This window comes from Tenacibaculum halocynthiae (assembly GCF_964512825.1).
GTDB classification, from domain to species: Bacteria; Bacteroidota; Bacteroidia; order Flavobacteriales; family Flavobacteriaceae; genus Polaribacter; species Polaribacter halocynthiae.
This window is the reverse complement of record NZ_CAZELG010000033.1, coordinates 1-115,343: the sequence shown is the minus strand read 5'-3', so window position 1 is coordinate 115,343 and position 115,343 is coordinate 1. Positions and strand designations below refer to the sequence as shown.

106 protein-coding genes and 1 pseudogene (1 of these 107 running past the window's edge) are annotated in these 115,343 nt (G+C 29.4%); 35 read left to right on the top strand and 72 right to left on the bottom strand.

Annotated elements, in window-relative coordinates; genetic code table 11:
- From ACKTTQ_RS13010 to ACKTTQ_RS12990, 5 genes are all read left to right on the top strand, one after another.
- Nucleotides 1–22, top strand: partial view of a helix-turn-helix domain-containing protein gene (locus ACKTTQ_RS13010; RefSeq protein ID WP_408049436.1) — the end only. It extends 1,031 nt beyond the left edge of the window; the window shows 22 of its 1,053 coding nt (coding positions 1,032–1,053); its start codon lies off the left edge, out of view; it ends in the stop codon at nt 20–22.
- Between the two features lie 1,004 nt (nt 23–1,026).
- Nucleotides 1,027–1,950: a pentapeptide repeat-containing protein gene (locus ACKTTQ_RS13005; RefSeq protein WP_143032777.1), complete on the top strand. Its 924-nt coding sequence runs from the start codon at nt 1,027–1,029 to the stop codon at nt 1,948–1,950.
- Nucleotides 1,947–2,945: a hypothetical protein gene (locus ACKTTQ_RS13000; protein ID WP_408049435.1), complete on the top strand. Its 999-nt coding sequence runs from the start codon at nt 1,947–1,949 to the stop codon at nt 2,943–2,945. Before ACKTTQ_RS13005 ends, ACKTTQ_RS13000 begins: the two co-directional genes overlap by 4 nt.
- Complete coding sequence (locus ACKTTQ_RS12995) at nt 2,946–3,515, top strand: hypothetical protein (RefSeq protein ID WP_408049434.1); 570 nt, start codon at nt 2,946–2,948, stop codon at nt 3,513–3,515.
- A gap of 12 nt (nt 3,516–3,527) precedes the next feature.
- Complete coding sequence (locus ACKTTQ_RS12990; protein ID WP_408049433.1) at nt 3,528–12,275, top strand: LamG-like jellyroll fold domain-containing protein; 8,748 nt, start codon at nt 3,528–3,530, stop codon at nt 12,273–12,275.
- Between the two features lie 329 nt (nt 12,276–12,604).
- Here ACKTTQ_RS12990 and ACKTTQ_RS12985 read toward each other — a convergent pair whose 3' ends face one another.
- The 3 genes from ACKTTQ_RS12985 to ACKTTQ_RS12975 form a co-directional block, all read right to left on the bottom strand.
- The gene (locus ACKTTQ_RS12985; protein ID WP_093870487.1) at nt 12,605–12,847 is read right to left on the bottom strand and encodes a DUF1456 family protein; all 243 of its coding nucleotides are present in this window, start codon (nt 12,845–12,847) and stop codon (nt 12,605–12,607) included.
- Nucleotides 12,848–12,866: 19 nt separating this feature from the next.
- A complete protein-coding gene (locus ACKTTQ_RS12980) occupies nt 12,867–13,493 on the bottom strand; it encodes a YqaA family protein (protein ID WP_093870488.1) in 627 nt (208 codons plus the stop codon).
- Nucleotides 13,494–13,571: 78 nt separating this feature from the next.
- Complete coding sequence (locus ACKTTQ_RS12975; RefSeq protein ID WP_408049432.1) at nt 13,572–15,128, bottom strand: NAD(P)/FAD-dependent oxidoreductase; 1,557 nt, start codon at nt 15,126–15,128, stop codon at nt 13,572–13,574.
- A gap of 65 nt (nt 15,129–15,193) precedes the next feature.
- Between ACKTTQ_RS12975 and ACKTTQ_RS12970 the strand changes: the two genes are divergently transcribed.
- Nucleotides 15,194–16,573, top strand: a complete 1,380-nt coding sequence (locus ACKTTQ_RS12970) for a short-chain fatty acid transporter (protein WP_408049431.1) — start codon at nt 15,194–15,196, stop codon at nt 16,571–16,573.
- 25 nt (nt 16,574–16,598) lie between these two features.
- Nucleotides 16,599–17,240, top strand: a complete 642-nt coding sequence (gene aat / locus ACKTTQ_RS12965) for a leucyl/phenylalanyl-tRNA--protein transferase (RefSeq protein ID WP_093870491.1) — start codon at nt 16,599–16,601, stop codon at nt 17,238–17,240.
- A gap of 1 nt (nt 17,241) precedes the next feature.
- On the opposite strand, the gene ACKTTQ_RS12960 is transcribed toward aat, so the two are convergent.
- The 5 genes from ACKTTQ_RS12960 to ACKTTQ_RS12940 all read right to left on the bottom strand — a co-directional run bounded on the left by ACKTTQ_RS12960 (nt 17,242) and on the right by ACKTTQ_RS12940 (nt 25,617).
- A complete protein-coding gene (locus tag ACKTTQ_RS12960; RefSeq protein WP_408049430.1) occupies nt 17,242–17,730 on the bottom strand; it encodes a hypothetical protein in 489 nt (162 codons plus the stop codon).
- Between the two features lie 53 nt (nt 17,731–17,783).
- Nucleotides 17,784–19,088 (bottom strand): DEAD/DEAH box helicase, encoded by a 1,305-nt coding sequence (locus ACKTTQ_RS12955; protein WP_408049429.1) that lies wholly within the window; start codon nt 19,086–19,088, stop codon nt 17,784–17,786.
- A 196-nt stretch (nt 19,089–19,284) separates the two neighbouring features.
- On the bottom strand, nt 19,285–21,099 hold the full coding sequence (locus tag ACKTTQ_RS12950; protein WP_408049428.1) for a Xaa-Pro dipeptidyl-peptidase: 1,815 nt from the start codon (nt 21,097–21,099) through the stop codon (nt 19,285–19,287).
- Nucleotides 21,100–21,110: 11 nt separating this feature from the next.
- Nucleotides 21,111–23,039: a CocE/NonD family hydrolase gene (locus ACKTTQ_RS12945; RefSeq protein ID WP_408049427.1), complete on the bottom strand. Its 1,929-nt coding sequence runs from the start codon at nt 23,037–23,039 to the stop codon at nt 21,111–21,113.
- A gap of 79 nt (nt 23,040–23,118) precedes the next feature.
- The gene (locus tag ACKTTQ_RS12940; RefSeq protein ID WP_408049426.1) at nt 23,119–25,617 is read right to left on the bottom strand and encodes a zinc-dependent metalloprotease; all 2,499 of its coding nucleotides are present in this window, start codon (nt 25,615–25,617) and stop codon (nt 23,119–23,121) included.
- 143 nt (nt 25,618–25,760) lie between these two features.
- On the opposite strand from ACKTTQ_RS12940, the gene ACKTTQ_RS12935 reads away from it, so the two are divergent.
- The 4 genes from ACKTTQ_RS12935 (at nt 25,761) to ACKTTQ_RS12920 (ending at nt 31,509) form a co-directional block, all read left to right on the top strand.
- A complete protein-coding gene (locus ACKTTQ_RS12935; protein ID WP_408049425.1) occupies nt 25,761–26,480 on the top strand; it encodes a DJ-1/PfpI family protein in 720 nt (239 codons plus the stop codon).
- A 247-nt stretch (nt 26,481–26,727) separates the two neighbouring features.
- Nucleotides 26,728–28,689 (top strand): protein-disulfide reductase DsbD family protein, encoded by a 1,962-nt coding sequence (locus ACKTTQ_RS12930; RefSeq protein WP_408049516.1) that lies wholly within the window; start codon nt 26,728–26,730, stop codon nt 28,687–28,689.
- Between the two features lie 110 nt (nt 28,690–28,799).
- The gene (locus tag ACKTTQ_RS12925) at nt 28,800–30,761 is read left to right on the top strand and encodes a YgiQ family radical SAM protein (RefSeq protein WP_093870498.1); all 1,962 of its coding nucleotides are present in this window, start codon (nt 28,800–28,802) and stop codon (nt 30,759–30,761) included.
- A gap of 118 nt (nt 30,762–30,879) precedes the next feature.
- Complete coding sequence (locus ACKTTQ_RS12920) at nt 30,880–31,509, top strand: porin family protein (RefSeq protein WP_093870499.1); 630 nt, start codon at nt 30,880–30,882, stop codon at nt 31,507–31,509.
- 78 nt (nt 31,510–31,587) lie between these two features.
- Here ACKTTQ_RS12920 and ACKTTQ_RS12915 read toward each other — a convergent pair whose 3' ends face one another.
- The 39 genes and pseudogenes from ACKTTQ_RS12915 to ACKTTQ_RS12725 form a co-directional block, all read right to left on the bottom strand.
- Nucleotides 31,588–32,235 carry a hypothetical protein gene (locus tag ACKTTQ_RS12915; RefSeq protein ID WP_299135617.1) on the bottom strand — a complete coding sequence of 216 codons (648 nt, stop codon included), beginning with the start codon at nt 32,233–32,235 and terminating at the stop codon, nt 31,588–31,590.
- Nucleotides 32,236–32,419: 184 nt separating this feature from the next.
- Nucleotides 32,420–33,868 carry a nicotinate phosphoribosyltransferase gene (locus tag ACKTTQ_RS12910; protein WP_408049424.1) on the bottom strand — a complete coding sequence of 483 codons (1,449 nt, stop codon included), beginning with the start codon at nt 33,866–33,868 and terminating at the stop codon, nt 32,420–32,422.
- A gap of 165 nt (nt 33,869–34,033) precedes the next feature.
- Nucleotides 34,034–34,240 (bottom strand): NADAR domain-containing protein, encoded by a 207-nt coding sequence (locus tag ACKTTQ_RS12905; protein ID WP_408049515.1) that lies wholly within the window; start codon nt 34,238–34,240, stop codon nt 34,034–34,036.
- 208 nt (nt 34,241–34,448) lie between these two features.
- Nucleotides 34,449–34,901: a nucleoside 2-deoxyribosyltransferase domain-containing protein gene (locus tag ACKTTQ_RS12900; protein ID WP_093870502.1), complete on the bottom strand. Its 453-nt coding sequence runs from the start codon at nt 34,899–34,901 to the stop codon at nt 34,449–34,451.
- Between the two features lie 3 nt (nt 34,902–34,904).
- A pseudogene (locus ACKTTQ_RS12895) lies at nt 34,905–35,631 on the bottom strand (metallophosphoesterase family protein).
- A gap of 1 nt (nt 35,632) precedes the next feature.
- Nucleotides 35,633–36,181 (bottom strand): prolyl hydroxylase family protein, encoded by a 549-nt coding sequence (locus ACKTTQ_RS12890; protein ID WP_408049423.1) that lies wholly within the window; start codon nt 36,179–36,181, stop codon nt 35,633–35,635.
- Between the two features lie 5 nt (nt 36,182–36,186).
- On the bottom strand, nt 36,187–36,738 hold the full coding sequence (locus ACKTTQ_RS12885; RefSeq protein ID WP_408049422.1) for an RNA 2'-phosphotransferase: 552 nt from the start codon (nt 36,736–36,738) through the stop codon (nt 36,187–36,189).
- Between the two features lie 11 nt (nt 36,739–36,749).
- Complete coding sequence (locus ACKTTQ_RS12880; protein ID WP_408049421.1) at nt 36,750–37,223, bottom strand: macro domain-containing protein; 474 nt, start codon at nt 37,221–37,223, stop codon at nt 36,750–36,752.
- Complete coding sequence (locus ACKTTQ_RS12875; protein ID WP_408049420.1) at nt 37,216–37,728, bottom strand: O-acetyl-ADP-ribose deacetylase; 513 nt, start codon at nt 37,726–37,728, stop codon at nt 37,216–37,218. The genes ACKTTQ_RS12880 and ACKTTQ_RS12875 overlap by 8 nt, the downstream gene beginning before the upstream one ends.
- Nucleotides 37,718–38,686, bottom strand: coding sequence for an ADP-ribosylglycohydrolase family protein (locus ACKTTQ_RS12870; RefSeq protein ID WP_408049419.1), 969 nt, complete (start codon nt 38,684–38,686; stop codon nt 37,718–37,720). Before ACKTTQ_RS12870 ends, ACKTTQ_RS12875 begins: the two co-directional genes overlap by 11 nt.
- 3 nt (nt 38,687–38,689) lie before the next feature.
- Nucleotides 38,690–39,328 (bottom strand): DUF4291 domain-containing protein, encoded by a 639-nt coding sequence (locus ACKTTQ_RS12865; RefSeq protein ID WP_408049418.1) that lies wholly within the window; start codon nt 39,326–39,328, stop codon nt 38,690–38,692.
- A gap of 2 nt (nt 39,329–39,330) precedes the next feature.
- Nucleotides 39,331–40,173 (bottom strand): ribose-phosphate diphosphokinase, encoded by an 843-nt coding sequence (gene prs, locus ACKTTQ_RS12860; RefSeq protein ID WP_408049417.1) that lies wholly within the window; start codon nt 40,171–40,173, stop codon nt 39,331–39,333.
- A 64-nt stretch (nt 40,174–40,237) separates the two neighbouring features.
- Nucleotides 40,238–40,927, bottom strand: coding sequence for an NUDIX domain-containing protein (locus tag ACKTTQ_RS12855; RefSeq protein ID WP_408049416.1), 690 nt, complete (start codon nt 40,925–40,927; stop codon nt 40,238–40,240).
- 129 nt (nt 40,928–41,056) lie between these two features.
- Nucleotides 41,057–42,187 carry a glycerophosphodiester phosphodiesterase gene (locus ACKTTQ_RS12850; RefSeq protein WP_408049415.1) on the bottom strand — a complete coding sequence of 377 codons (1,131 nt, stop codon included), beginning with the start codon at nt 42,185–42,187 and terminating at the stop codon, nt 41,057–41,059.
- Nucleotides 42,188–42,375: 188 nt separating this feature from the next.
- Complete coding sequence (locus ACKTTQ_RS12845) at nt 42,376–43,245, bottom strand: hypothetical protein (RefSeq protein WP_408049414.1); 870 nt, start codon at nt 43,243–43,245, stop codon at nt 42,376–42,378.
- A 417-nt stretch (nt 43,246–43,662) separates the two neighbouring features.
- Nucleotides 43,663–44,202 carry a sigma-70 family RNA polymerase sigma factor gene (locus ACKTTQ_RS12840; protein WP_299135604.1) on the bottom strand — a complete coding sequence of 180 codons (540 nt, stop codon included), beginning with the start codon at nt 44,200–44,202 and terminating at the stop codon, nt 43,663–43,665.
- 238 nt (nt 44,203–44,440) lie between these two features.
- Nucleotides 44,441–44,782 carry a DUF3703 domain-containing protein gene (locus tag ACKTTQ_RS12835; protein ID WP_408049413.1) on the bottom strand — a complete coding sequence of 114 codons (342 nt, stop codon included), beginning with the start codon at nt 44,780–44,782 and terminating at the stop codon, nt 44,441–44,443.
- A gap of 48 nt (nt 44,783–44,830) precedes the next feature.
- Nucleotides 44,831–46,444, bottom strand: coding sequence for an amidohydrolase (locus ACKTTQ_RS12830; RefSeq protein ID WP_408049412.1), 1,614 nt, complete (start codon nt 46,442–46,444; stop codon nt 44,831–44,833).
- A 123-nt stretch (nt 46,445–46,567) separates the two neighbouring features.
- On the bottom strand, nt 46,568–48,328 hold the full coding sequence (locus ACKTTQ_RS12825; RefSeq protein WP_093870516.1) for a S41 family peptidase: 1,761 nt from the start codon (nt 48,326–48,328) through the stop codon (nt 46,568–46,570).
- An 11-nt stretch (nt 48,329–48,339) separates the two neighbouring features.
- Complete coding sequence (locus ACKTTQ_RS12820) at nt 48,340–49,077, bottom strand: outer membrane beta-barrel protein (RefSeq protein WP_299135601.1); 738 nt, start codon at nt 49,075–49,077, stop codon at nt 48,340–48,342.
- 467 nt (nt 49,078–49,544) lie between these two features.
- Nucleotides 49,545–49,919, bottom strand: coding sequence for a MauE/DoxX family redox-associated membrane protein (locus ACKTTQ_RS12815; protein WP_113785601.1), 375 nt, complete (start codon nt 49,917–49,919; stop codon nt 49,545–49,547).
- Nucleotides 49,920–49,921: 2 nt separating this feature from the next.
- Nucleotides 49,922–51,358: a M20/M25/M40 family metallo-hydrolase gene (locus tag ACKTTQ_RS12810; RefSeq protein ID WP_113785602.1), complete on the bottom strand. Its 1,437-nt coding sequence runs from the start codon at nt 51,356–51,358 to the stop codon at nt 49,922–49,924.
- A 42-nt stretch (nt 51,359–51,400) separates the two neighbouring features.
- Nucleotides 51,401–52,960 carry an alanine/glycine:cation symporter family protein gene (locus ACKTTQ_RS12805; protein WP_299135597.1) on the bottom strand — a complete coding sequence of 520 codons (1,560 nt, stop codon included), beginning with the start codon at nt 52,958–52,960 and terminating at the stop codon, nt 51,401–51,403.
- Nucleotides 52,961–53,072: 112 nt separating this feature from the next.
- Nucleotides 53,073–54,215 (bottom strand): helix-turn-helix transcriptional regulator, encoded by a 1,143-nt coding sequence (locus tag ACKTTQ_RS12800; protein WP_113785604.1) that lies wholly within the window; start codon nt 54,213–54,215, stop codon nt 53,073–53,075.
- Between the two features lie 108 nt (nt 54,216–54,323).
- Nucleotides 54,324–55,238 (bottom strand): bifunctional metallophosphatase/5'-nucleotidase, encoded by a 915-nt coding sequence (locus tag ACKTTQ_RS12795; protein ID WP_408049411.1) that lies wholly within the window; start codon nt 55,236–55,238, stop codon nt 54,324–54,326.
- Complete coding sequence (locus tag ACKTTQ_RS12790) at nt 55,238–55,984, bottom strand: 5'-nucleotidase C-terminal domain-containing protein (protein WP_408049410.1); 747 nt, start codon at nt 55,982–55,984, stop codon at nt 55,238–55,240. Before ACKTTQ_RS12790 ends, ACKTTQ_RS12795 begins: the two co-directional genes overlap by 1 nt.
- A gap of 12 nt (nt 55,985–55,996) precedes the next feature.
- Nucleotides 55,997–56,434, bottom strand: a complete 438-nt coding sequence (locus ACKTTQ_RS12785; RefSeq protein ID WP_408049409.1) for a hypothetical protein — start codon at nt 56,432–56,434, stop codon at nt 55,997–55,999.
- Nucleotides 56,424–57,653, bottom strand: coding sequence for an ABC transporter permease (locus ACKTTQ_RS12780; protein WP_408049408.1), 1,230 nt, complete (start codon nt 57,651–57,653; stop codon nt 56,424–56,426). Before ACKTTQ_RS12780 ends, ACKTTQ_RS12785 begins: the two co-directional genes overlap by 11 nt.
- The gene (locus tag ACKTTQ_RS12775; RefSeq protein ID WP_113785609.1) at nt 57,650–58,279 is read right to left on the bottom strand and encodes an ABC transporter ATP-binding protein; all 630 of its coding nucleotides are present in this window, start codon (nt 58,277–58,279) and stop codon (nt 57,650–57,652) included. Before ACKTTQ_RS12775 ends, ACKTTQ_RS12780 begins: the two co-directional genes overlap by 4 nt.
- Nucleotides 58,280–58,308: 29 nt before the next feature.
- The gene (locus tag ACKTTQ_RS12770) at nt 58,309–59,508 is read right to left on the bottom strand and encodes a GTP-binding protein (protein WP_093870527.1); all 1,200 of its coding nucleotides are present in this window, start codon (nt 59,506–59,508) and stop codon (nt 58,309–58,311) included.
- Nucleotides 59,509–59,645: 137 nt separating this feature from the next.
- Entirely contained in the window at nt 59,646–60,602 is a 957-nt protein-coding gene (locus ACKTTQ_RS12765) for an alpha/beta hydrolase family protein (protein ID WP_408049407.1), read from the bottom strand.
- 16 nt (nt 60,603–60,618) lie between these two features.
- Nucleotides 60,619–62,295: a PhoX family protein gene (locus ACKTTQ_RS12760; protein WP_408049406.1), complete on the bottom strand. Its 1,677-nt coding sequence runs from the start codon at nt 62,293–62,295 to the stop codon at nt 60,619–60,621.
- Between the two features lie 6 nt (nt 62,296–62,301).
- A complete protein-coding gene (locus tag ACKTTQ_RS12755; RefSeq protein WP_408049405.1) occupies nt 62,302–62,799 on the bottom strand; it encodes a hypothetical protein in 498 nt (165 codons plus the stop codon).
- A complete protein-coding gene (locus tag ACKTTQ_RS12750) occupies nt 62,799–63,272 on the bottom strand; it encodes a hypothetical protein (RefSeq protein WP_408049404.1) in 474 nt (157 codons plus the stop codon). The genes ACKTTQ_RS12755 and ACKTTQ_RS12750 overlap by 1 nt, the downstream gene beginning before the upstream one ends.
- A gap of 3 nt (nt 63,273–63,275) precedes the next feature.
- On the bottom strand, nt 63,276–63,938 hold the full coding sequence (gene folE / locus ACKTTQ_RS12745) for a GTP cyclohydrolase I FolE (RefSeq protein WP_299135583.1): 663 nt from the start codon (nt 63,936–63,938) through the stop codon (nt 63,276–63,278).
- On the bottom strand, nt 63,931–64,335 hold the full coding sequence (locus ACKTTQ_RS12740) for a MerC domain-containing protein (RefSeq protein ID WP_408049403.1): 405 nt from the start codon (nt 64,333–64,335) through the stop codon (nt 63,931–63,933). Before ACKTTQ_RS12740 ends, folE begins: the two co-directional genes overlap by 8 nt.
- 188 nt (nt 64,336–64,523) lie before the next feature.
- Nucleotides 64,524–65,315 carry a hypothetical protein gene (locus tag ACKTTQ_RS12735; RefSeq protein ID WP_408049402.1) on the bottom strand — a complete coding sequence of 264 codons (792 nt, stop codon included), beginning with the start codon at nt 65,313–65,315 and terminating at the stop codon, nt 64,524–64,526.
- Between the two features lies 1 nt (nt 65,316).
- Nucleotides 65,317–67,095 carry a TonB-dependent receptor gene (locus ACKTTQ_RS12730; protein ID WP_299135576.1) on the bottom strand — a complete coding sequence of 593 codons (1,779 nt, stop codon included), beginning with the start codon at nt 67,093–67,095 and terminating at the stop codon, nt 65,317–65,319.
- Between the two features lie 36 nt (nt 67,096–67,131).
- The gene (locus tag ACKTTQ_RS12725) at nt 67,132–70,155 is read right to left on the bottom strand and encodes a tetratricopeptide repeat protein (protein WP_408049401.1); all 3,024 of its coding nucleotides are present in this window, start codon (nt 70,153–70,155) and stop codon (nt 67,132–67,134) included.
- 126 nt (nt 70,156–70,281) lie between these two features.
- Between ACKTTQ_RS12725 and ACKTTQ_RS12720 the strand changes: the two genes are divergently transcribed.
- Genes ACKTTQ_RS12720 through ACKTTQ_RS12705 form a run of 4 tightly spaced genes read left to right on the top strand, consistent with a single transcriptional unit; the run spans nt 70,282 to nt 73,655 of the window.
- Nucleotides 70,282–70,971 carry a cell division ATP-binding protein FtsE gene (locus ACKTTQ_RS12720; protein ID WP_093870536.1) on the top strand — a complete coding sequence of 230 codons (690 nt, stop codon included), beginning with the start codon at nt 70,282–70,284 and terminating at the stop codon, nt 70,969–70,971.
- On the top strand, nt 70,964–72,085 hold the full coding sequence (locus tag ACKTTQ_RS12715) for a glycosyltransferase (protein ID WP_093870537.1): 1,122 nt from the start codon (nt 70,964–70,966) through the stop codon (nt 72,083–72,085). Before ACKTTQ_RS12720 ends, ACKTTQ_RS12715 begins: the two co-directional genes overlap by 8 nt.
- Nucleotides 72,086–72,088: 3 nt before the next feature.
- Nucleotides 72,089–72,847, top strand: coding sequence for a glycosyltransferase family 2 protein (locus ACKTTQ_RS12710; RefSeq protein ID WP_408049514.1), 759 nt, complete (start codon nt 72,089–72,091; stop codon nt 72,845–72,847).
- Nucleotides 72,834–73,655 carry a 2OG-Fe(II) oxygenase gene (locus ACKTTQ_RS12705; protein WP_408049400.1) on the top strand — a complete coding sequence of 274 codons (822 nt, stop codon included), beginning with the start codon at nt 72,834–72,836 and terminating at the stop codon, nt 73,653–73,655. Before ACKTTQ_RS12710 ends, ACKTTQ_RS12705 begins: the two co-directional genes overlap by 14 nt.
- Nucleotides 73,656–73,890: 235 nt before the next feature.
- Here ACKTTQ_RS12705 and mdh read toward each other — a convergent pair whose 3' ends face one another.
- From mdh to gyrB, 3 genes are all read right to left on the bottom strand, one after another.
- Nucleotides 73,891–74,817: a malate dehydrogenase gene (gene mdh, locus ACKTTQ_RS12700; RefSeq protein ID WP_408049399.1), complete on the bottom strand. Its 927-nt coding sequence runs from the start codon at nt 74,815–74,817 to the stop codon at nt 73,891–73,893.
- Nucleotides 74,818–74,942: 125 nt separating this feature from the next.
- Nucleotides 74,943–75,983: a DUF6588 family protein gene (locus ACKTTQ_RS12695; RefSeq protein WP_408049398.1), complete on the bottom strand. Its 1,041-nt coding sequence runs from the start codon at nt 75,981–75,983 to the stop codon at nt 74,943–74,945.
- A gap of 144 nt (nt 75,984–76,127) precedes the next feature.
- Nucleotides 76,128–78,065 carry a DNA topoisomerase (ATP-hydrolyzing) subunit B gene (gene gyrB, locus ACKTTQ_RS12690; protein ID WP_093870543.1) on the bottom strand — a complete coding sequence of 646 codons (1,938 nt, stop codon included), beginning with the start codon at nt 78,063–78,065 and terminating at the stop codon, nt 76,128–76,130.
- A 496-nt stretch (nt 78,066–78,561) separates the two neighbouring features.
- Here gyrB and ACKTTQ_RS12685 point away from each other — a divergent pair, with 496 nt between their 5' ends.
- On the top strand, nt 78,562–79,731 hold the full coding sequence (locus ACKTTQ_RS12685) for a DUF3103 family protein (protein ID WP_113785622.1): 1,170 nt from the start codon (nt 78,562–78,564) through the stop codon (nt 79,729–79,731).
- Between the two features lie 54 nt (nt 79,732–79,785).
- Here ACKTTQ_RS12685 and ACKTTQ_RS12680 read toward each other — a convergent pair whose 3' ends face one another.
- Entirely contained in the window at nt 79,786–80,439 is a 654-nt protein-coding gene (locus tag ACKTTQ_RS12680; protein ID WP_147239354.1) for an LA_2272 family surface repeat-containing protein, read from the bottom strand.
- Nucleotide 80,440: 1 nt separating this feature from the next.
- Nucleotides 80,441–81,055, bottom strand: coding sequence for an outer membrane beta-barrel protein (locus ACKTTQ_RS12675; protein ID WP_093870546.1), 615 nt, complete (start codon nt 81,053–81,055; stop codon nt 80,441–80,443).
- Nucleotides 81,056–81,167: 112 nt separating this feature from the next.
- On the opposite strand from ACKTTQ_RS12675, the gene ACKTTQ_RS12670 reads away from it, so the two are divergent.
- Nucleotides 81,168–82,133: a hypothetical protein gene (locus tag ACKTTQ_RS12670; protein ID WP_408049397.1), complete on the top strand. Its 966-nt coding sequence runs from the start codon at nt 81,168–81,170 to the stop codon at nt 82,131–82,133.
- 47 nt (nt 82,134–82,180) lie between these two features.
- Here the strand turns inward: ACKTTQ_RS12670 and asnB are convergent, their stop codons facing one another.
- Entirely contained in the window at nt 82,181–83,842 is a 1,662-nt protein-coding gene (asnB, locus tag ACKTTQ_RS12665; RefSeq protein ID WP_093870547.1) for an asparagine synthase B, read from the bottom strand.
- A gap of 422 nt (nt 83,843–84,264) precedes the next feature.
- Here asnB and ACKTTQ_RS12660 point away from each other — a divergent pair, with 422 nt between their 5' ends.
- The 8 genes from ACKTTQ_RS12660 (at nt 84,265) to recQ (ending at nt 93,069) form a co-directional block, all read left to right on the top strand.
- On the top strand, nt 84,265–85,656 hold the full coding sequence (locus ACKTTQ_RS12660; RefSeq protein ID WP_299135568.1) for an anthranilate synthase component I family protein: 1,392 nt from the start codon (nt 84,265–84,267) through the stop codon (nt 85,654–85,656).
- Nucleotides 85,657–85,738: 82 nt separating this feature from the next.
- Complete coding sequence (locus ACKTTQ_RS12655; RefSeq protein WP_093870549.1) at nt 85,739–86,314, top strand: anthranilate synthase component II; 576 nt, start codon at nt 85,739–85,741, stop codon at nt 86,312–86,314.
- Nucleotides 86,314–87,303, top strand: a complete 990-nt coding sequence (trpD, locus tag ACKTTQ_RS12650; protein ID WP_113785628.1) for an anthranilate phosphoribosyltransferase — start codon at nt 86,314–86,316, stop codon at nt 87,301–87,303. Before ACKTTQ_RS12655 ends, trpD begins: the two co-directional genes overlap by 1 nt.
- 87 nt (nt 87,304–87,390) lie before the next feature.
- Nucleotides 87,391–88,179, top strand: coding sequence for an indole-3-glycerol phosphate synthase TrpC (trpC, locus tag ACKTTQ_RS12645; RefSeq protein ID WP_093870551.1), 789 nt, complete (start codon nt 87,391–87,393; stop codon nt 88,177–88,179).
- A gap of 1 nt (nt 88,180) precedes the next feature.
- Entirely contained in the window at nt 88,181–88,801 is a 621-nt protein-coding gene (locus tag ACKTTQ_RS12640; RefSeq protein ID WP_113785629.1) for a phosphoribosylanthranilate isomerase, read from the top strand.
- 30 nt (nt 88,802–88,831) lie between these two features.
- Nucleotides 88,832–90,010: a tryptophan synthase subunit beta gene (gene trpB, locus ACKTTQ_RS12635; RefSeq protein ID WP_093870553.1), complete on the top strand. Its 1,179-nt coding sequence runs from the start codon at nt 88,832–88,834 to the stop codon at nt 90,008–90,010.
- Nucleotides 90,011–90,090: 80 nt separating this feature from the next.
- On the top strand, nt 90,091–90,861 hold the full coding sequence (trpA, locus tag ACKTTQ_RS12630; RefSeq protein ID WP_299135563.1) for a tryptophan synthase subunit alpha: 771 nt from the start codon (nt 90,091–90,093) through the stop codon (nt 90,859–90,861).
- 99 nt (nt 90,862–90,960) lie between these two features.
- Nucleotides 90,961–93,069 (top strand): DNA helicase RecQ, encoded by a 2,109-nt coding sequence (gene recQ / locus ACKTTQ_RS12625; RefSeq protein WP_408049396.1) that lies wholly within the window; start codon nt 90,961–90,963, stop codon nt 93,067–93,069.
- Nucleotides 93,070–93,080: 11 nt separating this feature from the next.
- On the opposite strand, the gene ACKTTQ_RS12620 is transcribed toward recQ, so the two are convergent.
- A complete protein-coding gene (locus tag ACKTTQ_RS12620) occupies nt 93,081–93,773 on the bottom strand; it encodes a 2OG-Fe(II) oxygenase (protein ID WP_408049395.1) in 693 nt (230 codons plus the stop codon).
- A gap of 113 nt (nt 93,774–93,886) precedes the next feature.
- On the opposite strand from ACKTTQ_RS12620, the gene ACKTTQ_RS12615 reads away from it, so the two are divergent.
- The 3 genes from ACKTTQ_RS12615 to ACKTTQ_RS12605 are packed head-to-tail and all read left to right on the top strand — an operon-like array spanning nt 93,887 to nt 95,779.
- Entirely contained in the window at nt 93,887–94,420 is a 534-nt protein-coding gene (locus ACKTTQ_RS12615) for a DinB family protein (protein ID WP_408049394.1), read from the top strand.
- A gap of 40 nt (nt 94,421–94,460) precedes the next feature.
- Nucleotides 94,461–95,291, top strand: coding sequence for a bifunctional helix-turn-helix domain-containing protein/methylated-DNA--[protein]-cysteine S-methyltransferase (locus ACKTTQ_RS12610; RefSeq protein ID WP_408049393.1), 831 nt, complete (start codon nt 94,461–94,463; stop codon nt 95,289–95,291).
- A gap of 14 nt (nt 95,292–95,305) precedes the next feature.
- Nucleotides 95,306–95,779: a DUF1203 domain-containing protein gene (locus ACKTTQ_RS12605; RefSeq protein ID WP_113785636.1), complete on the top strand. Its 474-nt coding sequence runs from the start codon at nt 95,306–95,308 to the stop codon at nt 95,777–95,779.
- Nucleotides 95,780–95,848: 69 nt separating this feature from the next.
- Here the strand turns inward: ACKTTQ_RS12605 and ACKTTQ_RS12600 are convergent, their stop codons facing one another.
- Together ACKTTQ_RS12600 and ACKTTQ_RS12595 are read right to left on the bottom strand one after the other, a co-directional pair.
- Nucleotides 95,849–96,466 (bottom strand): hypothetical protein, encoded by a 618-nt coding sequence (locus ACKTTQ_RS12600; RefSeq protein ID WP_408049392.1) that lies wholly within the window; start codon nt 96,464–96,466, stop codon nt 95,849–95,851.
- Entirely contained in the window at nt 96,450–96,932 is a 483-nt protein-coding gene (locus ACKTTQ_RS12595) for an RNA polymerase sigma factor (protein WP_093870562.1), read from the bottom strand. Before ACKTTQ_RS12595 ends, ACKTTQ_RS12600 begins: the two co-directional genes overlap by 17 nt.
- A gap of 165 nt (nt 96,933–97,097) precedes the next feature.
- Between ACKTTQ_RS12595 and ACKTTQ_RS12590 the strand changes: the two genes are divergently transcribed.
- Genes ACKTTQ_RS12590 through ACKTTQ_RS12565 form a run of 6 tightly spaced genes read left to right on the top strand, consistent with a single transcriptional unit; the run spans nt 97,098 to nt 100,908 of the window.
- Nucleotides 97,098–97,604, top strand: coding sequence for a GbsR/MarR family transcriptional regulator (locus ACKTTQ_RS12590; protein WP_113785637.1), 507 nt, complete (start codon nt 97,098–97,100; stop codon nt 97,602–97,604).
- A 38-nt stretch (nt 97,605–97,642) separates the two neighbouring features.
- A complete protein-coding gene (locus ACKTTQ_RS12585; RefSeq protein ID WP_113785638.1) occupies nt 97,643–97,990 on the top strand; it encodes a hypothetical protein in 348 nt (115 codons plus the stop codon).
- Nucleotides 97,991–97,993: 3 nt separating this feature from the next.
- Nucleotides 97,994–98,815 (top strand): thiol-disulfide oxidoreductase DCC family protein, encoded by an 822-nt coding sequence (locus ACKTTQ_RS12580; RefSeq protein ID WP_113785639.1) that lies wholly within the window; start codon nt 97,994–97,996, stop codon nt 98,813–98,815.
- A 4-nt stretch (nt 98,816–98,819) separates the two neighbouring features.
- Nucleotides 98,820–99,713 (top strand): TIGR01777 family oxidoreductase, encoded by an 894-nt coding sequence (locus ACKTTQ_RS12575; RefSeq protein WP_408049391.1) that lies wholly within the window; start codon nt 98,820–98,822, stop codon nt 99,711–99,713.
- A 3-nt stretch (nt 99,714–99,716) separates the two neighbouring features.
- Nucleotides 99,717–100,199 carry an SRPBCC family protein gene (locus tag ACKTTQ_RS12570; protein ID WP_408049390.1) on the top strand — a complete coding sequence of 161 codons (483 nt, stop codon included), beginning with the start codon at nt 99,717–99,719 and terminating at the stop codon, nt 100,197–100,199.
- Nucleotides 100,200–100,203: 4 nt separating this feature from the next.
- Nucleotides 100,204–100,908, top strand: coding sequence for a YqjF family protein (locus ACKTTQ_RS12565; RefSeq protein WP_408049389.1), 705 nt, complete (start codon nt 100,204–100,206; stop codon nt 100,906–100,908).
- On the opposite strand, the gene ACKTTQ_RS12560 is transcribed toward ACKTTQ_RS12565, so the two are convergent.
- From ACKTTQ_RS12560 to ACKTTQ_RS12550, 3 genes are all read right to left on the bottom strand, one after another.
- Complete coding sequence (locus ACKTTQ_RS12560; protein ID WP_218131770.1) at nt 100,905–101,525, bottom strand: DJ-1/PfpI family protein; 621 nt, start codon at nt 101,523–101,525, stop codon at nt 100,905–100,907. The genes ACKTTQ_RS12565 and ACKTTQ_RS12560 overlap by 4 nt on opposite strands.
- A 182-nt stretch (nt 101,526–101,707) precedes the next feature.
- Nucleotides 101,708–102,280, bottom strand: coding sequence for a Crp/Fnr family transcriptional regulator (locus tag ACKTTQ_RS12555; RefSeq protein WP_093870570.1), 573 nt, complete (start codon nt 102,278–102,280; stop codon nt 101,708–101,710).
- An 18-nt stretch (nt 102,281–102,298) separates the two neighbouring features.
- Nucleotides 102,299–102,823: a phosphoglycerate mutase family protein gene (locus ACKTTQ_RS12550; RefSeq protein WP_299135549.1), complete on the bottom strand. Its 525-nt coding sequence runs from the start codon at nt 102,821–102,823 to the stop codon at nt 102,299–102,301.
- A gap of 345 nt (nt 102,824–103,168) precedes the next feature.
- Between ACKTTQ_RS12550 and ACKTTQ_RS12545 the strand changes: the two genes are divergently transcribed.
- Complete coding sequence (locus ACKTTQ_RS12545) at nt 103,169–103,489, top strand: hypothetical protein (RefSeq protein WP_113785645.1); 321 nt, start codon at nt 103,169–103,171, stop codon at nt 103,487–103,489.
- Nucleotides 103,490–103,532: 43 nt separating this feature from the next.
- Here the strand turns inward: ACKTTQ_RS12545 and ACKTTQ_RS12540 are convergent, their stop codons facing one another.
- From ACKTTQ_RS12540 to ACKTTQ_RS12480, 13 genes are all read right to left on the bottom strand, one after another.
- Nucleotides 103,533–104,327, bottom strand: a complete 795-nt coding sequence (locus ACKTTQ_RS12540) for a cation transporter (RefSeq protein WP_408049388.1) — start codon at nt 104,325–104,327, stop codon at nt 103,533–103,535.
- A 54-nt stretch (nt 104,328–104,381) separates the two neighbouring features.
- Nucleotides 104,382–104,777 carry a VOC family protein gene (locus tag ACKTTQ_RS12535; protein ID WP_093870574.1) on the bottom strand — a complete coding sequence of 132 codons (396 nt, stop codon included), beginning with the start codon at nt 104,775–104,777 and terminating at the stop codon, nt 104,382–104,384.
- 179 nt (nt 104,778–104,956) lie between these two features.
- A complete protein-coding gene (locus ACKTTQ_RS12530; protein ID WP_408049387.1) occupies nt 104,957–105,565 on the bottom strand; it encodes a hypothetical protein in 609 nt (202 codons plus the stop codon).
- Nucleotides 105,562–105,900 carry a PadR family transcriptional regulator gene (locus tag ACKTTQ_RS12525; protein ID WP_176974388.1) on the bottom strand — a complete coding sequence of 113 codons (339 nt, stop codon included), beginning with the start codon at nt 105,898–105,900 and terminating at the stop codon, nt 105,562–105,564. The genes ACKTTQ_RS12530 and ACKTTQ_RS12525 overlap by 4 nt, the downstream gene beginning before the upstream one ends.
- 731 nt (nt 105,901–106,631) lie before the next feature.
- On the bottom strand, nt 106,632–107,855 hold the full coding sequence (locus ACKTTQ_RS12520) for an MFS transporter (RefSeq protein ID WP_408049386.1): 1,224 nt from the start codon (nt 107,853–107,855) through the stop codon (nt 106,632–106,634).
- Nucleotides 107,856–108,104: 249 nt separating this feature from the next.
- Nucleotides 108,105–109,592 (bottom strand): T9SS type A sorting domain-containing protein, encoded by a 1,488-nt coding sequence (locus tag ACKTTQ_RS12515; RefSeq protein WP_408049385.1) that lies wholly within the window; start codon nt 109,590–109,592, stop codon nt 108,105–108,107.
- A gap of 635 nt (nt 109,593–110,227) precedes the next feature.
- A complete protein-coding gene (locus ACKTTQ_RS12510; RefSeq protein WP_299137043.1) occupies nt 110,228–111,043 on the bottom strand; it encodes a hypothetical protein in 816 nt (271 codons plus the stop codon).
- Between the two features lie 141 nt (nt 111,044–111,184).
- Nucleotides 111,185–111,628, bottom strand: coding sequence for a hypothetical protein (locus tag ACKTTQ_RS12505; RefSeq protein ID WP_408049384.1), 444 nt, complete (start codon nt 111,626–111,628; stop codon nt 111,185–111,187).
- Nucleotides 111,629–111,811: 183 nt separating this feature from the next.
- The gene (locus ACKTTQ_RS12500) at nt 111,812–112,336 is read right to left on the bottom strand and encodes a hypothetical protein (RefSeq protein WP_113787781.1); all 525 of its coding nucleotides are present in this window, start codon (nt 112,334–112,336) and stop codon (nt 111,812–111,814) included.
- A 170-nt stretch (nt 112,337–112,506) separates the two neighbouring features.
- Nucleotides 112,507–112,992, bottom strand: a complete 486-nt coding sequence (locus ACKTTQ_RS12495) for a hypothetical protein (protein WP_408049383.1) — start codon at nt 112,990–112,992, stop codon at nt 112,507–112,509.
- 167 nt (nt 112,993–113,159) lie between these two features.
- Nucleotides 113,160–113,849 carry a DUF2695 domain-containing protein gene (locus tag ACKTTQ_RS12490; RefSeq protein WP_113785818.1) on the bottom strand — a complete coding sequence of 230 codons (690 nt, stop codon included), beginning with the start codon at nt 113,847–113,849 and terminating at the stop codon, nt 113,160–113,162.
- 152 nt (nt 113,850–114,001) lie between these two features.
- Nucleotides 114,002–114,526 (bottom strand): hypothetical protein, encoded by a 525-nt coding sequence (locus ACKTTQ_RS12485; protein ID WP_408049382.1) that lies wholly within the window; start codon nt 114,524–114,526, stop codon nt 114,002–114,004.
- Between the two features lie 87 nt (nt 114,527–114,613).
- Nucleotides 114,614–115,108 (bottom strand): hypothetical protein, encoded by a 495-nt coding sequence (locus tag ACKTTQ_RS12480; protein ID WP_408049381.1) that lies wholly within the window; start codon nt 115,106–115,108, stop codon nt 114,614–114,616.
- Between the last annotated feature and the right edge of the window lie 235 nt (nt 115,109–115,343).

Here is a 115,343-nt window from a genome sequence, read left to right as displayed (position 1 = left end):
TAGTATGTATATAAAAAAATAATAATATTTAAAAAATAAGTTTATTTAAACCAGAGAAGTTAACTTCTCTGGTTTTTTATTGTCTATAAAGTTTCAAGTTTTCATTTTATTAGGGGAATGTAGTTTTTACTAAAATAAATATTAATAGGTTTCTTTGTTATTGGTTTGAACTCTTGATTATTTTAATAGTGTAATAAATCGATTTTACGCAAACTTTTTAACACTAATTAGAATGAAAGTTACTAATTAGGGATGTAAATGTAACTAGTTTGTAAATTAATTTTAAACAAGTTAATTTTCTTTTTTTTATCCTAAAAATTAGTATAAATATTTAAAATGCTAGGGAATGCTATTAGAGGAGTGAGTCCTAAAAACTGAATTAGGACTTTGTTACAGAAATGTTGTTTTTTACAAGGTCTCGTATTCAGATTTTAGGACTTTATGGTCTTGTTTTACAGTGGGGTAAGTAGGAGTTTTGCTGTCTTACTATTAAACAATCCCTCGAAAAATGAATTACTTAAAGCACATTTTATTACTTTGTATTAGTCCTGTTTCTAATACCATTTGTAAACAATTACAATCACCAAATATGTTAGGACGATATGGAATTTGTATCGGTATACTTCGCATATGATTATCAAATAGTCACCACTGTTTGTGTGAAATTCAAAAAAACTTATTGAAATAGTATTTCATGAAATCTGATTCTATTGAATTGGAAAAAGGAAGTATTGATCCTTCTATACTTATGTGTAAAGAAGCAGAAGGTCTCCTGTTTTTTATCGAAACAATTGATTGAACTCTAATAGTAAAAAATACAGGCATAAAAAATAATCACTTTTAATTAAATAAGATAAAATGAAGATTTCTATGTATCATTTTATGATACGAAAATTAAAAATCAAAATGAGCAAATCCTCTTTTTTTGATCCTTAAATAAATTAAGTAGACATATAAAATATTTAAAGTAAGAAATGTTAAAGTCTAAAAACAAATACATAAATAATAATATAAAAATATATAAGAATGAAAAAAATAATATTTATAGGACTATTACTATTGTCAACTAGTAATTTTAAGTTAAATGCACAAGATTTTAAGGAACCAATACTCAATTTTTTTAGGGAAAAAGTTATTTCGAATGGAAATGCAATAGTCTATAAAGCAGATACTAATGGAGGTTTCTTTGATCGTGTAGAAGGTCATAGTTTTGTTATTGGTCGTACACAATATGCTGCATTTTTACCTGAATTTACATGGTTTCGTAATAAAATGAAACTAGCGGGAAGTTTAGAGGTTAAAAACAATGCGAAATTTTATAGCAGTTTAAGTGTAGTAGGGGGATTAACAGTTCTTTCAGCTTCTAACTTTAGTGGTAAAGCTAATTTTAGTGATGAAGCTAATTTTACGGGTAATACAAATTTTACGGGTAATGCAAATTTTGATAATGGTACTGTAGCTTTTAAAGGAGCTGATTTTTCAAATCTTGTATCTTTTAAAGGAACAACAAATTTGAGCGGAACAACAAATTTGAGCGGAACAACAAATTTCTCTAAAGGTTTTTCAGCCAAAGAAGGCACAAAGAAATTATTGGTGGTAGATAAAAATAAAGTTGAATCTCAGTTACCTTTTTCTTCATATTCAGTAACAACAGGAGATATAATAGCAAATAAAGTTACCTTAAGAGTGGGGTCTTTCGCAGATTATGTATTTGCCAATGACTATGACTTAATGCCTTTACAAGAAGTAGCATCTTTTATTAAAAAATACCAGCATTTACCAAATATGAAATCTGAGAAAGAAGTGGTAAAAGAAGGGATGGATTTAAAAGAACTTACATTAAAATTAGTAGAAAAAGTAGAAGAGTTAACCTTGTATACCATAGAACAACAAAAGTTAATAGATGATTTAGAAACAAAAATTGGAACAAACAAAAGTAATACAAAATGAAAAAATCAATTTTAGTACTAGGTGCCTTTTTAGCCACCAGTTTAACAACAATTAATGCTCAATATGTAATAGGTAGTCAGAGATCTATCAATATAAGTTCAGATACAGATAGTGCAGGAGGAAATGAAGGTATAAGTTTACTAGCTAGAAATTCAGTAATGGCTAGTTTTACACCTGATAATATAAGCCATAAAATACGCACTTTTTTTGAAGCTCCAACTATTTTTAAGGGTACTACACATTTCGATGGAATTCCTTTTTTTAACAAAGCAGCCAAATTTGGTCAAGAAGTTGATTTTAAAAATGGATATAAAGTAACATCTGGTTCTGTAGATTTTAATATAGGTAGTTTTACTTCAAAAAGTTTTGCTTCATTCATTGCTCATATAGATAGAAATAGTAATGATCCAAATGTTGATACGTTTAAAGTTTTATATGGTACCGCTGGGACCAAAATATTAGATGTAGGAATAAGTAAAACTCAATTACTTTCGAGAAACTTTGAATCAAGAAATGAGGAAGGATTTGTGGTAAATGTTGATATTAACAACAATTCAGTAGTTGATAAATTCAAGGTGTTGTATGGTAATGAAAAAAGAGAGGTTTTATCAGCAGGAAAAGATGATGTAACTATTAGTACCAAGCTCATAACAAAAAATGATATTTCAACGAATAATATAAAGTCTAAAAATATTGCAGCAGAAGATATTGTAGCGAATAAAGTTACCTTAAGAGTTGGATCCTTCCCAGATTATGTATTTGCCGATAATTATGAATTAATGCCTTTAGAAGCAGTAGCATCTTTTATTAAAAAACACCAACATTTACCAAATATGAAATCTGAGAAAGAAGTGGTAAAAGAAGGGATGGATTTAAAAGAGCTTACCTTGAAATTGGTAGAAAAGGTAGAAGAATTAACCCTGTATACGATACAGCAACAACAATTAATAAACGAACTACAAGCAAAACCAACTGTAAATAAAAACCAACAGTAAATGAAAAAAATTAGTATAACAATGCTGTTTTTATTACTTGGATTCGTAGTAAAAGCACAGGATGATATTACCTTATATCGATTTATGAATAAACAACTTACAGCAGGAGGTCTTATGGCTTTACAGCATAACACAGTTACTAATAAAGCAACACTTATACAACCTCATGGAGTTAAGTTTGATTTAAATACGGGGTATTTACAAGCGCTAATTATTCAGCAAGTTAAAAATAAAGATGGTGTAGTTTTTATTAGTTCCTTAAAAAATAAGGGCTTTTTTTTAAAGTATAATGAACCTGGTAATTTCAGTTTTGCTAAAATGGATAAAACAAAGCAGGCTAATTTCATGTGGGAAGTTAATTATGCAGGGCCAAGAAAAGATGGTATTCTAAACGAAGATTTAGTGTATTTATCTCCAATAAATGAACCAAGCTTATCGATAGTAAATGAAAATGGAGAATTAAAGCTGACTTCTATTTTTGATGGAAATGGAGCTGTAGTAGATAATAAAAAATCAAAATTAGCGGATAAATTTATTTTTTATTTACAAAAAATGAATAACGCTTTTTAAACATATTATAGAATGCAAAAAATAAAAATAAATAAAAGACATAAACTACTTAGGTTATTGTTAGTAGTTTTATTGAGTCCTTTAGGATTATTGCAAGCACAAGATAGTGAGTTATCTGTATTGCATGTACAAAGTCATGGGAAATATGAACGAATATTTACACCTCAAACCAATATAAAAGAGTTATTACAAGCAGGAAGTAACAAACAAGCAACAGTTGAGTTTTGGGCAAAGCACAATACAGCGGGAAGTACAAATGGTGCGCCTGTTTATTGGGGAGTAACTAACTTTGAAGGTGGAAATGCTAAATTTTCTTTAGATGTTTCTTCAAATGAAGTGTCTTTATCAATAGGAGGTAAAGAAATAAAAAGCAGTTTGTTGTTGAACGAACAGTTGTTTAAAAATAGCTGGCATCATTTTGCAATTACCTTTGATGCTAATGTGAATGAAGTTAGAGGTTATATAGATGGTCAAGAAAAATTATTTATAAAAAACTCTAATTTCGATATTGAAGATTTGTACCTGATAAGTGATGCAAAAACAGACTTGTTTCTAGCGGAATACAGGGCTTGGTCAGCAAAAAAGAGTAAAGAACAAATTCAATTAGAACAATACCGAAGTTTTTACCAAGAGAGTAAGAATAGATTATCGGAGTTAAAAAACAATGGATTACAAACATTGTATACAAACGATATAGTTTCTAATGAAGATGTTTTTGGAGGAAAAGTGATGGTAACCACTTCTTGGAAGAATTTATTATATGAACATTTTCCAAATGATAATTTGGTAAAAGAAGCCTCTTTTGTAAGTGCATATAAAAATACTGGAATAGCTACAGTTAGCTCAAAACTTAAACATCCTATTTTAAGCCTGGATAAAATTATTGTGAAGGCAAGTGATGGAGATGGTAGTAGTCATACCTTATTGTCTGGTGCGAATGGGGTTGTTGTAAGTTGGTTACATGCAAAAGATATGGATGAATACCAAGTGCTAAGGAGGAATATTCGTGCAGGTACAACCAGTACGGTAATTCATACAGAGCGTAATGTAAGTAGTAAGCAGCCCTCAGATGAAATAATATATGTCGACAGAGGAGTATTACCTAATGAGCTATATGAGTATACCATTCAAGCAAAAAAACAAGGTGCAGATGCCTTAGTAGGTAAAGATGATGGTTTTGTGTTACCAAATGGTAAGGTAAACGGAACCATTGAAACCTCTTCTAAGGTAGCAACAAAGTTTGCAAAAGTAGAAGCGAAAGCAACTGTAAATCCAGGAGGAGCTTTACATATAGAAAAAGATGCAATACCTATTTTTATTAGAAATATAGAAGCTTTTAGAAATGATAAAAATCAAGCCACTTTTGAGTTTTGGTATAAAACACGAGTAATAGGTACAGAAACTAACAAAATTCTAAAAATAGGAAATGCCGAGTTAGAAATGGCTAAGAATACTATTGTTGTAAAGTTGGCTGGTAAAGAATATGTAAAAGGAATAAGAACTTCTGATACGCAATGGCATCATTATGTATTTACTTTTGGATCAAAGGGTGGAAAGTTATTTGAAGATGGAAATTTAATAGAAAATGCTAGCACTTCAAATTTGTTCAATATTGATTTAAGAGGAACAAATTCTTTTTGCTTAAGTGCAGTTACTAAGACAGGATATTATTTAGATGAGGTACGTTTTTGGAATGTAGCAAAAACATCAGTAGAGGTAGCGAATTATGCAAAGCATATTGTAGGAGGTAATGAAACTAATTTATTTGCCTATTACCGTTTTGACTTTAATGATCCTCATAAAGCATATAATTTTTCTTCAAGGAAAAAGGGAGAATACATTGCTGAAAGTAAAGGTGTTTTAAAACATTTAACTGCGAATGAGCAACCTAAAATAAGCTATGCTACTTTTACCAATGAAACAGGTAATTATGAATTTACATCATTAAGTACAGGGGTTCAGGGAATAACTAATAATGATAATAAATTTGAATATACCATTGAACCTACAAAACCTCGATTTGAGTTTTTACCAAAAACAAAACAGGTAGGAGTACCTAGGAGATTAAATGGAGCAGAAGTAACCAATGTAAACTTCACAGATGTTTCAAGTTTACCTATTACGGGAGTTATAGAATATAATTTAGGAGGTGAAAATAAGTTTCCTGTAATTCAAGGAACTTCATTATTCATAGATGGGAAGCCAATTCAAAGTAATGAAGACGCTAAAGTTACTACAGATAATACAGGGACCTATGCTATCAAAGCTGCTCCTGGAAAACATATCATTACGCCTAATCCTAGACCAAATTTAAAAAATGAAGATCGTTTAAATGAAGGGAGCTTAGGTTTTGACGGAAAAACTGGATATGCAGAGTCAAAAAGTTTTGTGACTAATGAAGGAAAAAGTTTTACTTGGTCAGGATTTGTAAATCCTCATGTAAAACTAGGGAATAAAGACGAAATACCTGCCATTCAAACTATTCTAGATTGGGGAGACTTAAGTTTAAAATTAGTGAACAACAATGTTTTAAAAATTTATATTCAGGAGCAAGAAAAGTTATCTGAAACAATAAAAAGTAGCTTAAAAGGTCAATTTGTTTTTTGGGCGATAACTTTTGATAGTGAGTCGAATACATTAAGTTTATTTTTAGATACAACTAAGAAAACAACGGCATTAAATTCTTTTAACACGAATGATGTAGTAATTTTAGGGAAAGATACTAAACAAGGTAAAAATGTTAACTTTTCTAGAGCAAAATTAGATTTGTTAGAGTATCGAAAGGGAGCACTTTCTCAATCAGATATTGCAAAGGTTAAAGATGCTAAAATAATAAATAATGATGCTAACTTATTAGAATTATCTTACACTTTTAATCAAAAATACAGTACTAGAGCTGTTAATATGGTTGAAAAAAATGAGAATAATAACTATTTACAATTAAAAGGTAATTGTCGTTTTGATAATAACAATATTAAACAATATTCGAGAGAAGTAGTTTATGCTTATAAAGCAACGAATACAAGATTAAACCCCAAAGGAAATAGTTATGAGGTAGTAATAGAGGAACCTTTACAAAATGTGAATTTTGAGAATATTACTAGGCATAGTTTTATTGGTACTATTGTAGTTCCATGTAACAACAATGTGGGGGCATGGACAGGTAAAGTTATACGTACAGATGTAGAGCATCCTAGATTTGAAAAAACAATTAGTAATGCTAACTTTAATAGTGATAATACTATTTTTACTGTAAATGATCTGGTACCTGGGAGGTATAGAGTTGAGATTACGAATGAAGGGTCAAATAGGAAATTACTAAGCCCGGTAATCGATTTGCGACGTGGTAATGTAGTATATGACTTTCAATATAGAAATGAGCTTCAAATCGAACTTGAAATGTATAAAGTTAAAGATGTGGCAGGAGTAGCTTTAACACCTAAATTGGCTGAAAAATATGTAGGAGATAAAATAGAACCAAGTTGTGATGGAAAGTATATTTTGAAGAGTAGCGATCCATTTAAAATGGTAGTTAAAGTTTTTGAGAGCTATGGTGCTAATAAATGCTTAGTGGAAGATGCAATAGTTACTTTAGGAGGAGATGCTCTTTTTTCAAATAAAAACTTAGTTATTAATAAACGTGCTAGTATTAAAAACTTTTTTGCGAAAACTTCTCAACCTAATTATGTAGGAGATCATACAAGAAACTTTTTAATATCTGCTAAACTTAATGATAGAAATGCTTCATTTACTCAAAAAGTAATCATTACAGGTGCAAGTCAAGAGAATTCTGATTTTACGTTGATAAATCCTCAAGTGGGATATGTATTACATGATCCACCAGGAGACAACAGTTTTGCAACCTTAGGAAAAGGAGCTAGTTATACGGTTTCAATGTCTACTGACGAAACAGTTAATCTTAATATTGATAATTCAATTGGTGGAGTTGAAGTAATAGAAACAGAATTCTTAGCAGGTGTTGTAACAGGTGTTGGAGCAGCTACTATAACGGCTACAGGTGTACGTGTTTTTAATGCGAATTCAGAGCATACAATAGATATTAATGGAGAGTTTGAACATATAACACATAATGGTAATGAAACAACAGTAGTTTTAGATAAAGAAATTTCTACGCCATCAGATCCAACTTATGTAGGGGAAGATGCAGATGTATTTATTGGTTTGTCTAGAATAGTTTCTTTTGGAACAGGGAAAGTACTTGAAATGAATGGTTGTACTCCAGTGGTGAAAAGTTCTGGTAAAGTTGCAAAGCCAACAGGTTTTGTCCCTTTTGCTTATACAAAGCAAAGCTTGGGAGATAATGTAATTCCTAATTTATATCGATTGGCAATTGCAAAGTCAGATAAGAATAATAATGTTGTTTCTCCTCCTAAAGATAGAAATCATTTAGATTTAAAAGGAACACTAGAGGAGCTGTTAAAGAATAATCCAGCGGACAATAACGACAAGGAAATTACAAAGTATCTCAATGAAATTAAGGGTTGGGAGAAGATTATAAAAAATAATCATGAGAAGCTTACTGCGAATTCTTTTAAAAATGCTCCGGGGTTCAGTTCTACTACGGAAAATTTAACGAATGGAAATACTCCAGGACAGAATGGAGTAGGTCTAAATCCAGCTGTTTTAGATAGACGAATTACTTTTGATGCTTTAACATCTGTTAGTTATACGTTAACTAGAGCTAAAAACATAAATAAAGGAGACTCTAATGGAGGTGGAGCTTCTCTTGGTTCTTCTTTCGATGTAGAAATTGGAACTGTAAAATGGGTTAATCAGTCGTCAATACGTAGTACTAGGACAGACTCTGAATCTACAGATAAAGAAAATAGTAGAATCGATAGTTTTACTTTTAACGACGATGATGCAGGAGATCAATTTGATGTGTCTATAAGAAGAGACCCGCAATATGATACTCCAATGTTTTTAACCAATGGAGGTAGAAGTTCGTGTCCGTTTGAATCAGGAACTGTACCTAGAGAAGGAGTTGAGTTGATTGTTGATAAAGTAGTAGGTTATGGTACTGGTGATGAATCGATATTGTATAACTTAACGTTACGTAATACACAAATAGCAAAAGATGCTACTAGAAAAACCTATATCGTAGGAATGGCGGGTGCTTCAAATTCATTAGGAGCTGTGGTAAACTTAAATGAGTCACCTATTTTTGAGCCAACAACCTCTTCAAAGTTTGTGTTTGGTTTAGATCCTAGTTCACCAACTGGGGTACAACAAGAAATTAAAGCGCAATTACGTATTGCAAGAGGAACCGATGCACCTTCGGTAATTTCTTATAAGGATATAAAAATTCAGATGTATTCTGAATGTGAACAAACAGGAGATCGTTACCGTTCTTATGGAGTAGATGAATATAATGAAGTAGGTGTAAAACCTTTGTCAGAAATATTAGTTACTGCACACTTTACAGGTGCTTGTATTGAAACTATTACGTCAGATGCACCTCAAAATGACTGGGTAGTAAATGGTTCTGATCAAAAAAAGCTAGATTTTAAATTTAGAATACCAGAATTAAAAGACAAACCTGATACCGATGATTTCTCAGTAGATATAGAGTATACTATTAAAGGCAATAACATGCCAAGGATTTTGAAGAAATTAACTTTAAAAACTTTAAAGAAAAATTTAAAAAAGGATAGTGATTTTGTTGAATATAGTGCTGATGTTTCTGGTTTAACCAATGGAGAATATAATTTTAGAATTGTACCTGTGTGTGGAGATGGAGGATCTGATAATCCTAATAACCGTAAAAACCCAACTCCATTTGTAAAAGGAAAAATAGCAAGAAATGCACCTAAATTAGTGTTAACAACTCCAGATAATGGTGGGATACATACTACTGGAACTATTTCGGCTAAATTTTCAGCGGCTATTAATCCAGCTACAGTAAATTTAAATTCATTAGCAATGCGTGGTATTTTAGGAGGAATTCCTAAGCCATTAACGTCTGTGAAATTAGATAATGTTCAAGATAAGATTACGATACCGCATAATATTAAATTCAATTTAGAAGAAAAAGCAACCATTGAAATGTGGGTGAATCCATCGAAATACCCAACTTCTGGTAGTGTGCCAATTTTACAAAAAGGTAATAATTATGCGGTTTTATTAGCATCAGATGGTAAAATAGATTTAGGAAACGGGGTGAAATCATCTGTTGGATTACAATCATTTATTTGGACACATGTAGCTGTAGTTGCTGATAAAGTTAACGGTAATGTTACTATTTATTTTAATGGTAATCCTGTAGGATCTGGAAAAATATCAACGGTATTGAAAACTAATGAAGATCCTATTGTAATTGCACCAGTGGTTAATAATGATGCTTTTGTTGGTTCTTTAGATGAAATTCGTTTATGGAGGTCCTTAAGAACACCAGCACAGTTAGCAAGTAAAATGAAAAATCAATTATTAGGTAATGAAGATACTTTAGAAGCGTATTTTGTATTCAATAATAATACATTAGCTAAACAAGGTATTAATGGAAAACCAAATGAAGCGATTCAAGATTTTACTGGAAATGCTTCAGGAACAACAGCAAATAGTATTGAGTTTGTTACTAATGAAAATGCTGCACCTTTAGATCAAACAAAAACGGTAGATGATGTTCAGTTTACAACAACTATGTCTGAAAATAACACGATTATTAATTTTAATATGAAAATTTCAGATTTAGAATTTGTGGAAGGTGCTAGATTAACTGTTTTTGTGAAAGATAAAAAGCTAGAAGATCCATTAGGAAACAAAGTAGATAAGGCTTCTTGGAGTTTTATTATTGATAGAAGTAAATTAAAATGGAGTCATAATAACATTTCTATTTCACAAAATCAAGGAGAAGCTAAAACGATTGATTATGTAGATTTAATTAATAAAGATGGAGGTGTAGATGTAGCGTATACTTTTGAAAATTTACCAGTTTGGTTTGAGGTTAAGGCTGGAGCTAATGGAGCAAAAGGAGCTGTAAATACTATCAATGCTAGAGAAACCAATAGTAGTTTAGTATTTGAAACCAAAAGCTTTTTAAACCCTGGAGTTCACAGTGCAAACATTTACATTAAAACAAGTAATAAAGAAACAGGTGTAAAGCTTGGTGTAGAGAGTTTTAGAGTAGAGGTTGTTGTTACATGTCCAGAGCCTGTAGTTTCTCAAAGTTTTAAAAATGACTACCCATTCTCAATGGATTTTAAAGGAAATTTATTGATAGATGGTCAGAAATCTCTAGATATTAATGATGCAGTTACTGCTTATATTGGAAATACACCAAGAGGTTATGCTAGAGTAGCTAGTAATGGAATAGTAAATTTAACAGTATTTGGAAATGCAGATGAAACTAGTGCGTTAACTTTTAAAATTTGGGACGCTTCTGAATGTACCGAATATGAAGGTATTATTGAGAATTATAGTTTTGCTTTTAATACAAGTAAAGGAACAAATGCAGCTCCAGTAGCTTTTACGGTAGGTAAAAAAGTAAAAAGAAGAATACCAGTTGTAAGAGGATTTCAAGAATTAAGTTTTAATCTTAAAGATAGTAAAACGTCTAACACTTTAGCACTTTCAGCGATAAAAGGCTTGCCTAATGGATCTGAAATATTAGATATTACTAATCCAACTCAAAAAGCAACAGTTGGAACCAATGGTAATTTTAAAGGAAACTTAACTGTAATCGATGTATCAAAAGCTTATCTAGTAAAAGTAGCAACAGATGCGGTTAAATATATAGAGATTGTAGGTGTGCCAGTAGATCTAAATACGAACATAACTATTATTGGAGGAAAAGTATCCAATGCTCTTCCTTTCTATCCAAATAATTTGGAACGTACTAGTTATGCTTTACGATCATTTACATCAACAAAAGTAAGTGAGGGTGATAAAATAGAGCGAAGAGGTTTATTTGCAGAATATACAACTTCTGGAGGTTGGCGTGGTAGTTTAACGCATTTAACACCAGGATTAGGATATGTTTTTAAATCTCAAAATTCAGGAGCAATTAATTATTCCGGAATTATTAAGAATGCAGCTGCAAGATCTGTAGCTAAGAATACTAAAGTTAATAGTGCTTTATCTAATTCATCAAGTGATTTAGAAGAAACACCTTCATACAAGGAGTTAGATTTAACAATTGATCTTAATCAGTTTGCTGACTTTATGTATATCAATGGAGTACTTGAAACTGCTGATTTAGATTCAAATAAAGCGTATACTATTTTAGCATTAGTTGATAATGAATTAAGAGGAGCTTCTAAAGCTGAATTTATTAACGGAGAATACCATTATTATATCGGTATTGGAAGTAATAGTGATGAAAATGTTCAGTTTAAGTTATACGATGGAAATAGCGTTTTAGATTTAGAGAATACAGAAATTTTCTCTTCAAATAAAACAATAGGTACCATGAATAGTCCTTATAGCTTTACCGTAAAATCAAAAGAGGTTGAGTTAAGTAAGAATTATAAATTAACATTATCTCAAAACAGACCAAACCCAATGCACGAGCATACACAAATTAGTTTTAGTACACCTAAGGAAGTATTTGTGGATCTTAGTTTATACAATATGTTAGGTCAAAAAATTCATACTTTTGTAGCAAGAAAAGTTACAGGAAATAGAATGCACACTATAAATTGGAATGGTGTTGCACAAGGTCATAAACTGCAAAGTGGAGTTTATGTGTATGAATTAAGAGTTGAAGGTAAAAGATTACAACGTAAGTTAATTATAAAATAAATATTCTTAATTATTTATATAGAAAAGGGGGCTGTTTTACAGTCCCTTTTTTACTTTTAGTGTATAGCTTAACTAAGCTGTTTTTAGCCAAAATCACTGATTTTGTTAAAGAAATTAAGAAAAGTATAAGGGAAACGTAATTATTTGTTAATGAATTAAACAAAATCTCTAAAAATTACATTTTTTTTAACGAGAAATACGTTTTTAAAATAAAAAAACATATTTACCTTTGTAGTATCATCACTCAGTTACTAATCTGAGAGAGAAATTTTAAGGGGAAAACAAACCTTCTAGAGTACTTCTAGAAGGTTTTATTTTTATAAAAATAGTTATTTCTTTTTTGGAGGCATTGGACCTCTTAGATGTATGATAAGTCCATTTAAAAAGTTTCGTAGTATTTGATCACCACATTCCATATATTTAGGATGGTCTTCAGCTCTAAATAAAGCACCTAATTCTCCTTTAGAAACTTTAAAATCAACCAAAGCACAAATTTCAATGATATCAGTATCGCGCAACTTATGTGCTACACGTAATTTTTTAAAAACGTCATTGTTAGATAATCCACCCATAAAGTATTTATATTTTTTATTAATTAACCATGCTAAAAATAGCCCAAGCGTAAATTGCAAAACGTAAAAAACGAAATAAACCAACAATTACTACATTTTTAAAAGGGTATTTAATCATACCAGCAGTTAAACAACTAATAGCAAAAGGTAATGGTAATAAGGCTCCGACTAAAATTAAAAAACCTCCCCATTTACTAGTGTTTTTAAGGTTTTTAGCCATTTTTACTTCTAAATAATTTCTTACAGAATCAATCTTTAAAGAAGCTCTTCCTATAAAGTAGGCGGCTAATCCACCAGAGTATGATAATACTGCTAAAATAGATAGATTTAAAACAGGACTTGAAGTCTTTTTAGACCAAGCAATAAAAATTTCAGGAGGAATTAACCCTAAAATTGTTTCAGATATAAAAAAAGTAATTAATATAGCAACTCTAGAAAAAGTTTCAGTCATGGTTTGTAAACCATCATTAATATTATAAACATATTTATTAAATAATATTAAAGCAATAACTACTCCAACTATAGGAAAAAAAGCTTTTTTTAAACTTTCCCAAATAAACATATAAAAACCAGTACGATTATAATAATTATGTAATCGTTTATAATGTGGTTTATCTATTTTCTTTTTATTCTTTTTTTGGCTCATGACGTAAATAACGAACTCAGTTTTTATAAGTTGCAAAAGTACAAGGTAATTAGAGATAAATCAAAGAAATCTTGTTAATTATAAACGTGCTATTGCAGCTTCTGCACAACGCTCTCCATCCATAGCTGCAGAAATAATTCCACCAGCATATCCACCGCCTTCACCACAAGGAAATAAGCCTTCAATTTCTGGATGCTCTAAGTTTTCTTTTCGAGGTATATTAACAGGAGATGAGGTACGTGATTCAACTCCAATAATATTTGCTTCTGCTGTATAGTATCCATGCATTTTTTTACCAAAAGCGGCAAATCCTTTACGTAACTTTCCTCCAATTAATTTAGGAAGTAGAGAATGCATTGGAGATGAGTTTATTCCTGGTTGATATGAAGTTTCGTTTAAAGAGGAAGATAATCTACCTTCTACAAAATCGGTTAATCGTTGTGCTGGCGCAACTTGGCTTCTGCCACCAGCATTAAAAGCTAATTTTTCTAAATCTTTTTGATATTGAAGCCCTTTTAAAACTCCATACTTTTCGTATTTAGGTAAGTCTTTGTCAATATTTATTTCAACTACAATACCTGAGTTAGCAAATTTGTTATTTCTGCGTGAAGGAGACATTCCATTCACAACAACCTCGCCATTAGCAGTAGCTGCAGGAACAATAAATCCACCTGGGCACATACAAAATGAGTATACTCCACGGCTCCCTACTTGATGTACTAAACTATAAGCAGCGGCTGGTAATAATTCATCTCTTTGTCCAGTACAACTATATTGAATTTGATCAATTATTTCTTGTGGGTGTTCCACACGAACTCCCATTGCAAAAGATTTTGCCTTTAATAAAATATCTTTTTTATGAAGCAATTCATAAATGTCTCTAGCAGAGTGACCTGTAGCTAAAATTACAGAATTAACGGCCATCTCAGTACCATTTTGTAATTGTATAGCTTGTAGTTTATTGTTCTTTATAATAAAATCAGTAACTCTTGTTTCAAAATGAATTTCACCACCATATTTTAAAATGTTTTCACGAATATTTTGAATTATTTTAGGTAATTTATTAGTCCCAATATGAGGATGTGCATCAATTAAAATTTCTTCAGTAGCCCCGTGATAAACTAGGTTTTCAAAAATTCTACGAACATCACCACGTTTTAAACTACGCGTATATAGTTTTCCATCGGAATAAGTACCAGCCCCACCTTCACCAAAGCAATAATTGGAATCTTCATTTACTTCATGAAATTGATTAATAGCACGTAAATCTCTACGACGGTCTTGCACATTTTTACCACGTTCTAAAACTATTGGTTTATAGCCTAATTCAATAAAGCGTAGAGCAGCATACATTCCAGCTGGTCCAAATCCTACTATATGCACTTCTTTTGCATTAGAAACATCTTTGTATTCAAAAATATAATCTGGAGTATCAGGAATAGGCTCATTTATATATACAGCTACTTTATAATTGAAAATAGTTTCTTTTTTACGTGCATCAATAGATTTACGTAGAACTTTTACAGCTGTAATATCTGTAATTGGGATTCTTAATTTTCTAGAAGCTTTCTTTTTTAGAATATCTTCTTTTCTTTCTTCTATTAAATTAACACGTAACTGTAGTTCTTTTACCATGCTGCAAAGCTAGTTAATTTTTGATTTACACTATTTGTTTATTTTAGCAAAACAAACGTAGTTTTATGAAAGTTACTCAGGTTATTGAAAATGTGTTTAAAAAGTATTTGCCATCTCCATTTACGATAGCAATTTTATTAACGTTAATAACTATCTTTTTAGCATTAATACTTACCAAACCAATTAGCACATCTACCTTTGAATATTCACTAAGCATAGTGCGTTTTTGGGAAAAAGGTATTTGGACTAACGGTTTATTGGTTTTTGCATATCAAATGATGTTAATTTTAGTGTTAGGTCATGTGTTGGTTTTAAGCACACCAGTAAGCAATTTAATTTTAAAAGTAACAAAATATTGTACTAATACTGCTACGAGTGCTGCTATAGTAAGTTGTTCTACAATGTTTATCGCTTTTTTTAATTGGGGATTAGGGTTAATTTTTGGTGCTTTATTAGCTAGAAAAGTTGCAGAGCATGCACAAAAAAATAATTTCAAATTAAATTATCCAATTATTGGAGCAGCAGGTTATGTTGGATTGATGGTTTGGCACGGAGGTATTTCTGGATCTGCTCCCATAAAAATAAACGAGAGTGGGCATATTAAAAGTATAATGCAGTCTATTTCTTCAGATGAAATATTAGTACAAATACCAAATCTTATTGATTATTCACAAACAGTATTTAGTTGGTGGAACTTAGTCATCTTTTTTATGGTGGTAATTGCTGTAACTACAACTTTTTATTTTTTAGGAAAAAGAGCAACGCCTACTAAAATAAATTTACCAGAATACGGAATGGGTAAAGAAGATAAGGGAACTACCCAAGCCGAAAAATTAGATAGTTCATCGTTATTAGCTTATGCCTTTGGTATACTAATTTTGATAACTTTTTTTTATCGTTATTTTGAAGATATTAAGAGTTTGAAAATCACACCTAACCTAATCAATTTTTTTATGTTAGGTTTAGGGATAGTATTACATGGAAGTTTTAAAAAATTCACAAGTGCAGTAACTGAATCAATAAGTGATGTGTCTGGTATTCTGATTCAGTTTCCTCTTTATTTTGGTATTATGGGAATAATGAAAAGTACAGGGATGGTTACTTTAATTTCTGACTTTTTTGTGTCAATTTCCACAACTACTACGTTACCAATTTTCACTTTTTTTAGCGCAGGTATAGTAAATGTTTTTGTTCCAAGTGGAGGCGGGCAATGGGTTGTACAAGGGCCTATTGTAGTTGAAAGTGCTTTGAAGTTAGGTGTTCCATTACCTAAAGCTATTATGGCGTTAGCCTATGGAGATCAAATAACCAATATGTTACAGCCTTTTTGGGCATTACCTCTATTAGGAATTACAAAGTTAAAAGCAAAAGAAATTTTACCTTATACATTAATTGCTATGGTAGTAGGAAGTTTAGTGTATTTAATAGGTTTAGTTGTATTTTAGCGGTGAAATTTAAGATGTTTAAATAATGATTTGGATTGGTGAAGAAATAAATTTTCCTCCGTATGAAGTAGCAAATGAAGATGGTGTATTAGCTTTTGGGGGTGATTTATCTGTTGAACGATTAATATACGCTTATAAAAAAGGAATCTTTCCTTGGTTTAATGAAGGTGAACCTATTGTTTGGTATGCTCCTCAAGAAAGAATGGTACTATTTCCAGAAGACGTAAAAGTATCTAAATCAATGAAGCAGATTCTTCGTAAAAAAGATTTTACTATTACAGAAAACAAAGTATTTGCAGAGGTTGTATTTAATTGTAAATATATTGATAGGCATGATCAATATGGAAGTTGGATTACTGATGATATGGAGCAAGCTTACATTGAATTACATAAGAAAGGGTATGCAAAGTCTATCGAAGTATGGCATTTTGATACTTCTCAAAATAAAAACAAGCTAGTTGGTGGTTTGTATGGAGTAGATTTAGGGAATGGTGTTTTCTGTGGAGAAAGTATGTTTAGTAAAGTAAGTAATATGAGTAAAGTAGCTTTTATTCATTTAGCAAAAAACTTAGGATACAAGTTAATAGACTGCCAAGTATACAATGAGCATTTGGCTAGTTTGGGTGCCTATGAAATAGATAGAAGTGATTTTTTGAAGTATTTATAAATTATACTTCTATTTCCTTTAGTATATCTAAATTATGGATAACATAAATTCTGCCATTAAAGTCATATTTTAAGCCAAAAGGAATTGAATTGTAAGCATTCAATTCTTCAGCAATTAAGATTTTTATTTTTTTTCCATTTTCAAAAGATATCTCAATTAAAGAAGGTATAAGCTTGGCTTTATCTATATGAGATATTTTAAAATCTATAATAGACGAATTTAAAACATCAATCCATCTATTATTTGCTTCCCATGATTTAATTATATCTAAACTTAAATGTGAGTTTTTTTGATATAAACCTTTTCCAAATTCAAAAAAATCATCATCCTTCCATGCTAAATGCCACCAAAAATCATTTTGCATTTGGATATTAATTGCAAAGTCAAAAGTATCAAACCCGTCAAAATAAAATTCACCTTTATTATTGTTAACTTCACTGTAAATAATTTTCTGAATCTTTTGACCAACAATTTTTTTCGATACATCCATGAAAATTTAGTTGAAATACAGAATTAAATAGAAAGTGTTAATGATTATAATAATTACTCTTTTTTATTAGGATTGTTTCTATTCCTGTTTCTATTACGATTCCTGTTTCTATTTCTTGAAGAATTAGTTCGATTCCCACTTTCATTACCACGAGGCTTAGTGTTGTTTTTTGATCGTTGTTTTGAAGGTTTCTTAACAGACATTTCTTCAACATGATCATCTTCTTCCATAAAAGGATGCTCACCAAGTCTTGGAACTTTTTGTTTTATTAGTTTTTCTATATCTTTTAAGTATGGTCGTTCTTCTGTCATACAAAAAGATAATGAAACACCACTGGCATTTGCTCTACCTGTTCTACCAATTCGATGTACATAAGTTTCAGGTATATTAGGTAGATCGTAATTGATTACTAAAGATAAATCATCAACATCAATACCACGAGCAGCAATATCTGTAGCTATTAAAACCTTTAAAGAACCATCCTTAAAAGCTTTTAAAGCTTTTTGACGCGCCATTTGTGATTTGTTTCCATGAATAGCAGCCGATTTAATACCTGCTTGTCCAAGTTTAGTTACTACTTTATTAGCACCATGTTTAGTTCTAGAAAATACTAAAACTGATTCATTAGGTTTTTCATTTAATAAATGAATTAATAACTTAGGTTTATTCTTTTTACTAACAAAATAGACACCTTGTTCAACTTTTTCGGCAGTAGCTTGTTGAGGTTTAATAGTAACACGTTCAAACTTACCTAGCATTTTTTTAGACAATTCAGCAATAGTTTGTGGCATGGTAGCTGAAAAGAAAAGAGATTGTCGTTTAGGGGGTAACTTAGCTATGATTTTTTTAATATCATGTATAAAGCCCATATCAAGCATTTGATCAGCTTCATCTAAAACAACATGTTTAAGATTACGAAATGTAATATGTCCAAGATCCATTAAATCTAACAAACGTCCTGGGGTAGCAACTAAAATGTCAACGCCATTACGTAAGGTTTTTATTTGTTGAGCAGGTTTTACTCCTCCAAAAATAACAGTATTTCTAAGATTAGTAAATTCACTATAAGCAGTAAAGCTTTCCCCTATTTGAATTGCTAATTCTCTAGTAGGAGCAACAACTAAAGCTTTTATTTTTCTTTTCCCTTGAGGTTTGGATACCTCTTTAGATAGGGTATTTATTATTGGTATTCCAAAAGCAGCTGTTTTTCCAGTTCCAGTTTGAGCTACACCAAGTAAATCAGTACCTTTTAATAAAATAGGTATTGCTTGTTCTTGAATAGGTGTTGGATTTGTATAGCCTTGTTTTTCAAGTGCTTTTAATAATGGAGCTTCTAGCCCTAATTGTTTAAATGTCATATAGCGTTCTAATACTGCAAAAGTACACTTATATTTTATAAGAAAGCTATTAAGTACTAAATAGTAAGAGAAGAGTTCTTTTTGGTAAAAATTTCAAGAAGATTTAGGATTAAAGCATAATTGAAAAGGGATGTAAATAACAAACTCGTAATTTGTTAGATTACGAGTTTGTTTATAAAAATATGAGATACTAAGTTTAGTAGCTCTTCTTAATTTGTTTTGTTCCACCAATAATTGGTAATGTTAGTTTAGTATCTTTTAAATCTACAGTTAGTTCTGTACCAGGTTTAGGTAATAATGTAAATTGACTATCACTAGAAAAAATCATCAGTCCTATTTGTTGTCCTTTTTTTATGATTTGATCATCTGGTTGTAAATCAAAAGTCATTTCATAAAACTTCCCTGGTTTTAATGGATTACTTTTTCTTAATGACTTATGGTTTTGTATATCTGCCCAACCACGCGTAATAATATTATCTGTTATTTTAGCATTGTTTGTATCGTTCCAAGGTAAAGATACCAACCATATAGATAAATTTGCAGCAGGTTTACTACTTGCAATTTTTACCGTAATACTAGGAACTCCAGAAATATGAATGTCTTCTTTTAAAATAGGAGTAACATATAATAATCTATTTTTTGATTCAGATGCTTTGGCTAATTGTTTACCTGAAAAATTATAATCATCAGTTAAAGTTTCTCTTATTTTTTTTGAGTTCTTTTTTAATTTTAATTTTCCTGTTTTTAAACCGTCTTTACCTAAGTGAAAAACAACTTCTTTAGCTTCAGGATTAGGATATTCATTATAAGCTGTTGGTTCAGTTCTTTTATCATCTTCTCTAACAATCCAAGCTCTTTTATCATTTTCAACATCGTTTTTTATTCCATGTAAATAACGTGTAAACCATCTGTTCATCATTTTAATTGGAGGTGGACCTCCATGACCATTTTGATGATAGAAAATTTGAGCAGGAATCCCCATCTCTTTTGCTCTTTTATAAATTCTATAACTATGTTCAGGCATTACATTCCAGTCGTTAAAACCATGCGACATTAATAAAGCAGCCTTCATAGGTTTCATATCATTTAAATAATCACGACCAGCCCAAAAATCATTATAATCTCCAGTTACTCTATCCATGTTATTTAGCATTTCAGTATCTCTAACTGTTTTATTGTTATAAGGTCTTTTAGCTTCATCACCACTATGAATAAAGTCATATAAAACATCAATGTCTTCTCCTAAATAACCTCCAGGAGAACGAACTAAACCGTTAGATCTGTAATAGTGATAATAAGAAGTGTTTGGTGCAATTGGTATAATGGCTTCTAAGCCCTTAACACCAGTTGTGGCTGCAGCTAATGGTATTGTTCCATTATAAGAAGTACCTGTCATACCAACTTTTCCTGTTGACCAAAACGCTGTTACAGTTTCATTACCATAAGGAGTAGTGTATCCTTTTATTCTTCCACATAACCAATCTATAACGGCTTTCGGAGCTAAAGATTCGTTATCTCCACCAACAGTAGGAGCACCTTGTGATAAACCTGTTCCAGGTGAAGATGAATGTACTACAATGTATCCTCTTGGAACCCATTTTCTAATATGTGAATTAGAAATAATTGGTCTTTTTCCTCTTCTAACTACTTCTGGATGTACAGGCCTTTCTGTTTTTTCACCAAGCTCGTGTTTTACATTCCAAAAAGCACCATCTACTTCTGGAGCTACTCCAGCGAAATACGGACTAGAAACATAGATTATTGGAAGCTTTAATCCTTGTTTTTCTGTTTGATCAGGCCTTGTTACTGCTACATGCATTCTGTCTAGTTTTCCATCACCGTCAGTATCAAATTCTGTTTCTACCCATAAGTCATGACGCAACCATTTATCCGGAGAACTAAAAGCTTCAACAATTTGAGCTTCTCCGTTTTTAAATACTGGTTTTGCTTTCTCTTGAGCGTTACTGTTTATAGTTAACGCTATAGTTAATAATAAAATTAGTTTTTTCATTTTTATTGCTATTATTTTAGAACAGAAAATTCTATACTAGAATCTGTAAATACAGAATGTGTTTGTGTTTTAAAATCTTTTTTATCCGCTTTGTAAATATTATCTACATAGGTTTGAGGATTTAAATCGATTAAAGGAAACCATGTACTTTGCACCTGAATTTGAAGTTTATGTCCTTTCTTGAATGTATGAAATACATCTTGCAATTTAATATTTACTGAAGCTTTTTTGTTAGGAGTAAAAGGCTCAGGTTTAGCAAAACTGTTTCTAAAACGTCCACGCATAATTTCACTACGTACCATAAGGTGATAGTTACTTAATTTTAAATGTGTTTGCATTTCCTTATTATCATTCTTTAAATCAGAAGGATGAACATCTATAACTTTTACAATCCAATCAGCTGCTGTTCCAGTAGTAGCAACATTTAATTTAGCTAATATATCACCAGAAAGCGTAAAGTCTTCATTTAAAACATCAGTTTCAAATACTAGAACATCAGGTCTTCTAGCTGCAAATCTTTGATCATCAGTCATGTATTTACGAGGAGTAAAAACAGTTTTTATATCTTCTGAATACGGTACAGGACGTTTAATGTCACTAATAAAATTGATTTTAGAGTTTCCTTTTTTAGAAGTTGTTAATTCTTGATTTTCAGATAAGAAAAAAGTTTCTTTTTGTGCATTTTTCGGAGGCCAAACATCATATGATTTCCATGTTTTTTTTCCTGTATCAAAGACATAAGCTTCTGGTAATCCTGAGTTTTTTGAGCCATCACCTTTTAAGAAATGATTAAAAAACTTTGTTTCTACTTCTTTTTGGAATTTTAATGAAATTGAATCCCCAAAATAATAGTTACCTACTTTATTAGGTACTATGTTTCTTGACCATCCTCCATGATCCCAAGGACCAAAAACAAGTGTGTTATAATTGTTAGGTTGATTTTTTTCTATTCCTTTATAGGTTTCTAAAGGACCATATAAATCTTCTGCATCAAACCAGCCCCCAACAACCATGGTTGCTACAGTTGAAGGTACTTTATTTAAATGTTGAATAATTCCTTTGCTTTGCCATATTGAGTCGTAATTTGGGTGCTCTACAATTTCTTTCCAGAAAAAATCATCAATACGATTTTTGTTTTCAGTTGTTTTAACATCTAATTTCTCATATTGAAAATATTCGTTTAAATTTTTTAAAGGGCCTTTGTCTAAGAAAAATTGGTATTGATCTTGGGTTTTCATATTAGGAAATGAATACCAAGCAGAATCAGTTGGTTGATCTTTATAGGTTCCAAATAAAGAGATGGCTTTAAAATAACTTAATAAGAAGGCACCGTTGTGGTGAAAATCATCAAAGAAAAAGTCACCGATACAAGCTTGTGGTGAAGCAGCTTTTAAAGCAGGATGCGCATTAATAGTTGAAACTGTTGAATAATGACCAGGATAAGAGATTCCCCAAGTACCTACTTTTCCGTTATTGTTATCTACATTCTTTACTAACCAATCAATCGTGTCATAAGTATCTGTAGTTTCATCCGATTGTTTTTCAGTTTTATTAGGAATAAAAGCACGCATATTATCATAAATACCTTCACTCATCCAGCGTCCACGAACATCTTGATATACAATAATATTTCCTTCTTTCATTAAGTTTAAGTTTGGTCCAATTTTGGTTCTAAACTTATCTTCTCCATAAGGTCTACAACTATAAGGAGTACGTTGAAACAGAATAGGGTATTTTTTAGTTGTATTTTTAGGTGAGTATATGGTAGTATGTAGTTTTGTACCATCTCTCATGGTAATTTTTACTTCTTTTTTTGTATAGTTATCTTTAACATACGTATCTTCTTGAGGTTTTGTAACAACTTCTTTTTCTGTTGTTTTTTTAGTGCACCCTATTGTAACAAAAAGAACTAGTAGTAATAATTTAAAGATTGCTTTCATAGTAGGTTAGTTGTTATTTAGTAAGTAAATATATAAAAATAACAGCAACCTTTCGATTGCTGTTGTTTTTTGTAATACATTATTTTTTAGGCTTTAAAATAGTATCAATTCTATCTGCAATATCTTGTAAATGATAACGAGTTATTGTGTTTTTTGCAGCAGGAATACTTCTTTTTACATCACGTTTTAAACGCTTTAATTCACCCCTTACTACTGCTTTAATATCAGATTGATTAATAGTAACTGCAGTTTGTTTAAAGTAACCACCACTTCTTCTTGGACTCCTTTGGTTTTTCGCTTTATTTAACAAGAAGTTTAAACGATCAATATGAGCTCTTTGTAAGTTTCTTCTATAAGTATCTATTGTTTTATTAGTGTATAACTCACTCCAAATACCTTTTCTAAGATCGCCCATCATGTTTACAATAGTGTAGGCTTTGTTTCCGTTTAAAACTTCATTTTCTATTAAACGAGTAAGTCTTCCAGTTTTTAATATTCTATTTAGCGTTCTTGTTTGTAAACTACTAATACGTTCTATTGAACCAGAATACTGTGTTTTTGAAATTATATTTTTGTTAATTAACCAGTTTGGGGTTTTAAATAATTCATTATTAATAAACTTTAAAGCTTTCTTTTGATGATTTTTAGGAACATGAACATAAACTGCACCTTTTTGATCGGAAGTTTTAAAATATTCATATACACCTCCAATATTAGAACTTACATGCCCCATATATCTATTAAACTGCCCCATTAATTGGCCATACATGGTTTTCAATTCTTTGTAATCTTCTCCATCTTCAGTAGTCCATTGTTCTAATTTAGGCAAAATACGTTGTAAGTTTTTAATACCATAAGTACTTGCTTTTATTGCATCATCACCTAAATCTTCAGTTTGTGAGCTAGGGTCAATAACATTACCAGCTTGTTGATGTCCAAATCTATAAATAGGATCGTTAGCTTTTTCAATGATCCACTTATTCAAGGTAGCTTTTTCGTTTTTTGCAGAAGTGTTTAAAATAGGTCTATACCCCCAATTAATAGCGTATTTGTCATATGGACCAATATTAGGCATCATTGCTACGCCTTTATCTTCTGGCTGTGCTACGTAGTTAAAACGGGCATAATCCATTATAGAAGGAGCTGTACCATATTTTTTTGTAAAATTAGCAGAGCGTAAAGAATCAACAGGATAAGCAACTGAACTTCCCATATTATGTGGTAATCCCATTGTATGTCCTACTTCATGTGAAGAAACAAAACGAATTAATCGTCCCATAATTGCATCCTTAAATTTGTTACTCCTTGCTTCAGGGTTAATAGCTGCCGTTTGAATAAAGTACCAGTTATGTAATAAACTCATTACATTATGATACCAATTTATGTCAGATTCTAAAATTTCACCAGAACGTGGATCACTAACATGCGGACCGTTAGCGTTAGGTATTGGTGAAGCCAAATAACGAACAACTGAATAACGAACATCTTCAGGGCTCCAGTCTGGATCTTCTTCTTTTGAAGGAGGATCTTTTGCTATGATTGCATTTTTAAAACCTGCAGCTTCAAAAGCAACTTGCCAGTCTTCAATTCCTTGTTTAATGTATTTACGCCACTTTTTAGGAGTAGCTCTATCAATATAGTAAACAATTTGTTTTTTTGGTTCTACTAATTCACCTCTTTTAAATTTTTGTAAATCTTCGTCTTTAACTTCTAAACGCCATCTATCTAAATAAGTAACAGATTTACTTTTTTGAGTATCTAAACCATAATCCGTTTGAGAGCTTGTAAACCAGCCTACACGCTCATCAAAATAACGACGCTTCATAGGAGTTTTAGGTAATAAGATCATTGAATTACTTAATTCTAATGAAACAGCACCTACACTTGCATTTGATGGAGGCTTATTTGAAACATATGTTTTTACATGACGAACTTCAATGTTTTTTGGATAACTACTCATGCGTTCTATGTATGAGCGATTTTTATCTACTTTAGAAATTTTATAAGCTTTTCTTCTAAATTGAGGAAGTCCTATAGCTTTTACATCGTTAGAGAATAAACTTGTAGCATCAATCACTGTTGCTGTAGAGTCTTTACTAAAAGCTTTAATAGGAAAAGCATATAAAATAGGTTCGAAATTTGAATTAACTACAGCTTCATGAATAGGTAAAATAGAGTCAGCAACTACATTATGAGATACTACTCTCAATAATATTTTTTTATGTTTTTTAACCCACCTTAAAACTTGAGTGTTTTGCTTTCCTCCGCCAAAACCAATACCATTGGCCGTTTTGGCTATTCGTGTAACCATTAACATTTCACGATTTAATAAAGAATCAGGAATTTCAAATAAGTATTTATTGTCTTTAGAATGGACTTTAAATAAACCGTTGTCTGTTTTGTGCTTTTTGGTAACTACTTTACCATATGGTTGTATACCTTTTTTAGTAGGCTTTTTTTTGGGAGTAGTCGTTACTTTTTTATCATTTTTTTTCTTTCTTCTTTGTGCTTCAGAGTTTAAAGTTATTCCTAAAGAAAAAAATACAAATAAAAAAGTTGAGAGTATTTTTTTTGTCATTGTGTATGTATTGAAAAAATTGGACTCGAAGTTAAGGAAAAGGCTATTGATAGGTTCTTAATTAAATGTTAAAGAGAAATTTAAACAGATTTACAGAATTGATATAAAAAATGTAATTTTAAAGCTTAATTAAAATATAAAAAATGAAGAGTATCTCTTATTTGTTACTGATAATTATATTGGTGAGCTGCAATCCTATTAAAAAAGAAGTAGTTAAAAAGGAATTTCCTAAGTTAGAAGTAGATAGGTATAATGTTGCTTTTTTAATTATGGATGGTACTTTTAATACTGAATTAACTGCTCCGTTTGATATTTTTCAGCATACTATTTTTAGAAAAGGGATTAAAGCAATGAATGTTTTTACAGTTGCTGATACAGATGATTTTATTACAACTTTTGAAGGAATGAAAATTATACCAGATTTTAATTATTTAAAAGATAGTTTACCTAAAATAGACATTTTGGTTGTACCAAGTGCCGAACATCATTTGGATACTGATTTGGACAATGAAAGTTTGATAAATTTTGTTAAAGAAGTAGCTGTAAATGCTCAATATGTAACGTCGCATTGCGATGGTGCTTTTATACTAGCAAAGGCTGATCTTTTAAAAGGAAAGGTTTCTACTACATTTCCTTCAGATATTGATAAAATGAGAGAAATGTTTCCTGATTTAGATATACGAAAAGAAGTGTTATTTGTTCATGATGGGAAGTTTATAACTTCAGCAGGGGGAGCAAAATCATTTGAAGCGGCTCTGTATTTGTGTGAATATTTATATGGTAAAGAGATAACAAAAAAGTTAGCAGGAGGATTGGTGATTGATTGGAATCTAGATGAGGTACCACATTTAATTATGAAATAAAATAATGTATTTAGACTAAAAAGTAAAGCATTTTTTAACAAAGTAGGGTAAGTAAATGTTTATTTGTTAAATAGTGAGAAATAGGTTTATACCTTTGTTTAATGAAGAAACAAGTGTAACATTTGTTACATATATTACTATCATATTTGGTAATATTGCAACTCTTGAATTTTTTAGAATTCATTTATAAAAACTAATACTAACAACACCTAACTATATGAAATCTCTTATAAATTTAAAATTTATAATTAAAACACAACTACTAGTTTTATTTTTGCTATTAGCACCTATAAAAAAAGTTAATTCTCAAATATTTGAACCAGTAAAATGGTCAACATCCGTTGAGAAAATTTCTGAAAAAGAATATAATTTAGTCGCAACTGCTGTTATTGAAAGCGGATGGAATATTTATTCTCAAAAGGTAGCTAAGGGTGGACCAATACCTACTACTTTTTTCTTTAATGAAAAAGATGGATATACTTTAATTGGAAAAACTATAGAGGAAAAAGGGCATACTAAGATGGATCCTACCTTTAACATAGAGGTGAAGTCTTTCAGTAATAAAGCAAAATTTGTTCAACGTGTTAAATTAATAAATGATAAAAAAACGATTGATGCATCTGTAGAGTTTATGGTTTGTATGGATACTAGATGTTTACCTCCAAAAGAGGTTGATTTAATTTTTGATTTAACAAAAGCAAAAAAAGTTGTTACTAAAAAAGTTAGTTCAAGTAAAAAGAATGAAAGTAAAAAAGGGCTATTAGCTATATTTTTCATAGCTTTTTTATCTGGTTTTGCAGCTTTATTAACACCTTGTGTGTTTCCAATGATTCCTATGACGGTTAGTTTTTTTACGAAGCAAAGTAAAAATAAATCACAAGGAATTAGAAATGCAATTATTTTTGGAGTATCAATAGTTGTTATTTATGTAGGAATGGGACTATTAGTATCTTTTACAGGTGAATCAGATTCATTAAATTCGTTATCTACTAATGTCTGGTTTAATTTAGTGTTTTTCTTATTGCTAGTTGTTTTTGCAGTTTCTTTTTTAGGAGCTTTTGAATTAACACTACCAAGTTCATGGAGTACTAAAATAGATGCTCAGGCTGATAGAGGAGGCTTAACTGGAATCTTTTTTATGGCATTGGCATTGGCAATTGTGTCATTTTCATGTACAGGACCAATTGTAGGAACTTTATTGGTTGAAGCAGCAACAAAAGGAGGAATTGCCCCAGTAGTTGGAATGTTAGGGTTTTCATCGGCTATTGCCTTACCATTTACATTATTTGCTATTTTTCCTGGTTGGATGAATTCATTACCAAAATCAGGAGGCTGGTTAAATACCGTAAAAGTAGTTTTAGGGTTTTTAGAGTTAGCATTAGCTTTTAAATTTTTATCGAATGCTGACATGGTATTAGACTTACATTTATTAGAACGTGAAGTGTTTTTAGCTATATGGATAGCGATTTTCGCTGCACTTTCATTGTATTTATTTGGTAAAATTCAATTACCACATGATTCACCACTTAAGCATATTTCTGTTGGGAGATTAAGTTTAGGATTATTATCATTAGGGTTTACAGTATATATGTTGCCAGGTTTATGGGGAGCTCCATTAAATTTAATAAGTGCTTTCCCTCCTCCACAAGATTATAGTGAATCTCCATATGGAGTTGGTTATCAAAAATTAGCAACTATTAAAAATGTAGTAACTAATTCTGAATCTTCAAAGACCTCGCATAGTGGTTTACCAGATGGAGCACACATGAAGCCACCATATGATATCTTAGTTTTTAATGATTATGATAAAGGTTTGGCATATGCTAAAGAAGTAAATAAACCAGTATTAATAGATTTTACAGGAAAGGCATGTGTAAATTGTAGAAAAATGGAGCAAAATGTTTGGGCTAAGGATAAAGTTTTATCGGTGCTTAAAAATGATGTAGTATTAATTTCTTTATATGTAGATGATAAAAGGGCTCTTGAGGAAGATGAAGTTGTTGAGTCAAAATTACGACCAGGGAAGAAATTACGTTATATTGGGCAAAAATGGAGTGAATTACAAACAATTAAATACAAAACGAACTCACAACCTTATTATGTATTAATGGATGCCAAAGGAGAAAATTTAATTGATCCTGTAGCATATACACCAAACGTAGATGAATATCATAACTGGTTAAAAACAGGAATAGCTGCTTATAAATAGAGAAAAAACAATTAAAATATATAAAGCCTCATTATTTCATAATAATGAGGCTTTTCTTTTAAAGCTATAAAGAGAAACAATAAACTAAAACATCGTACCTTTGCAACGGCATGAGAATTAGACGACTTTCAGATTGGTTACCTACAACAAATAAAGAGGTAAAATTACGTGGATGGGATGAATTAGATGTAATCCTATTTAGTGGTGATGCATATGTAGATCATCCATCTTTTGGACCTGCAGTTATTGGACGTATTTTAGAAAGTTACGGTTTGCGTGTAGCTATTGTTCCACAACCTAGCGTACATGATAATTTACAAGACTTTGTTAAGTTAGGAAGACCGCGATTATTTTTTGCGGTTACTGCTGGTTGTATGGATTCTATGGTAAGTAACTATACGGCAAGTAAAAAACGTAGAGATAAAGATGCATATACTCCTAATGGAGATAAAGGGTTTAGACCCGATTATGCAACAACTGTGTACACAAAAATATTAAAAGAGAAATTTCCAGATGTGCCTGTTTTAATTGGTGGAATTGAAGCATCATTACGAAGAGTTACTCATTATGATTATTGGTCAAATAAATTGATGCCATCTATTTTAGAAGAGTCAGGAGCCGATATGCTAGTGTATGGAATGGGAGAGCAACCTCTTAGAGAATTAGTAGAATTACTTCAAAAGGGTGTACCATTTTCAAGCTTAAAAACTATTAAACAAACTGCTGTTTTATTAGGGGAGTATGAAAAAATACCTAAAAATAAAAACTGGCAAGATGTTGAAATTTCATCTCATGAAAAATGTTTGAAAGATAAAAAGGCATATGCTTCTAATTTTAAAGTTATAGAACAAGAATCTAATAAATTATATGCTAGAAGAATTTTTCAAAATATAAAAGATAAGAAGTTGATGATTAATCCGCCATACCCAACAATGACGGAAAAGGAAATAGATGCTTCTTTTGATTTACCTTTTACTAGAATGCCTCATCCTAAATACAATAAAAGAGGGGCTATACCTGCATATGAAATGATAAAGTTTTCTGTAAATATTCATAGAGGATGTTTTGGAGGATGTAGTTTCTGTACGATTTCCGCGCATCAAGGAAAATTTATAGCAAGTAGAAGTCAAGAATCTGTTTTGAAAGAAGTAGATGAGTTAACTAAAATGGATGATTTTAAAGGGTACTTATCAGACATTGGAGGTCCATCAGCAAATATGTACCAGATGAAAGGTAAGGTGCAATCTATTTGTGATAAATGTGTAGCTCCATCTTGTATTTCACCTGTAATATGTAGCAACTTAGATACATCGCATAAACCCTTAACGGAGTTGTATCAAGCTGTTGACAAGCATCCAAAAATTAAGAAATCATTCATAGGTAGTGGTATAAGGCATGATATGTTAGTACCCGAGTTTAACAAAAATGCAGATCCTAAAGAATTAGATGCGTATACTGAGGAAGTAATGACTAAACATGTTTCTGGGCGATTGAAAGTTGCACCTGAACATACTTCTGATCCAGTTTTAAAATTAATGAGAAAACCTTCATTTACTTATTTCCATAAGTTTAAAGATAGGTTTGATAAAATTAACATAAAGAAAAAGTTAAATCTTCAATTAATACCTTACTTTATTTCAAGTCACCCAGCTTGCGAACCAGAGGATATGGCAAACTTGGCAGCTGAAACAAAAGATATGGGATTTCAGTTAGAACAGGTGCAGGATTTTACACCAACACCAATGACAGTTGCTACAGTAATTTATTATAGTGGATATCACCCATATACATTAAAAGAGGTTGGTACCCCTAAAACAAAGCAAGAAAAGTTAGAGCAACACAAATTTTTCTTTTGGTATAAAAAGGAAAATAGAAAGTGGATAAAAGATAAACTAACGAAAGTAGGTAGAACAGATTTATTAAAGAAGTTAATACCTGCGGATGATTCTTGGCGTAAAAATAAACCTCAAAAAACAAGAAATACTTTTGATGATACAGTAACCTTCAATCCTAAATCAAAAAGATCTAGAGGGAAATCTAAAGAAGGTTTTAAAAAGAAGAGGAGAAGGTAACTAACGTTTCTATAAAAATATATAACTTCCTAAGTTTGAAAAAAGAATAATATTAGAATAATTTTTTTAAGACCTTTAAAGTATTTATTTTCGCTCGCGAATTTTAAAAATATTTTTTATGAAAAAGTTATTATTGATACTAGTATTATCAATTACAGGAGCAACAAGTTATGCTCAAAAATCAGGAGATTTTGAATTTGGAGGTAATTTAGGAGTTAATTTTTCAAACTTACAAGTTAGCTCAGGTGGAATAAACAATTTATCTACAGATTACACAACAAGTTTTAACATTGCAGCAACTGGAGAATATTATTTTTCTGACCGTTGGGGAATTAAAGGAAAGTTGATTTTTGATCAAAAAGGTTGGGGTAATGGTTTTTTTGAAAGTAGCAATGGAGCTAGAGTTATTACTGACTATAAGTTAAGTTATTTAACTTTACCATTAATGGCAAACTGGCATTTTGGTTCTGAAAGAAATTGGTATATAAATTTTGGACTTTATCTAGGGCTTTTATTAGATGCTGAAACATTAGATGTAAAAACTAATTTACCATTAATAGATGCATTTAATAGCACTGATGTTGGTTTAGCACTTGGAATAGGATATAAATTCCCTGTAAATGAAAGCACAAATCTTTTCTTTGAACTTGATGGTCAAGCAGGTTTTACTTCTGTATTTAAAGAGGCTACAACATCTTCAAGAAATAATAGAAGTGCACTAAATTTTGGAGTTTTATTTTCATTATAGATTAAAAAAAATAAAAATAAATTTAAAAGACTGCTTGTGAAAGCAGTCTTTTTTTTTGTGAAAAGTTTGTGTGATTTTTTATTTCTTTTTTGGTTTGTACTTTCTACTATGATAACTAATATAAAATGTACCTATAATTGAAGGAAGTATCCAAGAAATTATGTTTCCTAACCCTAGTCCAGCAACTATAAAAGCTGTTACTGAAGCAATTAATGCTCCGGATATTTTACCTATGTGGCTTATTAGCCAGGCATTCTTTTTTTCTTTAAAATTTTTAAAAAACAAAAAATCTTTAATAGTCATTAATGTACCAAAGCCACCAAAGAAAAGGTATAAAATACTGTTTTCTATCTTTTGTATAAAGCCTAACAAACCTAAACCTATCATCAGTAAAGAAATTACGAACATACTTCCTGAAATCAATTTATCAAGATTATTTGCTTCTAATTTTTGCTTAGGTTTAAATGTTAAGGCACGATTACCAACTAACACTAGGTAAATAGTAAATAAGCCTATTAAAAACAAAAAAGGATTTTCATGATTTGGCATACAGGCAATAGGTAATGATATAATTGAACTAGTAAACATACCTATAGAAAATAGTTTCCCTAATTTTTTATGTATTGGACTTCCTTTTTTTACAATACTACTACCTATTCCAGTTATTAAGCCTAGCCCTCCAAAAAATGCATGTATGTAGATAAAAATCTTTATTGTTTCTTCCATGTGTTAGTTTGTTTATTTGATAGTGCAAATATGAAATAAATGGTTCTTAGCTGATATTAATTTTTACTGAGTTGTACTTTTTTATAACTGAATTGTAAAAAGCTTTTTTATGTACTTTTTTTAAGTAAAAAAGCACAAGTATATAATTACTTGTGCTTTTGGAAGGAATAAATTTGATTCTTATTTATACTATTCTTTTTCTAATTTCACTCAATTTCTCATCAATTAATAATTTCCCATTTCTGAATACTTCTTTCAGTTCACCTTGTTTTTCTTCTTCCCAACTAACTTGGTCATATAATTTGTATTCTCCATTTTCTAACGTTACTTTTAATAAGCCTTTAGCAGATTTTTTAGTTCCGTCATCGGTAATTGGATCTTTAAAAATTTCTCGCCCTTTACCAGCAACTTCACCATAAGTGGCTTTCATTGCAAAACCAAATGTATCACGTGTATTGTATTGATATGTAAAAGAACCAATTCCTAGTACTACATTAGTAGATGCAAACCCTTTTTGTTTTAAGCGTTCACAAATTTGTGTAGCTCTATCTAAAGTTATGCTATCTCCATAAATAGCACCTATATGACTGTCTAATTCTTTATACCCTTTTGTATTAGTGTTTCCTCCAAAAGTCTCCCAAAGCAATTCAATAACACCTTTTTGCGCTTCAATTGATTTACCATTTGGGTTTCCACAAATAATGTCAACAGGATCTCCACTGTCAGGTCTAATAACTACTTTACCATTTCTTGCTAATACATCTTTTTTTAGGTTTGGTAAATATTCAGTTAATACTTTCCATAAATCCCAGGTATCAGAAACAATTGAAACAATTCCATTAGGGTATACCTCAGTAATTAATCGTTTAAAAGTTTCTTCTTCACCAGTGTTAGTTCCCATGCACATTACAGAATGTTCTGTAGCAGCAACTGAACCACCAATTAATTCGGTATCAGAATTTGCATTATAATAAGTTTCAAAAAAATCTATGGTAGGAATAGTGTCAGTTCCTGTAAAGCTTAAAAGATGCCCTGCTGAACTCATAATAGCAGCTTCTAATCCAGCCATTCCTCTCATAGAAAAATCATGACCTTGCCAATCTACAAATTCAGGAATAGATGAAGTTTCTTGTGCGTATTTATCTAATATTTTTCTATATTTCTTAGCAATAGTAGCTGAATTGCAAGGTAACCAAACTGTTGTAGATAGTAATGTTTCAAAATAATTAGTTAACCAAAAGAACTCTGGTAAAGTATTATACATAGTAAACATTGGAACTCTTATCGGAACTTCAGCTCCTTCTGGTAATGCTTTTATAACCATAGGTATATATCCTAAGTCATGTAAGTCTTCTATGTGTTTAATACCTACTAAGTTTTCCCCTAAATAATTATTTATTCTTCTACTATATTTTTTACAAACTTCGTTTTTTGGCTTATTAAAAAAATTTGTTTGAAATTCTTCGATAATGTATTTTTTTATGAAGTATTGCAATCCAAAAAAAACAACTTTATCAATTCCTTCAATTCTACTTTTTCTAGGAGTCCAGTTTGAATATACTAAAGTTGTTTGATTAGGGTATTGCCTTCTGTGGTCTACCTTGTAGCCGTCTGTGTATAATAATGGATTCATAGTATATTAATTTAATATGTGTCAAATATACGCAAATTAAATTGGCGCTACAAATTTAAACTCTTTAATTGATCTCTTACTTCCATTAAAGCATAGCCTAAAAGATTTTCACCTTTCCAATTTTTTTGGATTTGAAGAAACTTCATTATCTTCTGCCATACCTATTCACCATATTGGATCTACAGGGCTTGCTTCAACTAATACTCTTCTTTTTGTTTGTATTAAAAATTCTTTTAGTGCTGAATTTTGAGAGAACTTTGCATAATTACCATTTACAACAATTTGAAATCTATGACTGTTCCAAATATCGGAGTTAAAGTTCTCTACTTGTCTTCCTAATTTTTTTGCAGCTGCGGGAGATTTACATTCAATAATTTTTTACCTGATTCCTTCACAGTTAAATAACCTTGCTTTTTCAGCCATCATATAATGTTCAGCTGTTTTATAGGTAATGTTTTCTACAGTAAATTTAGCTTCTCACCATTGGCTAAAACAACTTTTACTTATGCTTCCATCTTTGTTAGGTTGATGTCCCCAAAAGAATAAATACTTTACTATTTTTCAAGTGTTTTGTATACTTTTAATTGTATGTTTCATAGTTTTCACTTAAATATTGAACAGCTTGATTTATAGTATTAAAAATTGATGTTTTATGTTTATTGCATAGAACTTTAATATAGCGACTTTGGTAAAATTCATTCGGGCATATTACTATTAACTTGGAAGTAGAAACATACATTCCTAATTCTACTAAAGAAATAGGTGATTTAGCGTTGGGTAAAAAGTTTAGTATTATTTTATCAGATATATGAAGTGCGTCTAGTTCCCATTTTATATGCTCTTTCATTTTAAAATTACTTAATTCATTATGGTCAATTCGAGTAGGATCAAAAAAATGCACTGAACTCCCAGTTTTATTAATTATTTCTTGTCTCCAATTACTTTGTAGATGGTAATCAATGCTTCCTGCTAAAAAGAAATATTCTTTTCCTTTCTCTTTCTTTGGTAATTTATTAGTTGAGGTATATATCATAATTTAATTCCTCCCTTTTTCTTCAGGATATAAGCTGTGTAGGCTATCACTTTGGCAATATTTTTTACTATCAATATCCATAATACTTAAATATCCTTTAAAGGCTGCACCAGTATCAACATTCCATACATTACAACCTTGCATTGGAACCATAACATTATAATGAGTAGTAGGAGTATGACCAATATAAATTTCTTTAAATAGTTTTAATCTTTTAGGAAATAATAAGGAATCTTTTTTTATTCTTTTATCCATAGTAAGTGCCATTTCCCATAGTGTTCTATCCCAGTTGTAATTAGATTGGTGAACTTCTTGAGAAGGTCCATGCATTGAAGTAAATCCTGCATGGGATAAATAACCTATTTTGTTTATCTATATGAAAGAGTTTCATACGCTCCAAAAAATTTAAATGCTCACTTTTTTGTTCTGAACTATAATTCTCATAACTTTTTATAGTCATAGTGCCTCCATGGAATAACCAAGATTGGTTACTGGTACCTTCTTTCAACCAATTTTCACAATAAACATCATGATTTCCTTTAATAAAAATGCATTTATGAGTGCTCTCTAATTTTATTAAAAAATCAATTACTTGTGCAGATTCACCCCAACCATCTACATAATCCCCTAGAAAAATAAGAGTGTCTTCAGTATTTACTTTCGCTTTTTTCAAAATTTGTGGAATGGCTTTTAAACCTCCATGTATATCACCTATTACAAATGTTTTCATATTAAATTCGTTTGTACATTATATCTGTTCTGAGTATGTACTTTATACCAGAAATTATTTCTTTTCCCTCGTGCATCAATCGATGTTTAAACACAAGAGCAGTTCCTTTTTTGGGAGAAATGGTAAATAGCTTTCGAAATTCAGTTTCACCTCCTTCAAAGTCATCATTTAAATATATGAGAAATGAAAATAAGCTTTCTTCGTTTAAATTTCTTTTAAAACTTCCATCAATATGCATTTTAAAACGTTGTCCTGATGAGTATTTATAGACTCTAAGCATTTCATTGAGCTCTAATGCTTTATAAAATCCAACTTTTTGTGGAATAAACTCTTGAATTTTTATCCAAAGCTTGTCAGCTAAATTTTTGTCGAAAAAAATATATCTATCGTTATTCCGAATATTTTTATTCATTATTTGTTGACCATCAATAGAAATTTTGGCTTCTTCAAATTTTATGTTTTCATACTGATTTAAGTAGTTGTTGCATTCATGTTCAGTGAAGAAGTTTTCAATGGTAAATACATCAGGGTTTAATGCAATTTTTTTCATAATCTCTAACTTTTAAGTACTATAAATTCAGAGGGAACACTATCAGTTAGCCATACATTATTTTCAGATAGATAAAACTCGTATCCTTCTGACTGCATTTCTCCTGATTTAACAGTCAAAATAATTGGTTTTCCTCTTCTACTTCCAACTTTCATAGCAGTTTCTATTTCTGTGCTTAAATGAACATGCTGTCTGCTCATTTTTTGTAACCCATTATCATGAATAGCGTTCATGAATTTGGCAACAGTTCCATGGTATAAAAACTCAGGAGGTTGTATTGGTTTTAATTCTAAATCTATTGTTTTTAAAGAATGCCCTTGATTCGCTCTTATTTTGGTTTTATCATTATTAAAAGTGAATCGTTTTTTATCGTTGTTTGCTACTACAGCTTCTAATTCGTCTATAGTAAAACGAAATCCATGTTTTCTTGATTTTTGAAGTAATTCTTCAATAACAGCCCATCCGTTTGAGTCTAATTGTAATCCAATTTTTTCAGGTTGATGTCTTAATAGTAAACTTAAAAACTTACTTATTCTTTTTATATTTTTTTCATTCATTGTTTTTTTCTTTAGTCAAAATCATATACGGTAATTGGAATTATATGAGTACTAAGTTCTTTATTTATTATTGGCTCTATTTTATCCCATGAACCACCAGCAAGTCCACAACCAATTCTTGGCATATGAACAGAAGCGTTTAATTCTTTTGCTTTTTCTTGTACTTTTTTTAATTCTTGCTCTATAGCTTTGTATCGAATAGGAGGAGTACCTGTACTATCTTTTCTAATTTTGTGTTGTCCTATTAAATTAGCAACCCATAAATTATTTTCAACTTTTACAAATTGAACAGCCCCTAGTTTAAAACTTTCTTCTGACTTGTGCCATTCCCGATATTCTTCTTCCGGTTTTTTCCATTTTTTAGAAATAGTCAATACAAATCCTTTTCCCCATCCACCAATATCATTGCATATATGAACAATTATTTTATTCTCATTTCCAATGGGTTTAGTGGCGTCTCCTTTGATGTATTTTATCTTATTCATTATTCAGTGCTTTTTTGTAAATAGTATAATTTTCATCATCAAAACAAACAAAAGTAACTTCGTTTAATATTTGATTATCTTTAATTGTTTTGATAGCTATTTCAGCTGCTAATTGCTTTGGAAACTTATAAATACCAGTACTTATATTAGGAAAAGCAATTGTATTCAAGTTGTTCTCTTTAGCAAGTAACAAACAGTTTACATAGCAGTTTGCTAAATTTTCTTTCTCTTTTTCAATCCTTTTCCCACCATTGTATACAGGGCCAACTGTATGTATCACCTTTTTTGAAGGAAGATTACCAGCTGTTGTAATCACAGCCTCTCCAATTTTACATTTCCCTTGCCTATTTCTTATTTTTTGACATTCTTCAAGTATAGTTTTTCCACCAGCTCTATGTATGGCGCCATCAACACCGCCACCACCTAATAAACTGGAATTAGCTGCATTTACTATTGCATCAACTTTTATTTTTGTAATATCCCCTTGAATTAAATTAATTTTCATAGCCATATTTTTTAGCAAACTGCTTACTTAGTAATATAATATCTTCTTTTTTAACAATAGCATGTATCCATTCTTTCGGAACATCATTTAAACCATAATACATTCCCGCTACAGCACCAACTACTGTAGCAGTAGTATCGGTATCTTCTCCTAAGTTTATAGCTTTACAAACTGCTTCTGTATAACTAGAAGTGTTTAAAAGTGACCATAAACTTGCTTCTAGAGTGTGAACTACATATCCTCCAGAACTGATATCTTCTTCTTTTAACGACTTTATGTCGTTTTCTAAAATTTTTGAAAAATGTTTTTGTTCATGAGTTGAAATTTGTCTTTTATTAAAAAAGTCATTAATATCTACCTGCATTTTTTTATATGAAACTTCTATAGAATGTCCTTTTAGAATAAATTCAGTAAATTTTAAATATATTAAACAAGCTAGCGCTGATCTAATGTGCGGGTGAGTTAATGATGAAACACTCCAAATTAGATCAAATTGTTCTTCAGTACTTTTATCTTTAATATAAAAAAGTAGAGGGATTATTCTCATAAGTGAACCATTACCATTAGTATATTCATCATCAGAATATTTTAAAAAATCTAAATCTTTGTATTCTCTTGAACTTAATATTTTAGTTAATTGATAAATTGATTTTCTAGTTTGTATTCCGATGTCGAAAACCTCACCATAAGGTGTCCAAATAAAGCAATCCATCCATAAGATAAACTTTTGAGAAATATCAACTAAGTCATATTTGTTACATAAGCTTTCGGCTAAACAAAAGGTTAAAGAACTATCATCTGACCATGTTCCTTTAGGTTGATGATGTGTACCATACTCTCGCATGTCAACAACTGGATTGTTCTGTAACTCCTGTCTTGATTTGAATTCAACAGGAACCCCTAATGCATCAGCTAAAGCTAACCCTAAAAATGTAGATTCAATTATATTAGTTTTCATTAATTAATTTTTTAATCGCAATAATTTATTTATAGAGTTATTAATACTCAAATAGGGCTTCTCTTCAGGTACTATTAGTTTATCTAATTCTTTATTTAAAACGTGCTGATGTTGCTCTTTAACAAATTGAGAAATGTCTTCAATTTCTATAATGTCTTCAGTTGCATACTTTATGATTTCATTATTTCTAATTCCAATTTGTATAGCTCTTCTATCTATTTTATCTCCATAAGGATTATGGTCAGGGTCCCATTGTAAACGTATTGAAGAATTTTTTACCTGCTCTTGCCAGTTTTCACGTGTTGTATAAATGTCTTCTTGATAATTAGAATAAACAGCTTTACTTAAATAACGTTCAAAAGCTTCTTTTTTTAGGTGAATAGCTAAAACGATTTCTTGCCCTTCTTTTGTACCCCAACCATTTCTGTACATCATCCATAAAAAGTTAGGTTTTATCCATGTCATACGTGTATATTTAAAAGGTCCACCGAAGTATTGGTTGTTCATAGCAAAATTCCCAATAGCTGGACGATATGATTGGTATACAACCACTTTTTCGTCATCATACTGTGCCATTATGTGATGTCCTTCTTTTGGCCACTCTTTTATTTGTTCTTTATATAGCTTTGTTTTAAGTTTCATTTTTATGTTTTTATTACTTCTTCTATTTTTATTTGTATACAATTTTCTCCATCAAAAGTTTTAAAGCTATCAGTGGTGAAAATTTCAGAAAAATATTTTTTTAATTCTTTAAATCCGTTACTAAATATCCCATGACTTACAGCTAAGTATAAATTTCCAGCATTTTTAGCTTTCAATTCTTGTGCTAAGCCTAAAAATGTGCCACCACCATCGCAAATATCATCTACAAGTAAACAATCTTTTCCTTTTAAATCTTCAGCATATACTTTAAATCCTGATAATTTTCCTGTTTTTACATCTCTACTTTTTGAACATTCTACTACTTCATAGTTCTGTAAATAAGAAGCTACTTTGTATATTTTTTTTAAAGCTCCACCATCTGGTGATATTAATATTAATTCATCTGATAGTTTATTAGTAACTAGTTCTATAAATTTATAATTGTCAATTACCTTACAGTTGTTTAATAGGGCAGGAGTAACTTCTGAATGCGGGTCAAAAACAGTAACCGATTGGTAGTTTTGACTATTAATAACTTCTGCATATACTTTTACCGATAACGGTTCACCACTTGTCATTAATCTATCTTGACGTGCCGCTGGAAAATAGGGGAGTACCAAATTTAATTTTTCAACTCCCATATTTTTAAGTGCATTGGTAGCCAGTAAAAGAGTTCCAATATCATTAAATGATTGAACACGATGTGTAATAGTAACTTGTTCTATGTTTTCTAAATCAGCTATGATTTTAATATGCGGTTCACCTCCTGAAAAGGTGAAAAATTCAAATTCGATACTGTTAGAATTACCAAAAGGAACGAATTGTTTATCTAAATTTAAAATCATATTGCGTTATTTTTACGCAAAAATAGAAAAGTTTTTTAGTTTAGAAAAATATTTTGTGTTTTTTTTACGCAAACTTAATTTCGAAGTGGAATCCGTTCTCTTCTAGTTCTTTATATTTTTCGTCATTAAACTTGAAAAGTTTTGCTGGACGACCACTTGAAGGTTGGTGAATTTTATCAGTTTCAGTTAGAATACCAAAACTGAGTATTTTTTTTCTGAAGTTACGACGATCAATTTTTCTATTTAAAATAGTTTGATATAAGTTTTCTAAGTCTGAAAAAGGAAATTCGTTATTTAATAACTCAAAACCAATAGGTTGGTAGTTGATTTTATTTTGTAGCCTTCTTAAGGCAGTTTTTAAAATGGTATCATGATCAAAAGCAAGTTCAGGAAGCTTACTGATAGAAAACCATTGTGCTTCATCAGCGTCTGTATCTGCAGAAATTTTAAAATTATTTGGACTCACTAAGCCAAAATAAGTTACTGATACTACTCTGTTACGGGGATCACGTCCAGGTTTTCCAAATGTGTATAATTGTTCTAAATAATCGATTGTAACTCCTGTTTCTTCTGCTAGTTCTCTTTGAACGGCATCTTCTAAAGATTCGTTTTCTAAAACTAATCCACCAGGTAATGCCCATGATCCTTTGAAGGGTTGAACCCCTCTTTTAATTAATAAAACGGACAGCTCTTTTTGTTCGTAACCAAATACAACAGCATCTACGGCAACTTTAATATTTTGTGGTATCTTCATTAGTGTTGAATTTACACAAAATTACGAAAGTTTTATTTGTTTTTGTAAAATAGAAGTCTTGATTATAGTAAAAAACCTTCGATCTTAGTGAAAGAAGGTTTTTTAATTAGGGGACTATGTAGTGTAACGTTATTTCTTTTTCCATGTTTTTAAAGCGTTAATCGCTTCGTTTGTGTAATCAGTAAATAAACCGTCAACACCAGCATCAAAAAATAAATGATATTCAGCTTCGGGGTTTTTGTTACTCCATTGTGTATTCTCATTTCTAAAAGTATATGGATGTACCAGTAAGTTATTTTTATGAGCAAGTTTAACAAAGTTAGTTGGTGGTAGTAAAGTATGCGTTCCTTTTTCATCTGTTTTATATGAAATAATAAAAGGTTTCCATGGTCCAATTCCGTCAGCATAGGTAGCTGTAAATTTCATTCCTTCTTCGGTTGTAAAGAACTCATAAGTTCTTTGATCTCCTTTTACATGAAAATCATAAGGGGCTACGTAAGATATAAAATCACCTTGTGGTACGTTGAAATTTAATGAGCCATCTTTGTTAATGTTGTATGTAGAGATTAGTTGCACTAGTTTTACAGATAGTTTAGTGTTTAAATATTGTAACGGTTCAACTTCAAAGCACTGAACAAATACAAGAGAGTTTTTGTCATCTAGATTATTTTCTTGTAAAGCTTCAATTAGTTTATTTTCCATAAAGTGGGAACCAAAAACAGAATTATGGAAATAGGGGTGCTTAATTTCAGGATAAATACCTACTGGTTTTGTTATGTTTTTAGAGTGAGTGATGGTTAAGTCTATTACTTCTTTAAATGTTGGGATATTAAATTGATTATCAAAATTAGTGGGTCTTCCATTATAAGCTTGTTTGGCTTTTAATTTTTTTATTTGAGCCAATGTAAAATCAATAACAAACCAATCCGTAACCATTTTTCCGTCTACGTTTTTTGTAGTTTTTAAGTTAGTAAATTCGGCAACTTCTGAAACATTAGTAGTACCAGACAACATAGGTTCATGCCTAACAATTAAATGACCATCTTTTGTAAGTACTAAATCAGGTTCAATAAAATCAGCGCCTAATTCAATAGCTTTTTTATAACCTTCAATGGTGTGTTCAGGTAATATTGACTGTGCGCCTCTATGGGCTATTATTACTATTTCTTTTGAGTTTTGATCATTTACTTCTTGATCTTTACAAGAGATTGTAATAATGAAAAGTAAAAGTAAAAAAGGAGATAAAGTTGATAGTTTCATGAGGGATTTTTGTTTTAACAAATCAATGAAACTAATATGAGTTAATTGTAAAGAGAGTATTATTTAAATATAATAATTGTTTTTTACTGGGGTATGAAAAGAAGAAATAGGAATATGGCTGTAAAGTCTCCTAAAGTTTTAGCTTTAGGAGATTTTGATAGAGCTCATTATTTAAAGAAAGGATTTTACTAATTACTAGTGATTGTTCCATCATCGTTTATGCTGAATACTTCTAGTTTATCGAATTTTTTTGAAGAGATATTTATTTTTGAAAAAATATATAATGTTTTCCCTTTTAAAGGATACACTATTTTATCAAAGTCGCTACTATTAGTAAGAGTTCCTAAGAATAGAGAGGTATCAAGAGTATGTTTTTTAGTGTCGGTACATGTCTTATCAGAACTTGAACATGGGCTAAACAATGTTTGGCGAGTCATTGTAACGAATGTAGAATGGTTAGAGTCAACAAATAATGTTCCAGTGAAGTCTTTAGTCATGGCTTCTTTAAGGTCTTTAATACCATTGAAAAAATTGACTTTCGTAGGAAGTTTAGCCATATCAGGATAGGTTGGTTGATTTGGATCTGGACTTTTATTAGGGTTTGGATTCGGGTTTTGGTGAGTAAAACCTGGTAGTATACCTGGATTTATTGTTGGGAATGCTGTACAAAAAGGATTCTGAGTTGTACTAGAGCCAAGTGGGTTTTGTGTAGTTACTTGCCCAATAGGTAGGAAGTTTGTATTGTCATTAATCCATTTGGAAAGTACCTTACCAATAAGGTCAGCTTTTTTAAAACCAGGTTGACTTAATCGTATGTGTGGTACATTTATGGTTTTCTTTGAAGGAAGAATATAATTGTAACCTTTACCATTATTATTTGGAAACGGAGGGTCAATATCCTCACAATGTCGTATCACAAATATTGCTTGTTCTCTACTTATATTCTCACCAAGTTTTATAGGTTCGGAGGTACTACTGGTACATGTTATAAATACCAATGCTGTTAGTGATAATGTTAAGAAAAATGAAATGTTTTTTTGTAGTCGGTAATTTTTCATAATGTGAATCTGATGTTAATTCCTACTCTTGTGGCTTTTCGGTTTCGCCCCGTTTCATACATTAGTTACTGGCTCTAATTATTTTTAACTTTTAAGTAGACTTACGTCATGATTAAAGAGTGTTGGTAAATTGGAAGATTTACGAACCTTTTGCTTATTTTAATTTATGGTACTAAATAGGGTTAAGTGATATGCACTTACAATAACTATGTTAAGATGTATTGAAATATATTTTTTTGATTTCAATTTAAAGTTGAGGAATTAATGAATAGAATTTTTAGAAAATTATATAGAAGCCATGTATTCGAACATATGAGTTTGGTAATTAGGTATAGAAAGAAGTAGGTAAGTTGTTTAACTTATTTTTTAAGAGATTTTTTTTAATGTAGAAGGATAAAAAAGATGAATTAAGAAGTGTTATCCACAAATCTTACAATCATCTTTATCTTGAACTTCACCTACTAGTTTTCCTTCTTCATTTAATACGTAACCACAGCAATCCATAAAGCCTTGGGCGATTAATTTTCTAGCACGTTGTATTTGTGATTTTGTTGTAGGTAAGCTTTGATTTAAATAGTTTGCTACTTCTTGTTGTTTTAATCCTTTTATATCGGATAAAAATAAAGGATTTCGATATTTTTTAGGTAAGTTTTGTAAGATACCGCGTAAGCAATCTTTTTCAGTATGGCTATTTTCTTCAATATAAGTTTCTGTTTCTGAATTTGTAAATTCAGAAACTCTATTGATACTTTTAAAATAATCCATAATTGAATTTCTAGCGATACTAAAAATCCATGGCTTTAATTTGGTAATATTCTTTAGAGTATGAAGTTTGGTGTGTATTTTTATAAAAGTATCTTGTAAAATATCTTCAGTAACTGTCGTGTTTTTTACTTTACCTAGAATAAAATTTCTAAGATCACTAGCGTATTTAGTCCAAACCTGTTTTGTTGTCATTTTAGTGTTTATTAATAAAACAGAAACTACTCTTAAAGGTAAGAATAATTTCTGTTATAGAGTTAACAAATTAATTGATTAACAGTTGCAATTGTTACAAGTGCAGTTTTCGCAAGTACAATTTAAGCAACTTCCAGTTTTACACCCTTCACAAGTGCAAGTACATTGGTTTTTATATTTCATGGTGTTTATATTTTAAATTCATATAGTAGACCAGAAATACTTTAAAAAGATGCAATTAGTTTAAGAAAAATTTTTTAAGCTCTTTTCTAATTGGAATTGGTTTTAAAGGAGAAATGTTTGTGCCACCTGTGTTACCTGTTGGAACCCATATTAAGGTGAATAAAATAGAGGCTATCATTCTAAAAAATTGACCAATCGTTTCTTTATAGTTTTTTGTTTTCAATCCAAAAATTAACATCCAGTAGTGAGATACTGTGTGTCTATAAATATGTTTTTGACCTAAGATATGAGCGTTTTCTAAATGATAAAATGACACTTCAAAGTTGTTACTTTTAAGTGCCATTTTACTTAATAATAGCTGATTGTGAAATTCTTTCTTTTGTTGTTGTTTAGTCATAATTGAAATAGTTTTATCAATAGACTAAACTTTTAGAAAAAAGATGCATCAATTAACCTTTTCACCATTGATATAGGTGGATTTTACTTTAGTTTTTGGAATTTTGTTACCCTCTATAGTAATAATATCGTTTTCTAAAATTACAAAATCAGCTACTTTTCCAATTTCAATACTTCCTTTTTCAGATTCCTCAAAATTCGCATAAGCATTCCATATCGTCATTCCTCTTAAAGCATCCTCTCTAGTTAAAGCATTGTTAATTTGATATCCGTTTTCTGGATACCCTTTTAAATCTTTTCTAATGGTAGCAGCATAATAAGTGTATAGCGGACTTACGTTTTCAATAGGAAAATCAGTACCTAATGCTACCTTACCATATTGCTTTAATAAATCATTGTAAGCATAAGCACCTTTTATTCTGTGTGAACCAACTCTATCTTCTGCCCAATACATGTCAGAAGTAGCATGTGTTGGTTGAATAGATGGTAAAATATTTTTAAAATGATGAAAATCTTTTAAGTCTACTATTTGGGCATGCTCAATTCTCCAGCGTCTATCTCCTTTGTTTTTTAAAACATTGTTGTAGGTCTTAAGCATAACGTAATTAGCAGAATCACCAATGGCATGAGTGTTCATTTGATATTTAGAATTGGAAATTCTTAAAGCCAGCTTTTGTAAATTCTCATAAGAGTTCACTAAAGCTCCAAAATGTCCTTTTTTATCAGAATATTGATCTTTTAAAGCAGCTCCACGTGAACCTAATGCTCCATCAGCATATACTTTTACTGAGCGTACATTAAGTCTGTTAGTTTTAATAATTCCTTTATTTAGATAGTAATCTAAGTTCTCTTTATTGTTAGAAATCATTGCGTAAATACGCATTTTTAAATCTCCACTTTTTTGCAAGCTATCTATAAGTTCAATTACTTGTTTATCTAAGCCAGCATCATCTACTGTAGTTAGTCCTAAGTCAAAACAAATTTTTTCAGCATCTTTAAGAGCTTGTATTTGAGCAGCTTTGTTAGGTTGCGGTACTTTGATAAAATTCATAGCGTTATCAATAAGAACACCAGTAAGTTTACCTTCTTTTTTAATAAATTCTCCGCCGTCTATTTTTGAATCGATAGTTATTCCAGCTAAATCAATTGCAACTTGATTTACTAGCATTGCATGTCCATCAATTCTTCTAATAGCTACAGGTATTGAAGGAAATAGTTTGTCTAGTTTATCTTTTGTTGGAAATTCTTTAATTTCCCAATCGTTTTGGTCCCAGCCCCTACCAGTAATAAATAAGGTGTTTTTCTTTTTTTGAAAGTCTATCAGTTTTTGTAAAACTTCATCATAACTTTTAGTACCAACTAAATTTACTTTTTGTTGTTGTAATCCTAATCCATAAAAATGGCAATGTGCATCTATGAATCCAGGGTAAATAGGTTTGTTTTTAGCATCTATAATGTTGGTTGAGGTATATTTTTCTTGAATTTCCGTATTGGTTCCAACAGCTATAAATTTCCCGTCTTTTATTGCAAAACTTTCAGCTTTATCAAAATTATTGTTTACTGTGTAGGTAATAGAGTTTGTTATAATTAAATCTGCTTTTTCTTTTTGGCTACAAGAAATGATAAAAGAAGTAAGTAGTAGTGGAAGTATTAATTTTTTCATTCAAAATTAGATTAAGTAGTGGATAGTGTTTCAAAAGTATTTAAATTTTATTGTTTATTTTAAATAAAAAAAGGAAAACTAATTAGTTTTCCTTTTTAAAAATATGATAAGAATTATTTTTTCTTATTTAATCGCGTTTAATGCTGCATTATAAGCAGGATCAATAAAAGTAGTACTTAATTGATCAACTTGTGTTTGAGTAGGAATTACTTTTACATCAGGAGTTACCCCAACAGCTTCAACAATCTTTCCGTTACTATCTTGGAAAGCCATTAAAGGCATGTAGAAACTTAAATATCCATTATTTAATCTATTTCCACCATTAAAAGTATCTTGACCACCTAAACCAGCAGTTCCACCAGCACTGTTGTCACCAACAATTGTTACATGGTTTCCTTGAGATTTAATCATCATTGTACTGATTTCAGACATACTAACTGATGATTCATCAATTAAAATAGCTGTAGGTACATTCTGCTTAATTCCGAATTTATGAGGATTAGTTTCAACTGGCACCCATGGGCTATAGTTAAATCTACCATTACCTTCTTTTGTTCTTTGATATCCCCAAACTTTTTGTTGGGTTACAAATCTTTCTGTAAATATACGTGCATCAATTACAGCACCACCACCATTACTTCTTAAGTCTAAAACAACTTTCTTTACTTTACCGTTTGCAATTGGATTATATACTTTTTTATAAAGATCGAAAGAATAGTTTCTAGCTATAGAACTTAATACATCATCAAAATCATTAGTTATTGGAAAAATTCCCCATAAAGTTGTAGAAAAGATGAAACTAGAAATAGTTTGGTAACTTTTTATACGTTTTACATATATACCATATAACTCATTAACAGCAGCTTTTTGACCAGCAGTAGTTGATGGGTTGTTGTAGTATGCTCTTAATAAAGGTAAAACAGCATCGTTTTTAGTATCAAAACTAGCTTTAGCAGTAGTTGTAAAGTTAGCTAAAGGAGTTAAGCTTGCTTCAAGATCGTCAACAAGTTCAGTGCTTTTGAATTTATCAAGAGCAGTAGTGTAATTTTTATATTCGTTTGAAGCGATAACTGTTGAAACTAATTTTTTAAGTTCACTTAAATTATCATTCATCATGTTTTCAAATTGAGAACCAGATGTATTGTCTAAGTCTTTTAAAGCCTTGAAATATGATTGGTTGATTCCTGAAAGACTGTTAATATCTTTTAAGATTGGAAAAGCCCCATCATTAATAGCATGACTAATAACATTAAATTGAGATAATTGAATGTACATAGTTTCAGGATCACTTTTTAAGAATCCAGCTAAAAGTGGACCACCAACATATATAGATGCAGGATCTAATTTTTGAAGCCCCATAACCCTTCTTACGTCACGTTGACTTACTCTTGGGTTTCTTTGAGTTCTACCTAAGTTTACAAAACCATCTTCTTCAGTATATTTGTAAGTCATGTTACTTACAAATGATTCTGTCATAGTAGTTTGACGATTTAATGACTTTACACTAGGTATAGGAATTACAACACTTAATCCAAAGTGTTGATCTAATATTTTATTAGTGATAATTTCAGCAAAATATTTAAAAGCTAAATTAGCTTCTTTTTCAGCTAAAATAGGATCAACGTTCGCTTTATTAAAAGTAGAAAAAGCTTTGAATTTAGGACTGTATTTTCTGTAAATATCATCCCAGTTTTCTTCTTGTTCGTTGAAATAATTATAATCGTTGTTCATAGTATCCCAAAAAGCATTGAAAAGATCAGAATAGCTATTTACAGCTGTTCTATTCAATTCTGCAATTTCTAATGAGTCTTCTCTACAAGATTGTAGTGTAGAGAAAGATATTAATACTATAAATATTTGTAAAATGTATGTGATTTTTTTCATAATAATTAATATTAAAAGTTGTAAGATATTCCAATACCGTAATTAGAGGTAGTGTAATAATAGTTAGACGTTTTTCTTAATTGTTTCTTTTGGTTGTCAGATAGTCCATACATAAAAGAGTACTCAATAAATACACTCAAATTTTTATAAACGTTATAACCAAATCTAGTTTCAGCTTGTAAACCGTAATCTACTCTGTTAAATTGATTTTCATTTTTATCAAAATCATAAGATTCTATTACTGTTTTTCTAGGGAAACCGTTAAAGTTTAATCCTCCAAAAACTTCAACAGTACTTTCTCTTTCTAAAGAATTCCACCAACCCACATAAGTTCCTGCAAAAACTTCAAAATTGAATTTTGTGTTTTTTAATGCATTATGTAAAGGTTGAATTCCTACCATTACAGGAATATTAAAATATTTAGCTCTATGAAGTGTACCAATTCCTTCTTGAGCACCTGTTCTTTGGTATTTGTAATTTTTGTTAATATAAGTTAATCCAGTTTGGATGCTTATATTTTTGTAAACTTTAAAATTAAATCCAGCTTTAAAATAAGATCCAGTATTTCCAGTATATTCTGTGTTTACTCTATTGCTAGCACTGTAGGTTATGTCGTTACTGTTTCCTCCTCCAGATAAACTTACTCTAAATTTTTCTTGTGCTGAAATAGTTTGATTGGTAAAAAATGTAATAAAAAGAAGTAAAAATACTTTTTGTTTAAAAAATAGCTGTTTTTGATTGTTTTTCATAAATGATTGTTTTTAATTGTAAAATAGGTTTATTCACCCTATGCACTGGTCCGTGATGGGTGAAGTTTTTAATGAAGATTTTTAATAGCCGTGTAGGTTAAACAAGCAAAGACAATAACACCCTAATTATTTTTTTGTTAAAAAGTAGGTTTAAACGCTATGATTATTGAGGTAATGAAATTGTAAGGGAATTAAGTGGTTTATTTTTAGCTTGATAGTGTTGTTGTTTGAGTTGTGATTTTTTTTATTTTTTTTTATTTTTTTTGAAGAAAATTAAGAATAATAGATAATCTTGTTCATTTAGGAATGAAAATTAGAAGGAGGGAGAGTTTAAAAACACTTACTGTATTTAAATATAAAAAAGAGGAATAGAGAGTCGAACTTTTACTTTTATTAGTGTTTTTTTTATAAAAAAAAAGCTATATGATAAATTCATATAGCTAAACTAAAAATGTTTTATTTAAGATTTACGACCTGTGTTCTTCAGTTTTGTATATAAGGTAAGTCCAAATTATGAATAAAATTTGAACACCTATTCTTATATAAGAAGCAGATTTTGATCCAATAGCTGGTTCTTCTTTTAAAGAGTCCCATATGTGTATAGGCATAAATAGTATCATTAATAAAAATATACCATAAGCCGATTTCTTTTTATACCCTTTTGAAAAAAGTCCAATTCCTAGAAGTATTTCAATAGCTCCTATTATATAGTTTATAGCTAAATTAGGTAAGAAATCTGGAATGAATCCATTGTAAAAATTAGGGTTGTAGAAATGATTAAAACCACCATAAATTAAAAAAATAGCTAAAAGAATTTTTAACGTTAAAATTAAATATTTCATGATTAAGGTTTCAATGTTTCATTAGTGTATAAATATTTATCCATTAAATAAATTATACTAGCCATTGATGCGCTTCCCAATTCTAATTCTCTTTTATTTACTTTGTCAAATGTATCTGTAACCGTATGATGATAATCAAAATAACGTTGAGAATCTGGGCGGTAACCAACCAAAGTAACATGGTCGTCTTTTAATGGACCGATATCAGCTCCACTTCCTCCTTTATCAATATCATGTAAACCGTATGGTGCTAATAGTTTCTTCCAGCTTTGTAGTAAATGAACATTTTTTTGGTTGGCATCAATTGAAAAACCCCTAGGCGTATGACCTCCTGCATCCGATTCTAATGCACCAATATGTAATTCACCATTTTCTTTTGCTAAACGAGCATATTCTGTAGCTCCTTTCATACCATTTTCTTCATTCATAAAGAAAACGATACGAATTGTGTTTTTGGGTTTTATGTTATTTTTTTTAAATAAGTAAGCTACTTCTAATGATTGTACTATTCCAGTTCCGTCATCATGAGCACCATCGCCTAGATCCCAAGAATCTAGATGTCCACCAACTACCATTATTTTATCTGGGTTTAGACTTCCTTTAATTTCTCCAACTACATTAAAAGAAGGAGCGTCTGGTAAGGTTTTACAACTTTGTTTAAAGTAAAATTTTAAATTAGGGTTGTTTTTTAAGTGTTTACTTAAGTTTTCAGCACCTCTAGAACTAATAGCAGCTGCTGGTATTTGATGTTCTTTAGCAATATCTCCATATCCCATAGACCCTGTATGAGGGTAATCATTAATACCGTTGGTCATTGAACGAACAATCATCCCTTTTGCTCCAAAAGGTCCAACAACAGATGCGCCAGCAAAACGTTGACCAACGCAACCTCCATAAGCTTTAAAAGTGTGTATAAGAGTATTGTCAAAAGCACCATTAAAAAAAACAATTTTGCCTTTTGCTTTATCTCCTAGTTTTTTAGCTTCTTCTAAACTTTTAACTTCAATAACTTCAGCAGTTATTCCATTTGTTGGAGTAGCAATAGAGAACCCTAAAGCACAAATAGGAACATTAATTTTATTACCGTTAATTGTATAATTAGCCTCTTCTTTTTCTCCACGAACCCAATGAGGAACCATTACAGGTTGTAACCAAACTGAGTCAAGACCAACTTCATTCATTATTTTTTCACCCCAAATTACTGCTTTTGCTGCTTCAGGAGAACCTGATAATCTACCTCCAATATTTGATGTTAAATCTCGTAGCCATTCATAAGATTTTCCTTGGGTTAAAGCAGTATTAAAAAGATGTTTAATATTGGTTGAATCTTTTTTTTCTTCAACGGAAAATTTAGCGGGGGATTTTGATATTTCTTTTTGTTCTGTTTTACAAGAGAATATAATAACAGAAGCAATAGTTAGTAAGGTTAATTTTTTCATTTAAATCTAGATCTTTATATGCTATAAATCTACAAAATAGAATTAAGATAAATTGTTTTGTATGGCAGATTTATACCTTTTAAGCTCTTTAATAACTTTAGGAGCTAGTAAAATTAAACCTATCATGTTAGGAACCATCATAGCAAAAACCATGGCGTCTGAAAAATCAATCACAGCATTTAAACTAGCAGCTGCACCAATAATAGTGAAAATACAAAAGATAATTTTATAAACATTTCCTGTTCTTTTTTCTCTTCCAAAAAGATAAGACCAAGCTTGGTAACCATAATAAGACCAAGATATCATAGATGAGAAAGCAAATAAAATTACTGCTATTGTTAGTATGTATGGAAACCATGAAATTCCACTTTCTAAAGCTTTAGAAGTAAGTATTGCCCCTTGTTCAAACGAAATGGTGTTACCAGGTGTTATTTGTCCAGTTATAATTAAAGCTAAAGCTGTCATTGTACATACAAGAACAGTATCAATAAATGGCTCTAACAAGGCAACTAAACCTTCACTAGCTGCATAATTTGTTTTTACAGCTGCATGTGCAATTGATGATGAACCAATACCAGCTTCATTAGAAAACGCACCTCTTCTGAACCCTTGAATAAGTACACCAACCATTCCTCCAGCAATTCCTGTAGGATTGAAAGCACCTTCTATGATTTGGTTAAAAGCAACTGGAATTTGTGTGTAATTTATTGATAAAATTATGATTACAGCTATCACGTATACTAATACCATTACAGGCACCACTTTGTCTGTTACTTTTGCTATTTTTTTGATACCACCTATAATAACGATCCCAGCAAATATGGCCATAACCAGTCCAAATAACCAACCTTTACCATAAATAAAACTTTGCTCACCACCAGTAACATATTCAAATAATTTAAAAGCTTGATTTACTTGAAACATATTTCCACCACCAAATGAACCTCCAACGCACATTATAGCAAAAATTATAGAAAGAGTTTTTCCAATTTTATTAAGGCCAAGTTCTTTTAAACCGTTTTTAAGGTAATACATAGGGCCTCCAAATACAGTTCCATCAGTTTCTATTTCTCTGTATTTTACTCCCAAAGTACATTCGACAAACTTAGAAGCCATTCCTAATAAACCAACAATAATCATCCAAAATGTAGCACCAGGACCACCAATAGATAAAGCAATTGCTACTCCAGCAATATTTCCTAATCCAACTGTAGCAGATAGGGCAGCAGTTAATGCTTGGAAATGAGAAACCTCTCCATTGCCTTCTACTTTTATGGTTTTAGCAATGTCTGTTTTATTATCAGGTTTATCTATGCTGTCGTATTTTCCTCTTACTACATTTATAGCTGTAAAAAAACCACTAAAATTAATTCCTTTAAAATAAATTGAAAAATAACATGCTCCACCAACTAGAATTATTAAAACCCAAGGAATAGCTATGTTTTCTGTAATAGGGATTTGATATAGTATGGTATCGGTAAACCAACTAGTAGCATTATGAAAAGATTGATTGATTTTTTGATCTAAAGATTGAGTTGTGTTTTGAGCTACAGTAATTAATGGAGAAATGAATAAGGTAATAAAAGTAATTAAACGTTTCATGGATGTTTTAAATTGATTTCTGCTAAATTGCTTATAATCAGTTTAAAATAAAAGGTTACGCATTGATGAAAATAAGAGTTTGTATGGTTAAGTATATGATTAAGTATTTAATTTAACTACAGGAAATAGTGGCAAAACCTAACAGGTTTTTATCAATAGCATAACTTATTAATTGTTCTTTTCCGTCAGACCCAGAGACATTTAAGGCTTTTTTTATTTGGTAAATATGAGCTTGAAATCCATCTACACTAATATTCATAGCTTCTGCAATTTCGGTATATGATTTTTTTGTTCCACAAACACCAAGGTTTGCTAATACTTCTTTTTGACGATCAGATAGTTCAACTTTTGAAGATTTTTTTAACTTTTTATACTTCTTTTTTTGTTGATCTATTTCGGATTTTAAGTGTTTTATTGTGTCTAAGTGACTTTCATTTGCTATTAATAGAGTTTCTTTGTCTTTCTCTAATGTCTCTTTTATCGTTTTTATTTTTATAAATTCAGATTGTTGTTCTTCTTTTTCGGCTAATAATTTCCAGCTGTATAAAAGTATTGTGAACAATAGGATGAATAAAAATTTAAAAGATAGTGCAGTAACAATTCCTAATATGTTCCATGTGCTTAAAGGTATCCAATATTGAATTTGAGTTTCAGGAATAATTCTGTGGGTAACTGCAATTATTATTAAAACAAATAAAGCAAAAGTAGGGAGGTACATAAATCGCATACCTCTATTTTTGAATGCTTTATTCAACTCTTGAAGTAAAGAAAATGCAACAACTAATGAAATTGGGATATCAATTAACCAAATTACATTATTACTTGCATTTTCATTGTTATTACTATAAAATGAAATTAAAAATACGGAAGCAATCATACCTAAAATTCCTCCGAAAATTATAAAAACTTCTCTATTAGTGAATCGTTCTATGATTCTAATAACAATACTTCTTTTTTCATAATGTTCTATTGAAGGTATAGACATTAATATAAACAAAGAATTAACTAATGAGAAGAAAACTCCTAGACTAATAATAATTTTATGGTTAGTAGAAATATTGAAAACAGAAGTTAAAATTATATTTATAAAAGCACCTGCTCCCCAAGAAAAAATAGCTAAAGCAAACCACTTAATACCCTGTATTGAATTGGTATCAGTGTTTTTGTTTTTTTCTTTAAAGTATACACGTTTAATTACAAAAGCAGTAATTAAACAAACTATAGCGGTTATATAGAAAGAAACTTTTGTTAACATTAGTTTTTTTAGGAAACTAAATTACTAATAATTATTAGAGTAATATGTAATGGATATAGTTTACGTCTTGGTTATTTATGTAAATTCGAGTAAAATTAGTTAACTTTTTTATACTAAAATAGTAGTTCCATTAGATGTTTTATTATTGTTTTCATCAAAATAAAAATCAATTCTACCTAGATTGACTCCGTAAGCACCAACTTGATTGATAAGAGTATTTTTATCGTCAATATTTCTTATAATAGTTGGTTTAGGTAAAAATGTATGTGTATGCCCCCCAATAATTAAATCAATATTTTTAGTAGCTTTAGCTAAGTTTAAATCAGAAATGGTGTCAGGATTGTTTTTATAATAATATCCTAAATGAGATAAACAAATAATTAAATCACAGTGTTCTTCGTTTTTAAGGGTGTTTGTTATGTCTTGGGTTATTTCAATAGGATTTAGATAAGTAGTTTCTTTGTACATTCTTTTGTCTACTAATCCATCCAATTCAATACCTAATCCAAATATTCCTATTTTAATACCATCTTTAAAAATGATTTTGTAGGGTTTTACGTGTGTATCTAAAACAGTGTTTTTAAAATCGTAATTAGCAGAGACAAAGTCGAATTTAGCATTTGGGAGCTGTTTATATAAGCCATTTATAGAATTATCGAAATCGTGATTTCCAATAGTGGCAACATCGTATTTCAGCATACTCATTAGTTTAAATTCAAGAGCACCCTCGAAATAATTAAAATAAGGAGTTCCTTGAAAAATATCTCCAGCATCTAGAAGCAAAGTGTTTTTGTTTTCTAATCGTATTTGTTCAATTAAAGACGCGCGTCTAGAAACACCACCTCTATTTGCGTATCTAGTATGATTTGCTTTAAAAGGCTCAATATGACTATGTGTGTCATTTGTATGTAGAATGGTGATATGTTTTTGTTTTTTTGGAATAAATGACGGTAATGTTAATCCACCAATCATAGCAAGTGTTGAAGCTCCTCCTAACTGTTTAATAAAATCACGTCTTTTCATTATTTAATAATTATGCGGTTATCTATTGAGGTTTTCAGGGTGTCCACTTTTTTAAAGTAGTTGATAATAGCGTCTCTAACTTTGTAGTTTAATTTTGTTAACTTTTTTGGGTTTTTAAAAAAAATCATTTTGTCACCACCGCCTTGTAAAAAATCAGATGTTAATACAGAGTATGTTTTATTTTTATCGAATATTTCACCATTAATTTTTAAAGAGTAGTTGTTTTCTTTAATTGTTAATTCTATATTTTTCGATAGGGGGTTCGCTACTTTGTTTTCGATGAAATAATTAACAAGTTCAATTACTTTGTTTCCTGTAATTTCTGCTACTACGAGCTCATTTTCAAAAGGCATTAATTTAAAAGCGTGTTCTTTTGTTATTTTTCCAGCAGGAATTGTTGCACGTATTCCTCCATGATTAAACATAGAAAAATCAATAGAGGTGTTGCTTTTCTCTTTAAAAATTGGGGCAGCCATTTCAATACATAAATCAGCTAATAAATTTCCTAAATTACTTTGCATATTAATACCTTGTCTAGTTAATTTTTCTGGCGTATAACTTAGTACTTTAGACATATTATCTGCTAGCTTTTTTTTGTAAGGAGCTATAGTGTCTTCTATTTTTTCTGAAGATTGTATTGTGCTATCAATTGCTATTGTTTTAGCAGTTATTTTGGTGAGTTGTGTATTGTTTTTTTTACAGGAAGTAATTGCCAAAAAAAAACAAAATAAATATGATAATTTCATTTAAATAAAATTTTATTTAACTAATGTTCCTTTACAGTTAGTTAGTATATAATTAAAATGTTCAACATCTGAGTCGTTAAGTTTTAATGTTCCTGTTATTGATACTATATTGTCTGTTATAAATTTTAGTTTAAAATTAGATTGTAGTTCTATGGTGGTTTCTGGGCCACCAATACCACAAAAATAACAAGCAGACATTGGACCTTTTGATAAGATGTTGTATTTTTCGCTAAGGTCTAAACTTAAAAAATAACCAGTAATAGTTATTTGTTTTCCATCTAAAGCTTTAACAGAGTCTGAAAATTTTGGATGCAATAAGGTTTCATCATAATCAGGAAAATATTTTTTCGTAAATTTTACTTTAGATAAATCTTTCCAAGTTACTTTTTGCTGACCAAAGATCAAATAAAAAGATAGGAAAAAAAACATAAAAAGAACTTTATTTCTCATTGCTTAAAATTGTAGATATATTCATGTTTATTATTGGATAAATAGCTAAAGAAATGGAAAGAAAGACCATTAAGAAAACAAACGAAGCTATTTGCAAAAAATCTTTAAAAACTAATTCTTGAAGTATAATTTGTTGGTTACTAATTTGTATTAAACTAACGATAGTTCCTAATGCTATTTTGATTAATAGGAACCCCAATAAAAAAGCAATTAATACTATAATTCCACCTTCGTAAATTACCATCTTAATTAATTGATAATTATTAGCTCCATAAGTTCGTAAAATAGCTAAATCAAAAGCTCGTTCTTTTATCATTTTATAGGAGCTTATGAAAATAATAACACAAGAAATTATAAGAATTAAATAACCTATCCAAGAAATAGTTTGAAGTCCAATGTTTGTGTATTTATATAACTTCCCCAATTCATATTTAGGCAAAGCAGCTTGCATACTAGTATGCTTATTAATTTTTCTAGGAATAGTTAAAAAAGCTCTTGGATTTTTAAAAGTTACTAATAAAGAGGTGATTTCTTTATCTTCGTGTTCTTCATGGTGTTTATGCTCTTCATGATGTTCTTGTTCTTCATGATGCTCATTGTTACCATGATCATGTGTTTCCCATACACTTTCTAAATTGGTAATTATTAAGCGATCTATTACTTTTTGCGTTGGTTTTAAAATACCTACTATCGTTAACTTGTCTGAATGTACCTCTATATTATTTTCTATTAGTCCATGAGAACTTAAAAAAGAATCTCCTATTTTTAGGTGTAATTCCTTAGCTACGGTATTTCCTAAAATCACTTCCATAGCTTTTTGAACTTTACGACCTTTTTTTAACTCGGCTTTATAAAGAGAGATAAATTGATTTGTTGTACCTACAATTCTATATCCTTTGTAATTATCTCCATAAGAAATAGGAACTGCAAGTTTAATCATTGAGTTTTTACCTATTTTTTTGGCATCCTCATAAGGAATGTTCCCAGTTGGGTTATCTATATGTAATACAGAAGCTAAGGTTAACTGTAAAGGACTTCCTTTGGCTCCAATAACTAAATCAATTTGGCTTAAGTTATTTTCAATTTGAGTTTCAAAAGATTTTTTTAATTGTTGAATACCTAAAAGAAGGGTGACACTTAGCGATAAAATAAAAATGCTTAAAAAACTATATAATGGTTTTGATTTTATATTTTGAATACTAATTTTCCAAATGTTCATAATGTAATTGAGTTTTGGAAGTGTGATTTTAGTCTATGATCGTGAGTAATAACGATTAAATTAGCACTTGTTAGTTTTGCCTGCTCTTTTAAAATTTTAATAACAGTATTACAGTTTTGATCATCTAAACTAGAGGTGGGTTCATCAGCTAAAATAACTTTGGGATTATGAATTATAGATAAAGCTATTCCTAGTCGCTGTAATTGACCTTCACTTAATTTGTTTACTTTTTTGTTTTTTAAATCATAAATATCTAACTGCTTCAATAGATCTTCAATCTCTTTGTTAGTTGTGTTTTTTTTGCTGAAAAAAAGACGTGTTTGTAAGTTCTCAAATACATTTAAAGATTGAACTAAATGATTTTTTTGAAAAACAAGCCCAATGTTTTTACCTCTAAATGTATTTAATTCATTATTTGATAGTGAATTAATGTCTGTTTTGTTGATTGTTATTTTTCCTGAAAGAGGAGTTAATAAACCAGCACAAAGATGTAGTAGTGTTGTTTTTCCAATACCAGATTTCCCTAAAATGAGCAAGTTTTCTCGTTTTTCTAAAGTAATATTTGGAAATTTAAAAATTTGATTTCCTTTTTTATATTGAAAAGTAAGGTATTCTGTTTGTAACATCTTATGTTTTTATATTCTTTATAGGAAATTTAAATAGCTATTGGCCATTGGTCTTGTTTAGGAAATAACTGTTTTTTCCAAGCTTGTATTTCTAAATCTGTTAACAAACAATTTTCTAATTCTTTGATCATTTTTATTTTGTTTAGATGTTGTCCAATAAAAACTAACTCTATTTTTCTATCCCCAAAAGAAGAATCCCAGGTTGATTCAATTAAATCTTTATTTTCAGTAAATGAAGCATAGTTAATTCGTTCAGAAAAAGGCATGGAAGCCCACCAAACACCTGCGCTATCAGCTTTGCAAGAGCCTCCGGCAGAACTCCATAATAAAGCTTGATTAGGTCTTGAAGCTAGCCAAAATAAGCCTTTACTTCTGATAATATTTTGTGGGAAATGTTGGTTTAAGTAGGTTAAAAAACGTTCTGGATGAAATGGTTTTTTATTTCTGAATACAAAAGATCCAATACCGTATTCTTCAGTTTCTGGGACATGTTCATTTTCTAACTCTTTTACCCAACCAGCTGATGCTTCTGCTTTTTCATAATCAAATAAGCCAGTATTAAGAACATTTTTTAATTCAACTTGAGACTCATTAGTTGTAATGATTTCAGCTTCTGGATTTAATTTATGAATAATAGCATGAAGTTCTTCTACTTGTTCAGTGGTTACAAGATCAATTTTATTAATGATGATTACGTTTGCAAATTCAATTTGATCAGTTAATAAATTTACAATAGTTCTATTATCACCCTCTATATTTGTAAGTGATCTAGTTGTAAGATAATCTGAACTTGAAAAATCTTTTAAGAAATTAAAAGCATCAACAACTGTAACCATTGTGTCTATATAACTAAAACGACTAAGATCTATCTTCCCATCTTCACTTTCAAAACTAAATGTTTGTGCAACTGGAATAGGTTCACTTATACCTGTACTTTCAATTAATAGATAATCAAATTTATTTTGAGATGCTAGTTTTTCTACTTCTACCATAAGGTCTTCACGAAGTGTACAGCAAATACAACCATTAGACATTTCTACTAGTTTTTCTTCAGTTCTAGATAGTGTATTTTCATTTTCAATGAATTGAGCATCAATGTTAACTTCGCTCATGTCGTTAACAATTACCGCTACTTTTAAACCTTTTTTATTATGTAGTACATGGTTTAATAATGTGGTTTTTCCAGCTCCTAGGAATCCACTTAATACTGTTACTGGTAGTTTTTTCATGTTGTTTTTGAAATAGTTAATGGTTTATATTTCAATTTAATTTAAAGATGTTCTTTTTTAGTATCCGACTTTTTTAATGCATTCACATGAGTAAAAGTCTTAAAGTTTATAGGAAAGCTTATTAAGCACTTAACTTTTTATCTTCCGTGTAATTTCATGTTTGGTAAATCATTAAGATCTCTTAAGTAATAATCAAAAAAACTTTTAGTTTGAGAGAAAAATTCATCACGAAATTCTCTTATTCCATGATCAGCTCCTTCGAATAAAATAAAACGGACAGGATGTTTATACTTATATAAGTTGCTAACCAATTCTAATGATTCAGTAGCTTGAACACGCCAATCTGAGCTTCCATGCATTATTAAAATTGGTGTTGTTTTACACATTTTATTAGCCCAGAATACAGCAGATCGTTTTTTAAGTTCTTTCTCTTTGTTGTCGTTATAATTTGGAATATACTTAGCGTATACATGTTTTTCAAATTCTGGACGATTTTTAAGAGCTGTAAACGAATTGGCTGCACCAGCAAGAACTACTGCAGCTTTAAAAGTACAAGTTTTTTTAAGGGCTAGGTAGGTCATCATGCCACCTCTACTAGCACCTTCGATACCTATTCTAGAGGTGTCCGCATTTTCAATTTCATTTAAAGTTGGAATAAGGTTTAAAACATCATTTACGTCACTACCGCCTATTTCTTCTTTTCCTTCACTACCGCTATTTCCTCTATATTGACTAGCTGCTACAACATACCCCCAACTTGCAAGTTTTCCAAGAAAGAAACCAACGCCAATTTCGTTCCATTCTCCAAAATTTCCAGTACCTCCTCTATTTGAAATAATACAAGGAAAATTACCTTCCCTAATTGGTTTAGCAATAAAACCTTTAATTTTTAATGAGTCAGATAGGTATGTTATACTATAAAACTCAACTTTTTTTAATGCTGAAATCATATTAGAATCAGCCCTTTGAATTTTTGTTAGTGTTGACTTACTTAAAATAAGTTTTTCTTTCTTTATAATTTTTCCATTTTGAGCATGTAAATTATAAGAATTGTAAAGAATAAAAAGTAAAATTGTAGCTAGTTTATACCTCATGATTTCTTAATCTTGATTAAGATTCTATTTTATTAAGCATATTCATTTTTTCGATTAAATCACCTGTAATAGCAACAACAGCTGGTTTAGGAATACCATCTTTATCAAAAGGCCATTTGCTTGTAGGATTTTTTAGATCTCTAGTTTGTTCTCCTGGGTGTTGTACACTTAAAAATAATGTTTTACCATCAGGAGAGAACCATGGTCCAGTAAATTCAGCATCCATAGGAGCAGAGGCAACTCTAACTACTTTTCCTGCATCTATACCGTGTCGTGGTATTACAAATAAGCTATTGTTTTTAAAGGGAACATAAGGTTTATTCTCTCTGTTCATAGAGTTTCCAGAGATGTCAGAAGTCATCCAAAGGTTTCCTGATAAATCAAAAGCTAAGTTATCTGGGCATGAAAACCCGTTAGCTTCTCCACCTGCTTTATAGGTAGAAGCTTTAAAGGTTAATGCATCAAAAGCAAAGTTGTTTTCTTCAATTTTTAAAATAGAACCATGAAAATCACCTTTACTTTTGTTATTAGTTAGTGAAACAAAAATGTTTCCTGTTATTGGATCAATTTCAATATCTTCAGGTCTGTTTAATTCAGTTGCACCTAGTAGCTTTGAAGCTTCTCTAGCTCTAATTAAAACCTCTGTTTGATTTTTAAATTTGTCTTTTAAAATAGGTTGACTATCCCAGTCTAATGCAAGCCATTTCCCATTGATAGTGTCGGCAACATAAAGTGTACCTTCTTTTAAAGATTGTGGCTTTGAAGAAATGAATTTATATAAATGTTCATCGTTTTTATCATCTCCAGTATATGCTACTACTCGTTTATCTTTAAGTTCATATAATGTACAACATTCATGAGCAAACCTTCCTAATGCTATATGTTTTTGAGCAGCTCCACTGTTTGGCTCTATTTCTACTACCCAGCCATAATGTTCAGGAGGGTAATTGTAAAATTTTTCCCACCCATAGTTACTTGGTTGATGAGTAGCTACATTTGTTTCATCATATTTAGTTTCACCAAAGCAACTATCATAATTTTCTTCACAAGTGATAAATGTTTTCCAAGGGGTAATTCCTCCAGAGCAATTACTATTTGTTCCAATAACTGTGTTTTTTCCTTTAATAGGATGATCCCAGTTAAGGTTCATTGGAGTTTTAGCTGTTATTCGTCTGTTATGTGGATCGTTTGGAACAATTTCCCATATTCCATTCTCTTCTTTAACTCTTACAATGCTTCCACCAACATTGTACATTTCTTTATCAACTTGTTCTTTTGTTTTATCTTGATTAAGTTTTTTGGATTCTCTATAATTAAAGTTTGAGACAAAAAGGGGGTTTACGTATTCATGATTAACCCATAATAATCCATCTTTAGGATTATTATCATCAAAAGGGATGTAACAATTAAAGTCATTGTTAAATCCAAAAGTGTCGGTGTCATTAATTTTATCCCCCCATTTTATTATGGTATGATATTCTAATCCTTTAGTTAATACTAAATTATCTTCGTTTGTAGGAGCTAAAGCTTCTAAAGTAACTTTCTTTAGTTTTTCAAGATTTTTATAAGCTACTTTCTTAGTATTTGAAGGAGTACTATTTTTACCACAGCTAATTAAAAAGGGTGGTGAAATAATAGCGCCTAAACTAGCTTTGCCTAAAAAGGAAATAAACTTTCTTCTGTTGTATTCCATTTGTATTTAATTTAGGTAATGTTTTTGAATACAAATTAGGTTTGGATGAATGTTTTCAAAAACATTCTCAAACCGATTGTAAATCTTACCATTAATTTTTAACTTAGAATTTATAATACCACCTAATTCAAACTGTAACTCTTTTATTTTATAATTCAAGAAATAAGAAAGAATTGAAAACTGACTATCTGTATTTTTCCACAATACTTCAGTATGTTTTTTTTGTTGTATAATTTCATCGTATAGTCTTTTTAATCCCCTTATTTTAGAAAAATCTTGAGTGCTTAATGCATCGTTAATAATGTCATTATTACTAGATAAAATAAATGATATTTCTTTAATGTTATGTTTATTAATTGTTTGCTTTAGATACTCAATCGTTTTATTATTAGTAACAAAAGAATTTCCTAGTGAGGTGTAAAAATAATTTTTACACTTAAATTCATTGTTGATAGTAGATTCTAAACAATCTGTAGGACATAAAAGGAAAAGACGGTTATGCATTAGCTTATAGCTTCAGGATTATAAGGGAATGAAGAATGGTGTAAATCAATTTTTAGTTTTCCATTAACAAGTTTATAACTAAAAGTATATTCAACTTTTGCTTCACTACCGTTTAAATCAGTAAAAAAATAGTTACCCATAGCTAATGCGCGATTTTCCTCTAAAATTAGATTAGAATTTTCAAAACGTACTTTTGTCCATGGCTGTATAGCGAATCCTTTATCCTCTTCACAAGCGCGATTTTCTCCAGCAATAAAATAAGATAAAGCCTCTGGTTTTGTGGGTCTGAATTGTTCTAACGAACATTTAGTCGGTTTAAATGATACCAATCCAGATTCAAAGTTATAAAGTTCATCAAGAAATTGACTTGCAAAATTTTCACATTCAGTTCTGTTATCTTTTAATGAACCAATTTTTACAACTCCTTCTCCCCAGCTATTTTGAATGTTTACTATTTGTTCTTTAGTTATCATAATTTATGGTGTTTGATTATTAATTATATTTATAAATTCGTCACGATTTAATTTATCACTAAAAGATCCGCCATACTCTAAAGTTGTTGTATAGCTATCTTTATCTTTTATACCTCTTGAAGAAACACATAGATGTTTAGCGCATATCATTACAATTACATCATCTGTTTTTAAAACGTTTTGTAAATTTTTAAGAATTTGTAGAGATAATCTTTCTTGCACTTGTGGGCGATGTGCATAGTAATCTACTAATCTGTTTATTTTTGATAAACCGATTACTTTATCTTTTGGGATATACGCAATATGGGCATGTCCAGTTATGGGTAAAAAATGATGTTCGCAAGCTGAATCAATTGTGATATTCTGCTCAACTAACATTTTTTTGTAGCCATATTTATTTTCAAATATTGATAGTTTTGGTTTGTTTTTTGGAGCTAAGCCATAAAATAATTCTTTCACATACATTTTAGCAACTCTATATGGTGTTCCAGATAAACTATCATCAGTTAAATCGAGTCCAAGTTCAGTCATTATTTTTCCAAAATAAAGCTCTATATTTTTAATCTTTTCATCATCAGATTTATCAAAAGCATTTGGTAATAAAGGCGTTTCTATGTTAGAGCTTATGTGGTTGTCTCCAATTAATTCAATTTGTTTTTTATCCATGTTTTGTGCAGCATTTGTCATTTTTACATTGACAATATTTTTGATTATATAAATGAAGTCCCATTAGTAAAAGTGCTACTATGTATTTAATTGTTTCATGAAGATTGATTAACTGTGTTTTCTCATTAAGTATTACTATAAATAAAGCTAACCAATTTACCCATAAAGCAGGTTTAATTATAGTATTAGAAGTGTTTTTGGTAGAATGATAAACAGCAAAAAAAGAAATAGTTAAAAAGATGTAATCTATCCATTGCCACCAAGTTGGTGTTGCATTACAACAGCTCGTTGAACAAGTTTGTACAATAAATAAAAAAGGAGTAGCAATGCAATGAAGCATGCATAATGTACTAGCAAGAATACCAATATTATCTGATTTAGATAAAGTAAGTTTCATGGATTAAATAATTAAAGCAACTAAGTTGCGAATATAAGAGTTTCTTTTGAATTTGCAACTTAGGTGCATAAATAAAGCGGTGTTAAAAAACACTTAAAATAATTTTTGAACCATGCGTAAGTACTAAATAACTGGTAATTATTATGTAGGAGATATTAAATCTAGGTTAGTTAGTAGAGTTTAAGGTATTAGTGAATTTGAAAATGAATGTGATCATCATGTCTAACTGCCTTACAACCTTGAAAAGGAACTTTAGTAGAACTTATACTTAATCGTTTTTTTAAATGAGGTTCAATAAAAATTTTTTGAACATTTTTATCTTTTGCAATTAAGTTAATTAAAAATGCATTTGCTGTATTTGAAAAAATCAAACTCTTGTTTGAACCAAATGTTAAGTATTTAGTGAAGTCATATTGCCAATATCCTTTTGATTTACAGAAATTAGTAGTGCTTTTTTCTTGCTCTTTAGGTATTTCAAAAATACCATAACCAGTGTTGGATGGTTTTTGATTAGTATGTTTTCCTGCTATATTTTTATAAATAAATGAAAGGTCTATTTTTTTTCCATCATTATGACTTAAGTGAGGTAGTAAAGGAAATCCATTAAGAAAAGGAAAATTAGCATCTAGATATACCAGTTGTAGATTCGGGTATTTATCATTAAATTTTTTACCTATAGTTTGTAATGATTTGTTTAGGGGAGTGCTTACATAGTTTCTGTTTAATACTATTGTTAAGTAGGAGTGAGGAGAAACAAAACTAGAATTACTTATTTTTTCTCTTCCACAAAAAGAGGCGATAGGTGGTATTAAAATAAATGTAGCTGTTAAATATATTCCAATAAAAATTGTTGTGTTTTTTAGTTTTTTGTACGGAGTGTTTTTTAAAAATAAAAAAGTTGACAGTATAAAAATTATACCGCCAACTTGAGTGATTATAGTTAGTAAAATGAAAATTAATAACTGTATTAATCTTTTCATTTTAAAACAATGAGTCAAACTTCCATGTGATTCCGCCTAATGCTTGAAATCCTTGAACCCCGAAGTTTGTATACTGCTGATAGTTGTTGTTTAAAACGTTTTTTAAATTTAAGAAAACAGAAAAGTCATCATGAAAATGGTACCCTCCATTAAAATTAATGTCTATATAACTTTTTAAATTTACAGTTGTAAAGGGAGAAGGTGTTATACCGTCATATTGTACGCCTTTTCTTTCTCCCACAAAAAATAAATTAGCTCCAGCATACCATTTATCAACTTTATAACTTCCAAATAATTCACCTTTAATTTTTGGTTCGTTCCATGGGTGTAACTGATTTTCAAGTGTAAATTTATTGAATTCAAGGTTAGCACCTACGGTTAAGTTTTTTATGCCTTCAAAAGCAACTTCACCAAAAAATGAAATTAACTTAGTGTCATTGTATATTACTCTAAAAGAGTTCCCAAACTCATAACCATTTAAGATAAAACCATTGCTGCCAGTAGATTTTTTTCCGTCAGATTTAGAATAGTTTAGTGTGTAAAAAGGTCTGTCTTCAATATCGGAATAGCTAGCCTTAAAATTATAACTAAATTGCTGACTCATTTTTCCTTTAATTCCTCCAAAGGCATTATATTTCTCATTAGTTTGAGTGACATCTAATGTAGGTGAAACATATGGATTGTTGTCAGAATAATTCTTGTACGTATTGTTTTTTAGACCTCCTGTAGCTCCAATAAAAATATTAGCAAAGTCTTTTACAATTGGATATGATATTTCTACGTCAGGATATAATAAAAAATGGTTTACAGTTTTTTCTATATCCATAGAAAAGTATCCTTTACCTCCAAGTTTTATAGATAAATCTTTTATATTGAATTTATAATAAGGATTAACTCCTAAAGTTAAAAAACTATATTTAATTTCATTTTGACTTTCATATGCGTTAGCAAATTTTCCACCTAAAAAATTGACAGAAGTTTTTAGTAACAGGTCATTTAAATTTCTATGAATTCCTTCTAAAGGAAAGTTGAAATTAACAGCAGCATCAATATTGAACTCACTACTACTGAAAGCGTCTGAAAAGAAAGAAACAGATCCGTTAGCGGTGTCTATATATGAATCATCAAAATTAATTTTTCCATAAAGGTTATAGTATCCATATGTTTGAGCTTCTTCAATAGCATCAATTGTACCATTTGTGAAATCAATATTTGTAGGCAATCCATACCAATTATATTTATTTCGTTCTAAATTTAATCCAGCTTCCCAAACAAAATAACGTTGAACTTGTTGGTGATATAAATCAATATCTAAATTATAGTAAGTACTACTTAGTTTGGTGTTTTCAACAGGGTCTAGTGATAGCAGAAGTTTAGCATATACACCAGATTCACTATCACGATTCATACTTTTTCTAATATATGTTTCTATAAAAGGAGATACGATATTACCAAATCCTGCAGAGATATAATTATCATATAAGCGCTCACGTTTTCCTAGACTTATCTTTTTTAAAGCACCACTTTTAGGAATAAAAGTAGAAGCAACAGGAACAGAAAATATTTGATAATCTAATTTTTTCTTTTCAGTTTCTTTCGTGTGCGTAATTGTAGGCTTTTCTTTTATTTTAAAAGCATCAGTAATTTTGGGAACATAAGAAGTAATTACTTTTACTACTTCTGTTTTTATAATAGTATCTTTTGCTTTCTTTGTGTTTTTATCTTGAGCATTTACAATTGATATTGTAAATAAAACAAGTAACCATACGTGCTTTTTCATTGATTTCAAGTGTTTAGCTTTAGTTTGTAACAAATGTTAGTTTTGTTTAGTTACTGATTCGTTGGTTTTTGCTTCTTTATTTTTAATAGTACGTAATTCGTTTTTAGCTTCTTCAATTACGTCTTTATATTGAGTGAAATTTTTAATAATATTCTCTAAAATATAGGTTGCTTGGTACGCATCTTTTAAAGCGTAATGATTTTTAGCCATAATAATATAGCTTTTAACTCCCCAATATTTATAGTTAGAATAATTAGCTATTAAATTTTGAATAGCTTTATTAGATTCATCGTATTCTTTATGATCATTTAAGAAGAAAGCATTGTAAAAAAGGCATTCAGCTTTCAGTTTTCCAGTGGCTTTTTTATTCACCTCTATAAAGAACTCTTCAGCAGTTTGATAATCATCAGTTTTAAGTGATGCACGAGCTATAATAATTTTAGCATCTTCTATAACTGAGTTATCTATTTTTCCATTACTTAAAACTTTTTCAGCGTAGGTAATTGCATCTGAGTACTTATTGTCATTATAATAACCTTTCATTAAATTACTTTGCGCAAAAATGATATTTTGAGGATAGTTTGCTTCTTTTTCTAATTGTTGTAGAATTCGAATTCCATTTTTCCAATCATCATTGTCTAAGTAAATTTGTCCAAGTTTAGCTAAAGACTCTTCAGTAAATTCATTTTTACTTTGTGCAGCTACATATTCATAATGTGGTTTGGCAGCAGTTCCTTTTTTAATTTTATTTAATGATTGCGCTAAATAAAAATGAGCTTTTAAAGCATTTACTCCATTCGGAAAACGTTGTAGGTAATTTGTAAAACCTTCAATAGCTTTGTTAGTGTTGTTTTCTAGAAATTTGTTTTCAGCAGATTGGTAGGTAGCATTGTCTAACTCGGCATTTGATACATTTACAAATTTTACATTTTTAACCCAAGAAGCATATTCATCAACTTTACCTATGTCTATATATACATTTTTAACGTTAGTAACCGCTTGTTTAGCTTCATTTGAATTAGGATATTTAGCTACAACAGCTTTATATTTTTGTAGAGCTTTGTTGTTGTTATTGTTGTTGTAATATAAAAGACCTTGACGAAGTAAAACACTTGGAGCATAACTGCTTTTAGGATGTTTAGTTAGTATTCTATTATATGCAGCTTGCGCTTTAGGAACACTACCTGTTGTTGTATATGTATTTCCTAGCTGAAATAAAGCATCATCTTTTAATTGAGAATCTTCATAACTATTAGAAATTTTTCTTAGGTTTTCTATTTTATCGTCACTTTTGCCTAAAAAACCATAACTCATAGCTGTTTGGTATTGTGCATAATCTGCTCCAGTACCACCTTCTTGAATAACTTTATTATAGGCAGCAATTGCTTTGTTATATTTTTTAGTGGCATAAAAAGCATCTCCTAATCTATTTGAAGCATCGTCATTTAAATCGTTATTATCATTTTTTTTATCTAAAAACTGTTGAAAATGATTAGCAGCATCACTATACTTTTTTAATTTGAAAAAAGTGTAACCAATATTATAATCTAACTGATTGAAGCTCACAGAAGAATCATCAGTAACTAATAAAAATTGAGTTAAAGAAGTATCATAGTTGCCTAATAAATATTCAGTTTCTGCTAACCAATAATTTGCTTTATTAACAGTAATAGCATTTTCAGCTTTTGTTGCATTAAAAAAATAAGGTTTGGCTTCGTTTAACTTTTGCTCATTAAACAGTTGAATACCTCTGTATAAAGAAACCTCATTAGCTAGTTTTTCATTTTCAGGGTTTTTCTTGTTGCTGTTTAAGTATTCTAAAGCTCCTACGTAATCTCTTTGATGTAAGTATGAGGTTATTAAAAGTTCGCTAATTTCACTATTTTCAGGAGAAAGAGGATATTTAGCCAAATATTCTTTTAAAACTTCAGGTACACTTTTATAAGGATTTCCTTGGTCATAACTTAGTTTAGCGTAATTTAACCATGAACCTTCAGTAATTTTAGGATCAAAATCCATTTCACTTGCATTTTTAAAAGCATTTAAAGCTTCAGCTTTTTTGTCAAGTCTTAAATAACATTCTCCTAAATGATAGTATGCATTTTGAGCTACTTTATTGGTACCGCCAATAATTTTATTAAAATTTTTAATAGCAGTTTCATAGTTTCCCTTTTTATAATATGCGTATCCTAAATAATAGTAATCAGTATTAGTCCACTTTCCTTTAGTACCTCTATACTTTGTAAGGTAAGGAATAGCCTTATCGTATTGCTTTAAGTTAAAATAACTTTCTCCAATAATTTTTGAAATTTGAGAAACTTCTTTTTTGTCTTTAGAAGTGTTTAATAATTTTTCACCAATTTGAACAGATTTATCAAAACGACCAGCTTTAAAACTAATATCTAAAATATAATAGTTAGCTTTTGCTTGATAAGTAGCGTCATTAGCTAATTGACTTAAGTTGTCTTCTGCTTCACCAAAGTTTTCTTGTTTATAGGCTATGTATCCATAAAAATAACGAGCATCATTACCGTATATAGGATTTCCTAATAGCATTTTAAAACGTTCTTTAGCATCTTTTAAGTAGTTTGAAACTAAAAGACAGTAACCTATTTTATAATTTAATTCGTTTTTTTCTTCTTGGTTTAATAACTTATCATTTACTTTTTGATACCATTTTAAAGCATGTGCAGCTTTACGATTAGAAAAATAATAATTACCTACATTTAAATATGCTTTTTCTTTTTTATTACTATACGGATGGTTTTCAACAAAGCTTAAAACTTTATCGTTAGCATCATCTTGAACCAGCTTTATAGCACACATTGCGTCATAATAATCGGCATCAGCTTTTATGTTTTTATGAGGTTCAGATTCTTTTGAAGTTTTAACAAAAAGCTTTTGTGCTGCGGCATAAGCTTTATTATTATAAAGTTCAGTAGCTTTGTAAAAATCAGCATTATCTGTTGCATTAAATGTTGTTTTTTGTGCAATAATACCAGTTGTACAAGCTAAAAAAAGTAAAAAGAAAACATTCTTTTTAATACAATTAATTCTCATATTTTTTAGTTATCTAGAAACTATAACGTTAGTTTTTTATTTTTGTTGGAGGAATAATCATCAAAAGTAATAAATGTTATAGAATTACGTAATAAAATTTTAATTTTGTAAAAAACAATTTTACTTATGGATATACCTGTTTTACATCTTAACAAAGCTGATATTTATCAAAGAGATAATTTAGTTTTATCTAAAATCGACTTTACATTAAATAAAGGGGATTTTTATTATTTAATAGGAAAAACAGGTAGTGGTAAAAGTAGCTTATTAAAAACATTATATGGAGATTTACGTTTACAACGTGGATTAGGGAGTATTGTTGGATTTGACTTAAAAAAAATGCAAGAAAAAGATATTCCTTTTTTAAGAAGAAAATTAGGTATTGTTTTTCAGGATTTTAAGTTATTGAATGATAGGAATGTATATGAAAATTTAGAATTTGTGCTAAAAGCTACTGGTTGGAAAAATAAAGTAGACATGAAAGATAAGATTCATGAAGTGCTTGATAAGGTGGGAATGAAGGAAAAGTACTATAAAAAAACTTTTGAACTTTCTGGTGGTGAGCAACAACGTGTAGCTATTGCAAGAGCTTTATTAAATGATCCAGAGTTGATTTTAGCAGATGAGCCTACTGGTAATTTAGACCCTAAAACATCTTTAGAGGTTATGGAGTTGTTAAATGAAATACATAAAAGCGGAAAAACAATTTTAATGGCTACTCATGATTATCAGTTAATTGTTAAGTATAAGCAAAAAACAGTTAAGTGTGAAGGTGGTGAATTGTTTGAGGTAGTGCAACAACAAACAAATGTCTAAAGGCAATTCTATAAAAAATACTAAAACAGTCTTTGTTGCGGTAACTAATGATTTTTCTACGGATTATAGAGTTCAAAAAACATGTAGTTATCTTATAGAAAAAGGTTTTGAGGTTTTTGTTTATGGAAGGGTTTTACCAGGGACTTTTGAAATAAATATGCCATATAAAATATATCATAAAAAACATTGGTTCAATAATAATGTTTGGTTTTATGCTGAATATAATATTAGGTTGTTTTTTTTCTTGTTGTTTAAAAAGTATGATTTTGTCTTGTCAAATGATTTAGATACTTTACCAGCATGTTTTTTTGCAAGCAAACTAAGAAAAACAGATTTAATATATGATAGTCATGAATTGTTTTCTGAAGGCCCAGAACTACAAGGTAGAAAAATAGTGCAAGGATTTTGGAGGAAATTAGAGAACTATTTTTTACCAAAGATTAAAAAATCATTTACAGTAAGTCAATCTATTGTAGATTTTTATCATAAAAAATATAATAATTCAATGGGGTTGGTGAGGAATTTACCTTTTGCTAATCAAGAAACAGTCTTTGAAGAGGTTAATTTTCCAACTCAAAACAAAGTAATTTTATATCAAGGAGTCTTAAACCCTGGTAGAGGAATAAAACCTATGATTGAAGCGTTAGCATTTTTAGAAGGTGTAGATCTGGTAATTATTGGGTATGGGAAAGTAGAGAAGGAGCTTAAAACTTTTGTAAAAGTAAAAAAAATGACAAATAGAGTTCATTTTTTAGGTAGAGTAGAAAGGGGAAAATTGCCTAATTACACTAAGAAAGCAACTTTAGGAATGGTATTAGAAGAGCCTTTAGGTAAAAGTTTTGAATATTCATTACCAAATAAACTGTTTGATTATATTCATGCAGAATTACCTATAATTGCGGGAAGCCTACCTGAAATAAAAAAGGTAATATGTAGTTTTGGTGTTGGTGTTTTAGTGAAAAATTATGAGCCTAAAAATATCGCTTTAACTATAAAATATTTATTAAAGAATAAAGATTTAATAAACCAAATTAAATCAAATCAAAAAATAGCAAAGGAAACATTGTGTTGGGAAAAAGAACAAAAGCAATTAGATAACTTTTTTATAAATTAAACTATTATTAATCCACAAATATCCATAATCATTCCTTCTTTTAATAATTTAAAAGAACTTAAAGAATGTTTGTTTAGTATAAAAAAGCAAACGTATAAAAATTATGAAGTGTTGGTTATTGATGGAGATTCCAGTGATGGAACTAAAGAATTTTTGAAAACACTTGATGCTCCTTTTTTTTACCTGTCAGAAAAAGATGAAGGTATTTATGATGCCATGAATAAAGGAATAAGTAAGTCGAAGGGAAATTGGTTGTACTTTTTAGGTACAGATGATAAGTTTTATGACAAAGATGTTTTAAAGAATATAGCAACGTTTTTTGAAGAAAAAGATTTGGAGTTAATTTTTGGAAAGGTTGATTATAAAATAAAAGGCTTCTATCCTTTTATTTATAGTAAAAACAAAACTGAAAAGAAAGCAACGTGGAACTGGAAAATTTGGATACGGAATTCAGTTCATCACCAAGCTACATTTTATAAAAAATCATTATTTGTAAATACTAAGTATAGTTTAAAATACAAGATTTTATCTGATTATGCTATGAATATAAATTTATACAAGAGAAAATTAAGTTATAAAATAATAGAGGTATTTATTGCACAATGTTTGTCTTCGGGAGTTTCTAAAATGGGAAAATGGAATATGTATAAAGAGGAAACTAAATTAAAAACTGAAGCAAGTTCTATGGTTTTTTATCCGGTATTTTATATTCTATCTAGTTGCAAATTCTTTCTGAAAAAAATACAATATGCAGTTAAGTAGAAAAGAAATAGGTGATTTGATTTTTAAAAGAATTACTGAAAAGAAAGATGAATTAAAAACTTTTTATAAAGAAAAGAAATCAACAATAGGATATTTTTTTTTAGATGATTTGTTGCCAGATGAGTTAGCTACTTGTATTTATGATTCTTTTCCTGAAGTTGAAGTTACTAAGCAGAAAAAAAGTATTAGAGAGTTTAAGTATGTTGCTTATCAAATGAATACGTACAACGCTTTATTAGAGGAGGTTGTTTATGCGTTTCAAGAAGAAAAAAATGTAAGGTTAATTAGTGATATTTGTGGGTTGGATAAAGTGTATGCTGATGAAAATTTATATGCAGGAGGATTATCATTAATGAAGAAGAATAATTATTTGAATCCACACTTAGATAACTCACACGATAAAGATAGAGATAAATGGCGCGTTTTAAATCTATTATATTACGTTACTCCTAATTGGAAATTAGAACATGGAGGTAGTTTAGAGTTGTGGGAACAAGGCTTGAAGAGCAAACCTGTTGTAGTAGAAAGTAGATTTAATAGGTTAGTTGTTATGGCTACTCATCAAAACTCATGGCACTCGGTTAGTAAGGTTAATGTTGATGCGGTAAGGTGTTGTGTTTCTAATTATTATTTTTCTGATATCTCATATTTAGAAAGTGATACATTTCATGTTACTACATTTAGGGGTAGGCCGGAAGAGAGGTTTAAAAATGTATTCTTGAAGATTGATAGTAATTTAAGATCTTTTTTACGAAAATTTTTTACAAAAGGTATTAGAAAAAATCCTCATCAATACCGAAAAAAATAGTTTTCCTTAACTTGTGTTTAAATGATAAAAAGAGAAAACCCACTCCAAAAAAGAAGTGGGAAAATTGCTATGAAAAACTATGAAAAAGAAACATAAGTTATGTTTCTCTTATCTTAAAGACGTGTGAAAATCAATAATCTTACAAAGAGAAGAAGATTTTAACGTTTTTTTATAAAAAAAAGCCTGAGTTTAAAAAACTCAGGCTTCAAATTAAAAATTTATTTTTAAAAGCTAATTAGAAAGATAACGCTTCGTTATTTTTCTTTACAGCTTCAGCAGACGCAGTTAAATGTTCTTTTTCAGCATTGTCTAACTTAATTTCAACAATACTTTCAATTCCGCCTTTACCTAAAACAACAGGAACACCAATACATAAACCAGATAAACCATATTCACCATCTAATAAGGCAGAACAAGGGAATATCTTTTTTGTATCACATGCAATAGCTTGAACCATTCCAGAAACAGCAGCTCCTGGTGCATACCAAGCAGAAGTACCTAATAAACCAGTTAAAGTTGCACCTCCAACTTTAGTATCTTGTTTAACTTGTTCTAGTCTTTCTTCTGTTAAAAATTCAGATACTGGAACAGAATTTCTTGTAGCTAAACGAGTTAAAGGAACCATGCCTTTATCAGAGTGTCCTCCGATAACCATTCCATCAACATCAGATATAGGAGCTTCTAAAGCTTCAGCTAAACGGTATTTGAAACGAGCAGAATCTAAAGCACCACCCATACCAATAATTCTATTTTTAGGTAAACCAGTTGCTTTGTGTACTAAGTAAGTCATTGTATCCATAGGATTAGATACAACAATAATAATAGTATTAGGAGATTGTTCAACTAAGCTAGCTGCAACAGTTTTTACAATACCTGCATTAATTCCTAACAACTCATCACGAGACATTCCTGGCTTACGAGCAATTCCAGAAGTAATAACGCAAATATCTGAACCAGCAGTTTTGCTATAATCTCCAGTAGTTCCAACTATTTTTGTATCAAAACCATTTAAAGAAGCAGTTTGCATTAAATCCATAGCTTTACCTTCTGCAAAACCTTCTTTAATATCAACTAAAACAACTTCTGAAGCGAAATTTTTAATAGCAATGTACTCTGCACAACTTGCGCCTACAGCACCTGCTCCTACAACTGTTACTTTCATTTTATATATTTTTTATTGAAAATTATTAATAAGATGCACAAAAATAGCTATTTGTATAAGTATAAAAAAGAAAAACCCATTGATATTTCAATGAGGCTTAATCTTGTTATGTAGGTTTTTTGATTTTATCTAAAACTAAAAGCAATACCAGCATTTACTGTATTGTATTCTTGTAAAGAATAACTTCCAAAAATTTTAAAGAAACCTAAACTTACTCTTGCTCCAATTGTAGTGTTAAAACTACTAGAGTTAAATTTTAAACTAGGAGGTGTTAATGCTACTTTCTGCTCTCCTCCAAGTGAGGTAAAACTACCGATAAAGGTACCACTCATTCTTAAATCAGCATTTCCAGAATTATAACCTAAACCACCAAAAATGTTTATGAATGGAAAATTTAAAGAAGCAATAGCTTGGAATGAAAAAGCAGATAAACCAAATTCTCCAATTCCATTTCGTACTTCTAAAGAACCAGTTGTTTCATTTCCAAAACCATAATTTACATCTAAATTAGAATAAGCAGCTAATAAAGAAACATGCAAGGGAAGTTTATCTAAAGGTCCAAACCAACTTGTGATTTCTTTTTTTAAACCAATTCCATACATACTAACTTTTGCTCCGTCATCACCAAATTTTGTTTCAGGAAAGAAACGAGCCATAACTTCAAGCTTATAAGGTAATCCTAAACCTATTTGTACTGCAGGTGCTGGAACAGCTTTTAATGGTAAATCACCAATTATTCCTCCAGGTAATTCGAAATTAGCTGTTACTTGTTGGTTTGCTCCACCTACATCTATTGTTCTGGTAACTGTAAATGTTGTAGGAGTATCTGGACCTGCAAAAGTAGCTGCTGAGGTTGAAGTAGAAGTGATAGATGAACCTGCTCCTAAAGCGTTTTGAATGTTAAAAGTTTCTTTATCTGAAGGAATAAAACTAGCGTTTATACCTATTGTAATATCAAATCCGAATTTTTTATGAACTTTAGCTGTATGATACCATCCACTATTCATACTATTTATTAATCCTTCCATTCCAGGGTTGAAATATGCTTGGATTAGGTTACCGGCATCTTTTGTACTACCTAGAATAGCTTGTTCAAAACCATCTTGAGCTTTTGAACTTGTAATCATGGTAAAAACAGCTATAAAAATTAAAATACTTTTCTTCATTGTTTTACAGTTTTTGATTAGTATATGTGACTTTTAAATATAGTAAAAATATGTTAAATTATATTATACCTAGTATTAGGTAGTTTTAGATATAAAAAAAGCTCTCATTGTGTATGAGAGCTTTTTGTATGATTATTTTTAAAATTATGCATCAATATTTGCATACTTTGCATTTTTTTCAATGAATTCTCTACGTGGTGGAACTTCGTCTCCCATTAACATAGAGAAAACTCTGTCAGCCTCAGTTCCACTGTCTATAACAACTTGACGTAGCGTTCTGAACTCTGGATTCATAGTGGTATCCCATAACTGTTCAGCATTCATCTCTCCAAGACCCTTATATCTTTGTATAGAAGCACCGCCACCTAATTTTTGAACAATTAAATCACGTTGGTTATCGTCCCAAGCATATTCTCTTTTTTGACCTTTTTTAACTAGGTATAAAGGAGGAGTAGCTATATAAATGTATCCTTGTTCCACCATGTCACGCATGTAACGGAAGAAGAAAGTTAATATTAAAGTAGCAATATGCGAACCATCTACATCGGCATCACACATAATCACTACTTTGTGGTAACGTAGTTTAGATAAATTTAAAGCACGAGGGTCTTCTTCTGTTCCAATAGATATACCTAAAGCAGTAAACATATTTTTGATTTCTTCATTCTCAAAAACTTTATGTTGCATTGCTTTTTCAACATTTAAAATTTTTCCACGAAGCGGTAAAATTGCTTGAAAGTTACGGTCTCGTCCTTGTTTTGCAGTTCCTCCTGCCGAATCACCCTCAACTAAGAATATTTCACAAGCTGCAGGATCGGTTTCAGAGCAATCTGATAATTTACCAGGTAAACCGCCAATACTCATAACAGTTTTACGTTGCACCATTTCACGAGCTTTTCTTGCTGCATGACGTGCTTGAGCTGCTAAAATTACTTTTTGCACAATTGTTTTAGCGTCGTTCGGATTCTCTTCCAAATAATCCGTTAACATTTCTGAAACTGCTTGTGATACGGCAGAAGTAACTTCTCTATTACCTAGTTTTGTTTTAGTTTGCCCTTCGAATTGAGGCTCTGCAACTTTTACAGAAACTATGGCGGTTAATCCTTCACGAAAGTCATCACCAGAAATTTCGAACTTTACATTTTTAAGTAAGCCTGATTCATCTGCGTATTTCTTTAATGTGTGAGTAAGTCCACGACGAAAACCAGATAAATGAGTTCCTCCTTCATGTGTATTAATGTTGTTTACATATGAATGTAGGTTTTCAGCATAAGAAGTGTTATATACCATTGCAACTTCTACAGGAATTCCATTTTTTTCACCTTCCATTGAAATAACGTTCGCAGTTAATTGCTCACGAGTACTATCTAAATATTTAATAAATTCAGGAAGTCCTTCAGTAGAATGAAATGTTTCATTAATAAAATTACCTTCATCATCTGTGTTACGTTTATCAGTTAAAGTGATAGTAATACCTTTGTTTAGGTAAGCTAGCTCACGTAAACGAGCTGATAATGTATCATAGTTGTATTCTGTTGTTTGCGCAAAGATTGATTTGTCTGGTAAAAAAGTAACAATGGTTCCAGTAAAATCTGTTTCCCCAATTGTTTTAACAGGGTACAATGTTTTACCTTTTGCGTATTCTTGCTGCCAAATTTTACCTTCTTTATGTACTGTTGCGGTTAAATGATCAGATAAAGCGTTAACACAACTTACACCGACACCATGTAAACCACCAGAAACCTTGTAAGAGTCTTTGTCAAACTTTCCTCCAGCTCCAATTTTAGTCATTACAACTTGTAATGCAGAAACACCTTCTTTTTTATGAATCCCAACAGGAATTCCACGACCATTATCTTTGGTTGTTATTGAATTATCTTCATTAATAGTAACTTCAATAGAATCACAATGTCCTCCCATTGCTTCATCAATAGAGTTATCTACTACTTCATATACTAAATGATGTAAACCTCTAACACCTACATCTCCAATATACATGGATGGACGCATGCGAACATGCTCCATACCTTCAAGTGCCTGGATGCTATCGGCAGAATAATTATGTTTTTTTTCTTCGCTCATATTATTGAGTTAATTAATTAGTATCATTTTTTCAAAAAAATAACCGCATGAAGCGATTATGATTTCTACAAATTTACATTTTTTTAACTTTAAAATAAAGTTTTTAAGCTGTTTTGATTAAAAAATATTAACAATTGTGAATAGTGAAAAAATGCCTTAAAAGCTTTAAAAATGGGTTTATATTGAAAGAGAAAGTTTTTTTGTTCTTTTTTGTGAGTGTAAGAAGTAAAGAGTTTCTTAGGAGTGATATTTTGTGATTTTAAAAACAATGAAAAAATATTAATCAGTCGCTTTTAGCATTAAAAAAGTATTACTGATAAAAGGTAATATTAAAGTTGCATATTTTTAACCTTTTTGATGTTTATAGTGGTTTATTAATTGATATGTTTTCTTTTTGTTAATTTATTTTTAATAAATTAACATTTTTAACATAATTTATTGTGTTTTTTGTATGTTTGTTTGAAATAATAAATATTAATCAATAAATTTTTTAAAAATGAGAATCCCCCGTATTCTATTAAAGACATTATTAGTGTCTTTGTTAATTACAAGTTGTAACTCTTCAGATGAGTTAGTTGAAAACCAAGCGGTATTATTGGAGTCAAATTCGGTAAATAAAAAAGAAGTTACTTTTGAGTTTATCGACTTGATGAAAAATAAGAGTTTTAAAAGTAAAACGCTTAACATGTTGTCAAGGCAAAAGCCGAGTGTTAAGATGTCTAATATTTTAGATGAAACTACTGGTTTATCTTTAAAAAGTGAGTCATTTAACAGGTTATCAACATTAACCAATAAGTTAGAAGAAAAAGCCGATTCAGATAATGCTCCTGATAAAATTGAAATATTAGAGGTATGGTTACATAACCCTAAAAAGGACATGAATGTTGATGAGTTATTGTTTTCATATGCGCCTAAAGGAAATGAAAAAGACTGGAAGGTAATTGAAGCTTTTACTATTAATAAAGAAGTAGTTTATCTAGATCCAAAAGAAGCACCAAATAGACCTGTTATAGTTATTGAAACGAATGGTTTTGAAACTTTAAAGAAAGAGGTTAAGTTTATGAATAGGTATCTTAGAGAACAAGGTGTTCAAAATAATAGATTTGATACTTCAAAATTAGATTTAAGAGCAACTTCTTCAAGGAATGCTGGTTTACAGACGACTAAATTAGATAAGATAAGATTAAATGATGATGAAGAGCCATGGATTAGTGGAGCTGCTGAAGTGTATGCTATTACTTCTGGAATAAAAGATGGTAATAACAAGCCTGAAATAAAAATAATACCTATGTATTATTTAGATTATGAAGATAAAGATTATTATCCTAATCAAATATTGTTATTTTGGGATGATTATAAGTATCAGGCTGCAAATATTCAGTTGTTTGAAAAGGATGACAATGTAAATTATAAAAGTTTAGTATCAACTATAGTTAGTGGTGTTTTTCAAATTATAGGAACAGTTTCAACTCAACCTTGGGTTAACGTTTTAGGGCAAGTAGCTGGAGCTATTATACAAGCAATGCCAGATAGTTGGTATACCAATAATGATGATTATGTAGATTCTTTTTATACAATTGAAAAGAATAAAAATTACAGAAATTATTATGGAGCTAGAGGAAATGCAAGAGTGAATTTATCACCATTTTTTGTTGCATCAAATTAATAGATTAGAATTAGTTGAAATTAAAAACTCCCTGTTTATCAGGGAGTTTTTTTGTTAGAAGTTCCAATTAATAAAAGGGAGTGTTCTTTTTTTATTTTTATTCCATAAGCCAATTTGTATACCTTTTAAGTTTTTTGTTTTATTGAATAAGCCAATTTGAATTCCGTTAATTTTTGTAGAATAATTCTCGAAAGAAATTTGAATACCATTAAAATTTTCACTGTACCCTCCATAAGGGCCTGAAATCATTATGCCATTACCTTTTTTAATCCCATTTCCCCCAAAAGCTATCATTATACCGTTACCTTTTTCAATAGAATTTGTTAAGCCAGCTAATGAAATGCCATTTGAATGTTTAATATTATTCATAAATAATGTTGTAGAGATACCATATATATCTATTCCTTGAAAAGTGCCAGTAGATAAATTTATTCCGTATATTTTATGATTTACTTCTTGTATTTCAGGAACTTTTGAGGCTAAAAAATATAGAAAAGATAATGGGAATATTTCAAGTCTAACGCCATAAGTTCTATTAAGATTTTTATAATTTGACTGAGTAGGATAAAAGCCTAAAGAAAGGCCGTATACATCTGAGTTTTTTTCATGTTGAGTTCCTATTAATGGCCTGAATTTTCTTTTTTGAGCGTAGGTATTATTGCCTACTAAAAATAAAATAATAAGGGAAATAGTAAAAATAACCTTCATGTTAATTAAGTTTATATTTAAAACCAATGTTAATTTGTGATATTTCTGGCCATCTTCTAGTAGCTATAATTCCTTTTCTATCAGTTTTTCCACCACCAAAACCAAAATATTCAGCATTTATATAGATACTATTTTTTGAATTTATAGTGTAGGATAGCCCCATACCTATTCCCATATTAATATAAATGTCATTTTTGTGTTTTTTTATATTTTCCGTTTTAATGTATTTGTCATTTAAAGTGAAGTTTAATGCTGGTCCGATTGTAAAATTAAAGGCAATTCTTTTAAAAAATAACTTGTTTTGGAGTTTATACATTATAGGTATAGATACTATAGAGCTTGTGTATGAAATGAAATAAGAAGATGTTAAACTGAAGAAACTTTTAGAATTATTTATGCGTTCACTATGTATATTTGCATGACCATATTTAAGTCTAAGGTTTATTGAGCTTTTTTTACTTACAAAATATTCTAGCCCAATTCCTACATTTATGTTGTTTTTACTACCAGATTTTTCAAGACCAGTTTCTATTAAAAGTGCAATGTTTTTTTGTTGTTGTGCATTTATACAAACGCTAAAAAAAATAAAGGATAAATAAAAAAGTTTAATTTTCATAAGTCTAATATTTATAATTTTAAGTAAATTTATTGTGATTAATGTTTTTTAAGAAAGATAAATCACAACTAGAATTGTTTTATTTTGTGATTTTCACAAAAAAAGATATATTATGTATCAAGAAAAGTTATTTGAGAAAATAAAAGAAAAGTTGAATGGAAAGTCATTGAATGAGGTACTTTCTGGTGTACTAAACATTAGTTATGATGCGGCGCATCGAAGAACTAGTTTAAAAAGTAAAATGTCTTTAAATGAAAGTGTTATAGCGGCTAAATATTTTGGGTTGTCAATTGATTCACTTATTGGCGAGGTTCATAAAAGTTATGTTTCAGTAGAGAAAACTATTCAAATAAAAAACGAAAAAAACTTAGAACAATATTTTGAAGATTCTTATGAGTCACTTCGATTAATCGTCGATCGGAAAGATTTTCATTTATTCTATTCAGCAAAAGATTTACCTATTTTTCATCTATTGAAAGGAAATTTATTGAGCAGATTTAAAATATATGTTTGGTTAAAGTTGTTAGATAAAAGTTTTAGAAATTTACCTTTTAAAGCTTTTTATCCGAAGTTATCAACCATGCAAAAAGCTAAAAAATTAGGAAGTATATATCAAGGAGTGAATGTTTCTGAGATTTGGGATACTACTACAATTAATAGTACTTTAAAGCAGATTCATTTTTATTATAAAGCTGGTCAAGTATCTTTTTCAATAGCATTAGAGTTGTGCAATGAATTAAAGCTGTTATTAGATGAGTTATCTGAAAAAGTTGTATCAAAAAAAAATGTGTTTAACTTATATTATAATGAACTTTTATTGATGAATAATAATGTATTTGTTTTTAATAAAGAAAAACAAATGTTATTTGTTCCAAATTCAATGTTGTCTTATTTTAAAACAACCGATAAAGAAACTTGTTATGAAGCTCAAAGTTATTTTAGAAAACAAATTAAGCACTCTAAACTGTTAAATACTTCAGGAGAAAAAGAACAGAATCAGTTTTATAATAAAATGATGGAAAAGGTGAATGTTCTTATCAAGTTAATAGAAGCTGAAAACTTTTTGGATTTTGAATAAAAAAAACCTCATTGAAATGAGGTTTTTAACACAACTAAAAATGCTATTTAATAAGCATCTTCATGCACTGCTTTAATGGCTCTTCCACTAGGTTCATTTACGTTTTGAAAACTTGCATCCCAAGCTAATGCAGTAGGCGTGCTACAAGCAATAGAAGGTACAGATGGTACAGTTAAAGCAGCAGTTTCACTAGAAAAATGTTCTTCAAAAATAGAACGGTAATAATATTCTTCTTTAGCTCTTGGAGTTTGCATAGGAAACCTATGAGAAGCATTGTCCATCATTGTTTCAGTAACAGCTGCATCAACAACTTCTTTTAAACTGTCAATCCAGTTATATCCAACTCCGTCAGAAAATTGTTCTTTTTGTCTCCAAGCAACACTTTCAGGTAAATAACTTTCAAAAGCTTTTCGTAAAACCCATTTTTCCATTCGTTCTCCATTAATCATTTTGTCTTCAGGGTTTATACGCATGGCAACATCCATAAATTCTTTATCTAAAAAAGGAACACGACCTTCAATACCCCAAGCCATTAAACTTTTGTTGGCTCTTAAGCAGTCGTACTGATATAGCTTATCTAGCTTACGAACTGTTTCTTTATGGAATTCTTCAGCACTAGGAGCTTTATGAAAATATAAGTACCCGCCAAAAATTTCATCGGCACCTTCGCCAGATAACACCATTTTAATTCCCATCGATTTTATTACACGGGCAAGTAAATACATAGGAGTTGAAGCTCGAATTGTTGTAATATCGTAAGTTTCTAAGTTGTAAATAACATCACGAATAGCGTCTAGTCCTTCTTGAACAGTAAAAGTTACTTCATGATGAATTGTACCAATATGTTCAGAAACCTCTTTAGCAGCGGCTAAGTCAGGAGATCCTTCTAAACCAATAGAAAAAGAATGCAATTGAGGGTACCAAGCTTCATCTTTATCACCAGATTCTATACGTTTAGAGGCGTATTTTTTTGCAACAGCAGAGGTTATTGATGAGTCTAAACCACCTGAAAGTAATACACCATAAGGTACGTCGCTCATTAATTGTCTATGAATAGCAGCTTCTAAAGAGTCTCGAATTTCGTCAATACTTGTTTGGTTATCTTTAACAGCTTCATATTCTAGCCAATCACGAGAGTACCAGCGTTGTAAACCACCTTCTCTTGTATAATAGTGTCCTGGAGGAAAAACTTCTATTTTATTACAATAGCTTTCAAGGGCTTTTAATTCAGAAGCGACATAAAAAGTTCCCTTTTTATCCCACCCCATATATAAAGGAATGATTCCCATATGATCTCTAGCTATTAAATATTCATCTGTAGCAGTATCATATACGGCAAAACCAAAAATTCCATTTAAATCATCTAAAAAGTGTTCACCTTTTTCTTTATATAATGCAAGAATCACTTCACAGTCAGATTGTGTTAAAAACTCATGACTCTCTTTTAGTTCCTTCTTTATTTCCTTGTGGTTGTATATTTCACCATTGGCAGCTAAAACAAATCTTTTATCTTTACTAAATAAAGGTTGTTGTCCAGATGTTGGATCAACAATAGCTAAACGTTCATGGGTCATAATAGTTTTATTATCACTATAAATACCACTCCAATCTGGGCCACGATGCCTAATTTTTTTAGCCATTTCTAATAACTGAGGTCTTAAAACTTCTGATTTATCTTTTAAATCAAAGGCACATACAATTCCACACATAATCTTATATCATTTTAATATTTTAATATTCTTTAACTACTAATTAATAACTATTTAAAAAGTTATTGTTTTAATTGATGATACAAACAACGTGATAAACTTTATTTTTTAAAACTAAACTGATTAATATGGTTTTATATTTTTAAATATTTGATATTTTTTGTTTTAAAATGTAACTTTTGTTTGGTTTTTAGATTTTAAAAATTGTTTTTTTATAGTTTTATAAAAATAAATTGAAATAAAAATTTGGATTATTAAAAATGTATTATAAATTTGCCATATCATGACAATACAAAATAACATATGGTGGTGGAACTCTCTTAACTCAAATTAAGTGGGCAATAACCTGTATATGTAAAATATAAATTAGAAAAGGCTTATCTCACGATAAGCCTTTTTTGTTTTTAACAACACAACTAAAAATGAAACAAACAGAATATACTACTATATCTAAAAAACAATTAGCAGATACGGTTACACCAGTAGGACTGTATTTAAGATTAAGAGATAAATACTCAAACACATTGTTATTAGAAAGTTCTGATTATCATAGTAAAGAAGAAAGTTATTCTTTTATATGTGTGGAGCCTTTAATTACTATGAAAGCTAATAAAAATAAGTTTTCTGTTTCTTTAAAGGGAAAAGAAGTAAGTAGCGAACCCATTGACGGAAATTTTAATAATTTATTTAATCAGTTTACAGAAACGATTAATTTAAAATGTGATGATACTATAAAATCATTTAATGGATTATATGGGTATACTACTTATGATAGTGTTCAGTATTTTGAAACAATTAAATTAAATGTAAAAGACGCTCCTTCTGCAATTCCAATGATGCAGTATAGTTTCTATAAATTTATTATAGCAATCAATCATTTTAATGATGAAATGATATTAATTGAGAATGTAAAAGAAAGTGAGACGTCAAGAATACAAGAAATAGAAACGATAATAAAATCTCAAGCATTTAATACTCAGGATTTTGAGATAGATGGTGAAGAAACTTCAAACTGTACCAATGAAGATTTTAAAGAGTATGTAAGAAAAGCAAAAGCACATTGTAAAAGAGGAGATGTTTTTCAATTAGTATTATCACGACAATTCCAACAAAAATTTAAAGGAGATGAGTTTAATGTATATAGAGCTTTACGATCTATTAATCCATCACCATATTTGTTTTATTTTGATTATGGAAGCTTTAAGTTAATGGGGTCTTCTCCAGAAGCACAAATTAAGATTAATGAAGGGAAAGCTATTATAAATCCAATAGCAGGAACTTTTAGAAGAACAGGAGATATGGCCGAAGATATTAAGCTTGGTAAAAAATTATCTGAAGATAAAAAAGAAACTGCTGAACACGTAATGTTAGTAGATTTAGCTCGAAATGATTTAAGTAAGCATGCAGATAATGTTAAAGTAGATGTTTTTAAAGAAGTACAATATTTTAGCCATGTTATCCATTTAGTATCTACAGTACAAGGAAAAATAAAAGGAAACCCAATTAAAATAGTTGGAGATACATTTCCTGCAGGAACATTGAGTGGAGCGCCTAAATATAAAGCAATGCAATTAATTGATACTTATGAAAATCAATCACGTGGATTTTATGGAGGAGCAGTTGGTATTATAGGTTTAAATGGTTCTGTAAATTTAGCTATTGCAATACGTTCATTTGTAAGTAAACAAAATGTATTGTATTTCCAAGCAGGAGCAGGAATTGTAATTCATTCAAATGAGGAAAATGAACTACAAGAAGTAAATAATAAATTAGCGGCGTTGAAGAAGGCGTTACTGTTAGCAGAAGAAATATAAAATATAAATAAGATGTTAGTATTTTTAAAAGAAGTTTAATTATTTTCTTTATACTACTATCTCTACTTTTAATACTCAGATTATGAAGATATTAATATTAGATAATTACGATTCGTTTACCTATAATTTAGTACATATGGTGGAAGATATTACAGGGCAGTTACCAGATGTGTATCGTAATGATGAAATAACAATTAAAGACATTGAAAAATATAATGTAATTATATTATCTCCTGGACCAGGAATACCAAATGAAGCTGGTATTTTAAAAGAAGTTATAGCTACTTATGCAGGAAGAATACCAATTTTTGGGGTGTGTTTGGGGTTACAAGCAATAACAGAAGTTTTTGGAGGTCAAATAGAGAACATGGGAGAAGTATTTCATGGTGTTGCAACTGAAATGAAAGTAGTTGATTCAAAAGCAACTATTTTTAAAGGTATTTCAGAAAAATTTGAAGCAGCTAGGTACCATTCTTGGATTGCTTCTAAAGAAAATTTTCCACGAACGATAGCTATCACAGCTGTTGATGAAGAAGGAGAAATTCAAGCTATTCAACATAAAGAGTTTAATGTTTCTGCGGTTCAGTTTCATCCTGAGTCAATTTTAACAGAAGTAGGAGAACAAATTGTAAGAAACTTTTTAGAAAACGTACAGTAATGAAGGAAATACTAAACGAATTATATCAGCATAAACGTTTATCTAAGCAGCAGGCTAAAGAGGTACTTATTGCAATAGCTAAAGAAAACTATAATGAAGCACATTTAGCTTCTTTTTTAACTGTTTTTATGATGCGTCCAATTACCGTTAATGAATTAGCAGGTTTTAGAGAAGCATTATTAGAATTAGCTATAAAAGTAGATTTATCAGATTATAATACTATTGATATTGTAGGTACTGGTGGAGATGGAAAAGATACTTTTAACATTTCTACTTTAACATCATTTGTAGTAGCAGGTACAGGACAAAAAGTAGCTAAGCATGGTAATTATTCAGTTTCTTCCACATCAGGATCATCTGATATGCTGGAAAGTTTTGGCTATGAGTTTACAAATAATGAGGCAATATTGAAGTCTCATTTAGAAAAAGCGAATATTTGTTTTTTACATGCTCCAAAGTTTCATCCGGCAATGAAGGCGGTTAGTCCAGTAAGAAAAGCATTGAAGTTAAAAACATTTTTTAACATGCTTGGGCCATTAGTAAATCCAAGTTCGCCACAAAATCAATTATTAGGAACTTTTAATTTAGAAGTGGCTCGTTTGTATAATTATATTTTACAAGAAGAAGGTACAAACTATGGAATTGTTCATGCATTAGATGGATATGATGAAATATCATTAACAGGAGGGTTTAAACTCTTTACCAAAAAAGGAGAAGAGTTAATAACCCCTCAAGATTTAAATCAAAACACATTATTACAATCAGATATTTATGGAGGTGATTCTGTTGAGGCAGCGGCAAAAATATTTAAGGCCATTTTAAATGGAGAAGGAACAGTAGCACAAAATAATGTGGTTTTAACTAATGCAGCTTTTGCATTGACTATAGTTGATGATAAAAAAAGTTTCGAGGATGCTTTTGAAGAGGCAAAAAGTTCATTGATGGGAGGTAAAGCAAAAGAATGTTTAAATATATTAATTAGAAGTTAGGATATAAATATAAAATGTCATTTGAAATTTAGAAAAGAGAGTATAATTAGACGATAACTATGTTTGATTTGACAGAAAGAAAAAAGTATGACAATATTAGATAAAATAGTAGCATTTAAGAAGAAGGAAGTAGCCAAGATAAAGGCTGAAATTCCCGTAAAAAAATTAGTTGAAAGTCCTAATTTTAAAAACACACCACTATCATTAAAAAAATCATTAACAGATTCTTTTTCAACAGGTATTATAGCAGAGTTTAAAAGGCAATCACCATCAAAAGGGGTAATTAATGACAAAGCAACAATATTAGAAGTTACAAAAGGATATTTAGATGCTAATGTTGCTGCGCAGTCTATATTAACAGATACATCGTTTTTTGGGGGAACAATGGCTGATTTAATGGAGGCAAGAACATTAAATCAACAAAAACCAATTTTGCGTAAAGATTTTGTAGTTGATGGGTTTCAAATTGTAGAAGCAAAAGCAATAGGAGCAGATGCTATACTTTTAATAGCAACTTGTTTAACTGCTCAAGAACTAAAAAATTATGGACAATTAGCAACAGACTTAGGTTTAGAGGTTTTATATGAGGTTCATACACAGGAGGATTTAGAAAAAATTAGTGATTTAGACAATAAAATTATAGGAATCAATAATAGAAATTTAAAAACTTTTGAGGTAGACTTAGAGCACTCAATAGCGTTGGCAAATCAAATACCTTCAAGTGCAGTAAAGGTATCTGAAAGTGGAATTTCTGACCCTAGAATTATTACTGGATTAAAAGAATATGGATTTCAAGGTTTTTTAATAGGAGAAAACTTTATGAAAACAGAAAATCCAGGGCAAGCTTGTCAAGAGTTTATTAGTCAAATTCGATAGTATGAAGCTGAAAGTTTGTGGAATGAAGTATGTAGAAAATATTAAGCAAGTAGTAGAAGTTAATCCAGACTATTTAGGCTTTATTTTTTATGAAAAATCTCAAAGAAATTTTGAAGGAATAATTCCTGAAATTCCTAAAAGTATTAAAAAAGTAGGAGTATTTGTAAATGAGTATTTAGAAATATTGGTTTCATTAATTGAAGAATATAAATTAGAAGTTGTTCAATTACATGGTGATGAATCTGTAGCATACATTAAAGAGTTAAAGAAGCATTTACCAAAAGTAAAAATTATAAAAGTTTTTGGAATTAAAAATGAATTTGAGTTTAAAACTTTACTTCCTTATGAAGAGTATGTAGATTATTTTTTATTTGATACTAAAGGAAAAGAAAGAGGAGGAAATGGAATAACGTTTAATTGGAGTGTATTAAAAAAATATAACTCAACAAAGCCATATTTATTAAGTGGAGGAATAGGTTTAGAAGAAGTAAATGATGTAAAGGCATTTTTAAAAACTCCACAAGCAAAATACTGTGTTGCTTTAGATGTAAATAGCAAGTTTGAAACAGCACCAGGAAAGAAATCAATTGATAAATTAAAGAAATTTAAAAACAAATTTTAGTTAATAACTAAAATAAACAACACAACAACAATGAAATTTCAACCAGATGAAAATGGGTATTACGGGCAGTTTGGAGGAGCTTTTGTTCCTGAGTTGTTATATCCAAATGTAAAAGAGTTAGAAGATAATTATATAGATATTATTAATTCTGAAGCATTTCAAAAAGAGTATAAAGATTTATTAAAACACTATGTAGGTCGTCCAAGTCCTTTGTATTTAGCTAAGCGATTGTCAGAAAAATATGGAGCTACTATTTATTTAAAACGTGAAGACTTAAATCACACAGGAGCCCATAAAGTTAATAATACAATTGGGCAAATTTTAATTGCAAAGCAATTAGGTAAAACTAAAATTATAGCAGAAACAGGTGCTGGACAGCATGGTGTAGCATCAGCAACAGTTTGTGCATTAATGGGGTTAGAATGTATTGTTTTCATGGGAGAAATAGACATTAAACGTCAAGCACCAAATGTAGCTCGAATGAAAATGCTAGGAGCTAAAGTAATTCCTGCCACCAGTGGAAGTAAAACATTAAAAGATGCCACCAACGAAGCTATTCGTTATTGGATTCAACATCCAGATACCTATTATTTAATTGGTTCTGTTGTAGGGCCACATCCATATCCTGATATGGTAGCACGATTGCAAGCAGTGATTTCTGAAGAAATGAAAATACAGTTAAAAGAACAAACAGGGAAAGAAAACCCAGATGCTATTATAGCTTGTGTTGGAGGAGGAAGTAATGCTGCTGGGGCTTTTTATCATTACTTAGAAGATTCATCAGTAGAATTAATAGCTGTTGAAGCAGCTGGTTTAGGAGTTGATTCAGGAGAAAGTGCGGCAACTTCTCAATTAGGTGAAGTAGGAGTTATTCATGGAAGTAAAACTATTTTAATGCAGGATGAGTACGGGCAAATTGAAGAACCATATTCAATTTCAGCAGGATTAGATTATCCTGGTGTTGGTCCGTTGCATGCTTTTTTACATGAAACTAAGCGAGCAAAGTTTATGAACGCTACTGATAAAGAAGCATTAGATGCAGCTTATGAACTAACAAAAATAGAAGGAATTATACCAGCGTTGGAAACTGCGCATGCTTTAGCAGTATTAGCTAAAATGGATTTGAAAAAAGATCAAACCATAGTAATTAATCTTTCTGGTAGGGGAGATAAAGATTTAGAAACATATATTAAACATTTGGAAGAATAGTAACTAAAAAAATGTAATCTAGAAATTTTTAAAAAGATAACTAAATTATATTATTCATAGGTACAATATATACAGATATAATGAATTCAATACAAAATATATTTAATCAGAAAGATAAAGACTTATTGTCTATTTTCTTTACAGCTGGCTTTCCTAAGCTTAATGACACTTCAAAAATAATTGAAGAGTTGGAAGCTAATGGAGTTGATTTTATAGAAGTAGGGTTACCTTACTCTGATCCATTAGCAGATGGACCAACCATTCAGCATAGTAGTTCTGTTGCTTTAAATAATGGAATGAATCTAGATGTAGTTTTCGAACAATTAGAAGCGATAAAAGATACTAATAAAACACCTTTGGTATTAATGGGCTATGTAAATCAAATTATTAAATATGGAGAAGAATCTTTCTGTCAAAAAGTAAAGGATTGTGGTATAGATACAATTATCATTCCAGATTTACCAATGGTAGAATATGAGAACCATTATCAAGATTTATTTAAAAAATATGGAATTAGTAATGTGTTTTTAATAACACCTAATACATCTCAAGAACGTATTAAAAAGATAGATAGTTTAACTGATACTTTTATATATGTAGTGGCGTCAGCATCAATAACTGGGGCTAAAGGTGAAGTTTCTGAAAAACAGGTAGCTTATTTTAATAGAATAAAAGCAATGGAATTAAAAAGTAAATTAATTGTGGGCTTTGGTATTTCAGATAATAAAACTTTTACAACTGCTTGTAGATATGCAAATGGAGCAATTATAGGTTCTGCATTTATAAAAGAGTTAGATAAACATTCTATTAACGGAATAGCAAGTTTTGTGAAAACTGTTAAGAATTGTTAATGTATTATTAAATGATATTTAAAAAATATTTCAAAACCTACTACACTTTAAAACGAAGATATTGCATCTTCGTTTTTTTTTATACTTATTTTTGCGATTATGGAGCACGAGATAGCAGAACAAGTACTGTTAGAAAAACTAAAATCTAATTTTGGATATGATAGTTTTCGATTACAACAGCAAGAAATTATTGAAAATATTTTAGCTAAAAATGATACTCTGGTTATCATGCCTACTGGAGGGGGAAAGTCTATTTGTTTTCAATTACCTGCTTTATTTTTTGAAGGAATTACTATTGTTATTTCTCCATTAATAGCTTTAATGAAAGATCAAGTAGATAGTTTAAAAGCAAATGGAATTGCAGCATCATATTATAATAGTAGCCAATCTACAGAAGAACAGGAAAAAGTATTTGATGAGGTAGTTACTAAGAAAATTAAATTGTTATATGTTGCTCCTGAGAGTTTAGGATTATTGCAAAATATTTTAAATAAAAACTATGTAAGTTGCATTGCTATTGATGAAGCTCATTGTATTTCAGCTTGGGGACACGATTTTAGGCCTTCTTATAAACAATTATCTTTTTTAAAAAAATCGTTACCAGGTGTTCCAATTGTAGCTTTAACTGCTACAGCAGATAAAGCAACTCAAGAAGATATTTTAAAACAACTAGCAATTTCTCATGCTACTAAATATATAAGTTCTTTTAATAGAGAGAATATTAGCTTAGAAGTAAGGCCAGCAAATGATAGGGTACAACAAATCATTAAATTTATAAATAAAAAGCCTAATGAGGCAGGTATTATTTATTGTTTGAGTAGAAAAGCTACTGAACAATTAGCTAGTAAATTAAAACAAAATAATATTGATGCGAAAGCATATCATGCAGGATTACCATTTGAAGAAAGAGCAAAAACACAAGAAGCTTTTATAAAAGATAATTGTGAAGTTATTTGTGCAACAATAGCTTTTGGAATGGGAATAGATAAATCAAACGTACGTTGGGTTATACATTATAATATGCCTAAAAATATAGAAGGATATTATCAAGAAATAGGACGTTCTGGGAGAGATGGCTTACCTGCAAAAGCATTATTATTTCATAGTTATGCAGATGTAATTCAACTACGACAATTTATAGAAAATACTGGGAATAAAGAAGTACAAGAAGCAAAATTAGATAGAATGAAACAGTTTGCAGAAGCTACTGTATGTAGGAGAAAAATATTGCTTAGTTATTTTGGCGAATTAATTGAAAATAATTGTGGAAACTGTGATGTTTGTAAAAATCCACCTCAGTTTTTTGACGGTACTGTAATTGCACAAAAAGCTCTATCGGCTATTTATAGATTAGGTGAAAAAGAAGCAATGGGTACAGTGATAGATGTACTAAGAGGTGCAAAAAATGCTACTGTATTAGATAAAAATTACCAGTATTTAAAAACTTACGGTGTAGGAAATGATATTTCTTGGAAAGATTGGCAACATTATTTAATTCAATTAGTAAATCAAGGTTATAGTCAAATAGCATTTCATTTAAACAATACGTTACAATTAACCGATTTTTCTAAAAAAGTTCTTTTTAATGGAGAAAAAGTACAATTAACTACTCCAGTAGAAATTAAAAAAGAAGAAAAAACAACAATTACTAAAACAAGAAAAAGAGCAATAAAAGACACTTTGTTTGAAAGGTTAAGAAAATTACGTTATCGTATAGCAGAAGAAGAAAATATAGCCGCATATTTAGTTTTTAATGATGCTACTTTAAAAGAAATAGAGAGGGAAAGGCCTAGAACAGATGAAGAGTTTTTAACTATAAGTGGAGTAGGGCAACGAAAATTAGAAGTATATGGAGGTGAATTTATAGAAGAGATTAAAAATTTTTTAAAGGAAAAAAAGAAAACTAAAAAGGATACTACTCTTGAGACATATAAGTTATACAAGGAAGATTTTACCATTGAAGAAATAGCGGAAAGTCGAAAGTTAAAGCCAGCTACTATATTTTCACATTTATCTAAGTTATATTTAGAAGGAAAGGATGTTAGTTTAGATGAATTTACTACGCCTGAAGTAATAAAGTTGGTTGCAAATGCCAAAAAGGTATTAAAAAATGAAATGACTTTAAAACCTTACTTTGAGTTTTTAGAGGAAAAAGTACCTTATGAACAAATTAGAGTGGCGTTAACTATTTTGCAGAAAAAAAGATAATATTAAATTAATTATTTAATGTTGTTTCCAATAGGAGAACTCAGAAATCCAACTGCAATAAATCGACCATCGGAAAAATCATCTGAGTCTGATTTAACTTTAGTTATTCCATGGAAAGTTTCTGATGCAAATATGATTAGTGAATTATTTTCAAAGTCAATAGTGAAAAGAGGGGGATTATTATATCCTTCTGGAGAGCTAGTATCTGTTTTGAATACCTGAAGATCTCCACCTTTAAATACTTTAGGAATACTATTGAAATAATAAAGAATTGAAATTTGGTATTGTCCATTTGTTGAATCAGCGTGTGGGGCTCCATAATGACCATCTGAACAATTAACAAAGGTTAAAGGAATTTTTGTAACAGGAAAAGGATTGATGTCAAGTGTGTTAAATATAGAAGGAAGTTGTTTAATAATTTGTTTATTAAGAGTATTATAAGCTTTTTGAGTTAAGGCACCAATTAAATTATTATTGCTTTTTGAACCTAGTTCTAAAAATGTTGATGTTTTAGTATCCGATCCTGGAAATTCATAGCTTTTAAAGTTTTTTTCTTCTTTACATATTGAATTATAAAGAACCTCATTATTTTTTTTTGATAAAAAATGAGATATACGCATAACTTTTGTTTCTCCACACTTTATCAATGATATGTTATCCGTTTGTGTAATAATCGTTTTATAACTACTTTCTTTATCTTTCATATTCCATTTATATTTAGTGTAAATTTATTCAAATTATATATAGTTAATAATATTTTAATTTGATTAAAAATTAAACAAGATTAAGTGAAGTATAATTATTAAAAATTAAGTAAATGATAAAAAAAATAGAGTTTCCATTACCTAATGAATACCCAGCTTATGCTGAAATGTATATGAAATTAGTAAAAAAAGATGTAAGTCTTATTGAACAATTAAAATTAAGTTTACATCAAACAAAAAAGCTAATTAATAATTTATCAAACGAAAAACTAGATTTTAAATATGCAGAAAATAAGTGGTCAGTAAAGGAAGTTTTGGTCCATATAATTGACGATGAAAGAATATATGGGTATAGAGCTCTTTCTTTTGCTAGAAATGATAAAACTAACCTTCCTGGTTTTGAACAAGAAGATTATAATTTTAATTCAGATACTTCAGAAAGAACAATTGAAAGTATTCTAGAAGAATATGAGGCATTAAGATTATCAACAATAGCATTATTTAAAGGTTTGTCAGATAAAGCATTGAAACGTATAGGAGTAGCAAATGGAAACCAAGCGAGCGCAAGGGCTTTAGGATATCATATTCTAGGGCACGATTTACATCATATTAAAATAATTAAAGATTTATACTTAAACAAGCAATAATCGGATTGAAATAAGAAGAGAATAAACTAAACTTTGTAGTATGGAAAACAAGTACCATTTTGATGTAATTACGAAGGCTATTTATTTTATTAAAAAATTTAGAAGCGAACAGCCGTCGCTAGAAGAAATTGCAAATCATGTTAATTTGAGCAAGTACCATTTTCAGCGAGTTTTTAAAAAGTGGGTTGGAATTAGTCCTAAAGATTATCTTCAGTATTTAACAATTGAGAAAGCTAAAAGTTCTTTAAGAAAAGGGCAGAGTACATTAGAAACTTCTTATAGTGTTGGGTTATCAGGAAATAGTAGATTACATGATTTATTTGTTAAAATTGAAGCGTGTACTCCTGGAGATTTTAAAAAAAGAGGTAAGGATTTGAAAATATATTATGGAGAGATTGAAACACCTTTTGGAATGGCTACAGTAGCTGAAACAGAAATTGGTATTTGTAGTTTTTCATTTGATCTTTTAAGTATAGATAAATTTAAAAAAGAATATTCAGAAGCTATTTTTATAAATAAAACATTTAATAATGCATTGTCTTTACAATCATATTTTAAACAATGGGAAATACCTAATACACCAATTAGTTTAGATTTAATAGGATCACCATTTCAAATTCAAGTATGGAAAGCACTATTACAAATACCTTCATCTAACTTACTCGCTTATCAAAACATTGCAGCAATGATTAATAAGCCTAAAGCTGTTAGAGCTGTTGGTACCGCAATTGGTAAAAACCCAATAGCTTATTTAATACCCTGTCATAGGGTTATTAAAAGTGATGGTAATATGGGTAATTATAGATGGGGAACTGAAAGAAAAATAGCAATTAATACTTATGAATCAATTAAATTAAACGATTTAGAGTAATAACAATTGAGAGTATGAATAACAATTTTAAAATAGAAGCAATTGAAAATAATTTTAATGAATTATTTAACTTAAGTAAAGAAGAACTATTTCTAAAAGGTATAGTTAAAATAGTTGTTGATGAAAAGCCAGGTTTTCCATGTAGAGTTACTCTTAAAGATGCAGAAATAGGAGAAGAAGTTTTATTATTATCTTTTAAATACCACAATGTGAATTCACCCTATAAGGCAAGTGGTCCTATTTTTATTAGAAAGAATTCAAAAAAAGTTAATTTAAAGATTAATGAAGTACCTCAAATACTTTTTGAGCGATTACAATCTGTAAGGGTTTATGATAAGAACGGAATGATGATAGATGCTAAAATACTTGAAGGGAGAGAGATGGAAAGAGAAATAAAGAAAACTTTTAACAATACCTTAGTTAGTTATATACAAGTTCATAATGCCAATCCGGGTTGTTATAACTGTCAAGTAAATAGAGTTCTATAAAACAAGTTTAAATATATAAAAGGTATTAGTAAGCAATTAGTTTCTAATACCTTTTTGTTGGATATAATTTTACTCTTTTAATTCTTCCATTTCTTTAATTATTATATCTAGTCTTGAGATAAGACTTGAATACAAAATTTTAGTAGATAGTGTAAAAATTATTATACCTATAATAGAAACACAAATAGCGATTAGTAAACCAATACCAAAGAACTCAATAAAAGTTGTATCTGAACTAATAAATTTTGAAAGAAAACTTTTCTCTTTAATACTAAAAGCAATTAAAAATATTGATAAAACGGCCATTGGAATGGCAAAAACAAAAAGTTTTTTAGTAGATGAAGTTATAGAAGAAATAATTTTTCTATAATTTTTTAAATAAGTTAGATTATCTGATTTTACATCAATAGTATTAAATTGATTTAATAGTTTTTTATTAAATAGGTACAAAGCTACTATTAATAATGAAGAATATATTCCAATAATCGCCTCAGAAAGAAATGACATAACTATAGCCAATACAATTGCCATAGGTATTAAACCTTTGTTGTCAATTTCATAAGTTCTCTTAATTTTATTTATAACTGTTTTTGACTTTTGATTATATAAGTCATTTATTTTAGGCGCTATTAATGATTGCTCATTTATAAAAGCATCATTCCATATTTTTTCAATTGATTTTTCCATCTAATAAATCTTTTAATTGTTTTTTAATTCTGTTTATTCGTACCGCAATATTGTTAGCGCTAGTTCCAATAATTTCGGCAATTTCTTTGTAAGGGTTTTCTTCTAAATGCAATAAGATGATAGCTCTATCAAGTTCAGAAAGTTTTTTAATTGCATCATATAATAAATTTAAATTTTCATTTTCAAAAGCTTTATTTTCTTCTGATTTATCTACATGATATTTTAAATCATATTCTTTTTTTTTGTTTTTCTTTACTAAAGTTAAACAAACATTTAATGTTATTCGGTAAATCCAAGTAGACCATTTTGATTTTTCTTGAAATGCATTTTTACTCTTCCATATTTGTAAACAAGCTTCCTGATAATAATCTTCAAAATCTTCTTGAGAGTCTGTATATGCTCTGCAAATTTTTATAATTATTCCTGCATGCGGTAGAATAGATGTTATATAAAAATCGTTACTCAAAATTGTATTTTCTTAATTAGTAAATTGAGAATTAAAAATATTACAAAATAATACGAAAAATATTTAGAGTACATGTTTCTTGTAATAAAAAGTTGTTTTACCATAGAGATATATTTTATTTTCAATAATTATTGAAAGTTCTAAAAATTGTTATATATTTGTTGCATGAAATTACAAGAAGCTAAAATAAAATACATTCAAACTTGGGGAAGTTTAGCAACTAGTTGGGGCATAAATAAAACTATGGCACAAGTTCATGCTTTGTTGTTAGTTTCTTCAGAGCCACTATCAGCTGATGATATTATGGATATGCTTAAAATTTCAAGAGGTAATGTAAATATGAATGTGCGTGCATTAATTGATTGGGGGATTGTTCGTAAAGAATTTGTAGTAGGAGAGCGGAAAGAATTTTTTGTGGCTGATAAAGATATTTGGGAATTATTTAAACAAGTTACAAAAGAACGTAAAAGAAGAGAGGTAGAGCCTGTACTTAAAGTTTTAGATGAATTAAAGAATGATATAGAAGAGGAGTCAGATGAGGCGACACAGTTTAAAAAATTAATGGGAGATTTATCATCTGTAACAAATACTGTAAATGGAATTTTAGATAAAGCTATTAAAGCAGATGAACATTGGTTATTATCAAGTTTTACTAAAATGATAAAGAAATAAAAAAATTTACAAATAAACTTTCAAAAATTTCTGAAAATATGAAATATATAAATATTTTAAAAAAACTAAATAGAGTATTAATTGTAACTACTATAGTAATGTACCTTACTATTTACTTGGGATTACTTGTACAGGTAATTCTAGGAGCTTATCAGTTACTAATAGCTTTTGTATTACTTTTTTTTATTAAAAACTTTTCTAAAAAAAGTAAGAATAAGTTAATGATATATTGGTTAGTCGTTCTATTGTATGGAATGGTTTGGATTATAGATATGGATGTTAATTTAGGAGGTTATTTAGGAGTGATACTCTATATTATTTTACCAATGATAATTGCTTTATACTTTTCATACTTTTTAGAATCATTAAGAACAAAAAATAAATAACCTATGAAAACACTAGAAAACTACACACTATTATATGATGATGATTGTCCATTATGTAATGTTTATACATCTGGTTTTATAAAATCGAGAATGTTAGATGGAAATGGTAGGAAGCCATTTAAAAAAATTACGAATGATGAAAAAATATATGTAGATATTAAAAGGGCAACCAATGAAATAGCACTGGTTGATACTAAAAGTCATAAAGTAATATATGGTATTGATAGTTTATTAAAAGTAATTGGAAATTCTTTTCCATTTATTGAAAGAGTAGGAAAATTCAAACCTATTTACTTTTTTCTAAAAAAGCTATATTCTTTTATTTCTTATAACAGAAAAGTAATAATTCCTTCTGAAATAAAAGAAAATGAGTCATTAGAGTGTATTCCTGATTTTAATATTAAATATAGGGTTTTGTATATCGTTTTTTCAATATTGATGATTGCGTATGTATTATTAACTTTTTCAAGTTTTATACCTAGTTTACCAATTGCTAATTATCAAAGAGAACTTATAATTACCGCAAGTCAAATAGTATTTCAAATGTTATTCTTATTAAAAATCGATTCGAAAACTATTATAAATTATGTAGGAAATTTAATGACAGTTTCTTTAATAGGTTGTTTAGGAATACTACAATTAGTTCTTTTAAATGAGGTAATAAATATACCAGAAATAATTGTTGTTATTTCATTTATGGGTATTGTTTCTCTCATGTTTTTTGAGCATAAAAGAAGAGTAAAATTATTAAAACTACCTAATTATTTAAGCTATACATGGATAATTTATAGGTTAATTGTTTTATTAATTATTATAAATATATAGAGTCATGAAAATAGTAATAGCTGGAGGAACTGGATATTTGGGAGAGTTGCTTACTGAATATTTTAAAAAAGAAAAAGAAAATCAAATTTACATTTTAAGTAGAAAACAAAGAGTAAATAGTGATAATGTTAGCTATTTACAGTGGAACGGAGTTTCTAAAGGATATTGGGCACAATTACTTAATAATACTGATGTATTAATCAATTTAACTGGTAAGTCAGTTAACTGCAGGTATAATCATAAAAATAAAGAACTACTTTATCAAAGTAGGTTAGATAGTACAGCTATATTGTGTGAAGTAATTCAAAATTTAGAACATCCGCCAAAAGTATTTATTCAGTCTTCTTCAGCTACTATTTATAGGCATTCAGAAAATAAATTAATGACAGAAAGTAAAGGAGATATTGGAATAGATTTTTCTATGGATGTATGTAAAAAATGGGAACAAGTTTTTAATAGTTATACACTACCTAAAACAAAAAAAATAATAACAAGAACCTCTATTGTTTTAGGAAATAAAGGAGGTGCGTTTCCTTTAATGAAGAGTATGACAAAGTTTGGATTGGGTGGTAAACAAGGAAATGGAAATCAATTTATAAGTTGGGTAACTGAAAAAGATTATATAAAAGCTATTAGTTTTTTAATTAAACAAGAAGCAGGTATTTATAATATATGCGTACCAAACCCAATTAGAAATAATGAATTTCAAAATAAATTACGAAGTAAGCTAAAGGTTTGTTTTGGTATTAATTCTCCTAAATGGATATTGAAATTAGGTGCTAAGCTTATAGGTACAGAACCTGAATTATTATTAAAAAGTAGAAAAGTGTACCCAGAGAAGTTATTAAGTTTAGGATTTAAGTTTTCTACAAATACTTTTAACGAATTTAAAATTTAAAACATGCCTACGATATTATTATTCACAAAAATAAAAGCAGCAAAAAAAATAGTATTTGATCTTTCAAGGAGTATAGAGTTGCATAAAATTTCTACAAAAAAAACAAATGAAAAAGCAATTGCAGGTAGAACATCTGGTTTAATTGAATTAAATGAAACGGTAACGTGGAGAGCAAGACATTTAGGAGTTTACCAAAATTTCACTTCTAAAGTAACTGGATGTAAAGAGGCTGATTTTTTTGCAGATATAATGGTTTCTGGAGCATTTAAAAGTTTTAAGCATGAACATTATTTCTCTTTTAAAGAGAATGTAACTACATTGGTTGATGTATTAGAATATACTTCACCATTTGGTGTTCTTGGAAAGTTTGTTGATATGTTATTTCTTAAAAAATACATGACTAATTTTCTTTTAGAAAGAAATAAAACGATAAAAGAATTTGCAGAGACTAATAAGTGGAGGAGGATATTAAATTATAAAAACTAATAATATGAGTTTCTTAAGAGCTGAGTGGCGAAAATTAATAATGATAAATTATGAAGTAAATCCAAGTGTATTAAAGCCTTATTTACCTTTAGGTACAGATCTGGATTTTTTTGAAGGGAATTGTTATGTAAGTGTAGTTGGTTTTATGTTTTTAAATACAAGGTTATTAGGTGTTAAGGTTCCTTTTCATGTTAATTTCGAAGAGGTGAATCTTAGGTTTTATGTGAAAAAAGAAAAAGAAGGAGAGATAAAAAGAGGAGTGGTTTTTATAAAAGAAATTGTTCCTAAGGCTGCTATAACTTTTGTCGCAAATACTATTTATAATGAAAATTATCAAACACTTGAAATGAAACATTTATGGAATTTAAAGAAGAACAAAATGAATATTACATATAAATGGAAAATAAATAATGAATGGAATTCAATTGAGGTTGAAGCTTTAAATAATTTAGAAAAAATAGAAAAAAAATCTGAGATCGAATTTATTGCAGAACATTATTGGGGATATTCAAAAAACAATAATAAAACAACTGAATACGAGGTAAAACACCCAAAGTGGGAATTTTACCCAGTAATCAATCATAAAATAGATGTAAATTTTTTAGAAACGTATAATAAAGATTTTCTTTTTTTAAGAAATCAAAAGCCTACCTCAGTGTTTTTGTTAGAAGGCTCTGAAGTTTCAGTAGAAAATAAAGTGAAATTTTAATTATGGTTTTTGATTCTATCAAATAAAATTGATGATTCAACAAATTTTCGATGTTCTTTATTTGTTAATTCTTCTAATAAATCGAATGAAGCAATATAACTAACCAAACTACCATTTGAAGAAATAAACTTTCCATCTTGAACTACAGAAACCTTGTTGTCATCTGCTACGTTTAAATTTGGATACTCAGTTTTTAATGCTTTCCCTCCAGTAACATAGGTTACAATTTTTTTATTGTCAGCAATTCCCGTTTCTCCTATTAAAAAGGCTCCAGCGCAATGACTAGCAATATAGTCGGTTGATTTATTTTGCTCTTTTATAAAGTTAACAAGTTCTTTGTTGTTAGCTTGTTTTTTAGGAGTATAAGAGCTTGGTACGACTAGAACTTTTAAATGAGGTACATTATTTAGAATATAATCAGGCTTAATTTTCAAACCATGAGCACTTTTATATGTTTTGTTTTCTGGAGCAATTGTAATAACATTGAAAAGTTTTTTTTGCTCAATACTTGAGTTTGAAAAGACATCTAAAGGAGCAATAACTTCATTAATAATTACTCCTTCAAATATTAAAATCCCAATGGTTGGTAGGTTTAGATCGATAAGTTTTAATTTCATTTTTTCTTGTTGTTGAATTATGTTAGTTTTATTTGATATGCTGTTATTTTTTTGTTGTTTGATGCAACTAAAAAAAGTTAGAAAGACTAAGCATAAGGTTATATTTTTCATTTTGTATTTATTTTAATACAAAAGTAAAATAGCATTTAATGAAAAATATTAATCAAGATTAAGAAATGAAATTATTTGTTTTTAGCTTTTATTTTACTAACAAATTCAGGAGACATTCCTAAATAAGAAGCAATCATATATTGCGGTACTCTTTGTGTAAATTTTTGGTTTTCTGTAACAAACTTATTGAAATTTTCTTCACCAGAAAGACTATAAATAAATTCGATTCTTTTTTGAATTGCTATGTATGTTTTCTCCATTATTATTCTAAATAAACGTTCAGTTTTTGGTAAAACATTACAAAGTTTATTAAATTCATTTATAGTTAATTCCAGTATTTCGGTATCTTCAATTGCTTGTATGTATAGTTTTGATGGAACCTTGTTTATTAAACTTTCATAATCTGTAATCCACCAATTATCAATTCCAAAATGTATAATTTGTTCATTACCTTTAGTATCAATATAAAATAAACGCAAACAGCCTTTTGTTATAAAATATCTAGACTTACAAACCTGTCCTTCGTTCAGTAAAAACTCTTTTTTTTTAGCTTTTTTAACTTTTAAATGCGATTGAAATAATTCTATTTCAGTGTCAGAAATACTAATATATCGTTTAATATATTCAACCAAATTTGAATTCATATTTTAAGAATATTATTATTAGTTATCGCAAGAAAAAGATGTATTTAATATATGTAAGCGCCCTGTTTTTTTATGTATAACTACTTGGTAAATCCTATTATAAATACTCTCATCAAAAGGCTTAATTTTTTCTCCAACCAATAATCCTGCTAATACACCAGTTGTATTACTATGGCCAACAACTAATGCATCTTGTTTTTTATCAATTAATGTTTTTGAAAATTGAGTAAGCTCTCTTGGGTTATATATTTTGATAGGCATATTTTTACCGTCAGCAGTTGGTTTTGCAGTGTTTTTAGTACGAATATAATTGGTACTATATATAACATCTAAATTTACTTTTTCAAGGAATTTATTAAGGTTTTTTGCTCTTTGTTCCCCGCATTTAGTAAGTGGAGGATTTTTACGATTGGCAGGAGATACATCTTTTTCAGAATGTCTAACCAGGTATATTGTAAAAAGCTCTTTATTTTCTTGGGCATTTACAACATATTGTAATCCGATTATTGTAAAAAGTAGCAATAAATATTTTTTAGAATTCATAAGTAAAGTCTTTTGTTATTTTAAATTTAGTTTAATATTTCTTGTAATACCTTTTGTTTATGCAATATATATCTTTAGTAAATTAAACAATAGGCTAATCACTTGTAAAATTAATGATATATTTATTGTTATGAATAAGTAATACTTTATATGTTTTAGTAGGCTAATTTTTATAGGCTATTAAAATTTGGTTCCACGTAATAGGTGTTTTATTATAAAAAATAAATGCGTCGTGCTATTTTATTTATTTACTTAAGTATCTCTATAGATATTTGAAGTATTGTTAGAAAAACTATTAGTATTTCTAATAAATGAATATATAAATTAACCTTAAAACTTATTATTATGGGAATTGTAACATCAACTATTTATTCAACAACAGCAAAAGAAGCAATGACTCAATTAAACTTTTCTACAGATTTTCAGGGAAAAACTGCATCTGTAACAATTAACCTTTTGAAAAGTGGAGTAGTAGTTAAAACTGAAACGTATAATTTAGATGCAGAGAATACAATAAAGCAGGTTTCTTTAACTGCACCAGAAATGAAATCTGATGGAACCGTTACTTTAGCTGCAAATACAAATTCAGTAGTATTTTCAGGAGTTTGTATTTGGGGAGATGTAGTATCTTTTAGAGCAGAGAATGTAGCTGTTGCTTACAGATAATTGTTTAAAAAGAATAAAAGGAAGAATTAATAACTACTTCCTTTTATTTACTTAGTTTTAATATTCTAAAAGCACCTTGAATAACTAAAACGAAAACTATAGTACCTATAATTAAGTCAGGTTTATTAGAACTAAACAGGTGTACTAAAATACCGGCAAATATTACCCCTAAATTAATGATTATATCATTTGAAGTAAAAATCATACTTGCTTTCATATGTGCTTCTTCTTTACTTTTTGATTTTTGTAAAATATAAAGACAAATACCGTTAGCAATAAGAGCTAATATAGATATAAAAATCATTATTGAAAATGAAGGAAGTTTTTCATTTTCAAAGAAACGCCTTAACACTTCTATGAAACCAATAATTGCAAGAGTTATTTGAAAATAGCCTGCAATTTTAGCAATCTTCTTTTTTTTTATTACTGTACCGCCAACTGCAAATAAACTAATTCCATATACTAAGCTATCTGCAAGCATATCTATGCTATCTGCAATTAATCCCATAGATCTTGAAATAAGTCCTGAAACAATTTCAATAATAAAAAAAGAGAAATTTATTATAAGTACTGACCAAAGTGTTTTTTTCTGATTCTTATTTTCTCCAAAATTTGTTTGATCTGTTTTTTCTGACGAAATTTTTTTTCCACCAAGATTTAATTCAACAATAGCTTTTTCTATTTGAATTAATTGGTCAAAATGAAAAACTGTCAATTTTCTATTAGTAATATCAAAATCTAAATGAGTTATACTTGAAAATTCATCCATTTTCATCCGAATTAAATTTTCTTCTGATGGACAATCCATTTTAGTAATTTTAAATATTGTTTTAATCATTCAAATTGCTTGTTTTTTAATGAAGATGTGTGTTTTTCTTCTAGATAAATGTTTTTAGAGTTTTTCAACTAATTGTATATTATTTCCGCAAGTATCATTAAAAATAGCAACCTTTACAGTTTCCATTTTAGTTGGTTTCATACTAAACTCTACATTAAGTTTTGTTAATCGGTCATACTCAGCATCAACATTTTTAACATCAAATTGAGTATATGGGTATCCAGCATCCATTAAAGCATCTTGAAAAACCTTTGAGGGTTTAAAATGATTAGGAGCTGGTTCTAATAATATCTCTGGACCATCTTGCCATTCTGCTGAAACTAAAGTTAGCCACCTATTTCCACCTCCTAAAGGAAGATCTTTCTTTTTTATAAAGCCTAATATTTCTGTGTAAAAATTTAAAGCTTTTTCTTGATCTCTAACTGGTATGCTAATTAATGTTACTTTCATTTTTTATTTTGGTATTTATAAATACAACTACCTTAAAACTAGTTTTTAAGTAGTGAAATGGAATATCTAAATTAAGAAATAAAATATAAAGTAAAAGAAGCTAACGATACTTAAGGTTTGTTACCAATAATTAATTTACTGTTGATAATAAAGTGTTACCAACTATTTAGAATATAATTTTAAGAGACTGATTTTTTATACATTGTAAAAAAATAGAAAGGTAGAAAACCAAACCCAAATATGAATGCTCCAAGAATTAATAATAAGTCTGCTCCCTGTAAATGCATTAACTTAAATAGACCTGAAAGTCCTGTGATAATTGAGGCTATTCCTCCTAATATTATTTTTAATTTTACAGAAATCGACTTAGATAAAGTAACTTTGTATCTGTCAAAGGCTATTAGAGGAACAAATATTAAAAGTAAGGTTAAAAAACCAATTGTAAATAGTTCTGTTCCAAAAGGCATTTGAAGTAATTTTAAAGTTACACCTGCGGTTAGTGTAATTGAACCAATAAATCCAATTAAATACATTAATTTTTTCATAATTATTATTCGTTTAGAGTTAAGTAAAAAAATTGTTTTATGTTGAATTTCAATTAAACCATTCGGTGCTAAATCCATTAGAGCATTATCTAACAAGTCCTCGAATGATTTATCTTTTCCTAGTTGACTTTCAATAACACAGCATAAATGATCTATAATATCATCACTTAATGTTTTGATTTTTAATCCTTGATTTTCAACAAGAGTTTTAATTTTATTTTCTTGATCAGTAGTTAATTTCATGCAAGTTTGATTTCAGGAAAAACAAGTTTATTAAGAGTAGTCAAAAAGTCTTTTAACTCTTCAAGGTATCGAACTTTTTCCATTTTACCTTTGGTTGTTAGAAAGTAATATTTTCTAACCCTTTTACCTATATATTCTTCTTTATAAGATAGAAGACCATTTTTAGTCATTTTTTGTAAAGCGGGGTATAGTGAACCATCTTTTAGTAAAATTTTTCCATCAGATAGTTCTTTTACCTGCTGAAACATTTGATAACCATACATCTTTTCATTTTCTGAAAGTAAATTCAGTATAATAGCGGAGAGTGTTCCTTTAAGTAGTTCTTTTGAATGCATAGAACAAATATACATAAAAAAACAATACATTGTAAATCTATGTATTTAATTTTATATACTGAATGAATTCGATTTGAATTTAGATTTAGTTGAAATAGGGAGCATTAAAAATTTATAGAAGGATATATTAAAATCTTTTTCAAGGTTATTGATACAACTAAAGAAACAAAGTTCAATTCGAGTTTATTAGTATTCAACAGTTTTTCTATTAATCATACCGAATCATATTTTTTATGATTTCGCTGCGTATTTAAGTCTTAAATTTAGTTACATATTTTTCAAATTTTTGTTTTCTGTAAAATATATACTTTTAAGATATAAGTCCAATAAAATTTGTTTTGCTAGTTCACTTAAAAATGTTTTTCTGTTTTTAAAATTATCAAATAAAACTTTAGTATTTAGTTTTCTATCTTTTAATTTTTTACATTTTGTTAATTCGTAAGGGAATAATTTTAGATTGTAGGAAGTGTAGATATCAAAATATTCTAGTGATTCCATTTGTCCAATTTTTGGAGGTATTCTTTTTTAATTACTTCCATAAAGCCAAATTTTTCTTACTTTTTCAAGTTATTAATTGATTCAGGTAAAGTGAAAATTTGAAAAAACAATTCATCACCTAAATACTCTCTTGGAAAGAAATCCTTTTTTTACTATTATATCAATGTATTCACATGCTTTTTTCTAAGCTTCAGAATTTCTGTTTTGTATGTCATTTAGAATTTTTAGAAGCTCTATTGTTCATTTGAATGTTTATATTTAAGTTTTTGCATAAAAATGACTCTAATAGGTGCTGTTTTTTCTTTTAATACTATTAAGCCTATTATAGGGCCTATTGCTAAAGTTGTATAAATATATAAAGGATTTATTTTAGTATACAAAATATTCAGAAGTTGGATACTAATTATTGTTATTGAAAAACCAATACAATTTACAATGGTAAGTGCAGTTCCTTTTATCTCTGCAGATGTATTTTTTGCAATTAATGTAGAAAAAAGAGGAGAATCAGCAATAACAAAAAATCCCCAGAAAAAAAGAAAACCAATAAAAACACTTTCTGATTCAGTATTGAACATTATAGGTGAAATAAGGCAGCAAGTACAAGACAATAAAAGAGCAATGAAAGCTATTCGTTTAGTTCCAAATACTTGAGAAAGGTACCCACTTAATACGCAAGCTAATCCTCCTATAGCAATTATTAAGAATGATAATAAGGGAATATTAAATTCTGTTTCTAGATGTTTAACATTGTAAGTTTTTAGAATAATTGGTACAAATGCCCAAAAGGCATATAATTCCCACATGTGTCCAAAATAACCAAAGGCAGCAGAACGAAATTTATGATTTCTAAATACACTAAAAAAAGCTGAAAAATCTAATTGGATTATAGGTTTTCGGAATGGACCATTTGGAACCAACGTAACCATTAACAAACCACCTAATAGGGCAAATACTGAAGTTAATATAAGTACATATTTCCATTCAAATTCTTCTGTCATTTCTTTAGCTAAGTGTGGAAATGCTGTGCCAACAACTAAAGCACCAACTAAGAAACCAAGTGATTTATCTAATTTATTTTCATAATAATCTGCAGCTATTTTCATTCCTACTGGATAGATGCCAGCTAGAAAAAAACCAGTTATAAAACGAAGAGAAAGTATACTTATTAAACTATTTCCATTCCAAATAACTCCAAAATTGAATATTGAACCAAGAAGCGCACAGGTTAAAAAGACTTTTGATGGCGAAAAACGATCAGCAATAGTTAAAACAGCAAAGATTAGCGTTCCAAAAATAAAACCGAATTGTACAGCTGATGTTAAATGTCCAAGAGCGCTGTTGTTAAGGTTAAAACTTATGATAAGATCGTTCATTACGGCATTTCCTGCAAACCATAGAGATGTGCAACAGAACTGAGAGATTACGATTATTGGAAGTATTAATTTTGATTGTTTCACTTGGGTTTAATTGTATGGAAATTAGTTTTTATTTTAAATGATATTTTAATGAATATGTAATTATACCATTTTTTATAAATCTTTTATTTAAAAACTGATTATCTGTATAAATAAAGTTATAAGGATACATTCATTTTGTACTCATATTATAAGTAAGGTTTTGACTAAAAAATGTAGCTAGTCAAAAAACAACTATAATAGGCTAGATTGTTTTAATATAGAATTAACTCAACTATAAATTTTAATAACTTAATTAATAATAATTTTAGTATTAGTTTTTCCTTTGTTAGTTACAATGCTAATAAAGTAGATCCCTTTGGATAAATTATTTACATCAATAATTTGATTAGTTGTTGTTAAAATTAATTTTCCCATACTATTATAAACAGTAACTTTTTTTAATTGTAGTTTTTCTTTTAACTCTATAGTAAGCTTATTAGTTACTGGATTAGGATATAGTTTTGTAGTTGATTCAATAATTTCATTTGTAGATAAAACTCCAGATAAATTAAAAACACGTACATGTCCTAAATGATTATCATAACCATTATTATCAGGGCCTCCTATGGCTAACACACTTCCATCAGATGATAAACTAACACTAGTTCCTAATAAGTTATTTGTTACTCTTCCATCAATGTCAATACCCATTTGGGTCCATACATTATTTATGTTTTTATAAATACGTGCATGCCCTGAATGAATTAAAGTTTTTGAAGAGGTATTCATAGGACCTCCAATTGCTATAATATTTCCGTCAGAAGATAAACTTACGCTTCTTCCGAATTGATCACTTTCAGCTTCACCTTTAATATCAGTACCTATTTGTTCCCAAATACCACTATTATTTTGGTATATGGATACATAATCTAAGTGAGTAAAACCTGAGTTATGATGAATACTTCCAATTGCTATAATATTTCCATTTTCCGACAAACTTAAAGAAGACAAGCTTTTGCGAGAATTTGTAAAGTTTCCTGCTAACTCTGTGTTAATATCAGAACCTATTTGAGTCCAAGTATTATTGTTATTTTGAAAAATACGAACATTACTTGAATTGGTATTATCCCTATTGTTATTAGCAATAGCTAGAATATTTCCACTAGAAGATAAATTTAAATTTACCCCAAACTCATCTTCTGATTTGATTCCATGGATATCAGTACCTATTTGAACCCAAACACCATTTTTATTTTGATAAACACGAACTAGACCAGAATTAGTGCCATTTGTATCATTATTTGGAGCTCCAATAGCAACTATGTTTCCATCAGAAGATAAACTAATGCTTGTTCCTAAGAGATCTCCAGCTTCAACTCCATTAAAGCCTTGACCTATTTGAGTCCAAACACCATTTTTATTTTGATAAACGCGAGCATGACCAGAATTATCTCCATTTGTATCCTTATAAGGAATTCCAATAGCAATAGTATTTCCATTTGATGATAAGCTTACACTTTTACCAAAGCTTTCAAATGATGTTTCTCCATCAATATCAGATCCTATTTGTTCCCAAATTCCTTTATTGTTCCTATATATACGAACATGACCTGAATTAGTACCATTTGTGTTATTATTAGGACCTCCAATAGCAATGATGTTTCCATCAGATGATAAACTTACACTCATTCCAAATTCATCTTTTGCAGCTTCACCATTAATATCTTTACCTATTTGAGTTTGAGAATAGAATATACTTGATGTTAATAATGTGATAAAAAGTAACTTTTTCTTCATTTTTCATTTGGATGTTAATATCAAATCTACAACTAAAAAATAAAATTAGCAATATGCTGTAATAGTGCTTGTTAAGTTTTTAAAAATAATAAAAATTAGATTAGAATAAATCAAATAAAAAAATCACTAACTAAAAATTAAGCTTTAATTAAATTCAATTACTAAATAAATAAGTTGATAAATTTCGATTAAGTTAAAAAGCACAGATTTGTAGAAGTCATTTAAGCCAAATCATTTCTGAAAAGTTAATAAAACCAACAGAATCTTGATTGATTAATGTTTTTTCAGAGTTAGTTTTTATAAACAAACATTTTATTAAACTTATAGAAGTACTTTGGTTAAAAATTAGTTGTTTTTACCACAGTTCTTCTTAAAGTCGGAATACAAAATAAAAGTCCGAATATTATTGTGAGCAGTATGTTTTTCATAATTGGTGGCAACGGTTTCGGCTATGGTTAGTACGGGAATTAAAATTACTAAATTTCCGATTAAGCACTTAGCCAAAACTTTTTATTTTGTTTTATCTTTTTTGTTGTAAAGTCAAATCAAAAGATTTGGCGGACTTTATAAAAATACACTAAAATTTGGGTTAAGCACCAAAACCCGTATTAACTATAGCCATTGTTGTGCGTTCGTTATTTTTCCAATTCTTCTATTGTTCCCTCTAAAGCCAAAACCCAACCGTTTTTAATATCGTCCTTATCATTTTTAGCGATTTCTAAATTCCTATTCAATAATGGCAAAAAATCTTTGTCTTTAATAGTCAAAATAGCCTCAAATAATAAAGTTCCATAATCTCCATTTTCTAATTCGGAAATAATGATATTCTTAATTCTCTTATCTTTTCTATTGGCTAATCCAACAATCGCTTCAGATTTAGTTTCAAAGTCATCATCATTAACTCTATTCCATAAGGCATTTCTAATGTCTATATTGTCAGTTTCTATTAGGTTTCCTATTCCAAAAGTAGCCCAGTTTCTGATGGAAGAAGCTTTGTCTTTTGTAAAACTAATTAGAACATTGATAGCTTTTGAGTTTTCTATACCCGAAAGTGCGGAAATCAAAGCGTGTTTAATATCAATATCTTTTACATTTTTAAAATCTATTAATTTTAAAATATGTTTATCACTTAATTCGTCATTATTATGACCAATTCCGTGAAAAATAGATTTAAGAACATTCTTTGACTGAGTTTTTTCAAGAAGTTCAAAATGTAATTCAACAGTCTGTTTTTTGTTATATCTTGGGTCGAAACCTAATTGTTGAAGTATATAAAGTCCAATAATTTTTTGTTTATCATTATCTGACTTAGCAAATTCATAAGCCTTTTCAAAAACATATTGATTTGGTCTTCTTCTTAATTCAGAAATATTTTCCCAATATGTTTTTTGAGTTTTGTTATTCAGTAGACGATTGAATATTTTTTCAGATGTCCATTTTTTTCGACTCATTTTCTTTTTATGGGATTTGCTTTAATGACGCACAACGTGTTTGTGCATGATTTGTTTGCGTGAATTTAGCGAATAAATAGTTAATAATTACAAGCCTTTGATGTTCACGAGGTTTTTCCGAAGGAAAAACTTGTTAAGCAATTAATTATGCACGGTGTTGTGCATAGTGTTTTTGTTCATAGGTTTCATTTTCCAAATAATCCAAGTTGCTAAAAATGAGACTATAATTAGCAAGACGGAAATTCCGATATCTTTTAAATTCCACGTTTGATTAGGAATATAATCTCTGTGGAAATTCACAGAAAAGTCAAATGTAATTTTATATGTTGTCCAAATTCCGTGTAATAGTGTAAATCCGAAAGCTAATAACCAAAATATTTTTCTATTCATAATAATTGGTGCTATCAGAATAATCGTAGGAATGACCATCGCGTAAAAAATATCAAAATAAAATGGACTAAAGTCATATTTATATTTTACGAAATTCAGTCCAACAAATATCCATAAGAGTAAAATTCCGCCATAAATTAAACGTTGTGTTTTATCATTTTTCAGATATTCAGTTATAGAAATTCTATTTTTCAATTCTGTTGTTTTTCAGTTTTCTGAACCGTTTTTTTACATTATGTACAACGGTCTCGTATAACCGTCAGTTACGGGTTTTAAATTACTACTTTTCGGTTAAGCACTGACGTTTGCAATTCCGAGTGGATTCGGACGCAGTTGAATCCGTCGTAATTGCGGTTATACATTGTTGTACGCAGTTTTTTATTTCAGAATTGTCCATCCTTTTTTTGTTTTCTTATAGTAATACAAGTTATCCAATCCAGTTCCACAAATTAGAAATGGTCGATAATCGTAATCTCTGATAACAGCAATTTTAGTTTCAGTGTTGTAAATTGGAAAGGAAACATTGTGAATAAATTCTCCATTAAATTTTGAATCCCATAACGCTTCTAAATCAATAGAATCATTTTTTTCAAAGAAGGAATCGTATTCTTTCCAATTCATTACAGTTATACCTTTTATCTTATCTGTTTCCCAATATTCAGAAGTGAAAATTGGATAAGGTGCCGGAATTTCAGTAAAGTTTAAAATTCTATCAGATTCTATAAATGTATGTTCAAATTCTGGACTTTTCAATTGTCGGTTATTCCAATATATTATCGAGTCTGCATCATTCTTTTTCAGTTGCCCAATAAGATGAGCATTTATTATTTCATATGCGTCTTGCTCGGTAAATTCCGATATTACTTTTTCCTCTTTTTGTTTACAGCTAAAGAGTATAATCAAAAACGATATGATTGTTAGTTTTCTCAAATTGCGTACAACGTATTTGTGTATGGTTAGTTGCGTAATTTTAACGTAAAAGTAATTAAAATAGATGAAATTAATTGTCTGCGAGATTTGTCCGAAGGAGCAAATCCGTAAGCAATTAATTATACATTTTGTTAGCAACTGGTTTATACTTCTTCATATTTTGTTACAACAAATTTTAATTTCTTTATTCCGTCATTCAAACAGTCCGCAAAATTTGTCCTCCATATTTTTAATTCAATAAATGAGTTATTTCTTTCTACAATTCTATAAGTTCCAACTCTAAAATTCATTTTAAATCTTAACCAGAAAATTTTTATTCTTGACTTTTCTTCTATTATTTTTTCTCCATTAACAAATTCCATATAATCAAATCGTTTGATATTTTTTCCAACTATCTTTTGAACACTTTTTTTATTGAAATAGTAAATGTTTTTGGTAGTTAACAATATTCTTTTTTGTCTATTAAGCTTTATTAAAACAACTTCTAATTCATTACTTTCGAACTTTAATTTTTCTTCAAGTGACTTGTTTGAATTTTCAAAAAATGTTATTCCTCTGGAATTTCGATAGTATTTAATTTTTAATAAAATCTGTTTTCTTATATGCTCTTTTTTCTTTTTAATTTTCAAAAGAATGTTTTTTAAGTCGAGTACTTGTTGCTAACGGTTTTGTATAAGATTAGTGCGGTTTTGTGTGCGAGGATTTTCCGCAGGAAAATCAGACGTAACAAAAGAGCACTAACTTTTGATTAAGCACTAAACTACGCATTAATTTTATACGTTGTTAGCCATAGTTTTTATTTTCTAAAAATTACTTTATGTATTTTCAATTCAATTTTCGTTCCGCCAATTCCTGTTCGTTCCATAAAATGTGTTCCCATTGGCTTTCCGATTTCTATTTTTTCTATTCTCGAGAAATAATATTCTGCATCTCTTTCTGAAAATTTTGTAAAAGATTCCAATTTTAGATCTCGAATATTTTTAGCAAACTCCTTTCCAGTGGTCGGTTCAATTTCCTTAACGATTCCGATTTCAGATGGTAATTCAGATTCAGTTCCGTTAAAAAAGTGCATACTCTTTCTAACTCGCTTTTTTGGTTTAAATCCAAAAGGCGCTGGAATCAGCAATTCTCCATTTTTTGTGTAATTATTGTTTCCATACTCCGAATTCGAAAATATTGCTTTTGTGTAAACCTTGTTCTCGACTTGTTGGAAATTCATAGGTATTTTGAAAGGATTTTTTGAATCTAATTCTTTATTGTCAGGTTCAAGTTCCAAATCACAATCTTCTGGTAAATTGAATGTCACTTCACAGTCGCAAAATCCACCATTAGATTCCAAAATATCAATTAAGTCAGCTTTATTAATTCCATTTTTTTCAACCCATTCAAATGTGTTTTTTAAAGAGTGGTCGCATCCATTTTTTTCAATTCGGTTTTCTATAAAAACACAAAGCTCATTTACTTGATTTGCTGTAAGTACGGTCATTTCTTAAATTATGGCTAACGGTCTTGTGTATGATTTCGTTGCGTGTTTCAGCAACTAAATTAGCAAATACAAACCGAATAGAAAATCCGCGAGGATTTTCGTAAGTAGGCGAGTACTAGCAATGAATTATACACGGTGTTGGCAGCTACTTTTTATATTGATACGATATTTGTGTTCAATCCCCATTCTCTGTCTCGCTGTGATGAAATGTATTTACTAATTTCTTTTAAAGATTTGTGTTTAATAATTCCCATTCCGACTCCAGTCCATAAATCAATTATTTTTTCTGAATCGTATTTAATAAAAAGAAAATGTGTTGAACTTCCAATTCCTCCAGTAGCATAAGTCAATATTAAAATATCCTTGCTTTTTGCTAGAAATATTAATTGTCTTTTCGGTTTGTCTTTCTCCACATTGCAACCAGCTTGATATTCTTCTTTAGGATTTGCAATACTAAATTCTGACGCAATACAATCTAATTCTTTTTTTACGTGTTTTGGTATTGATTTTTTGTCATTGTCAACAACAAATTGTTCATTTTGAAATTCAGTCAAGAAACTATCTAAATTTATGTTTTCAAGTATTCTTTTTTTATCAATTTGGTATTCACAATTTTTCTGTGCAAAACCATTTAAAGTGAGTAGAACTATAATAATACTGAATTTTAATTTTTTCATAATTTCTATTTTAGCACAATCTTGGTTTAAGTTGCTGCCAACGTTTTAGCTAAGCTGCGTTTTAATGCAGTTTAGGTGTTGTTGGCATTAGTTATTTATTTCAATTTCTATAATTCCCTCCTCTTTGAAGCTATTCAAATCATCGATTTTAAAATCTTTTTCAGCATCTTCACGAATCGAATAAAAGCGAGTTACACAATTTCCGAATTCATAAACATCAGTGTCTTCCACTTTTCCAAATGAAAGTATTATTCTATAGTGATTTTTTGAGAATTCTTTTTCAAGTCTCTTTGTTAATTGCTTTGTAAATTCAAGCCCAAGACCTAAAAAGTGTAAGTCATTATAATTTATTCTATGAGCCACATAGTCATCTATGTGAAAGTGATTTTCGGAATCTTCGTATTCACACTTATCAATTGAATTTTCAATTGGAACTTCAGGAATAAATTGACTACCTGAATTCAAAATGGTTAAATCCTTTTCGTTTAGAATTTTACATTTTATTATTCTATTTAGACCATCAGTCAAATCAACAGACTTTTCCCAAAAATTATATCCTAAGTCTTCGAGATAACCGTCCATTATTTTATTCGTTCTGATTTTCATTTTCTAATTAATGCCAACGTATTTGTGTATGGTTAGTTGCGCTATTTTAGCGTAAAAGTAATTAAAACATTTGAAATTAATTGTCTGCGAGATTTGTCTGAAAGAACAAATCCGTAAGCAATTAATTATACAAGTCTTAAGTTTACAAAGTAGTAAATTTAAGTACTAAACCAGAAAGCACAAAAGAGAGGATTAAGGTTATTATACATGC

What these genes read in the sequence shown, in the direction of transcription:
- ACKTTQ_RS13005 (WP_143032777.1), top strand. Translation starts at nt 1,027, where the DNA reads ATGAAAAAAATAATATTTATAGGACTATTACTATTGTCAACTAGTAAT.
- ACKTTQ_RS13000 (WP_408049435.1), top strand. Translation starts at nt 1,947, where the DNA reads ATGAAAAAATCAATTTTAGTACTAGGTGCCTTTTTAGCCACCAGTTTA.
- ACKTTQ_RS12995 (WP_408049434.1), top strand. Translation starts at nt 2,946, where the DNA reads ATGAAAAAAATTAGTATAACAATGCTGTTTTTATTACTTGGATTCGTA.
- ACKTTQ_RS12990 (WP_408049433.1), top strand. Translation starts at nt 3,528, where the DNA reads ATGCAAAAAATAAAAATAAATAAAAGACATAAACTACTTAGGTTATTG.
- ACKTTQ_RS12985 (WP_093870487.1), bottom strand. Translation starts at nt 12,847, where the DNA reads ATGGGTGGATTATCTAACAATGACGTTTTTAAAAAATTACGTGTAGCA.
- ACKTTQ_RS12980 (WP_093870488.1), bottom strand. Translation starts at nt 13,493, where the DNA reads ATGAGCCAAAAAAAGAATAAAAAGAAAATAGATAAACCACATTATAAA.
- ACKTTQ_RS12975 (WP_408049432.1), bottom strand. Translation starts at nt 15,128, where the DNA reads ATGGTAAAAGAACTACAGTTACGTGTTAATTTAATAGAAGAAAGAAAA.
- ACKTTQ_RS12970 (WP_408049431.1), top strand. Translation starts at nt 15,194, where the DNA reads ATGAAAGTTACTCAGGTTATTGAAAATGTGTTTAAAAAGTATTTGCCA.
- aat (WP_093870491.1), top strand. Translation starts at nt 16,599, where the DNA reads ATGATTTGGATTGGTGAAGAAATAAATTTTCCTCCGTATGAAGTAGCA.
- ACKTTQ_RS12960 (WP_408049430.1), bottom strand. Translation starts at nt 17,730, where the DNA reads ATGGATGTATCGAAAAAAATTGTTGGTCAAAAGATTCAGAAAATTATT.
- ACKTTQ_RS12955 (WP_408049429.1), bottom strand. Translation starts at nt 19,088, where the DNA reads ATGACATTTAAACAATTAGGGCTAGAAGCTCCATTATTAAAAGCACTT.
- ACKTTQ_RS12950 (WP_408049428.1), bottom strand. Translation starts at nt 21,099, where the DNA reads ATGAAAAAACTAATTTTATTATTAACTATAGCGTTAACTATAAACAGT.
- ACKTTQ_RS12945 (WP_408049427.1), bottom strand. Translation starts at nt 23,039, where the DNA reads ATGAAAGCAATCTTTAAATTATTACTACTAGTTCTTTTTGTTACAATA.
- ACKTTQ_RS12940 (WP_408049426.1), bottom strand. Translation starts at nt 25,617, where the DNA reads ATGACAAAAAAAATACTCTCAACTTTTTTATTTGTATTTTTTTCTTTA.
- ACKTTQ_RS12935 (WP_408049425.1), top strand. Translation starts at nt 25,761, where the DNA reads ATGAAGAGTATCTCTTATTTGTTACTGATAATTATATTGGTGAGCTGC.
- ACKTTQ_RS12925 (WP_093870498.1), top strand. Translation starts at nt 28,800, where the DNA reads ATGAGAATTAGACGACTTTCAGATTGGTTACCTACAACAAATAAAGAG.
- ACKTTQ_RS12920 (WP_093870499.1), top strand. Translation starts at nt 30,880, where the DNA reads ATGAAAAAGTTATTATTGATACTAGTATTATCAATTACAGGAGCAACA.
- ACKTTQ_RS12915 (WP_299135617.1), bottom strand. Translation starts at nt 32,235, where the DNA reads ATGGAAGAAACAATAAAGATTTTTATCTACATACATGCATTTTTTGGA.
- ACKTTQ_RS12910 (WP_408049424.1), bottom strand. Translation starts at nt 33,868, where the DNA reads ATGAATCCATTATTATACACAGACGGCTACAAGGTAGACCACAGAAGG.
- ACKTTQ_RS12900 (WP_093870502.1), bottom strand. Translation starts at nt 34,901, where the DNA reads ATGATATATACCTCAACTAATAAATTACCAAAGAAAGAGAAAGGAAAA.
- ACKTTQ_RS12890 (WP_408049423.1), bottom strand. Translation starts at nt 36,181, where the DNA reads ATGAAAAAAATTGCATTAAACCCTGATGTATTTACCATTGAAAACTTC.
- ACKTTQ_RS12885 (WP_408049422.1), bottom strand. Translation starts at nt 36,738, where the DNA reads ATGAATGAAAAAAATATAAAAAGAATAAGTAAGTTTTTAAGTTTACTA.
- ACKTTQ_RS12880 (WP_408049421.1), bottom strand. Translation starts at nt 37,223, where the DNA reads ATGAATAAGATAAAATACATCAAAGGAGACGCCACTAAACCCATTGGA.
- ACKTTQ_RS12875 (WP_408049420.1), bottom strand. Translation starts at nt 37,728, where the DNA reads ATGAAAATTAATTTAATTCAAGGGGATATTACAAAAATAAAAGTTGAT.
- ACKTTQ_RS12870 (WP_408049419.1), bottom strand. Translation starts at nt 38,686, where the DNA reads ATGAAAACTAATATAATTGAATCTACATTTTTAGGGTTAGCTTTAGCT.
- ACKTTQ_RS12865 (WP_408049418.1), bottom strand. Translation starts at nt 39,328, where the DNA reads ATGAAACTTAAAACAAAGCTATATAAAGAACAAATAAAAGAGTGGCCA.
- prs (WP_408049417.1), bottom strand. Translation starts at nt 40,173, where the DNA reads ATGATTTTAAATTTAGATAAACAATTCGTTCCTTTTGGTAATTCTAAC.
- ACKTTQ_RS12855 (WP_408049416.1), bottom strand. Translation starts at nt 40,927, where the DNA reads ATGAAGATACCACAAAATATTAAAGTTGCCGTAGATGCTGTTGTATTT.
- ACKTTQ_RS12850 (WP_408049415.1), bottom strand. Translation starts at nt 42,187, where the DNA reads ATGAAACTATCAACTTTATCTCCTTTTTTACTTTTACTTTTCATTATT.
- ACKTTQ_RS12845 (WP_408049414.1), bottom strand. Translation starts at nt 43,245, where the DNA reads ATGAAAAATTACCGACTACAAAAAAACATTTCATTTTTCTTAACATTA.
- ACKTTQ_RS12840 (WP_299135604.1), bottom strand. Translation starts at nt 44,202, where the DNA reads ATGACAACAAAACAGGTTTGGACTAAATACGCTAGTGATCTTAGAAAT.
- ACKTTQ_RS12835 (WP_408049413.1), bottom strand. Translation starts at nt 44,782, where the DNA reads ATGACTAAACAACAACAAAAGAAAGAATTTCACAATCAGCTATTATTA.
- ACKTTQ_RS12830 (WP_408049412.1), bottom strand. Translation starts at nt 46,444, where the DNA reads ATGAAAAAATTAATACTTCCACTACTACTTACTTCTTTTATCATTTCT.
- ACKTTQ_RS12825 (WP_093870516.1), bottom strand. Translation starts at nt 48,328, where the DNA reads ATGAAAAAAATCACATACATTTTACAAATATTTATAGTATTAATATCT.
- ACKTTQ_RS12820 (WP_299135601.1), bottom strand. Translation starts at nt 49,077, where the DNA reads ATGAAAAACAATCAAAAACAGCTATTTTTTAAACAAAAAGTATTTTTA.
- ACKTTQ_RS12815 (WP_113785601.1), bottom strand. Translation starts at nt 49,919, where the DNA reads ATGAAATATTTAATTTTAACGTTAAAAATTCTTTTAGCTATTTTTTTA.
- ACKTTQ_RS12810 (WP_113785602.1), bottom strand. Translation starts at nt 51,358, where the DNA reads ATGAAAAAATTAACCTTACTAACTATTGCTTCTGTTATTATATTCTCT.
- ACKTTQ_RS12805 (WP_299135597.1), bottom strand. Translation starts at nt 52,960, where the DNA reads ATGAAACGTTTAATTACTTTTATTACCTTATTCATTTCTCCATTAATT.
- ACKTTQ_RS12800 (WP_113785604.1), bottom strand. Translation starts at nt 54,215, where the DNA reads ATGTTAACAAAAGTTTCTTTCTATATAACCGCTATAGTTTGTTTAATT.
- ACKTTQ_RS12795 (WP_408049411.1), bottom strand. Translation starts at nt 55,238, where the DNA reads ATGAAAAGACGTGATTTTATTAAACAGTTAGGAGGAGCTTCAACACTT.
- ACKTTQ_RS12790 (WP_408049410.1), bottom strand. Translation starts at nt 55,984, where the DNA reads ATGAAATTATCATATTTATTTTGTTTTTTTTTGGCAATTACTTCCTGT.
- ACKTTQ_RS12785 (WP_408049409.1), bottom strand. Translation starts at nt 56,434, where the DNA reads ATGAGAAATAAAGTTCTTTTTATGTTTTTTTTCCTATCTTTTTATTTG.
- ACKTTQ_RS12780 (WP_408049408.1), bottom strand. Translation starts at nt 57,653, where the DNA reads ATGAACATTTGGAAAATTAGTATTCAAAATATAAAATCAAAACCATTA.
- ACKTTQ_RS12775 (WP_113785609.1), bottom strand. Translation starts at nt 58,279, where the DNA reads ATGTTACAAACAGAATACCTTACTTTTCAATATAAAAAAGGAAATCAA.
- ACKTTQ_RS12770 (WP_093870527.1), bottom strand. Translation starts at nt 59,508, where the DNA reads ATGAAAAAACTACCAGTAACAGTATTAAGTGGATTCCTAGGAGCTGGA.
- ACKTTQ_RS12765 (WP_408049407.1), bottom strand. Translation starts at nt 60,602, where the DNA reads ATGAGGTATAAACTAGCTACAATTTTACTTTTTATTCTTTACAATTCT.
- ACKTTQ_RS12760 (WP_408049406.1), bottom strand. Translation starts at nt 62,295, where the DNA reads ATGGAATACAACAGAAGAAAGTTTATTTCCTTTTTAGGCAAAGCTAGT.
- ACKTTQ_RS12755 (WP_408049405.1), bottom strand. Translation starts at nt 62,799, where the DNA reads ATGCATAACCGTCTTTTCCTTTTATGTCCTACAGATTGTTTAGAATCT.
- ACKTTQ_RS12750 (WP_408049404.1), bottom strand. Translation starts at nt 63,272, where the DNA reads ATGATAACTAAAGAACAAATAGTAAACATTCAAAATAGCTGGGGAGAA.
- folE (WP_299135583.1), bottom strand. Translation starts at nt 63,938, where the DNA reads ATGGATAAAAAACAAATTGAATTAATTGGAGACAACCACATAAGCTCT.
- ACKTTQ_RS12740 (WP_408049403.1), bottom strand. Translation starts at nt 64,335, where the DNA reads ATGAAACTTACTTTATCTAAATCAGATAATATTGGTATTCTTGCTAGT.
- ACKTTQ_RS12735 (WP_408049402.1), bottom strand. Translation starts at nt 65,315, where the DNA reads ATGAAAAGATTAATACAGTTATTAATTTTCATTTTACTAACTATAATC.
- ACKTTQ_RS12730 (WP_299135576.1), bottom strand. Translation starts at nt 67,095, where the DNA reads ATGAAAAAGCACGTATGGTTACTTGTTTTATTTACAATATCAATTGTA.
- ACKTTQ_RS12725 (WP_408049401.1), bottom strand. Translation starts at nt 70,155, where the DNA reads ATGAGAATTAATTGTATTAAAAAGAATGTTTTCTTTTTACTTTTTTTA.
- ACKTTQ_RS12720 (WP_093870536.1), top strand. Translation starts at nt 70,282, where the DNA reads ATGGATATACCTGTTTTACATCTTAACAAAGCTGATATTTATCAAAGA.
- ACKTTQ_RS12715 (WP_093870537.1), top strand. Translation starts at nt 70,964, where the DNA reads ATGTCTAAAGGCAATTCTATAAAAAATACTAAAACAGTCTTTGTTGCG.
- ACKTTQ_RS12705 (WP_408049400.1), top strand. Translation starts at nt 72,834, where the DNA reads ATGCAGTTAAGTAGAAAAGAAATAGGTGATTTGATTTTTAAAAGAATT.
- mdh (WP_408049399.1), bottom strand. Translation starts at nt 74,817, where the DNA reads ATGAAAGTAACAGTTGTAGGAGCAGGTGCTGTAGGCGCAAGTTGTGCA.
- ACKTTQ_RS12695 (WP_408049398.1), bottom strand. Translation starts at nt 75,983, where the DNA reads ATGAAGAAAAGTATTTTAATTTTTATAGCTGTTTTTACCATGATTACA.
- gyrB (WP_093870543.1), bottom strand. Translation starts at nt 78,065, where the DNA reads ATGAGCGAAGAAAAAAAACATAATTATTCTGCCGATAGCATCCAGGCA.
- ACKTTQ_RS12685 (WP_113785622.1), top strand. Translation starts at nt 78,562, where the DNA reads ATGAGAATCCCCCGTATTCTATTAAAGACATTATTAGTGTCTTTGTTA.
- ACKTTQ_RS12680 (WP_147239354.1), bottom strand. Translation starts at nt 80,439, where the DNA reads ATGAAGGTTATTTTTACTATTTCCCTTATTATTTTATTTTTAGTAGGC.
- ACKTTQ_RS12675 (WP_093870546.1), bottom strand. Translation starts at nt 81,055, where the DNA reads ATGAAAATTAAACTTTTTTATTTATCCTTTATTTTTTTTAGCGTTTGT.
- ACKTTQ_RS12670 (WP_408049397.1), top strand. Translation starts at nt 81,168, where the DNA reads ATGTATCAAGAAAAGTTATTTGAGAAAATAAAAGAAAAGTTGAATGGA.
- asnB (WP_093870547.1), bottom strand. Translation starts at nt 83,842, where the DNA reads ATGTGTGGAATTGTATGTGCCTTTGATTTAAAAGATAAATCAGAAGTT.
- ACKTTQ_RS12660 (WP_299135568.1), top strand. Translation starts at nt 84,265, where the DNA reads ATGAAACAAACAGAATATACTACTATATCTAAAAAACAATTAGCAGAT.
- ACKTTQ_RS12655 (WP_093870549.1), top strand. Translation starts at nt 85,739, where the DNA reads ATGAAGATATTAATATTAGATAATTACGATTCGTTTACCTATAATTTA.
- trpD (WP_113785628.1), top strand. Translation starts at nt 86,314, where the DNA reads ATGAAGGAAATACTAAACGAATTATATCAGCATAAACGTTTATCTAAG.
- trpC (WP_093870551.1), top strand. Translation starts at nt 87,391, where the DNA reads ATGACAATATTAGATAAAATAGTAGCATTTAAGAAGAAGGAAGTAGCC.
- ACKTTQ_RS12640 (WP_113785629.1), top strand. Translation starts at nt 88,181, where the DNA reads ATGAAGCTGAAAGTTTGTGGAATGAAGTATGTAGAAAATATTAAGCAA.
- trpB (WP_093870553.1), top strand. Translation starts at nt 88,832, where the DNA reads ATGAAATTTCAACCAGATGAAAATGGGTATTACGGGCAGTTTGGAGGA.
- trpA (WP_299135563.1), top strand. Translation starts at nt 90,091, where the DNA reads ATGAATTCAATACAAAATATATTTAATCAGAAAGATAAAGACTTATTG.
- recQ (WP_408049396.1), top strand. Translation starts at nt 90,961, where the DNA reads ATGGAGCACGAGATAGCAGAACAAGTACTGTTAGAAAAACTAAAATCT.
- ACKTTQ_RS12620 (WP_408049395.1), bottom strand. Translation starts at nt 93,773, where the DNA reads ATGAAAGATAAAGAAAGTAGTTATAAAACGATTATTACACAAACGGAT.
- ACKTTQ_RS12615 (WP_408049394.1), top strand. Translation starts at nt 93,887, where the DNA reads ATGATAAAAAAAATAGAGTTTCCATTACCTAATGAATACCCAGCTTAT.
- ACKTTQ_RS12610 (WP_408049393.1), top strand. Translation starts at nt 94,461, where the DNA reads ATGGAAAACAAGTACCATTTTGATGTAATTACGAAGGCTATTTATTTT.
- ACKTTQ_RS12605 (WP_113785636.1), top strand. Translation starts at nt 95,306, where the DNA reads ATGAATAACAATTTTAAAATAGAAGCAATTGAAAATAATTTTAATGAA.
- ACKTTQ_RS12600 (WP_408049392.1), bottom strand. Translation starts at nt 96,466, where the DNA reads ATGGAAAAATCAATTGAAAAAATATGGAATGATGCTTTTATAAATGAG.
- ACKTTQ_RS12590 (WP_113785637.1), top strand. Translation starts at nt 97,098, where the DNA reads ATGAAATTACAAGAAGCTAAAATAAAATACATTCAAACTTGGGGAAGT.
- ACKTTQ_RS12585 (WP_113785638.1), top strand. Translation starts at nt 97,643, where the DNA reads ATGAAATATATAAATATTTTAAAAAAACTAAATAGAGTATTAATTGTA.
- ACKTTQ_RS12580 (WP_113785639.1), top strand. Translation starts at nt 97,994, where the DNA reads ATGAAAACACTAGAAAACTACACACTATTATATGATGATGATTGTCCA.
- ACKTTQ_RS12575 (WP_408049391.1), top strand. Translation starts at nt 98,820, where the DNA reads ATGAAAATAGTAATAGCTGGAGGAACTGGATATTTGGGAGAGTTGCTT.
- ACKTTQ_RS12570 (WP_408049390.1), top strand. Translation starts at nt 99,717, where the DNA reads ATGCCTACGATATTATTATTCACAAAAATAAAAGCAGCAAAAAAAATA.
- ACKTTQ_RS12565 (WP_408049389.1), top strand. Translation starts at nt 100,204, where the DNA reads ATGAGTTTCTTAAGAGCTGAGTGGCGAAAATTAATAATGATAAATTAT.
- ACKTTQ_RS12560 (WP_218131770.1), bottom strand. Translation starts at nt 101,525, where the DNA reads ATGAAATTAAAACTTATCGATCTAAACCTACCAACCATTGGGATTTTA.
- ACKTTQ_RS12555 (WP_093870570.1), bottom strand. Translation starts at nt 102,280, where the DNA reads ATGAATTCAAATTTGGTTGAATATATTAAACGATATATTAGTATTTCT.
- ACKTTQ_RS12550 (WP_299135549.1), bottom strand. Translation starts at nt 102,823, where the DNA reads ATGAATTCTAAAAAATATTTATTGCTACTTTTTACAATAATCGGATTA.
- ACKTTQ_RS12545 (WP_113785645.1), top strand. Translation starts at nt 103,169, where the DNA reads ATGGGAATTGTAACATCAACTATTTATTCAACAACAGCAAAAGAAGCA.
- ACKTTQ_RS12540 (WP_408049388.1), bottom strand. Translation starts at nt 104,327, where the DNA reads ATGATTAAAACAATATTTAAAATTACTAAAATGGATTGTCCATCAGAA.
- ACKTTQ_RS12535 (WP_093870574.1), bottom strand. Translation starts at nt 104,777, where the DNA reads ATGAAAGTAACATTAATTAGCATACCAGTTAGAGATCAAGAAAAAGCT.
- ACKTTQ_RS12530 (WP_408049387.1), bottom strand. Translation starts at nt 105,565, where the DNA reads ATGAAATTAACTACTGATCAAGAAAATAAAATTAAAACTCTTGTTGAA.
- ACKTTQ_RS12525 (WP_176974388.1), bottom strand. Translation starts at nt 105,900, where the DNA reads ATGCATTCAAAAGAACTACTTAAAGGAACACTCTCCGCTATTATACTG.
- ACKTTQ_RS12515 (WP_408049385.1), bottom strand. Translation starts at nt 109,592, where the DNA reads ATGAAGAAAAAGTTACTTTTTATCACATTATTAACATCAAGTATATTC.
- ACKTTQ_RS12510 (WP_299137043.1), bottom strand. Translation starts at nt 111,043, where the DNA reads ATGAGTCGAAAAAAATGGACATCTGAAAAAATATTCAATCGTCTACTG.
- ACKTTQ_RS12490 (WP_113785818.1), bottom strand. Translation starts at nt 113,849, where the DNA reads ATGACCGTACTTACAGCAAATCAAGTAAATGAGCTTTGTGTTTTTATA.
- ACKTTQ_RS12485 (WP_408049382.1), bottom strand. Translation starts at nt 114,526, where the DNA reads ATGAAAAAATTAAAATTCAGTATTATTATAGTTCTACTCACTTTAAAT.
- ACKTTQ_RS12480 (WP_408049381.1), bottom strand. Translation starts at nt 115,108, where the DNA reads ATGGACGGTTATCTCGAAGACTTAGGATATAATTTTTGGGAAAAGTCT.